The organism is Pseudonocardia yuanmonensis (assembly GCF_039542425.1).
Classification (GTDB): domain Bacteria; phylum Actinomycetota; class Actinomycetes; order Mycobacteriales; family Pseudonocardiaceae; genus Pseudonocardia; species Pseudonocardia yuanmonensis.
Genome location: NZ_BAABIC010000007.1, coordinates 115,344 through 229,597, shown reverse-complemented (window position 1 = coordinate 229,597; position 114,254 = coordinate 115,344). Strand labels below are relative to the sequence as shown.

The window sequence follows — 114,254 nt, the reverse complement described above, 5'->3', positions numbered from 1 at the left end:
CGTTGGGCATGTCCCCGAAGGCGACGACCTCGTCGGGCGTGATGCCGGCGAACTCCGGGGTCCGTTCCAGGAGGTCGACGAGCCCGGTGGCCTTGGAGACGCCCGCGGGCGCCACCTCGATGAGCCCGCCCGGGTGCGAGAAGGTGATGTCGACCGTGTCGCCGACCAGCGGTTCGAGCGCCGCGGCCATCGCGTCGCTCGACAGGCCCTTCGCCCGCACCAGGAGCTTCACCGCCGGGTGGGCCAGCAGGCGGTCGCGTGCCTCGGTCGGCGGGCCGCCGCCCGGCCACGCGTGCTCGTAGTCCGGTTCGGCGACGAACTGGGCCACCTGGTCGTCGAAGGCGTGCTCGCCCACGCGTTCGACCCCGAGCGTCGCGCCCGGCAGTGCCTCGGCGACGGCCTCCTCGAGCCGGACGAGGTCCTCGGGGTGCAGCGGCCGGGAGCCGACGATCCGGTCGGCCTCGACGTCGTAGAGCACGGCGCCGTTGGCACACACCGCGTACCGGACCACGCCGAGCTGGGTCGCCACCGGCGGGATCCAGCGCGGCGGGCGCCCGGTCACCAGGACGAACGGGACACCGCCCGCGACCAGCCTGCCGACGACCGCCGCCGTGCGCGGGCTGACCTCGTGGTCCTCGCCGAGCAGGGTGCCGTCCACGTCGCTCGCGACGAGCCGCGGGGCCTCCATCGGTCTACCTCATCCGCCCGGACACGCCCCCAGCGTACGGGCAGCGGCGGAAGCGATCTCCGGGATAGCGTGCGGGTATGCGCGTGCTGGTGGTGTCGGCGCCGCTCACCGGGCACCTGCTGCCGATGCTGCCCCTCGGTGAGGCGCTGTGGGAGGCGGGGCACGACGTGCTCGTCGCCACCGGCGGGGACGCGATGGGCGCCGACACGGGCGATCTCCCCGTCATCGACATCGCGCGCGACGTGTCCTTCGCCCGGATCGCCGCCCGGATCATGGCCTCCCATCCCTTCGACGCCCGCGCCGAGCTGGCCGGCACCGCGGGCACGCGGATGGTCGCCCGGCTGTTCGGGGCGGTGAACGAGGAGCTGACGGACGGGCTGGTCACCGTCGTCGAGCAGTGGCGGCCGGACGTCGTGGTCCACGAGCCGCTCGCGGTCGCCGCCGCGGTCGCCGCGGCCCGGCACGACCTGCCCACCGTGCTGCTGGAGAACTCGCTGTTCGACGGGCCCTCGCTGGTCCGCGTCACGGCGGCGTCGAAGATCATGCAACGGGCGCTGCGCCGGCACGGACTGGAGGAGCGCGGGCTCCCGGCTCCCGAGGTGGTGCTGACGACGGCCCCGCGCAGCGTCGTCGGCGAGCGGACCGGGCTGCCGATGCGGCCGGTGCAGCGCGGCGGCGGGGAGATCCCGGCGTGGCTGCGGGTCCCCTCCGATGCGGCGGACCGGCCGCGCATCCTCGTCTCGCGCAGCACGGTGCCCGGCCCGGGCGCCGATCCGATGCCGGCGGCGCTGGCCGCCGCGGCGGAGGTCGACGCCGAGATCGTCCTGGTCCGGCCGGAGCCGCGGATCGAGCGCCGGGCCCGCGGGGTGGACCGGGTGCGGACGGTCGGCTGGGTGCCGCTGGTCGACGTCATGCCGCTGTGCGCAGCGATCGTGCACCACGGCGGGTCCGGTACCGCGATGGGCGCGCTGGCCGCCGGGATCCCGCAGCTCGCGGTACCCGGGGCCGGCGACCGCCGGCACAACGCCGAGCTCATCGCCCGGCGCGGGGCGGGCCTGTCCGGGAAGGTGAGCGCCGAGGCGTTGCGCCGCCTGGTCGACGACGGCGAGCTGGCCGCCAACGCCCGCCAGGTCCGGACCGAGCTGGAGGCGATGCCGCCGCCCGAGGCCCGCGTGCCGGACGTGGCCGCCCTGGACTGAGGTCACCGTTTCCGCCGATCACTCCCGGTCGTGAGCGGCGAGTGCCGTTCCAGGGGCAGTTGCCGCTCACGGTTCCCAGGCGATCAGGGCGGTCCGCAGCAGGCCGGCCAACGACTCGCGCTGGGCGGGGGTGAGGACCTCGAGCAGCCGCGCCTCGGCAGCGATCTGGCGAGGGAGGAGGTCGTCGACGAGCTGCTCCCCCGCCGGGGTCAGCGCGACCCGGGCGGCCCGGGCGTCGTCCGGGTCCGGGGTGCGGGTGACCAGGCCCGCGGCGGTGAGCTTGTGCAGTCGTTTGGTCGTCGCGGCCGGTGAGCCCACGACGCCGGCGGTGAGGTCACCGGGGCGTAGCGGGGCGTCGGTGCGGCGCAGCTGGCTGAGGAGGTCGAACTCGGCGCGGGTCACGCCCGCGTCGGCCAGCCAGTCGTCCGCGGCCTGCTGCAGGAACCGCGCGGCCCGCAGGATCCGTCCGACGACGGCGATGGGCCCGGTGTCCAGGTCCGGCCGCCGGACCGCCCAGATCGCCCGGATCTCGTCGACCGCGTCACGGTCCGCCGCCATGGCTTCCCCTTTCGTACACCGGTGAAGTAAATTCGTACACCGGTGAAAGGAGTATGCGTGCGGGGGACGCTCGTCCGTGAACTGGTCCGCTTCGAGGCCCACGCCGGGGCGCACCGGCCCGCGCTGCGCTGCGGGATCTCGGTGGGCGTGCCGATGCTGGTGCTGCTCGCCGCCGGCCGGCTCGACCTGCTCGGCGCGGCCACCTTCGGCGCCTTGGCGGCCATCTACGGCCGGAACCTGACCGTCCCGGCGCGGACGGGCGTACAGGCGGTCACCGGCGTGGGGCTGGTCGCGAGCGTGGCGATCGGGCTGCTCGCCGCGCACCTGCCGGCCTCGCCCTGGCTCGCGCTGCTCGTGCTGGTGGGCGTGGGGGTCGCCGGAACGGTCGGCGGCGAGATCGTCGGGTGGAAGCCGGGCGGGCCGCTCTTCTTCGTGTTCGCGGCCGGCGCGTTCGCCGGGGCACCTCCGCTCGGCCTCAGCGCGGCGCTGCAGGTCGTGGCGGTCGCCGCGGGCTCGGCGGGGTTCGCGGTGCTCGTCGGGAGCGCCGGCGCCCTGTTGCCCGGACACGTGCGGCGGCGGGCACCGCAGGTCGCGGTCCCGCTCCGCGAGGCCGTGCGCCGCGAGATCGTGCTCGAGGTACTGCTGGCCTGCGCGATCACCGCGCCGCTCGCCGTGCTGCTCGGGGTGGAGCACCTGTACTGGGCGCTGGTCGCCGCCGTCGTCCCGCTGTCCGTGCCGGGTTCGCGGTTCCGCGTGACCCGGGGCGTGATGCGCATCGGCGGGACGCTGGGCGGGCTGGTGGTGGCCGCGGCGCTGCTGGCCCTGCACCTGCCGGGCTGGGCGATCGTCGTCGCCGCGGTGGTGCTGCAGACCGGGGCGGAGCTGCTGGTGATGCGCAACTACGCGGTCGCGCTGCTGTTCATCACGCCGCTCGCCCTCGTCGTCGGGACGACCATGCACCCGGTCCCGACGGCCACCCTGCTGACCGACCGACTCGTCGCGACCGTGGTCGGGGTGCTGGTGGCGCTGGCCGTCCTCGGCCTGCGCGGCCGCCGGCGTGAGCGCGCCACGGAGCCGTACCGCAGCTGACCGCGTCCTCCGGGCCCGGCTCAGATGATCGCGACCGCCACCACGAGGCCCAGCGCCACGTGCGCGGCCGCGACGACCCACGCCTCGGCGTTGAGCTCGTCGGCCGCCAGCACCTCGCCGATCCGGATCCCGGTGACCCACTCCAGCAGCCGCACCGCCGCGACCTGCGCGATGATCCCGGCCAGGCCGAAGATCAGCGCCGCGAGCAGGCCCTCGGCCAGCAGGCCCGAGGCGCTCCAGATCGCCACGACCACGATGAACGCCATCGAGATCATTCCGGCGGCGGTCACCAGCACCGCACCCGGGCGGCCGTCGCGGACCAGCCGGTTCAGCTTGCCCGGCGTGGTGATGTCGATGGCCCAGAAGCCGATGAGCATGAGCAGCGCGCCGAGCAGCGCGTAGAGCAGGATGGCGCCGACGCCGCGGCCGATGTTCGCGAAGTACGTCGCGTCGAGGGCGAGGGTCATGGGGTCCTCCGGGAGGAAGGGGACGGGGAGCGGGGGTGCGGGGGGACTCAGTCCTCGGGGATGCGGTGCGGCACGAACGCGGCGCCATCGTCCGTGACCAGGCCCGCGGTCTCGCGGATGCCGAGGCCGGCCGAGCCGTCGCCCACGATCCACGCACCCAGCGCGGGCCGGAAGCCGTCGAACTCGGGCAGCGGGTCGAACAGCTGGTAGACGTGGCCCTCCTCGCCGTACACGCCGCCGGTCGAGACCTGCGATCCCGGCGAGACGATGTCGACGTTGGCGCCCTCGCGGCCCAGCAGCGGCTTGCGCACGTACTCGGTGAGCAGCCCGGGATCGTTCAGGTAGGCGGGCAGCAGGTTCGGGTGACCGGGGTACATCTCCCACAGCACCGCGAGGATCGCCTTGTTCGACAGCAGCGTCTTCCACAGCGGCTCGAGCCAGAGCGTCTCGGGCAGGCTGCGCGCGACGTGCTTGCCGAACTCCTCGGTGAGCACCCACTCCCAGGGGTAGAGCTTGAACACCGTGGCCATCGGGGCCTCGGCGAGGTCGACGAAGCGGTCGAGGTCGACGTCCCAGCCGATGTCCTCGATGCGCAGGCCCACCGTGTCCAGGCCGGCCTCGGCCGCGGTCTCCTGGAGGTAGCCGACGGTCACGTGGTCCTCGCCGGTGGAGTCGCCGCCGGACCAGGTGAAGTGGACCTCGGAGCTCGGAAGGGCGCCCTTGATCTCGTTCCACCGCTCGACCAGGCGCTCGTGCAGCGAGTTCCACTGGTCGTCGTCCGGGTGGGTGTCCTTGAGCCAGTACCACTGCAGGATCGACGCCTCGAGCAGCGTGGTCGGGGTGTCGGCGTTGTACTCGAGCAGCTTGGCCGGGCCGGAGCCGTCGTAGCGCAGATCGAAGCGCCCGTAGACGTGCGGGTCGTGCCGCTTCCAGGAGGCCGCGACCTTCTCCCACACCCACTCGGGCAGCGCGAAGTCGCGGAACCGCTCGGTGGTCACGATGTGGTCGACGGCCTCCAGGCACATCGAGTGCAGCAGCTCGACGTCCGCCTCGAGGGAGAGGATCTCGTCCATCTCGAAGACGTAGTGCACGGACTCGTCCCAGTACGGGCGGGCGAGCCCGTTCGCGTCCCGGCCCGGTGCGTCGTACACCAGCCCCTGGTCCCGGACGATCTGCTGCCAGCCGGGGCGCGCGGCCCCGCGTTCACGGCGCACCGCTCAGCTCCCGCTGCTTCCGCCCGAGGACGAGCCGCCGGACGACGAGGACCCGCCGGAGGTCCCCTTCGAGCCCCCCGAGGACGAGCCCCCGCTGCTCACGCCCAGTCCGCCCCGGGAGATGGTCTTGCCCGACGGCGTGCGGACCGTCGCGTTGTTCGGCACGGTCGTTGTCCCGCCGGTGGCGACCTGGCCGATGTTCCCCGAGCCGCCGTAGTTGTAGTGGTACTGCCGGCCGCCGGTCCCGATGAAGATCGGGAAGAAGCCGCCGCCCCCGTAGTAGGTGTTGCCGGTCGCCGAGGCCGGGGTGACGCAGTTGGAGTCGTCGACGACGACGTTGTTCTCGTCGACGCAGCGGGCCTCGACCTCCTCGTCGTCCGAGGCGACCGCGTACCCGACGGCGATCAGCGCGACCACGCCGACCACGACGCCGGAGCCGACCAGGATCCGCTTGCGCTTCTTCCGCCGCCCGGCCTCCTCCTCGGCCTGCCGGGCCTCCTCCGCACGGCGGCGGACGCCCTGCTCGCGGGCGCGCTTCTCGGCGAGGGTGGGTTCGCGGGGGGTGGTGGACGCGTCCTGCTGCGACATGCGGCCGCGGACCTTCTCGACGGGCCGGGTCTCCCCGGTCTCGTCCGGCGGCCCGGGCTGGTCCCGGCCGTCGTTCTCCGTCATGCGTCCACCCCCGGTGCGCACCGTATCCGTTCCGGACGGACGGGCGGAACCGTCCTCGGTCTCGGCTCGGTATCGACCGGACCAAGATCGGGACACCGTTCACCCGGCCCGGGGCGCCTCCCGCCGCGAGGATTCACCGGATCGGGGTTCCTCGCCGCCGTCCGACGACACCTCGCAGCACGCGCGCGACCGATGACCGAGCCGCGGCGGCACCGGATCGGGGTCGCCCGGACGGGGACGGCAAGATGGTCGACGCCATGGACGAGCTCCCCACGACGTCCGGCGGCCGCTCCCCCCTCGCCGTCGCCGACCGCCCCCGCTCCCCGCGGACGAGCCCGCCGCCGGCGCCACCCCGCCGGGGTGCACGCCTGCCGGGCCGCCGCCAGGCGCGGCGGATCGTCGCCGCCGTGCTCGTGGGCGCCGGCGTGATGCTCGGCGTCGCCACCCTCGACACGGTCGCCGGCGCCACCGTCCCGGTGCTCGGCTCGCTGGCCGCGCTCCCCTCGCCCAGCGGCACCTCGGCGGACGTCGAGGACGTCCCGCCGCCGCCGACCACCCCGGGCACCTGCCTGAACTGGGCCCGGGCCGACGCGGCCGACACCGCCGTCGTCGACTGCGCGCGGCCGCACCTGTTCGAGCAGGCGGGCACCGTGCAGCTCGCCGACCAGCAGGCCCTGCCGGACGACTCGACCATGCGCCAGCTCGTCAACGAGCGGTGCACGCCGATCGTGCTGCAATACCTCGGCGGGAAGTTCGACCCGAACGGCAAGTTCCGGGTGGGCGCGCTCAAGCCGTCGCAGAAGAAGTGGGACGAGGGCAGCCGCGAGCTGCGCTGCGGCGTGCAGAGCGCCTCGCGCTCCGGCGCGCTCTACCCGCTGACCGGGAAGGCCGCCGACCAGGACCAGTCCGGGGTGTACGAGCCCGGGACCTGCCTGGCGATCGACGGGCCGCGGGTCGGCGACCCCACGGACTGCGCCGGGCCGCACGCGGTGGAGGCGGTCGGCATCGTCGACCTGGCGCAGAAGTTCCCGGAGGGGTTCCCCGCCGTGGGCGACCAGGACGGGTTCCTCCAGCCCGAGTGCAGCCGGATCGCGGGCGAGTACGCCGGCGGGTCGCAGGTCATCTCGGACAAGAAGCTCACCGTCTACTGGGACAACGTCACCGAGGAGTCCTGGAACGCGGGCACCCGCAAGGTGAACTGCAACCTGGCGGCGCTGCTGCCGGACCGCAGCGGGTTCGCCCCGGTCACGGGCCCGGTGAAGGGCACCGTCACGGTGGGCGACCAGCCCGCGCCGCCGGCCACCACCACGCCGAAGCCGGGCGTCCCCGCCCCGCCGACGCAGTCCGCCACCCCGACCGCGGACCCGGCCGCGCCGCCGTCGTCGGATCCCGCGGCGCCGTCGAGCTCCGAGGCGCCCGCTTCGTCGGAGCCGGTCGACCCGGCGGCCCCGGCCGTCCCCGCACCGGTGGAGCTTCCGGCACCCTGACGCCGTGGTGGAGATGAGCCGGACCCGGTTCGACGAGCTGGTGTCCGACGCCCTGGACACGATCCCCTCGCGGCTCACCGCGGCGATGGACAACGTGGTGGTGCTGGTCGAGGACCGGCACCCCGACGAGCCGGAGCTGCTGGGGCTGTACGAGGGCGTCGCGCTCACCGACCGGACCAGCGACTACGGCGGTGTCCTGCCCGACCGCATCACGATCTTCCGGGACGCGGTGCTCGAGGTCTGCGGGACCGAGGACGAGGTCGTGCACGAGGTCGCCGTGACCGTGGTGCACGAGATCGCCCACCACTTCGGCATCGACGAGGACACGCTGCACGAGCTCGGCTGGGGCTGAGCTCGGGGGTCACCGCCACGGGTCGGTGATCTCGCGCAGGTCGCTGAGGATGCCGCGCAGCTCTTCCATGCGCCGCGGACCGAGGTGCGCGGTCCACTCGGCCTCCACCTCCGCGACGATCCCGCGCGAGGCTTCCACGCTGCGGGCGCCGCGCTCCGCGATCCGGACGAGCCGGGCCCGCCCGTCCGCGGGGTCCGGCACCCGCTCGACGTACCCGCTGCGTTCGAGCTGGTCGACGAGGAAGCCCGCGCTCTGCTTGGTGATGCCGGCCTGCTCGGCCAGGTCGGTGAGCCGGCTGCCGCCGGGCGCGATGCGCTGGAACACGCGCGCCTGGGCCGGGGTGAAGTCGGCGAACCCCGCGGCGGCCAGACCGGCGAACACCCGGGCCTCCATGGCGCGGTAGGGGAGGAAGAGGAGCACCCCGGTGTTCAGCGGCTCGGTCACGCTTGACGATTCTACGAGGTGGTACGAAACTCTGACGGCTTGGTCAGACTCTCTGACGGATCGGGGTGCGCCGATGGACCGGGACGAGAAGTGGGCGGTGATCGCCGGACAGCGCCGGGTGCTGGCCGACCTCCTCGCGGGGCTCGACGACGACGAGTGGGAGCGCCCGTCGCTCTGCGCGGAATGGCGGGTCCGCGACGTGGCGGCGCACGTCGCGCTCACGCCGCAGTCGCCGGGGATGCTGCGCATCCTGGCCCTCGGCGTGCGCGCCGGTGGCGACCTGCAGGCCGTCAACCGCGACCTGGCCCTGGAACACGCGCGGCGCCCGCCCGCCCGGCTGGTGGCCGAGCTCCGCGAGCTCGCCGACAGCCGCGCGAAGCCGGCGATCACCACGCTCGACAACCTGGCGTTCGACGTCCTCGTGCACGTCCAGGACGTCGCCGTGCCGCTCGGGCGCACCGCGCCGATGCCGCTCGCCGCCGCCCGCGAGGGACTGGCACGGGTGTGGCGGATGGGCTGGCCGTTCTGGGCGCGGCGGCGGTTCCGCGGGATGCGGCTGGTCGCGACGGACGTCGACTGGACCGCGGGCGACGGGCCGGCGGAGCGGGAGGTGCGCGGACCCGCGGAGGCGCTGCTCCTGCTGCTCACGGGCCGCACCGACGCCGCGCGGGTGCGGCTCACCGGGCTCGCGCAGCCCGCCGGACCCGCCTGACGCAGGCGCGGCGCGGCCGTAGAGGGGTGCCGGCCGCGTCGCCCGTCACCCGGTGGGTGCGGCCTGTCGGGCGCCGGTCCGAGCGCGTGGGGGTGCGTCGGTCAGTGCGCCTGTGGGTGCGCCGGTCAGTGCGCCTCGGGGGCCGCGCCCGCGGTCACGTCGCCGACCAGCGCCGGACCGGAGTCCCACAGCTCCAGCGCCCACCCGGTCTCGACGGACTTGTCCCGACGCAGCACCACCCGACCGGCGTTGGGCACGTACCGGGTCTCGGCGGTGTCGCCGAGCAGCGCGGCGGCGGCCAGCCGGATCGCGGCGCCGTGGCTGACCAGCACCACCATCCCGCCGGGCCCGTGCGCGCGCTCGGTCTGCTCGACGATCCGGTCGACGGCGGGCAGGTACCGCTGGCGCAGGTCCAGCGCCGACTCCCCGCCGGGCAGGCTGCGGGCGAGGTCGCCGCCCCACCAGGCGTCGTACACCTCGTCGAACTCGCGACGGGCCGGCTTGTCCGAGCGGCCCTCCAGCTCGCCCACGAAGATCTCGTGCACGCCGTCGACGACCGTCACGCCCAGCCCGTGGGCCAGCGCGACGGGCTCGGCGGTCTGCCGGGCGCGGATCGCCCGGGAGGCGTGCACCGCGCGGACCGGCCAGTTCGCGAGCAGCTCGGCGACGTTCGCGGCCTGCGCGCGGCCGGTCTCGTTGAGCGGGGCCCCGGGCGGGACGGTGTCCAGCGCCTTCGCGACGTTCGCGTCCGTCTGGCCGTGCCGCAGCAGGACCAGGCGCAGCTCGTCCTGCTCGGGCTCCTCCGGGGTCATGTCCACTCTCCGTTCCGCACTCCTGCCAGCCACTCCGCCGCCGCCCGGTACGCCGCCGCATCCGCCCCGTGCAGCGGGACCGCGGGCGCCCCGACCCCCTCCACCGGCTCGGCCGCACCGGTCGCCCGCGGGTAGGAGCCGAGGAAGCGGACGCGGTCGCAGCGGCGGTGCAGGGCGGCCAGCGCCTCGCCCATCGCCGGGTCCGCGACGTGCCCGCTGCAGTCGAGGTGGAACCAGTAGTCCGCGTGCCGATCCTTGATCGGCCGGGACTCGATGCGGGTCAGGTCGATCCCGCGAACGGCGAGCTCGGTGAGCAGCCCGAGCAGCGAGCCGGGGCGGTTCTCCGTGGTCAGCGCGAGGGTGGTGCGGTCGTGCCCGGTGGCGGCCAGCGGCGCGGCGGGCCGGGTGACGAGCACGAAGCGGGTGACCGCGCCGGGGTTGTCGGCGATGTCGTCGGCCAGGACCTCGAGCCCGTGCTGCTCGGCGGCCAGCGGCGAGGACACCGCCGCGTCGACCTCGCCGCGCGCGACCTGTGCCGCCCCCTCGGAGGTCGAGGTGGCCACCCGGACCTCGGCCTCCGGCAGGTGCGCCGCGATCCAGCCGCGGGTCTGCGCGATGCCGTGGCCGTGCGAGGCGACGGAGCGGATCCCGGCCAGGCTCGTGCCCGCACGGCCGAGCAGCACGAACCGCACGGGGATCACCGCCTCGCGGACGATCACCAGCGGCGGCTCCTCCACCAGCCCGTCGAGCACCGGCGGGACGGCCCCCTCGACGCTGTTCTCGATCGGCACGCAGCCGGCGTCGACGGTGCCCTCGCGCACGGCGCGGAGCACGGCGGGATTGCCCGGCAGCGGCACCAGCTCCGCGTCCTCGGACTCCGGCAGCGTGCGCAGCGCCTGCTCGGTGAAGGTGGCGTGCGGGCCGAGGAAACCGATGCGGGACCGGGGACGGGGCACGATCGACGAGCGTAGTCGGGCCGCCGGACGCGCCTGCGCTGCCCCGTACCGATCAGCGGACAGGGCCGATGAGCCGAACTTGCCGAGGGGCGCGAACCGGTCCGGGCCGTGGTTCGTATGACAGGACGGGACGTCGGGAACCGAGGGAAGCGGGGGGTCTTCGGTTCACCGGCGTGCCTCGGGGGTCGCCGGACCCCGCGCCCGGGGTCCGGCGATCCGTCCGTGCGGGAGGGCCGCCCGCGGACGGGGCCGTGTCAGAGCAGGCCGAGGGTGGCGAACTCGCTGATCGACATGGGGTCGGGGTCGATCCCGCAGCAGGTGAACAGCCCGCGCACCGTGTCGACCGTGCGCCCGGAGAGCGCCTCGGCCTCGGCGACCAGCGCGTGCCCGTCCGTCTCGCGCAGCGCGTCGCCGACGCTGCCCTCGCCGCCGGTCCCCAGCTCGCGGGCGACGGCGAGCAGCAGGTTGAGCACCCCGTGCCGCCCCCGATCGGTCTCGGTCTCCGCCGACGGCCGGACCGCCTCGCGCAGCCCGATCGCCGTGAAGCCTCGTCCCTTCCCCACGGTGACCTGCAGGAACCGCTCGACCTCGGCGACCGACGGCACGTCGGACGGCCGGGGTCCGCCGCACCGGAGCTTCGGCGTGCAGCCGTGCTCGGCGACCCGCTGCACCGCGTCCAGCCAGGCGTCGATCTCCACGGCCGTACCGCCGAGCGGGCGGCGCGGCTCCACGACGGGGGTCACCTCGTCCGGCACGAACTCGGAGACGCGCTCCAGCCAGACCGCATCGACGTCCGGCGGCGCGGCCGTCTCGACCGTGCGCGGGGTGAGCAGGCTCGACCGCGAGAAGACCGTGGACAGCGCCTTCGGTACCGCGCCGAGCCCGGTGTCGACGACGAGCGACAGGTCGACGGGCCGGGACGGCGCCGAGCGGGCCAGCTCGGTCACGAGCGCGGGCAGGCGCGAGACGGGGCAGACCAGGTGCCCGATCATGCCCCCGTAGGCCCCGTCGCGGGCCGACAGGTACCGGGCCACCACCGCGTCGATGCCCGGGGCGACCATCCGCGGCTGCACGAGGCTCGCGTCGTCGACCAGTCCGGCGAGCAGGGGACGGATCGGCCACGGGTCGGCGGAGGATCCCGAGGGCACGGTCGTCACGGGTACGCACGCTAACCCGCCGTTCACACGGGCCCGACAAGGGGTCGCCGGTCGGGCCTGGACAGCCCCTCGTCCGGAAGCTAACTTAGCCTCACCTAACTCGGAGGTGAGCTACGTGGGACAGACCCGGCTCCGGCGTCCGCCGGCACCCGCGGACGCCGAACGCGCCCGGAGCGTCGCGGTGCGCGGCGGGGAGGCGGCCCTGGTCGGGACGGGCGGACCGGAGCCCGTCGTGCCGCTGGTGCACCACGTCCACGCCGACGGCTCGGCCGTCGTGCTGCTGCCCGACGAGTCGCCGGTCCTCGAGGCCATCCGCACCTCGGAGCGGGGCGAGATCCCGGTCATGCTCGAGCTGACCGACCGCGCCCCGGTCGACCTGCGCGAGCCGATCCGCGCGCTGCTGTGGATCAGCGGCTGGCTGCGGCTGCCCGACGCGACCACGGCCCGGCGCGCCGCCATGCAGGTCGCCGACGTGGCCCCGCACCCGCGACTGCTCGACCTCGGTCACGGCGCCACCTTGGTGAAGCTCACCCCGAGCTCGGCCGTGCTGGCCGACGCCGAGGGCACGGCCGCGCTCGCGCCCGTCGACCTCGCCGCCGCGCGCCCGGACCCCTTCTGCCGGATGGAGAACCACTGGCTCTCCCACCTGGAGGAGGCCCACCCGGAGGTCTTCGACGCGCTGGCGCGGCACCTGCCCGCGCCGCTGCGGTGCACGCTCGGTGCGCGGGTGCGCCCGCTCGGGGTGGACCGGTGCGGGCTGCGCCTGCGGGTGGAGACGCCGGAGGGCGACCACGACGTCCGGCTCGCGTGGCCGCAGGAGGCCACGACCGCCGAGGAGCTGCGGATCCAGCTCGGGATGCTGGTCGGGTGCCCGTTCCGCCAGGTCGGCGGGGACGCGCACGCGCAGGTCGACGAGGTCTGACCGCGCCGACGGCGACGGCCCGGACCTGCCGTGGCCCGGGCCGGACCTCCCCTAACCCTGCTGGAGGGCGCGGTCCCGCTCCTGGACGCGCCGGGTGACCTTGCGCTCGGCGATGAACGAGCAGATCGGGATCGTGCCCGCGAGCAGCACCAGCAGCGCGAACACCGGGGTGAACCGGGCGCGCTCGGCCAGCACCAGCGTGGCGACGATGTAGGCCATGTAGAGGAAGCCGTGCAGCATGCCGATGATCGCCGTCGGCCGCGGGTCGCCGGCGAAGTACTTCATCGGCATCGCGTAGAACACGAGCAGCAGCAGCCCGACGCCCGTGATGTAGGCGAACACGCGGTACAGCGGCAGCCGCCACCCGACGGGGCGCTGCGCGGTGGACGTCCTGGGGCTGCTCACACCCTCGACTCTAACCGCGCCGGCTCAGCGGCCGTCCGCGGTCTCCCGGCCGGGCTCCGCGGCCGCGTCACGGGCGGCGAGGCCGGCGAGCATGCGGTTGTACTCGGCCAGCCCGGGCGCCTCCTCGTCCGTCACGGGGGCCGGGGCGGCGACGGGGCTGCGGGTGAAGGGCGTGGCGGCCCACGGCAGCGGACGGTCGACGTCGGCGGGGTCGTCGGTCTTGACGGATCCGGTTTCGGTGGGCCGCGCGGCGCGGACCGGCTCGGCGAGCTCGGCTGCCCGGGGGTCCGCCGCGATCGGCACGGCGGACGGCGCGGGCGGGTCGGACTCCGCCGGCTCGGTGGCGGCGGGTTCCTCGGCCGCGCCGTCCTCCCGCCGCTCCAGCAGCTCCATCCGCAGGAAGCGCCACCACATGTAGGCGAAGAACACGGCGAAGATCGGCCACTGGATGCCGTAGCCGACGTTCAGCGCGGAGCCCAGCGCCGAACCCGCCCGGCCCCACTGCCAGATCGCCGCGACCACGCAGACCGCCACCGCGAGGATCGCCAGCAGGTGCCAGAGGATCCAGCGGGGGGACAGGACCACGCGCCACACGCCTCCCAGGATACGCGGCCGCGCACACGGTCCCGGCAGCTCGCCGTCGCGACGGAAGTCAGGGTTCCATCGCGATCACCGTGGGCCGCCGGCTGCTCACGTGGCCACCGCACGCGCTGTCCCGGCGGGTCCGGAGGTCCTTCGGCGCACATTTGCAATGCTCGCGGATCGGCGTGCGGGGCGGCGGACACCCGCTCATGATCGCTGCCTGGGACCGATACGAATCTGACGGACCGGCGGTCGCAGACGACGATCACGAGGCCGGGATTCATCACGCATGGCCGGCGAGTGACCTCGGGCGTCGTCCGAGCACCGTGTCACCACCGCGCCGGACCGGGCTCGGCCGCTGAGCGGAGCGAGTCCGGCGCCGCCGCCCTGGAGGGATGATCACCGTTACGGACCGACCCTTGCCACATACGGCCGTGAGTGCTCCCGGACGGCGATCATGACTGCAGGGCACGCGCAGCGTGGAGCTCGAGGCCGGCCTGCACGCGGTTCCGCGAGCATTGCGGTGCCCCCCGACGGACCCGTTCGCCGACGGTCCCGTTCGCCAGCACCACCTTCGACCCGGCACCACCTCCGACCGGGCACACCACCTCCGACCCGGCACCACCTCCGACCCTGCAGCGCCACCTCCACCCCCGACCACCCCGAGCGCGACCTCCCCGGCCGTCGATCACGGGGTGCGGCGGCGGTGCGGGAGCGGGCGGTAGCGTCGGGATGTGGCGGAAGGTCGGGTCGGACGCTGGCTCGCGGCCCCGCCGTCGGAGATCGCCGAGGTCACCGACCCGCGGGCCCGCCGGCTCATCGGCCTGGAGATCGCCGTGGTGCTCACGGTGACGCTCGGGCTCTCGGCGGCCCGCAGCGCGCTCTCGCTGGTCGACGCGCTGCTCGCCCCCATTCCCCTGGCCGAGCAGCAGGTCGCGCTCAACGCGCCGGCGGCCCAGGCGGACCTGGTGGACCTCGCGTTGCAGCTGGTCCGGGTCCTGCAGCTCGTCGGCTGGGGTGCGCTCGCCGCGTACCTGCTGCTCCGGGCCGGGATCCCGCTCGCCCGGGTGGGGCTCGACCGGACGCGCCCGGCGAGGGACGCGCTCGGCGCCCTCGGGCTGGCCGCGCTGATCGGCATCCCCGGGCTCGGCCTGTTCCTGCTGGCCCGGGCGCTGGGCGTCAGTCTCGACGTCGCCCCCAGCACGCTCGACGACGTCTGGTGGCGCACCCCCGTCCTGATCCTCGCGGCCGCGGCGAACGCCTGGGCCGAGGAGATCGTGATGATCGGGTACCTGCTGACCCGGCTGCGCCAGCTGGGCTGGTCGGCCGACCGCTCGGTGCTGGCGGCCGCGGTGCTGCGCGGGGCGTACCACCTGTACCAGGGGCTGGGCGGGTTCGTCGGGAACCTGGTGATGGGGCTGGTGTTCGGGCGGGTCTGGCAGCGGACCGGGCGGCTGTGGCCGCTGGTGGGCGCGCACGCGGTGATCGACGTCGTGGCGTTCGTGGGGTACGCGCTGCTGCCCGCGAACCTTCGCCCGTAACGGGTCCTTAGGCTACCCTTCCCGGGTGTCCGACTCGAAGTTCCTCGCCCTGCTCAAGGACCAGATCCGCAGCGAGTTCACGGCCTCGCAGCAGTACACGGCGGTCGCGGTGTGGCTGGACGGGGAGGACCTCCCGCAGCTGGCCGCGCACTTCTACGCGCAGGCGCTGGAGGAGCGCAACCACGCGATGAGCATGGTCCAGTACATCCTGGACACCCACGAGCGCGTGCAGATCCCGGGGATCGACGAGGTCCGCAACGACTTCGCGACCGTCGAGGACGTCGTCGCGCTGGCGCTCGAGCAGGAGAAGCGGGTCACCGAGCAGATCACCACGCTGGCCCGGACCGCCCGGGACGAGGGCGACTACCTCGGCGAGCAGTTCATGCAGTGGTTCCTCAAGGAGCAGGTCGAGGAGGTCGCCTCCATGTCGACGCTGCTCACCGTGGTGCGCCGGGCCGGCGACAACCTCTTCCACATCGAGGACTTCGTGGCCCGCGAGCTCCCCAGGGGCGAGGCGGCGGACCCCTCCGCCCCGCCCGTCGCCGGCGGCCGCGTCTGAAGAATCCGCATCAGGGAACCATGATGCGCGAAAATCCGAGCCGAGAATCGCATCATGGTTCCCCACTGCGCACAATCCGCGCTCAGAATCGCGTCACGGTTCCGTACTGCGGTCAGCGGAGGGTGATCTGCTTGCCCGCGAGGGCGTCCCGGGCGGAGCGCTCGGTGGTCGTCAGCTCGTCCGTGGAGGCCAGTGCCTGCGAGAGCCGCGTCGCGAAGGCGGCGGCCGGAGCCGCCCACTCCTTGGCGTGCATCTCGCGGTCGACGTCCCACACCGGCACGAGCAGGCCGTGCGCGCGGAAGGCGCCCGCGTAGCGGCTGCCCTCGCCGAGGTCCAGCTCGCCGGCCGCCTGCAGCCGGGCGAGGGCCGCCATCAGCGCGTCCTCGGCCTCCGGCCGCACCCAGCGCACGTGCGCCTTGGAGCCGGTGTCGACCCAGTAGGCGGCGCGGACACCCTCGCCGGTGAGCGCCTCGGTCGGCATGATCACGGCGTTGGCGCGCTCGATCGTCGCGGCGACCTCGGCGCTGGGCTCCTCGCCGTCCGACGCCACCCACCAGGCGAAGTCCTGGTGCAGCTCGAGGTCGAGCTCCGCGTCGGCGACCAGCAGGTCCTGCAGCCGGACGAGCTCGCCCCCGCCCACCCCGGGCCCGACGACGGGCAGCGCGGACCCCGGCTCGGCCGCCTCGGCCCAGCGCAGCGCCTTGGCCAGGTCGGCGGACAGGTCGCCCGAGCGGGTCTGGACCTGCATGCCGAGCAGGATCTCCCCGTCCGGCCGCACGAGCGCCGCGGAGGCACCCGGCAGCACCGTGGCCAGCCGGACCGTGCGTTCGCCGGCCTCGCGCAGCGGGAGCGGGGCGACGGCCGACGGCAGGAACTCGCGCATCGCGACGAGGTCCGGCTCGGCGGCGAGCCCCTCGAAGGGCCGGGTGACGATCACGTCGTCGCCGGCGCCGTGGCACGCCTTGTACCGCTTGCCCGAGCCGCAGGGGCAGGGGCGGCGCGGGTTCTCGCCGGTCGCGGCGCCGGACTTGTCGCGGTTCTTCTTGGCCATCAGGGCGCCACCGTAGCGTCGGACGCGCCGCGGTCCGCCGCCGGTCCCGGCGGCCGCACGGCGACGAGCAGCTCGCGCCGCACCGGGCGGGGCGGCTCCAGCAGCGCCGTCAGGTATCGCAGCACCCGCACCGTGACCAGCGCGGTCGCGGCGGCGAGCAGGTCGAGCAGCGCGTGCAGGAGGACCCCGTCGGCCATCGCCTGGACCCCGTCGCGGAAGGACCACAGGACCACGACGACGCCGAGCACCACCCCGGCCGCCCACACCGCCCACCACACCAGCAGCAGCCGCGACGGTCGCGGGCGCTCGGCGGGCGGGCGGTCCAGCCCGGCGTGCTCGATCTCGGCGAGCAGCGAGCCCGGCAACGACAGGTTGAGCCCGGGCACCACCCACCCGGCGACGACGGCGAGGACGGGCCGGACGGGCATCGTGCCGGTCCGCTCGGCCGCGACCTCGCGGGCGCGCAGTGTCCAGAGCACCATCAGGACCCCGCACCCGACCAGCCCGGCGAGCGAGGCCCAGCCGCCGAACGCGACGGCGGCGTCGGAGAAGGCGACCAGCCCGGCCGGCAACGCGTCCGAGCGGCTCAGCACGAGCAGGACGTAGCGCAGGATCTCCGCGAGCCCGGCCACCACGGCGACGGCGGCGGTGACCCGCAGCAGGACGTCCAGCGGGTGGGCGATGCGCCGGGCCCGTTCGAGCGGCGGCACTCCCTCCGCCTCGGGCTCGGCCCGCCACGGCAGCGGCGGGAAGCCCCAGCGCGGCACCTCGCGGTAGCGCGGCGGGCCGGTGTAGCGGAACCGCGGACGCACGGGCGGGCGCGGCCGCCCGTCCGGTGGCGGCTCGGCGACCCAGGCCAGCGGGGCGAGGTAGCGGCCGCAGTACGGGCAGAAGGGCCCGGCCCCGGGCGGCGCGACCCGCCCGCAGCGCGAGCAGGCGGGCGGGCGCACGGCGGCGCCGCCCGCCGGTCCGGCGGGCGCGGCGTCCGGGGTGGGGCTCAACCGGTCCCGCTCAGATGATCTCGGGGGTCCGGTCCGGGTCGGCGACGATCTCGCGGCCGGAGCCGGCCCACGCCTGCATGCCGCCGTCGACGTTCACGGCCGGGTAGCCCTGTTGGGCAAGGTAGGCCACGACGCGCGCGGACCGGCCGCCGGAGCGGCACACGACGTACAGGGGCTCGTCGCCCGGGACCTCGGCGATCCGCTGGGCGAGCTCGGACATGGGGAGGTGCCGGGAGCCGGGGGCCCGGCCGGCGGCCCACTCGTCGGCCTCGCGGACGTCGAGCATGGCGACGTCCTCCGGCAGGTCCGCGACGGGCACGGACGGAACGCTGCTCATGTGCCCATGATGGCACCCGGTCCCGTCAGCCGGCCGTGAACGCCCGGCCCCTGGACGCACGAACGGCACCCTCGCTCACTCCTACTGAGCGAGGGTGCCGTTCGTTCAGCGGTCAGACCTCGACGGTGGCCTTCTCCGACCCGGCACCGGTGAGCGAGCGGACCTCCATCTCGGCGTACTTCTCCGGGTCGAAGGGCTCGCGCCGGCCCACGACCGTGCCGATCGCGCCGAGCAGGAACGACACCGGGATGGACACGATGCCCGGGTTCGACAGCGGGAACCACGCGAAGTCCGCGCCCTTGATCATCGCGGTCGGGCTGCCGGAGACGGCCGGCGAGAACACGATGAGCACGATGCAGACGGCGAGGCCGCCGTAGATGCTCCAGAGCGCACCCATGGTGTTGAACCGCTTCCAGAACAGCGAGTACAGGATGGTCGGCAGGTTCGCCGACGCGGCCACCGCGAACGCCAGCGCCACGAGGAAGGCGACGTTCTGGCCGTTGGCCAGGATGCCGCCCGCGATCCCGACGACGCCGACGAGCAGCGCGGTGCGCCGGGCCACCTTCACCTCGCTGCCCGGCGATGTCCGTCCCTTCTTGAGGACGTTCGCGTAGACGTCGTGCGCGAAGGAGGCCGACGCCGTGATCGTCAGCCCGGCGACGACCGCGAGGATCGTCGCGAACGCGATGGCCGAGATCAGCCCGAGCAGGATCTCCCCGCCGAGCTGGAAGGCCAACAGCGGCGCGGCCGAGTTGACCCCGCCCGGCGCCGCCGCGATCACGTCCGGCCCCACCAGCGCGGCGGCGCCGTAGCCCAGGACCAGCGTGAACAGGTAGAACACGCCGATCAGCCAGATCGCCCACACCACGGACCTGCGGGCCTCCTTGGCCGTCGGGACCGTGTAGAAGCGCATCAGGATGTGCGGCAGACCGGCGGTGCCGAGCACCAGCGCGATGCCGAGCGAGATGAAGTCGATCTTGTTCGTGTACTGCAGGCCCGGCGCCAGCAGGGCCTCGCCCCTCGACGACCGCTCCACCGCGCCGCCGAGCAGGGCCGAGAGGTTCAGCCCGTACTTGCCGAGCACCCAGAAGGTCATCACGAACGCGCCCACCACCAACAGCGCGGCCTTGATGATCTGCACGTAGGTCGTGCCCTTCATGCCGCCGACCAGCACGTACGCGATCATGACGAGACCGACGACGGCGATGACGACCGCCTGCCCGAGCCTGTTCGAGTTCGGGATCTGCAGCAGCAGCGCGATCAGCCCGCCCGCGCCCGCCATCTGCGCGATCAGGTAGAAGAACGACACGACCAGCGTCGAGGTCGCCGCGGCGGCCCGGACCGGGCGCTGACGCATCCGGAAGCTCAGGACGTCGCCCATCGTGAACCTGCCGGTGTTGCGCAGCAGCTCCGCGACCAGCAGCAACGCCACCAGCCAGGCGACGAGGAAGCCGATCGAGTAGAGGAAGCCGTCGTAGCCGTAGACCGCGATGGCCCCGGCGATGCCGAGGAACGACGCCGCCGACAGGTAGTCGCCGGAGATGGCGATGCCGTTCTGCGAGCCGCTGAAGGAGCGGCCGGCGGCGTAGTAGTCCGAGGCGGTGCGGTTGCTGCGGCTGGCGCGGTAGACGACCACCAGCGTGAGCAGCACGAACACCGCGAAGATGCCGATGTTGAGGCCGACGCTGCCGACCGTGGTGCCCTGCGCGAGGTGCCTCGTCACGCCTCCCCCTCGATCTCGCGGCGGATGCTCTCCGCGGCCGGGTCGAGCGACCGGTCGGCGAACCGCACGTACAGCGTGGTGATGAGGAACGTCGAGACGAACTGGAGCAGGCCGATCAGCAGGCCGACGGTGACGTTGCCGGCCAGCTTGGTCGCCATGAAGGCGGGTGCGTACGAGGCCAGCAGGACGTAGACCAGGTACCAGATCAGGAAGAGCGCGCTCATCGGGAAGACGAACCGGCGCAGCCGGCGCCGCAGGTCCCCGAACTCCGGGCTCGCCTGGACCCGCTGGTAGACCGTTCCGTCGGCGCTCCGCTGCCCGGTGGTGCTCATGAGAAGTCCTTCCGTGCGTGTCCGGCGCCCTCCTCCGGCGCCGGATCCACTACACGGCGAACGAGCCGCGGCGCGGATCGAGACGGTTCCGTGGCGAAACCGTCCGTGTCGTTCCCCTGACGGCACGTGAACGGCCGGCCCGCCTCACCGTCAGACGGGCGGTCGGCCCGAGCCCTCGATGCGCTCGCGGAAGAGGCCGAGGCGTTCCGGCGCGTGCAGCCGCAGCAGGAGGGCGTCCGTGTTGGCCGGGCGGTGCTTCCGCGTGGCCAGGCTGACGACGATCATCACGAGGAACGCCATCGGCACGGTGACGATCGCGGGCCGGTAGAGCAGGACGCCCGCCCAGCCCGCGCCGCCGATCCCGGCCAGGCTCACCGACACGGCCCCGGCCGAGAGGATCCCGCCGGCGAGGATCCCGCAGATCGCGCCCCTCGCGGTCAGCCCGCGCCACCACACGCCCAGCACCAGCAGCGGGCAGAAGGTCGACGCGGCCACGGCGAAGGCCAGTGCCACCGTCTCGGCGAAGTCGAGCTGCTCGACGCCGAGGGCGAGCGCGACCGGGGCCGCGCCGGCGAGCACGGTGGTGATGCGGAAGTCGGCGATCCGCATGTCCGCCACCGACCGGCCGCGCAGCACGTCCGTGGACAGCACGCCGGCGAGGCTGACCAGCAGGCCCGACGACGTCGACAGGAACGCCGCCCACGCGCCCGCGGCGACGACGCCGCCCAGGATCGCCCCGGCCGCGCCGCTGCCGAGCACGGCGGTGGGCAGCAGGAGCACGGCCGCGTCCGTGGGGCCGGAGACCAGCAGCTGCGGGGTGTAGAAGCGCGACAGCGCCCCGATCAGCGTGACCAGCACGTAGAACACCCCGAGCATGGCCAGCACGATCACCGCGCTGCGGCGGGCGGCCCCGCCGTCCGGGTTGGTGTAGAAGCGCCCGAGGATGTGCGGCAGGCCCATCGTGCCGAGCAGGGTCGCCACGATCAGCGAGTAGATGGCGAGCAGCTGGTGCGGTCCGTCGCCGGCCAGCGGGGTGAGCCAATGGGCGTCCGTGGTCGGCCGACCGGCCGCCGTCGGCACGGGCGAGCCGGCCGGGAACACCAGCTCGGAGCCGGCAGCGACCTGGTGCCGGGTGCCGGGCCCCCAGCTGAGCACGGTGCCGGGCGGCACCGCGGCGCCGTCGACCTCGCCGCCCGCCGGGCCGACCTCCACCCGGGTCGGCCCGCCGGTGTCGAGCTGCACGTCCGTGTCGACGGTGACGGTGGTGCGCTCGCGGAAGTCCGGCGCCTGCGGCCGGTCGAAGGTGTGGCCGCTGCCGAGGAAGAAGAGCAGCGCGACGATCGCGGGCAGGGCCAGCGCGGTGAGCTTGAGCCAGTACTGGAAGGCCTGCACGAAGGTCACCGAGCGCATCCCGCCCAGCACCACCGTCGCGACCACGATCACCCCGGCCGCCGTGGAGCCGATCCAGGTGGGCAGCCCGGTCACCACGTTCACCGTGAGCCCCGCGCCCTGCAGCTGCGGCAGCAGGTAGAGCCAGCCGATGACCAGCACGAACACGCTGCAGATCCGGCGCAGCGCGGCCGAGCGCAGGCGGAGCTCGGCGAAGTCCGGCACGGTGTAGGCGCCCGAGCGGCGCAGCGGGGCGGCCACGAACAGCAGCAGCGACAGGTATCCCGCGGTGTAGCCGACCGGGTACCAGAGCGCGTCGACGCCGTCCCGGAGCACGAGCCCGGCCACGCCGAGGAACGAGGCGGCGGACAGGTACTCGCCGGAGATCGCGCCGGCGTTCGCGGCCGGCCGGACCGTGCGCGAGGCGACGAGGAAGTCCGACGTCCGGCGGGACCGGTGGCCGATCGTCCCGATAACCGTCGAGGCCACCGCGACCAGCAGGATCGCGGTGAGGGCGGCGACGGCCGTGGCGCTCACGAGGGTTCCCGGTGCAGCCGGTCGCGGGAGAGGCCGAGGCGTTCGGGCGCGTGCAGCTGCAGCAGGGTGCGCTCGGCGTCGATCGGTACCGTGCGGCGGGTCGCCCGGCTGACCACGACCATGGTGAGGAAGGCCAGCGGCACGGCGACGGCGGCGGGCCGCAGCAGCAGCACGCCCACGGCACCCTCCGGCACGGTCCCGGCCAGCGCGAACCCGACGCCGACGGCCGAGAGCACCCCGCCGACGACCAGCCCGGCCGTCGCGCCGGCGGGGGTGAGCCCACGCCACCACACGCCCAGCACCAGCAGCGGGCAGAAGGTGGCGGCGGAGACCGCGAAGACGAGCGGCACCGTGAGCGCCAGGTCCAGCCGCGTGACGGCCAGCGCGAGCGCGATCGGGATGATCGCGGACAGCAGGGCGGCGAGCCGGAAGTCCCGCAACCGTCCCTTCAGCACGTCCGTGAACAGTACGCCGGCGAGGCTCACGACCAGGCCCGACGACGTCGAGAGGAAGGCGGCCGCGGCGCCGGCGGACACGAGGCCGCCGAGCAGCCAGCCCGCCCAGCCGTCGCCCAGGGCGGCGGTCGGGACGAGCAGGACCGCGCCGTCCGTGCGGCCGTCGACCAGCAGCTGCGGGGTGAACGCGCGCGAGAGCAGGCCCAGCAACGTGACCAGCACGAACACCCCGCCGATCATGGCGAGCACGACGACGGTGGTGCGGCGCGCGGCCCGGCCGTCCGGGTTCGTGTAGAAGCGGACGAGCACGTGCGGCAGGCCCATCGTGCCGGCGATGCCCGCGACGAGGATCGAGTAGATCTCGAGCAGGTTCAGCGGGCCGGACCGCGGCTCCAGCCACTCCCGGTCCGTCGGCGGCGTGCCGGCCGGGACCGGCACGCCGGTGCCGGCGGCGAACCGCAGCTCGGTGCCGGCCTCCACGCTGTGCAGGCCCGGCTGCCAGACGAGCCGGCCGTCGACCGTCACCCCGTCGACCTCGCCCCGGGCCTCGACCGGGGTGGGGGCGACGACCTCGAGCTGCACCGCGGTGCGGACGTCGATCGTGGTGGCCTCGGGGAACTCCGGCGCGGCGGGCCGGTCGAGCTCGCGGTCGGCCCCGGCGAACAGCGCCAGCGCGACGAGCGCGGGCACGGTGAGCGCGGTGAGCTTGAGCCAGTACTGGAAGGCCTGCACGAAGGTGATCGAGCGCATGCCGCCGGCCACCACGCACAGCACCACCAGCACACCCGCGCCGAGCACGCCGACCCACGAGGGCAGCGAGGTCAGGGTGGTGAGCGAGAGCCCGGCGCCCTGCAGCTGCGGGAGCAGGTAGAGCCAGCCGATCAGCAGCACGAGCGCGGTGCACAGCCGGCGCAGCCGCGGCGAGTGCAACCGGGCCTCGGCGAAGTCCGGGATCGTGTAGGCGCCGGAGCGGCGCAGCGGGGCGGCCACGAACAGCAGCAGCGAGAGGTACCCGGCGCAGAAGGCGATCGGGTACCAGAGCGCCGTGGCGCCCTCGCGCAGCACCAGGCCGGCGACCCCGAGGAAGGTCGCGGCGGAGAGGTACTCGCCGGAGATCGCGGCGGCGTTCGGGACGGCGCCGACGGTGCGGGAGGCGACGAGGAAGTCCGAGGTGCTGCGGGCGACGCGCACGCCCAACGACCCGATGACGACGGACGCGACGCCGACGAGGGCGATGGCGACCAGCGCGATGACGGACGGGGTGGGCAACGGGGAGCTCTCAGGGGGATCGGGCGGGAGCGGGGAGGCGGGGCGGGGTCAGTCCTGGACGTGGTCGGCGAAGTTCTGCTCGACCCTCTCGGCGGCCTTGGTGTGCCACCAGCCCAGGACCAGCAGGAACGGGTAGACCAGCACGCCGAGCAGCAGCCAGGGCAGCCGCAGCCCCAGCACCTCGGTGCGGCCGAGCTCGGGGTAGAACGCGAACACCGCGGGCAGCAGCCCGAGCACCAGCAGGGCGAGGCCGCCGATGCGCAGCGCGACCGCGAGCTGACCGCCGATGAGGTTCGTCCGCAGCAGCTCGCCGACGGCGGTGCCCTCCTGGACGTCGACCACGGTGCGGACGGTGCGGGCGACGCCCTTGCGCTCGCTCAGCACCACGCGGACGCGGCGCGGGACGCCCTCGGGGGGTTCCTCCTCGACGGCCCGGAACCGGGCGCCGACGGGGCGCCCGGGCCCGGTGTCGCCGGAGGTGGTGGGCGCGGTGGCGGCGACGCCGGGCGAGGGAGCCCCGGCCGTGCGGGCGGAGAGCGGGAGCCGGGAGGCGGGGTCGACGGCCTGCCCGGTCCCTGCCTGCGCGATGCCCGCCTGCGTGTCGGCGTGGCCCGTGTGGGCGGTGTGGGGGGCGGCCTGCTCGAACGCCGGCTCGGGGTCCACGGCCGGGACGGGCGGGATGACGCCGACGTCCGTGCGCTCGGGATCGGGGTCCGGCACGGGGGGCCGGAGCCCGGGGTGACTGCCCGGGTGCGTGCCCGGGGCGGCCGGCGGGGGCGTGAGGGGCAGGGACGGCACCGAGCCCACGGGGGACACCGGCGGCACGGGTGGTCCGGGCTGGGCGGGAGTCCCGGCGGGCGGCACGGCCGGCGCGGGAGGCACTGGGGGCGCGGGAGGAACGGCGGGCGCGGGAGGAACGGCGGGCCGGGCGACCGGTGGCAGGGCGCCGAGGGAGTCCGGGGCCAGCGCGGGCCGGCCCGCCCGGGACAGCGGGCTGCCGGGGGCGCCGCTCTGCCGCATCCCCCCGGGGCCGGGAGGCGGGCCCTGCGGGTCCCGGTCGCCGGGACCGGGCACGGAGCCGAATCCCGGGCCGGGCCCCGGACGGGGTCCGCCCCGCCCGTCCTCGTAGGCCTCGGGCGCGGGCATCCGCAGCGGCACGCTGGCCGGGCCCAGGACCCGCTCGAACCGCTCGACCTCCGGTCCCCCGAAGGGCTCGTCGTGGTCGTCCGGGTGGTCGTCCTCGTAGTCCGGGTAGGAGGTGTAGTCCGGGCCCCCCGGCGGGGCCGCGCCTGCGCGGGCCACCCGGGCCCGCAGCTCGCTCACGCCGAACTGCTCGGTGTCCGCCTCGTCGCGCGCGTGCCGGCCCCGGCCGGAGCGCGCGTTGGCGTCCATCCGCCGGCGCATCTCCTCCTGCAGCCACATCGGCCCGGAGTCCTCGGCGCCGGCGGGGACCGCGCGGCGCCGCCGAGGGGACCCCTCGTCGTCCCCCGGATCGGGACTCATCGACGGCGGGGAGCCGTCGACGGAGGTGCTCATCTCTGGCTCCACGCCTGCTTCGTCGCGCGGACCAGGCGGTCCTTCAGCTCACGGGTGTGCCGGCGGGAGACGGGCAGCTCCGCGGTGTCGGGGCCCGACCCGACCCGCACCACGTAGCCCGACCCGGACAGCCGCAGCTCGGTGACCAGCGGCAGCGCCACCAGGAACGAGCGGTGGATGCGCACGAACCCCGCGTCCCGCCAGCGGTCCTCGAGCACCGACAGCGGGATCCGGACGAGGTGGCTGCCCTCGGTGGTGTGCAGCCGGGCGTAGTCGCCCTGGGCCTCGACGTACCGGACCGCGGAGCGCGGCACGAGCTTGGTGGTGCCGGCGAGCTCGACGGGGATGACCTCGTCCTCGTCCCGCTCCTGCGGGGCGGGCTCGACGGGCGCGGCGGTGGCCCGGTTGGCGATGATCCGGTCCAGGGCCGCGGCCAGCCGCTCCTCGCGCAGCGGCTTGAGCAGGTAGTCCTTCGCGCCGACCTCGTAGGCGTCGACCGCGCGGTCGTCGTGCGCCGTGACGAACACGACCTCCGGCGGCTGGGCCATGGAGGAGAAGACCCGGGCCAGCTCGAGCCCGTCGAGACCGGGCATGCGGATGTCGAGGAAGACGACGTCGACGTCCGTCTTCTCGGCCACCCGGGTGCCCGCGGCCGGGTGCGGGAGCCCTCCGGCGCGGGCGGCGTTCGCGGCGTGCACGCTCTCCCGGGAACTGCGGGCGTTGAGGATGCGGAGCGCCTCGGTCGCGTCCGAGGCCTTGAGCACCTCGCCGACCCGCGGGTCCTCGTTCAGCAGGAACGCCAGTTCTTCGAGAGCCGGTTGTTCGTCGTCCACTGCGAGGACGACCAGACCTCCGGAGCTGTCGGTGCTGTCCACGATCTCCTCATCCTGCGTTCCCGGTGCGCGGCCGGGCGCGCACCTCGTCGGTGGCGGCTCCCGGCCCTGCCGACCATGGTGACGGTGATCGGAGCGGGATGCCAGGGCATCTCATCAATCTGCGACCGATCGGCTACAGATCGAACGGGTGAGGGCCGGGGGCCCGTCGGGCTCGCCCACCGCCGGCGAGGCTACAGACCGTAGCGCGCCCATGTCGCCCTGATGTCGGCCGCCTGGACCAGGCCCAGCGCCGCGTCCGTCGCACCGCCGCCGGTGAGGGCTCCGGGCAGGGCCGCGGCGGGGGCGTTCAGGCCCAGCCGGGCGAGCAACGGCTTGCGTCCCTCGACCGGGGCGAGCTTCGCGTCCGGGAAGCGCTCGGTGAGCACGGACCGGGCCGTGCCCAGGCCGTCCACCAGGCCGAGCTCGAGGGCCCGTGCGCCGGTCCACACCTCGCCGGTGAACAGCTCCTCGCCGCCGGTCAGGCGGTCACCGCGGCGCTCGGTGACCCACTGCCGGAAGAGGTCGTGCAGCTCGTCCTGCAGCCCGCGCAGCCAGGCGACGTCCTCCTCCTTCTCCGGGAGGAACGGGTCGAGCCGGGACTTGGACTTCCCGGCGGTGTGCAGCCGGCGCTCGATCCCGAACCGCTGGATGAAGCCCTCCAGCCCGAAGCCCGAGCTGATCACGCCGATCGAGCCGACGATCGAGGTCGGGTGCGCGTAGATCTCGTCGGCGGCGCAGGCCAGCCAGTACCCGCCGGAGGCCGCGACGTCCTCGCAGAACGCCAGCACCGGCACCTCGTGCTCCGCCGCCAGCCCGCGGATCCGGTCCGCGACCAGCGCGGACTGCGTCGGCGAGCCACCGGGCGAGTTGACCAGCAGCCCCACCGCGACGACCCGCTCGGCGCCGAACGCCCGCTCCAGGACCTTCTCCGCGGACGCCGCGTTGATCACCGCGCGGGGCACCGGGGTGGGCTGCGGCGAGATCACACCGTGCAGCCGCACGAGCGGGACGACCGGGGCGTCGCCCTTCTCCCCCAGCCGTCCGGGAAGGCGCGAGGTCAGACGGTCGGGCAGGCGGAGGGCGTCCATGAGCACACGCTACCGATCCGCGCCAGGCGGCGACGGGAGCCGCACGGCCCGGGTCAGACCCGGATGCCCGCGCGGAACTTCGGCACCCGCAGGGTGATCTTCATGCCGGCGCCGACGGCGGTGTCCACCACCAGGCCGAAGTCGTCGCCGAAGGCCGAGCGCATCCGGTCGTCGACGTTGCCGAGGCCGACGTGCGCGCCGGACAGGTGGGCGTCGTCGAGGTCCTCGGTGAGGCGGGCCGGGTCCATGCCCACGCCGTCGTCCTCCACGATGATCACGCACTCGGCGCCGGCGTTCTCGGCGGTGATGGTGATCGTGCCGCCGTTGGGCTTGCCGGACAGGCCGTGCCGCACCGCGTTCTCCACCAGCGGCTGCAGCGCGAGGAACGGCAGCACGACGTTGAGCACCTCGGGCGCGATCTGCAGCTTGATGTTGAGCCGGTTGCCGAAGCGGGCCTTCTCCAGCGCGATGTAGCGCTCGATGTTCGTGAGCTCGTCCGACAGCGTCGTGTACTCGCCGGCGGTGCGGAAGGAGTACCGGGTGAAGTCGGCGAACTCGATCAGCAGGTCGCGGGCGCGCACCGGGTCCGTGCGGATGAAGCTCGCGATGGTGGTCAGCGCGTTGTAGACGAAGTGCGGCGAGATCTGCGCGCGCAGCGCCCGGACCTCGGCACGGTTCAGCCGGGCGCGGGACTCGTCGAGCTCGGCCAGCTCGAGCTGGCTGGACACGTACCGCGCGACCTCGGCGGTGGCCCGCAGCAGCACCGGCCCCGCGGTGGCGGTGGTGAGCGCGGCGAGGGTGCCGATGATCGCGCCGTCGCTCTCCAGCGGCACGACGACGATGCCGCGGACGTCGCAGCTCGGGTACTGGCAGGCGATGGCCGAGTGGGAGAGCACCTGCTGGCGGCCGGTGGAGATCACCTGGTCGGCGAGGGCCACCACGTCCGGCTTGTGCTGGTCCGCGTCGCCGTCCCAGGCCAGGACCTCGCCGCGCGCGTCGGTCATGGTGAGCGCGCAGGTGTCCAGCAGCGTGCGCAGGTAGGGCAGCGCGTACGCGGCGGAGTTCGGGTTGAGCCCGTCCCGCAGCGCGGGCGCCGCGAGCGCCACGGTGTGCAGCGTGGAGAAGGTCGCGCGCTCGAGCGGGCTCGCGAAGGTGTGCCGGCGGGCGCGACGCACGAGCAGCACCACGATCACCGCGACCAGCGCCACGATGACCGCCGCGAGAACGAGCACCAGCGGCGACGAGAGCACGTCCGCCACGGGTGTCACCTCACCAGTCTGGAGAGCCGCCGGTCGGCCAGGGGTTTACCGCCGGTCTGGCAGGTCGGACAGTACTGGAACGACCGATCGGCGAACGACACCTCCCGCACGGTGTCGCCGCACACCGGGCAGGGCAGCCCCGTCCGCGCGTGCACCCGCAGGCCGGAGCGCTTCTCGCCCTTCAGCGAGGCGGCCCGCTGCCCGACGGAGCGGTCCACCGCGTCCGTGAGCACGGTCCGCATCGCCTCGTACAGGTCGTCGACCTTGCCCTCGTCGAGCCGTCCCGAGACGGCGTAGGGGGACAGCCGCGCGGTGTGCAGGATCTCGTCGCTGTAGGCGTTGCCGATGCCGGCGAGCACCTTCTGGTCGGTGATCAGGTTCTTGATCCGCTCGGAGCGCCCCGCGAGCAGCGCGCCGAACCCGGCGCGGTCGAGGTCGAGGGCGTCCGGTCCCAGCTTCGCGATGCCCGGGACCTCCTGCGGGTCGTGCACCAGGTATACCGCCAGCCGCTTCTGGGTCCCCGCCTCGGTGAGGTCGAAGCCCGGTCCGCCGACGACGTCGAGGTGCACCCGCAGCGCGAGCGGGCCGCGCCCGCTGGGCTTCGGCGGCGTGGCGGCGGCCTGGTCGTGCCAGCGCAGCCACCCGGCCCGGGACAGGTGCGTGACCAGGTGCAGGCCGGGCTCGTCCCGCCGGTCCTCGACGTCCACCGACAGGAACTTGCCGAACCGGCTCGCGCCGGTGACCACCCGCCCGGCCAGCGCGGACACCGGCGGGTCGAAGGTCTTGAGCACGCTCGTGCTGGCCACGTCGACGCGCGCGACCGGCCGGTACAGGGCGTGGTCGCGCAGGTGCTGGGCGAGTGCCTCGACCTCGGGGAGCTCCGGCATCAGTTGACCGGCTGCAGGGGGCTGTCGGCGTGGCCGGGGGTGCCACGCTGGCGCAGCGACAGCACGACCACGCGCATCTCCTCCTGGGCGCGGCTGATCCCGCGGACCTTGCCCACCCAGTGCTCGCGCCCGGCGTCGGTGCCGTAGTGCCCGTCCGTCTCCGCGACGATCTTCCACGGCCGGCGCAGCCACCAGCGGACCGGGAAGAACCCGAGGATCACGACCGCGGCGACCCAGTAGGCCGCCGGCACGTACACCTGGGACTGCGCCAGCAACGGCCAGGCCACGATGGCGACGCTGAACACGATCAGCGCGCAGACGACCATCACGACGGCCCCACGACCGCCGTCGACGTCGTGCTCGAACTCGTCGCCGACCGCGGGCGGCGACCAGTCGATGCGCCTGCTGACCTCCCACGTCCGCCCGTCGTTGGCGGTCACGGTCTTCCTCGCCATGCACTCCGCCCGGTCGAAAAGGGTCCCCGACGCGATCCATCGTCCCACATCGGGGGGTCGCGGCGCCCCCTCTTCCATCCGGCCGCGCGCCCGCTCACCCCTTCACCGCGCCCTGGGTGAACCCGGCGACGAAGCGGTCGAGGAAGAGGGTGAACACCAGCGCGATCGGCACCGCGACCAGGACGGCGGCCGCCTGCAGCGACTGCCAGAAGAACACGTCCCCGCGGATGAGCTCGGTGGGCACGCCCGTGCTGATCACCTTCTCGGCGCTGGGCGAGATGAACGCGAGGGCATAGATGAACTCGCTGGCCGTGAGCGTGAACGCGAACACGACCACGGCGACGAGCCCGGGCAGCAGCAGCGGCACGACGACGCGCACCATCGCGCCCACCCGGCTGTAGCCGTCGACCATGGCCTGCTCCTCGATGTCCTTCGGGATCGTCTTGAGGAACCCGAGGAGCAGCCACACGGAGACCGGCACCGTGATCGTCGGGTAGATGACGACGAGCGACCACGTGGAGTCCTGCAGCCCGAGGGCCACGACGAGCCGGGACAGCGAGAGGAACAGCAGCGTCGGCGGCACGAGGTAGACGAAGAAGATCGCGATGCCCGCCCGGCCCGCCCACGGGCGGTCGAGGCGGGCCAGGCTGTACGCGGCCGGCAGCGCGAGCACGAGCGTGATCAGGACGACGAGCAGGCCCACCCACAGCGTGTTCCAGGCGAACGTGGCGAAGGCGGTGCGGCCGAACAGCAGCCGGAGGTGGTCGAGCGTCGGCGTCTCGTTGTAGACGAACGGGTTGTTGCGCCGCCGGTAGAGGTCGCTGTCCTGCTTGAACGCGGTGATCGCCGCCCAGACGAACGGGCCGGCGGCGAGCAGCGCGGACAGCACCGCGAGCACGTAGAGCGTCGCGCGGGCGGCCCGGTGCCGCCAGGCGTAGCGGCGCCGGTCGGCCTCGGTCACGACGAACGTCCCCGGTCCGGCCACGGCTCAGCTCACCTCCATCCGGCGGACCGCGCGCAGGATCGCGATCGCCGCCGCGAGCAGCAGCGGGAACAGGAACAGCGCGATCGCCGCGCCCTGCCCGATGTCGCTGCCCTCGATGCCGCGGAAGAACGCCCAGCTGGCGAGCACCTGCGTCTCGTTGGTCGGGCCGCCCCGGGTGAGGACGTAGACGACCGTCATGTCGGTGAAGGTGAAGATCGCCCCGAACAGCGCCGAGATGGCGATGACGGGCGCGGTGAGCGGGATCGTGATCTCGACCATCCGCCGCCACCAGCCCGCGCCGTCGACCAGGGCCTGCTCCTGGACGTCCTTCGGGATCGACAGCAGGCCCGCCATCATGATCACCGCGGCCAGCGGCACGAGCCGCCAGACGTGCACCGCGATCACGGACGCCATGGCCAGCGTCGGCCGGCCCAGGTAGAAGAGGTTCGCCTGGATCAGGCCGACCTGCCGCAGCACCCAGTCGATCGGCGAGAACACCGAGTCCAGCATCCAGAGCCAGGTGATCGTGGACAGCGCCACCGGCGTGGTCCAGGGCAGCAGCACGAGGAAGCGCACCAGCCACCGGCCGCGGAAGTCCGCGATCAGCACGTTCGCGAGCACCTTCCCGCACAGCACGATGAAGAACATCGACACCGCGGTGAAGACGAGCGTGTTGCGCAGCGAACGCCAGAACACGGGGTCGGCGAAGATCCGTTCGAAGTTCTGCAGCCCCACCCAGTCGAAGCTCGGGTCCCCGCCGGTGACGTCGGAGAAGCTGAACGCCACCGCGAGCAGGAACGGCAGCCCGACCAGCGCGAGGATGTAGACCACCGCGGGGGCCAGGAACAGCCAGGCGAGCGCCCCGTCCCGGTCGGCGATCCGGCGGCGGTACCGCGCGGGTGCGCGCCGCGGCCGTTCCGGGACGACCCCGGTGGCACCGGCGGGCCGCGTGTCCGCCGGCGGTGCTCCGCGTGGCCCGGTCATCGCTCAGGTCCGGACCGGGACGGGTTCGGTGCGCAGGCCGGAGTCCTCGTCGAAGAACCGCAGCCGGCGCGCGGGCACCGCGAAGTCGTGGCGCTCCCCCGCCTCGAGGGGCGTGTCGACGGTCGCCGGCAGCCGGGCGATCACGCGGGTCGGCCCCGCGCCCAGGTCGACCGTGCCGTAGACGTGGCGGTCGCCGGACAGGTACTCCATCCGCTGCACCTCCAGCGTCACCGTGACGCGCTCGCCGGGCACGTTCTCGACGGGCAGCAGGTGCTCGGGACGGAAGCCCACCAGCACGTCCCCGCGCGGCACGAGGTTCATCGGGGGCGAGCCGATGAAGGTGGCGACGAAGGTGTCCGCCGGGTCGTCGTAGACGTCCACCGGCCTGCCGATCTGGCGCACCCGGCCCTGGGACATCACCGCGATCCGGTCCCCGAGCCCCATCGCCTCGCTCTGGTCGTGCGTGACGTAGACCGTCGTCGCCCCGATGTCCTGCTGGAACCGCTTGAGCTCGTCGCGGGCGCTGGTGCGCAGCTTGGCGTCGAGGTTGGAGAGCGGCTCGTCGAGCAGGAACACCGAGGGGTCCCTGACCAGTGCCCTGGCCAGCGCCACCCGCTGCCGCTCACCCCCGGAGAGCTGGCGCGGCTTGCGGTCGAGCAGGTGGTCGATCCCCAGCACCCCCGCGGCGCGCCGGGCCTTCTCCTCGCGCTCGGCGTGCGGGACCCCGGCGGCGCGGAGCGGGAACACGATGTTGGCCAGCACGCTCTTGTGCGGGTAGAGCGCGTAGCTCTGGAACACCATCGCGATCCGCCGCGCCCGCGGCGGCAGCCCGGTGACCACCTGGCCGTCGATCACGACGTCGCCGCTCGAGGGCTCCTCCAGCCCGGCGATGGTGCGCAGCAGGGTGGTCTTGCCGCAGCCCGACGGGCCCAGCAGCACCAGGTACTCGCCGTCACCCGTCGCGACGTCCACCCCGTCGATGGCGCGCACCCGCCCGCCGTCGAAGTGCTTGTGCAGGTCGCGGACCTCGACCGTGGCCACGTCAGCGCCCGCCGGTGCCGATGAGGCCGCGGGCCCGCCAGTTGTCGAAGATCGGCCGGACCTGCGCCTCGGCGTCGGCCACCGCCTGCTGGGCGCTGACCTCCCCGCGGGCCGCCCGGGCGAACATGTTCGGGATGACGAACGTCGCGAAGACCTCGCCCTCGGCCGTGTTCGCGGTGCCCGGGTAGCCGACGTTGGTGCTCCAGTTCACCGCGTCGCCGAGCAGCGCGAGCTTGCCCGGGGGCTGGGCGCCGAAGGGATCGGTCTCGAGCCACTTCTTCAGGTCGGGCACCACGTCCGGGAACGCGGGGAAGTCGTAGAGCTTCGACTGCCAGGCGACGACGTCGAGGTTGGCCGTGTAGTGGAGCAGGAACTCCTTGGCCGCCGCCGGGTTGACCGCGTGGTTCGGGACGATCCAGTTGTACATGACGTGGCTGGCGGCGCGGGCGTCCGCGGGACCGCGCAGCGGGGCGGTGAAGAAGATGTCGTTCGCGGTCTCGGGGTCGGTCTCCTGGGAGGTCCGCCACGCCGAGATCGAGTTGAGGATGTACGACAGCTGCCCGGCGGCGAGGCCCTGGTTGTTCGACGCCGCGTTCCAGGAGAACACCTCCGGCGTCATCGCCTCGCGGTAGAGCCGGCTCATGAACTCGACGGCCTCGACGGCCTCCGGGGAGTTCAGGACGACCTCCTCGGCCTCGTTCTGGATCGAGGCCCCGTACGACCACAGCAGCGCCCGGCCGGCCATGTTGGAGTCGATCTCCTGCGACATCCCCACGCCGAGCTGCACGCCCTGGTTGCGCTTGATCTCCGCGCCGCCGCGCAGCAGGTCGTCCCAGGTGACGGGGCCGTTCGCCAGACCGACGGGCGCCCAGAGGCTCTGCCGGTAGTCGCCCGGGTCCGGCACCCAGGCGGGGGCGTAGGCGAAGAACTTCCTGGTCGTCGGGTTGAGGCTGGACCGGCGGCACAGGTCCAGCTGGCCGCCGTGCCGCTTCTCCGCCTCGGTCACGACGTCCGTGAGGTCGAGCACGCTCGGCTCGTACTGCGGCACCGGGGCGATGTGCATGATCAGGTCGTGGCCCTGCTTCGCCTGGATCTCGGCCTGCGTCCGGGCGGGCAGCTCGGCGTAGTTGATGTGGTCGACGGTCACGGCCACCCCGACCCGCGACCCCCAGTCCTTCACCCACGGGTCGAACCAGGCGTCGTGCGCCGGCACGAAGTGGCTCCACATCAGGATGGAGAGGCCACCGCTCAGCCGGGAGGCCGGCTCCGTGAAGGTGCCCGGCGGCGCGGCCTGGGTGGGTGGTGCCGGAGCACCCCCGCCCCCGCCGCCCCCGCAGGCGACCAGCGCTCCCCCGAGCGCCGCCAGCCCGCTGACCTGGAGGAACCGTCGCCGGTCGAACTCGAACCCGTTCGCCATCGGACCACGCTCCTGAGACGTCGTCGGCTCAGATCGCGCGATGGTAAGGGCGCGCCGCGGGACACGGGCCGGAGGTGAATCGGATCGTTATGTCCGACGTCCGGGCCAGCGGACCCTCAGCCGGTCGGCGCCGGCTCCTCCGGGCAGGCCGGGGGCACCGGGGTCGCCTCCGGGACACCCTGGGCCAGGAACGTGGTGACGACCAGCCGGGCGGGCTCCGTGCCGGTGTTCCGCACGACGTGCGCCACCCCCTCGCCGACGACGGCGACCTGGCCCGGCGCGAGGACCCGCGGCGCGCACGCCCCGCCCTCCTGCACGGCGACCTGCCCGGCGTCGAGCAGGGTCAGCTCGGTGCCCGGGTGGGTCTCCCAGCCCAGCGCCTCGCCCGGGTCGAGGTCGAGGGTCCGCACCGCGTAGTCGGCGTTCGCGGGGGTCCGGAAGCGCAGCGGGACGTCGACGACGCCGCGCCCGACGACCTGCGGCCCGGCGGGGGCCGCGACGGCCGTGTCCGGGGCGGCGGCGGGCGCCGGGGTGGGCGCGGGCTGCCCGAGCTGCCCCGGCTGCGCGCACCCGGCCAGCGCCAGCACCGCCGCGAACCCCGTGACCGCACTCCCGATCCGGCCCGTCCGACCCACTGGCACGCCTCCCGTGATCGCGTGCGGCGGAGACTAGACGGGGGTCACCAGCGCAGCGGCAGCCGGGTGAGGCCGTTGATGAAGTTCGAGGTCAGCCGGCGCGGCTCGCCCGCGAGCTCCACCTGGGGCAGCCGGGTGAGGAACTCGCCCAGGAACTCGCGCATCTGCAGCCGGGCGAACGCCGCGCCGAGGCACAGGTGCGGGCCCTGCCCGAAGGCGAGGTGGTCGTTGGGAGTGCGCCCGGGGTCGAAGCGGTGCGGGTCCGGGAAGTGCCGCTCGTCGTAGTGCGCGGACACGTGGTAGACGACGACCTTGTCCCCCGCCGCGATCGCCTGCCCGCCGAGCTCGAGGTCCCGGGTCGCGGTGCGGCGGAAGGTCAGCACCGGCGGGTGCCAGCGCAGCATCTCCTCGATCGCCGAGGGCAGCAGCTCCGGTTCGGCGCGCAGCCGCGCGTACTCCTCCGGGTGCTCGACCAGCGCCAGCACACCGCCGGGCAGGGCGCTGCGGACGGTGTCGTTGCCCGCGATCACCAGCAGGAAGAAGAACATCTTGAGCTCGGCGTCGGTGAGCCGCTCGCCGTCGACCTCCGCCTGGACCAGGGCGGTCATGACGTCGTCGGCCGGGTGCCGGCGCTTGGCCTCGGCGAGCTCCTCGGCGTAGCCGAACATGTCCGCGAGCTGGGCGGGCGAGCGCGGGTTGACCGGGCGGCCGTCGGCGTCGAGCACGACGTGGGCGTGCTCGGGGTCCTGGTAGCCGATCACCCGGTTCGTCCAGTGCAGCAGCTGCGCCCGGTCCGCGGCGGGCACACCGAGCAGGTCGGCGAGGTTCTGCAGCGGGAAGTCGTCCGTGACGTCGACGGGCAGGTCGCAGCTCCCCCGCTCCGCCACGGCGTCGAGCAGGGCGGCGGCGCGCTCGCGGACGGTCGCGGCGAACCGCTCCAGCCGGCGTCGGGTGAACGCGCCCGTCACGAGGGTGCGCAGGCGGACCTGCTCGGGCGGGTCCATGTTGAGGATCATCCGGCGGATGAAGGGCAGGTCGGCCGGGTCGGGGTCGCGGATCTGCGTGGCCCCGAGCGCGGACGAGAAGTCGGCCGGGGTGCGCAGCACGTGCCGGACGTCGTCGTAGCGGGTCACCGCCCAGTAGCCCGGTCCGGCGGGCCAGATGCCGACCTCGTGCTCCTCCTGCCAGGACACCGGGCTCCCGTCCCGCAGCCGCCGCAGTGCCTCGTGCGGCACGCCGCGGGCGAACACCCGGGGATCGAAGACGTTCTCCACCACCGTCGGTCGTGCCACGCGGGCACGGTAACCCGGCGAGGTGGTGGGGATCACCGTCCTCCGGAGGTAATCGCTTTGCGCGCGGCGCCCGGACGGGTCCATGCTTGCGTACAGCAACTCGTTGCGTGATACACGCAAAGCGCAGGTAAAAGAGACCACCAGGAGCACGCATGACCGCCGAGATCGACGGCGCGCCCGCGCCCTCCACGGGCGCGGTCGACACCCGGCAGACCGTTGCCGGGGAGGCCGGGGCACGGGGCCTCGACGACCGGGACCTCGACGACCGGGACCTCGACGACCGGGACCTCGACGTCGCCGACCGGTTGGTGCACCAGATCGTCATGCTGATGCGTCTGGTCAAGCGGGTGGGCCCGGCCTACCGCGCGGAGCTCGAGACGGCGGCGTTCCCGCTGCTCGCGAAGCTCGCGACGGAGGGCCCGCAGCGCTCGGGGGAGATCGCCGCCGCGATGTGCGCGGACCCGTCGACCATCAGCCGGCAGGTCGCCGGCCTGGTCCGGGCCGGGCTCGTCGAGCGCCGCGCCGACCCCGAGGACGGACGCGCGAGCCTGCTCGCCGCCACCGCCGAGGGCCACCGGGTCCTCGACTCCGAACGGCGGCGCCGGGCCGCCCAGCTCGTCGACGCCCTGGCCGGCTGGACCCCCGAGTCCCGCGGCCAGCTCGCCGACCTGCTCGGCCGCTTCGTCGCCGATCTCCACCGCACGACCGAGGGGGACCCCCGATGACCAGCCCACCCGCCGCCGCCGCGCCCGCGCGGCCGGCCCCGCCGACCGACCGGGGCGGTGAGCTGTCGCACAAGCAGATCGTCACCATCCTCATCGGGCTCATGCTCGGGATGTTCCTGGCGGCGCTCGACCAGACCGTCGTCTCGACCGCGATCCGCACCATCGCCGACGACCTGGGCGGGCTGTCCCAGCAGGCCTGGGCCACCACCGCGTTCCTGATCACCGGCACGATCTCCACGCCGCTCTACGGCAAGCTGTCGGACATCTTCGGCCGCAAGCCGCTGTTCCTCACCGCGATCTCGATCTTCATCGTCGGCTCGGTGCTGTGCACCTTCGCCACGTCGATGTACATGCTCGCCGGCTTCCGCGCGGTGCAGGGCCTCGGCGCCGGCGGACTGTTCGCGCTGGCCCTGACGATCCTCGGCGACATCGTGCCGCCGCGGGAGCGGGCGCGCTACCAGGGCTACATGCTCGCCGTGTTCGGCACGTCGAGCGTGCTCGGCCCGGTCATCGGCGGCGTCTTCTCCGGCCAGGCCACCCTCGCCGGGATCGACGGCTGGCGCTGGATCTTCCTGGTCAACGTGCCCATCGGCGCCGTCGCCCTGGTGGTCGTGGCCAAGGTCCTCAACGTCCCGCACACCCCGCGCCCGCACCGCATCGACTGGCCGGGGGCGCTCACCCTGGCCGTCGGCCTGGTGCCGCTGCTGATCGTCGCGGAGCAGGGGCGCGAGTGGGGCTGGGGCTCCAACCAGGCGATCGTCTGTTACGTCGTCGGCGCGATCGGCCTGGTCGCCTTCCTGTTCTGCGAGCGCGGCTACGGCGACGACGCGCTGCTCCCGCTGCGGCTGTTCCGCACCGGCGTGTTCAGCCTGACCAGCCTGGCCGGCGTCGTGATCGGCATGGGGATGTTCGGCGGCATCGCGCTGTTCCCCCAGTTCCTGCAGATCGTGCACGGGGTCACCCCTACCGAGTCCGGCTTCCTGATGCTGCCGCTCGTCGGTGGGATCATGACGGCGTCGGTCGTTTCCGGCCAGGTCACCTCCCGGACCGGGCACTACAAGATCTTCCCGGTCATCGGCACCGCGCTGATGGCCGCCGCCCTGCTGATCCTGCACTTCCGGCTCAGCGTCGACATCCCGCTGTGGGAGTTCGACCTCTACATGGCGATGTTCGGCCTGGGCCTCGGGTGCTGCATGCAGACCCTGGTCCTGGCGGTGCAGAACGCCGTGCCCGCGCGGGACATGGGCGTCGCGACCGCGTCGTCGACCTTCTTCCGGCAGATGGGTGGCACGCTCGGCACGGCCATCTTCCTGTCGATCATGTTCTCGACGGTCGGCGACAAGATCACGGCCGCCTTCCGGGGCGACGCCGGGCAGGTCTTCCGCTCCGCCCTGGCCGACCCCGCGGTCGTGGCGGACCCGGCCAACCAGCAGATCGTGCAGGGTGCGCAGTCCGGTGACCTGTCGGCGGCCTCCGGCGTGCTGAACGACTCCGCCTTCCTGCAGCAGATCGACGCCCGGCTCGCCCGGCCGTTCCTGGTCGGGTTCACCGACGCGATGACGCTGACCTACCTGGTCGCCGCCTGCGTGATCGCGCTGGCCTTCGTCATCGTGCTCTTCATCAAGGAGCTGCCGTTGCGCACCATGTCCGGCGCCCAGGCCCGGCTGGCCGAGGAGGCCGGCACCCCGCCCGCCCCCGCGGCCGTGACCGCCGCCGTCGAGCCGATCGAGGAGTTCCAGGCCCTGCACGACGGACACGCGGCGGACGGGCACCTCGGCAACGGGCACCCTGCGCCGCGTCCCGGCACGGTCGGCGCGGCGGTGGCCGCGCGGGGCGCCGGGCCGGCCGCGGGTGACGGGCCGGTCGACGGCGGCCGGCACCACCTCGTCGGCCGGCCGGAGCCGCTGCCGACGGAGCCGATCACGCCGGCCGGACCGTCGCCCCAGGACGCCGCCGGACCGGCCGGGTACGGCCCGGGCCCCGAGGTCAACGGCATCGTGCACCGCGCCGACGGCGCCGGGCTGGCCGACGCGGTCGTGACCGTGACCGACCCGGCCGGCCGGCAGGAGGGCCGCGCCCTCACCGGGCCGGACGGCGGGTACCGCATCCCGCTGACGCACGGCGGCACCTACCTCGTCGTCGCCACGTCCGGCGCCTTCCAGCCGCACGCGGCGATGGTCGCGGTGGCGGACCGGCCCGTGCGGCACGACGTCCCGCTCGCCGGCACCTGCGCGGTGCGCGGCGCGGTGCGGGACGCCGAGGGCACGCCGGTCGACGATGCCACGATCACACTGATCGACGCGCGGGGCGACGTCGCGGCGACCGGCCGGCCGGACGCCGGCGGCCGCTACCGGCTCGAGGGTGTGCCGGAGGGGCGGTACACCCTGACCGTCACCGGCGCCTCCTTCGCGCCGGTCGCCGCGGCGGTCGAGCTGCGGACCGGGACGGTGACCGACCACGACGTCGAGCTGCCCCGGCGGGCCCGGCTCGTCGGGACCGTCGTGGCCGCCGGCGACGGCCGCGGGGTCGCCGAGGCGCTCGCCACCCTGATCGACGGACGGGGCGCCGTGGTCGCGTCGACCGTGACCGGCCCGGACGGCTCGTTCGTCTTCGAGAACCTGCCCGGCGGGACCTACACGCTGACGGCCAGCGGCTACGCGCCGGTGGCGACGGTGGTGCAGGTGGGCTCCGACGGGGTGACCACGGCCGACGTCGAGTTCCCCGCTCCCGTGCAGAACGGCGCCGCCGCCCACGGTGGGCAGAACGGCGGTGTCCGGAACGGTGCCGACCACGGCGCCGCGCTGTTCGGCACGGACCGGAACGGTGCCGACCGCCACGGCGCCGGGCAGAACGGGACGGTGGGGACCGGCGCGGCGCAGAACGGGACGACGGAGGGGAACCGATGAGCGACGTGACCGGACGGCTGACGACCCCGGACGGCTGGCCCGTCACCGGGGGCACGCTGACGGCCGTCGACGCGACGGGCGTGCAGCGCGGCCGCGCGGCCAGTCGGGAGGACGGCGGGTTCGTGATCGAGGGCCTCGACCGGGGCCCCTACACGGTGATCGCGGCGGCGGCGGGGCACGAGCCCGCCGCGCGCACGGTCCAGGTGGTCGGGGAGCGCTCCGCGATGGGGGTGCTCGAGCTGGCCAAGGTGGGCGGGGACGTCCTGCCCACCCCCGGGACCTGGACGATCGACCCGCACCACTCGAGCATCCGCGCCACCGCCCTGCACCTGGGGATGAGTCGGATCCACGGGCGGCTGCGCGGCTTCGGCGGCCGCATCCAGGTCGCCGACCCGTTGGAGAACAGCTCGGTGGAGGTCTCGATCGACCCGGGCAGCGTCGACTCCGACGACGCCGACCGGGACGCGCACCTGCGCAGCGCGGACTTCCTCGACATCGACGTCTACCCGGAGATCGGCTACAAGTCCGACGGGCTGGTGCGCATCGACACCCGGCACTGGCGGGTCGACGGGGTGCTCACGCTCAAGGGCGTGAGCGCACCGGTGGCGCTGGACGTCCAGTACCGCGGGACCGGCCCCGACCTGTGGGGCGGTACCCGGGCGGCCTTCTCGGCCACCACCGAGATCTCCCGGGACGACTTCGCGATCTCCTGGAACCAGAGCGTCCTCGCGGGCGTGCTGGCGATCGGCCGCACCCTGCGAATCGACATCGACATCCAGGCCGTCCTGGGCTGACCACCCGCTCCCCGCCACGGCGAACGGCACTTTCGCTCACACCTAGTGAGCGGAAGTGCCGTTCGTGCATCCGGGGTCAGAGAGCGGCGGCGGAGCCCACACCGCTGCGGCGGTCGGCGGCGGCGGCGAGCAGGCCGTCCTCCCCCCGCCCGACGGCGGAGAGCCGGCCCAGCGCCCACGGTCCCGCGTCCGTGACCCGGTGGCCGCGGCGGGCGAGCTCGTCGACCGTGGCGGCGCCGAGCCGGGACTCCACGACCAGCCCGGCCGGCTCCCAGCCGCGCGGCGCGAACGAGGCGGGGAACGACGTCGAGTGCCAGGCCGGGGCGTCGATCGCCGCCTGCAGGTCCAGCCCCGCCCGGGTGTGGGCGAGCACGAAGCACAGCTGCCACTGGTCCTGCTGGTCGCCGCCGGGCGTGCCGAAGGCGATGCGGGGCTCGCCGTCGCGCAGCGCGAGGCTGGGCGAGAGGGTCGTGCGGGGACGCCGGCCCGGCATGAGCGAGCTGGTCAGGCCCTCCTCCAGCCAGAACATCTGGGCCCGCGTGCCCAGGCAGAACCCCAGCCCGGGGATCACGGGCGAGGACTGCAGCCAGCCGCCCGACGGCGTCGCGGACACCATGTTGCCGGCCGCGTCGACGACGTCGATGTGCACCGTGTCCCCGCGCGCCACGCCCTGCCGGGTGAGCGTGGGCTCGCTCGGCGCCGGCTCGCCCGTCGCCACGCCCTCCCCGAGTCGTGCCACCGTCGGCTCGCCGGTGCCGGGACCCTCGATGCCCTTGCCGATCGGCCGGTCGGGGTCCGTGGCGAGCGCGCCCAGCCGCGGCTCCCGACCCCCGGGCGATCCGGGACGCAGGTCGCGGGCGGCCAGCTCGCCGATCAGCCGGCGGCGAGCGGTGGTGTAGTCGTCGGCGAGCAGCTCGTCCATGGGCACCGGGGCGCTGTCGCCGTACCAGGCCTCGCGGTCGGCGAAGGCGAGCTTCGCGGCCTCGGCGACGGTGTGCACGGTGTCGGCGGTGGCGACCCCGTCCTCGTACGCCAGGTCGACGCCGTCGAGCAGGCGCAGCATCTGCGCCAGGACCGGGCCCTGCGACCACGGCCCGCACTTCGCGACCTGCCAGCCCGCGCCGGCGTCGACGACCAGGGCGTCCTCGTACGTCGCGGTCCAGCCGGCGAGGTCGTCGGCGGTGAGCAGGCCCGCGTGGTCCTCGCCGGTCTCGTCGCGGACCGGGGTGCGGCAGAACCGGTCGACGGCCTCGGTGACGAACCCGCGGTACCAGGCCGCCCGGGCCGCGTCGATGCGCGCCTCCCGGCTCGGGCCCTGCGCCTCGCCGAGCAGCCGCTCCCAGGTCGCCGCGAGCGCCGGCAGGCGGTGCGAGCGGCGCGGGACGTCGCCCGCGGACAGCCACTGCTCGGCCGAGGTCGGCCAGTGCCGGCGGAAGTGCTCCGCGACGGTCGCGATCGTGTCCGGGATCCTCGGGACCAGCGGGAACCCGTGCGCGGCGTAGCCGATGGCGGGAGCGAGGACGTCGGCCAGCTCCCAGGTGCCGTGGTCGCGCAGCAGGGTCAGCCACGCGTCCCACGCACCGGGGACGGTCGCGGCGAGCAGCCCGGTGCCCGGCACGATCGTGCAGCCCTCGGCGCGGTAGCGGTCGATCGTCGCCGCGGCGGGTGCGACGCCCTGGCCGCACAGCACGGTGGGGCGGGGGTCCGCGGCGGTGGTGAACACCACCGGGACCTCGCCGCCGGGACCGCACAGGTGCGGCTCCACGACCTGGAGGACGAACCCGGCCGCCACGGCCGCGTCGAAGGCGTTGCCGCCCCGGGCCAGCACGGTCAGGGCGGTGGAGGTGCCGAGGTGGTGGGTGCTCGCGGCCGCTCCGGTGGGGCCGAGCTTCTCGTACGTGCGGGGTGCCACGGCCCCACCCTCGCACCGGGCGGCCACGGGCGCCGACCGGAGGCGCGTTCCGGTCACGGGCAGGGGGTGTAGCAGGCGGCGACCACGATCGTCTGATGGGACCGGTGAGGGCCGGATATGGCGCATCCCGGTCTCCGCTCGCGATCATGGCCGGCGTGCGGGGGCATTCGCGAGTGTTTGCGAGCCGGACTGCGTGAGCGGATCTGCGAGCATTGCGAGTTCGAGAGTGGATGACGAGCAGTTGCGGGAAGCGGCGCCGGGGTGCGGCGCCGCAGGCGGATCCGCGAGCACTGCAGAGAGCGCCGCAGGCGGATCTGCGAGCAGTGCGGAAAGCGCCGCCGGCGGATCCGCGAGCAGTGCGGAAAGCGGCGCCGGCGGATCCGCGAGCAGTACGGAAAGCGTCGCAGGCGGATCCGCGAGCATTGCAGGAAGCGGCAGAGGTGGACCCGCGAGCAGCGGGGTGAGGCCCGCACCGGGTCATGATCGTCAGTTGTGACCATTCAGCGCCGGATATGGCGCCTCTTCGGTCCGAAACGGTGATCATGACGCCCCCGACACCGGATGAGCGAGCACTGCCGGCAGGGGCGCGCGTATCCGCCAGAGTTGCCGGCAGGGGCGCACGCGTATCCGCGGGCCTTGCAGGGAAGAGCCCCCTACGGACACCGCGAGCAGCGCACAGAGGCCTACCGCGGTCATGATCGTCACTCGTGACCATTGAGCGCCAGATCTGGCGCATTCCGGTCTCGGACGGCGATCATGACCAGCTCGAAAGCCCGTTCGCGTGCGGAGCGAGCTGGACCGCACGCAGATCCGCGAGCATTGCGAGCCGAACCGCACGCAGATCCGCGAGCATTGCGAGCCGAACCGCACGCAGACCCGCGAGCATTGCGAGCAGGGCGTGCCCGTCGAGGTCAGAAGAGGGTCGGGGCCAGCACGCCCTCGTGCGCGAGCAGCCACTCCTTGGTGGCGCGGCCGCCGCCGAAGCCACCGAGGCCGCCCGCGGCCATGACCCGGTGGCACGGCACGACGACCGGGAGCGGGTTCGAGCCCATGATCGCCCCGACCCCGCGGGCGGCCGTGTACCCGTGACCCTCGTAGGCCCCGCTGACCGCGGCGAGCTCGGCGTAGGTGGTGGTCGCCCCGAACGGGACGTGCGCGAACAGCGCCTGCAGCACGGTGCGCTGAGTGCCGTGGGTGAGCCGCCAGTCCAGTGGGAGGTCGAACACCCGGCGCGAGCCCGCCAGGTACTCCTCGAGCTGCGTGGCCGCGGTCCGGGTGCCGACCGGGTCCTCGACGGGCTCGGCGCCCAGCCGCCCGGCGGCCGCCACCGCCCGCTCCGGCACCGCCCCGAACCCGACCAGGCACAGGCCGGCCTCGCTCACCGCCACGGTGAGCGCGCCGATCGGCTCCGGCGCCGGGACGACCCGCCAGCTCAGCTGCACCCGCACAGCATGCTCCGCCGCCGCCCGCCCGCGCTGGCGGTTTTCCGACACGGCCCCGGGCACGGTGCGCTCACAGCTCCGAGGCGAGCGGCACCTCGTCGATCGCACGCGAGGTCATCCACTCCCGCAGCGCCTGGGTGGCCAGCACGTCGTCCGTGTTGTAGCCGAGCAGCCGCTCGCGCTGCGCCGGGTCGGGCGGGGCCCCGTCCATGCCCACCGCGTCCCGGTACCAGCGCATCGAGTTCTCCCCGCCGGCCTCCGGGTCCCGCCAGCGGAACCCGGCGACCGGCGCGATCTTCTTCAGCCCCTTGCCCTGCGCGCACAGGAACCACTCGTTGACCACGGCGAACAGGTCCACCCACCAGTCCGCGGCGATGAACTCGCGGACCTCCTCGACCGGCGGCACGCCCGGCATCCCCGCGAAGCGAGTGGCCGAGGACAGCAGCCAGCGGTTCTCGGCCTGCTCGTTGTAGCAGTACGCGGCGAAGGTGCGGCCGGTCCGCTCGGCGGCCGCCCGGACACCGGAGAGCCAGGTCCAGAACTCGGCGAACGAGCGGCCCTCGTCCGGCGTCGGCACCGGCTCCCAGGTGGCGAAGGCGCGGTAGCCCTCCGGCTCGTCCCCCTCGCGCGCCCCACCCGGGTAGGACAGCGCCGCCCCCCACAGGTAGGCGCCCGACTCGCCGAAGCTCTCCATGTCGACGTCCACCTCGACGTCCGCGCGGTACACGGGCACCCGCTCCACCCGGCGGGCCACGGCCAGGCCGCGCCGCCAGCCGCGGGCCAGCGCCACCACGTCCGGGAACGGGGTGCCGGGCAGGGGCACCGGCGGCTCGGCCAGCGGGTCGAGGTCCGCCAACGCGTCGACCGTGCGGACGCCGACCTCGCGCAGCGCCACGGCGGTGTCGCCGCGGACCACGAGGCTGACGTCCCGCTCCGCGGTCAGCCGCGCCTCGCACGTCGGCCACCACGGGCACCGCCGGCACTCCAGCACCCGCGAGGGCTCGGCCAGCGGCTCCGCCCCGGTGGCCGCGGCCAGGGCGACCGCCGCGCGGTCGGCGAACCGCTCGTCGTACTCCTCGAGGGTGCTGCGGTCCCCCGGCCAATGGCCGGCGCGCAGGTCGTGCCAGACCACCACGTCCGCGTCGAGCCCGACGACCCCGCCGCGGTCCGCGCCCTCGACCTCGGCCGCGGGGGCCCAGCCCACGGTCTGCAGCATCCGGGTGAGGTGCGCCAGGCGCAGCAGGTCCCGCGGCTGCGAGCGCACCTTCCGCTCCTCGTCCACGACCGCGAGCTGCGGGAACGGGCTGGTGAGCAGCGTGGTGGCCGCGCCGGCACCGGGATCGGTGATCCGGTGACGCACGACGATCACGGGCACGTACCCGCCGCCGGGCACCCGGACCAGCAGCTCGGCCGACCCGCGGCGGCCCGCCGGATCGACCGGCAGCACGGCCCCGCCGATCACGCCCGCGCCCCCGGCGACCAGCTCTCCGGTCAGCCGGGCACGCTCCGCCGCGGGCAGGCCCTCGGGCACCGCGCGCCACGCCGCGGCCTGGCCGCCGGCCACGGTCTCGGCGACCCGGGCGCGGTGCTCCCGCACGTCCGCCCGGCGCTGCTCCAACGCCGGATCGGGCAGGGCCCGCGGCGCCGAGGCCGCCGACGGGTCGTGGTCCAGGTGCACCCTGCGTCGGCACCGGGTGGTGGCCGCCGCGTCGAGCAGCGGGACGGTGTGGCCGTTCGCGGAGGGCGTGCCGTGCACCGTGGGCGTCGACCCCTCGCCGCGCCCGGGCACGGGGCCGCCGGGGCCCGCCTGCCCGCCCGCACCGCTGATCGTCGCCGTCACACACCCGAGGGTAGAGACCGGCACCGACAACTCCGCGCCTGCCACCGCGCGCCACGCCCTCTAGGCTGCCGCTGATCACCGGGATCGGGTACGCGACGCGGGAGGCACGGGACACATGGCACTGCGACGAGGTGGGTCGCCTGCCGCCGCGAGCGCCGGGAGGAAGGCCGCTCGGGTCGAGCGGAAGGCCGCCAAGGCGGCCGAGAGGGCCGAGCGGAAGGCGCGCAGGATCGCCGAGCAGGCCGGCGACTCCGTGAGCCGGGCCGCCGGCACCGCGCTCGCCGCCGTCGAGGCCGTCGCCGCGGACAAGCCGGGGCGCCGGGCGGCCAAGAGGGCCCGCAAGGAGGCCGGGAAGGCCCAGAAGGCGCTGGCCAAGGAGGCCGGCACCGCCGCGCCCAAGGACCTGACGCCCGCGAACACCAAGCGGCTGATCGCCGTCGGGAAGGCCGTGGCGCCGCTGCTGGCGCCCTACGCGATCGCGGCCGGCGCGGTGGCCCGGGACCGCTGGGACGCGCACCGCGCCCGGCAGCTCGGCGTCCCCGCGGACCAGCTCGGCCGCTACACCGGCCGCGGCGGCGCCCTGCACGCCCGCATCTCCCGCGCCGGCGAGGCGCTCACCGAGCTGGAGAGCTCGCCGGACGCGACCCCGGCCGCCACCTCCTTCGTCCGGGAGATGCGGCCCCGGCTCGCCGACCTGGCCGTGGCCGTCCGGGCGGCCGAGCAGATGCCCTCGGCCCGCCGCCGCACCGCGTTCCGCGCCGTCTCCGGCGAGCTCGACCGCGTCGAGGACCAGCTGCTCGACCTCCTCGGCATCCGCCCCTGACCCGATCCTCGGCGCCCGGGCCGCGCTCGGCTACGGTCTGTGCCCATGCAGTCCCGGACCGGCCCGTTCGGGGCCGGCCCGCCGACCGGACCGGCTCACGCGCGGGCACTGCGCGGCGCCGTGCTGGCCTCGCTCAGCACCCTGCTGACCGCCCTCGGCCACCTGGCGGGTGGCGGCACGCTGCCGGACCTGGGCCTGCTCGTCGTCCTCCTGCCGCTGCTCGCGCTGGTGGTGACCTCGACCGCGGACCGGACCCGCGGGCCCGTCGGCACCCTCCTGGTGCTCGGCGGCGGCCAGTTCGTGCTGCACGAGCTGCTCGAGTTCCTCGGGCACGACCACGGCGGCCCCACCTCCGGCACCCAGATGCTGGTGATGCACGCCGTCGCCACGGTGCTGTCCGGGCTCCTGCTGCGGGACGCCGACCGGCTCCTGTCGGCCCTGGCCCGCGCGCTGCGCCGGGTCCTGCCGCGCCGGTCCGCACCCCTTCCCGCCGACGCCCCGCTGCGCACGCTGGCCGTGCCCGCGGCCGGGACCGTCGGGCACGTCCGCCGCGCCGCCGTCGGCGCCGTCCTGCGCCGGGGTCCACCGGCAGCGGGTCCGATCACCGTCCCCTGATCGAACCCGCCGGTCCGCACCCGCGACCGGTCCGCATCCCGCGCGCCGACGCCGGCGCGCCGAGAGGACAACCCGTGCTCACCCGCACACGCCGTACCGCGCTGCGCGCGACGGCCGTCACCGCCGCCGCCGGCGGTCTCCTCCTCGCCGGGACCGTCCCGGCGTCCGCGCACGTCACCGCCCAGCCGAGCACCGCCGAGCAGGGCGGCTACGCCGTGATCTCGATGCGCGTGCCCAACGAGTCCGACACCGCGGGCACCACCGAGCTCGAGGTCACCTTCCCGACCGACCACCCGGTGACCTCCGCCCGCACCACCCCGCAGCCGGGGTGGACCGCCGAGGTCACCAAGGGGAACCTGCCCGCGCCCGTCGAGGTCAACGGGCGGCAGGTCACCCAGGCCGTCACCAAGGTCACCTGGACCGCGCAGCCCGGCACCCGGATCGGCCCCGGTCAGTTCGTGGACTTCCCGTTGTCGCTCGGCCCGCTGCCGACCGGCACCGACCAGCTGGTCCTGCCCGCCACCCAGACCTACGACGACGGCCGCGTCGTCGCCTGGGACGAGCCCACCACCCCGGGCGGGCCGGAGCCGGAGCACCCGGCCCCGACCGTCACGCTGACCGCCGCCACCGGCGACGCGCACGGCGGCCACGACGGTGCCGCGGCCGCCGGCACCGACGAGACGGCTGCGTCGACCACCGACACCACCGCCCGCTGGCTCGGCGGCGTCGGGCTGCTGCTCGGCGCACTCGGCCTCGGTCTGGGCGGCGGGGCGCTGCTGCGCAGCCGCCGGCCGGCCCCGACGCCCTCCCCGCGGAGCGAGGAGAAGGTGGGGAGCGACACATGACACGCCTGGTCCGCCTCGCCGTCGCCGGCCTGCTCGCCGGGCTCGCGCTGCTGCTCGGCGCCACCCCGGCGCTCGCGCACGCCGAGTTCGAGGGCAGCGACCCGGCCGACGGCGCCACCCTCGACACCGGACCGCAGAAGGTCACGCTGACCTTCAGCGACACCATGCAGCAGGGCTTCAACACGGTCACCGTGATCGGCCCGGACGGCAAGGACTACGTCTCCGGCGAGGTCCTCGCCCAGGGCGACTCGGTCAGCGCGACGGTCGGGCCGCTCGGCCCGGCCGGCCGCTACGAGATCGGCTACCGCGTGCTCTCCGACGACGGCCATCCCGTCTCGGGCAAGGTCGGGTTCACCCTGACCACTGCCGGGACGGGCACCGGCAGCTCGGCCGCGCCGGCCCCGTCGGCCGACGTTGCGCCCAGCGCCGCCCCGGCCGCGCAGGCCGCGCCCGCCGAGGAGTCCGGCGGGATGCCGGTCTGGCCGTGGATCGTGGGTGCCGTGGTGCTGGTGGGTGCCGGTGTGGCCGTGGCGATGCGGCTGGGCCGGTCGTGAGCGGTCCGGTCACGGCCGCGCCCGGCACCGGGCAGGAGCAGGTCTGATGGGGGCGCCGACCGCGAGCCGGGGCTCGTCCGCCGAGCGGGTGGCCCCGCTCGTGTGGGCCGCGCTCGCGGTCGGCGCCGCCCTCCTGGCCGGGGTCCTGGCGCAGGCCGCCGGGATCACCCTCGCCGCCACCGCCCTCCGGGGGCTGACGGACGCGGCCGCGGTCGCCTGCGTCGGGCTCGGCCTGGTCACCGTGCTGGTCCCGACCTCGGCGCGGGACGCCCGCGGCGCCACGGTGATCCGACGCGGCGACCGCGCGACCGTCGTCGTGGCGGGCGCGTGGCTCGTCGCGGTGCTGGTCTCGATCGCGGTGCGCACCGCGGAGGCGGTCGGCCGCCCGCTCGGGGCGATCACCGGCGTGGACGTCGGTGCCTTCGTCACCCGGGTCGCCGCCGGCCGCGGGATCGTCCTGACGGCGCTGTGCGCGGCCGCCGTCCTCGGCTGCGCGATCGCCCGGCTCCGCAACCCGGACTCGGTGCCCGGGCGGGTCGTGCTGGTCGCGGCCCTGCTCGGCGCGCTGACGCCGGCCGTCACCGGGCACACCGGCTCGTCACCCGAGCACTCGCTCGCGGTGGTCACGGTGGCGTTCCACGTCGGCGCCGCCGCACTGTGGGTCGGCGGGCTCGGCGTGCTCCTCCTGCTCGTGGCCCCGCACCGGGCGCTGCTCGACCGCGGCCTGCCCCGCTTCTCCCGGATCGCCACCGTCTGCCTGGCGGCGACCGCGCTCACGGGGGTGGCCAACGCGGTGCTCCGGCTGCCGGCCCTGGGCGACCTGGTCACCGGCGGCTACGGAGCGCTGATCCTCACCAAGACCGGGCTGATCGTGGTCCTCGCCCTGCTCGGGGGCGTGGCCCGTCGACGGCTGCAACGCGGCACGCTTCCCGTGCTGCGATGGGCGGGCGTGGAGGTCACGGTCATGGCGGTGACCATCGGGGTCGCCGCGGCGCTCAGCCAGACCGCTCCCTGATCTGATCCTGGCTCTCCGGCGCGCGACCTCCCTGCCGGTGGTCGCCGGCAGCGGAGCGAGATCTGCGCTCACCGCGGAACCGCTCCGCGACAGGTGACCAGTGATCCTGCCCCACTTCGGCGGCACCGAGTCATCGCCGGCGACTGCTCGGGTGCCGACGTCGACGGGCGCCGAGCGTCACAGGAGAGCCGCCGTCACTGCGATCACGTACCGCCCGGAACGATCACCGTCTCGTGCCGGTTCCCCGGAGCCGGCGACGCGGCGAGCCCGCCCCGAGCCCCCTCGCCGGCCCGCTCCACGCCCTTCGCAGGGCGGGTTGCGGTGCCTCGACCGCGTTGAGGCGGCTCCTGCACCACATCTCATCTGCGTGCCGCGATCGCCGGGAGTGGAAGAAGTCCGCGCTCACCGCGATTCCGCTCCTCGAGTCTGAGCACGAGAGAGGTGCTCAGCGCCGCCGGGGTCGGCTGCGCCCCGTGCGCGGGTGGGACGAGGTGCGGGCGGGGGTGGAACTGCGGGGTGCGGTGGTCCAGTGGGCCGGACGCTCGAACCCTGAGGGGAGGCGGGTGGTGCCGTCGCCGCGGGCCGCGGTGAGCTGCGGCGGCACGAGGAAGAGCACGCCCCGCAGGTCCGCGCCCTCCAATCGGGCGCCGCGGAGATCGGCCCCGGTGACGTCGGCGCCGCGCAGATCGGCGCCGCGGAGGTCGGCACCGAGCAGCAGGGCGCCGCGCAGGCTCGCCCGCCGCAGGTCCGCACCGCGCAGCCGCGCCCCGATGAGGTCGGCGCCGCGGCGGTCCGGCCCGTCCCCGCGCACCGCCCCGCTGGCCGCGACGAGCAGCGGGTTGACCACGCGGCGATGGGCCTCGACGTCGAGCGTCGCCAGCTGAGCGGGGTCCAGCGCCGCCAGGTCCTCGGTCCGCGCGATCGCCGCGTCCAGGTCGTCGGCCAGGCCGGCCCCGGCACCGTCACCGCCAGACACAACACCATCGGCCACACCCCCGCGGACCGCAGCTCCGCCGACCACACCCCCGCCGAGGCCAGCTCCCTCGGCCGCAGCTCCGTCGACCACACCCCCGCCGAGCGCAGCTCCGTCGGCCGCAGCTCCGTCGGCCGCAGCTCCGCCGACCACACCCCCGCCAACCGCAGCTCCGTCGGCCACCCCGCCACCAACCAACCCCCGCGCCTCCACCAGGTACCGCAGCAGCTCGTGCAGCGTCCTGAGCTGCGGGAAGGCGGCGAACACCGCGTCCTCGCCGCCGTCCCGCCAGTCCGCCCGCGCCGACAACGCCTGTCCCGCCCCGAAGCAGTCGAACACCGTGCACCCGACCATGCCCCGCGGCCGCAGCTCGGCGTGCACGCCGCAGCGCGCGTCCGGCCGGAGATGACGGCAGGGCGTGCCGGCGGGCTTGGCGAAGGCGAAGTCGGCGGAGCGCGCGAAGGCCGGCGCCACACAGCACAGGCCGGTGCAGCGGCTGCAGTCGGCGCGCAGGTCGATCAGGTCGAGCACGTCCTCGAAGGCTACGCCTGCAGTTCCGAGCGGTAGGTCTCGAGCAGCCGGAGCCACACCTCGCTGATCGTCGGGAAGGACGGAACGGCGTGCCACAGCCGCCCGAGCGGCACCTCGCCGGCGATCGCGACGGTGGCCGAGTGCAGCAGCTCGGAGACGTCCTGGCCCACGAACGTCGCCCCCACCAGCACCTCCCGCGCGGTGTCGACCACGAGCACCGCGGCGCCGTCGTAGCCGTCGGCGTGCAGCGACGACCCGGCCACGGCGATGTCGAGGTCCACCGTGCGCACGTCGACGCCGGCCTCGCGCGCCTCCTCGGCCGTCCACCCGACGTGCACGACCTCGGGATCGGTGAACACGACCTGGGGCACGGCGTGGTGGTCGGCCGTCATCGCGTGCTCGCCCCAGGCCCCGGTGTCGACCGGGGCGCCGGCGGCCCGCGCGGCGATCGTGGCACCGGCGATCCGGGCCTGGTACTTGCCCATGTGCGTGAGCGGGCTGCGCCCGGTCACGTCGCCGGTCGCGTACAGCCACCCGCCGTCGACGCCCTGGACCAGCCCTGAGTCGTCGATCGCGAACGGCTTTCCGGGCTCCAGCCCGACGCTCTCGGCCCCGACGTCCGCGGTGCGGGGCCGCCGGCCCGTGGCCAGCAGCAGCTCGTCGACCTCGATCGTCTCGCCGCCGACGGTGAGCGCGATCGCGTCACCCGCCTTGGACACGGCGTCGAGCCCCTGGCCGAGCCGCAGGTCGATCCCGTCGGCGCGCAGCGCCTCCGCCACCTTCTCCCCCGCGACGGCCTCGGCGGAGGTGAGCAGCCGCTTCCCCCGAACGAGCATCGTGACCTGCGAGCCCAGCCGCGCGTAGGCCTGCGCCATCTCGCAGGCGACCACGCCGCCGCCCAGCACCCCGAGCCGGCGGGGGGCCTCGTCGGCGGCGGTCGCCTCACGGGAGCCCCAGGTCCGGACGGTGTCGACGCCGTCGATCGGCGGGGTGACGGGCGCACTCCCGGTCGCGACGACGACGGCGTGCCGGGCGCGGTACACGTCGTCGCCCACGACGACCGTCTTCTCCCCGGCGAGCCGGCCGTGCCCGCGGACCAGCGTGATCCCGGCCGAGCCGACCCACTCGGCCTGGCCCGAGTCGTCGCCGCGCGAGGTGAAGGAGTCGCGGCGGGCGAACACGGCCTTGGGGTCGAAGTCCGCGGTCACGCCCGGCAGCCGGCGGGCGGCGGCGACCGCGCTCGGCGTGCGCAGCAGCGCCTTGGAGGGGATGCACGCCCAGTACGAGCACTCCCCGCCGACCTTCTCGGCCTCGACCAGCGCCACCGACAGGCCACCGCGGTGGGCGTAGTCGGCGGCGTTCTCCCCGACCGGGCCCGCCCCGATCACGACGACGTCGAACTCGTGCTCGCTCACCCGCACTCCTCCCCTGGCGTCACCCCGGGCGACCCCGCGGCGCAGCCGATCATTCCCCCTGCCTCCGGCTGTGGTCCGCCCCGGTCAGGGCCGGACCGCGGCCACCGCCTCGAGGATGTCGTCGTCGCCACCCATGAGCTCGAGCGTCAACCCTGCCGTGTCGGGCGCCTCGAGGAGCGCGGCCAGCACCGCGGCGGTGTCGTCGCGGGTGATCGCGGTGCGCTCGAGCGGACCCGCCGACAACCGGACGCGGCCGATGCCGGGGTCGTCCGTGAGCGGGCCCGGGCGGACGATCGTGAGGTCCAGGTCGGGCCGGTCGCGCAGGGCGTCCTCGGCCGCCTTCTTGGCCCGGATGTACGCCACCCAGACCTCGCCGCGCTCCGGGTCCGGCTCCTGGTCCACCCCGGTCGAGGAGATCAGCAGGTAGCGGCGGACGCCCGCCTCCACGGCGGCGTCGGCGAGCAGCTCGGCGGCGGCCCGGTCGACGGTGTCCTTGCGCTCGGCGGTGCTGCCCGGGCCCGCACCGGCGGCGAAGACCACCGCGTCGGCCCCCTTGAGGTGCGGCGCCAGGTCATCCGGCGCGGCCTGCTCGAGGTCGACCACGGCCACGGCGGCCCCGGTCGCCTCCACGTCCGCGCGGTGGTCGGGGTTGCGCACCACGCCCACCACCTCGTCGCCCCGGTTCGCCAGCAGCGTGGCGAGCCGGAGCGCGATCTTGCCGTGTCCTCCCGCGATGACGGTCCGCATGGGGCCGACGCTAGCGGCGCCCACGGCAAGCCGCCGCTCGGCGACCGCACGTGTTCCACGTGGAACACGGGGGGTGAGGACGGGCTCCGCTCCCCGCCCGAAGGGCAGGCCGTCGCAGGATGAGACACCGGGCCGGACGGCATCGGCGGCAGCTGCGCCGACGTCGTCGTCCCAGGTCAGCGGACCGAAGCACGCTCGTTCACGATCGTCTCACCGGACCGCGCACTCGGCGATCGTGCCCGATTCGCCCTTTTTCTCGCATGTCGGAATAACGCGCCTTGTGACACCGCACACCGTGATCGACGGTGATCGGGACCACAGCGGCAGCGACTCCGAGGAGGTACGGGCGTGAAAGCCGTCCGGGTGCACGAGTACCACTCCGATCCGAAGATCGACGACATCCCGGAGCCCGAGCTCCAGGGCCCGCTCGACGTGATCGTCAAGATCGGCGGGGCCGGCGTCTGCCGTACGGACCTGCACATCGTCAACGGTGACTGGGCCGAGGCGATGAACCCCGATCTGCCGTACGTGATCGGGCACGAGAACGCGGGATGGGTGCACGCGGTCGGCGACGGCGTCACGAACGTGCAGGTCGGGGACACGGTGATCCTGCACCCGCAGCCCAGTTGCGGCCTCTGCCTCGCCTGTCGGGCGGGCAAGGACATGCAGTGCGAGAACGCGTTCTTCCCCGGCCTGTCGAACAACGACGGCGGTATGGCGGAGTACCTGCGCACCACGGCCCGGGCCTGCGTGAAGCTGGACCCGAACACCAACCCGGCCGACGTCGCCGCCCTGGCCGACGCCGGCATCACGGCCTACCACGCCGTCCGCAAGGCCGTTCCGGCCCTCCACCCTGGCACCACCGCCGTCGTGCAGGGCGCGGGCGGGCTGGGGCACATCGGCATCCAGACCCTCGCCGCCATCACCGGCACCCGGATCGTGGTCGTCGACCGCAACCCGGACGCGCTGGCCCTGGCCAAGCAGATCGGCGCCGACGAGACCGTCGAGGCCAACGGCACGCACGTCGACGCCGTCCTCGACCTGACGAACGGCAAGGGCGGAGACGTCGTCTTCGACTTCGTGGCCGAGCAGGGCGCCGAGAACGACGCCTGGAAGATGACCGCCCCGGCCGGCTACATGTACGTGATCGGCTACGGCGGCCAGTTCACCGCCCCGACGCTCGACTTCGTCGCGGGCGAGAAGAACGTCATCGGCAACATCGTGGGCACCTACAACGACCTCGCCGAGCTCATGGTCCTCGCGCAGGCCGGCAAGGTCACCCTGCACACCAAGCAGTACCCGCTGGACGCGGCGCTCGACGCCCTGCACGACCTCGACGCCGGCCGGGTCCGTGGGCGGGCGATCCTCGTCCCCTGATCGACACCCCCTCTGAACAGCACCGACGCTGACGGAAGGAACCACCACATGTACGAGAAAGACGGAGAGAAGTATTTCGTCGTCGACTCCCACAGCCACTTCTGGGACGCGTCCAAGGAGAACTGGGTCGAGGGCAAGGAGCAGTTCGCCAAGGGCTGGATCGACTGCTTCTACGGCTACCACCAGCTCGGCCCGCCCGAGACCCACTGGGACTGGGAGAAGTACCTCAAGGTCACGCCCGAGGACTACGAGCGGGACGTGTTCATCGAGGGCCACGTCGACGTCGCGATCTTCCAGTCGACGTACCTCAAGGAGTGGTACCGCGAGGGCTTCAACACCGTCGAGCAGAACGCGCAGCTGCTCGAGCGGTGGGGCGACAAGCTCATCGTCAACGGCCGGTTCGACCCGCGCGAGGGCGACGCGGGCCTGCACCAGCTGGAGGAGGACGCCAAGAAGTACAACCTCAAGGGCGTCAAGCTCTACACCGCGGAGTGGAACGGCGACTCCCGCGGCTACAAGCTGACCGACCCCGAGGCGTACCACTTCCTGCAGGCCGCGCAGGAGCTCGGCATCAAGAACATCCACGTCCACAAGGGCCCGACCATCTGGCCGCTGGACAAGGACGCCTTCGACGTCTCGGACGTCGACCACGCCGCGACGGACTTCCAGGGGCTCAACTTCATCGTCGAGCACGTGGGCCTGCCGCGCATCGAGGACTTCTGCTTCATGGCGGTGCAGGAGCCCAACGTCTACGCCGGCCTCTCGGTCGTCATCGGCGGCCTCATGCACGCCCGCCCGAAGTTCTTCGCCAAGGTCATGGGCGAGCTGCTGTTCTGGGTCGGCGAGGACAAGATGACCTTCGGCTCGGACTACATGATCTGGACCCCGAAGTGGCAGGTCGAGGGCTTCGTCGACTGGCAGATGCCGGACGACGACCAGTTCGCCGACTACCCGCGGCTCACCACGGCGTCGAAGAAGAAGATCCTCGGGCTCAACGCCGCGAAGCTCTACGACATCCCGGTGCCGCAGGAGCTGCAGCTGCCGACCACGGCCGACGAGACCATGCAGCCGGGCGAGGAGCTCGTCGAGGACAAGGCGGGTGCCCAGGCATGACCGATCTGCCCGCCGAGGTCTGGCGGGCGCTGGGGACGGTGCTCGACCCGGAGCTGGACGAGCCCATCACGGACCTCGACTTCGTCGAGTCGTGCACCGTCTCGCCTGAGGGAGCGGTCTCCGTCGGGCTGCGCCTGCCGACCTTCTTCTGCGCGCCCAACTTCTCCTTCCTGATGGTCGCCGACGCCTACGACGCGGTCTCCGCGGTCCCGGGCGTCACGCACGCGGTGGTCAGGCTGGCCGACCACCACGCGTCGGAGGAGATCAACGGCGGGGTGGCCGCGCACGCCGGGTTCGTCGCCTCGTTCGAGGGTGAGGCGACGGCGGAGCTCGACGAGCTGCGGCACATCTTCCTGTCGAAGGCGGCGCTCGCCGGCCAGGACCGCCTCGCGCGGCCGCTGGTCGACGAGGGGGTGGGGCCGGACGAGCTGGCCGAGCTCACCCTGGCCGACGTCCCCGACTCCATGGAGCTGCGCCGGCTCCGGGACCGGCGGATGGCGATCGGCCTGCCCTACGAGGACGACGCACCGCTGCTCATCCACCCCGACGGCAGCCGGGTCACGGCCGCTCAGGTGCCGCTGCACCTGCGGCGGGCGCGGCTGCAGCGGGTGGGGATCGAGACCAACGGCGAGTACTGCAAGTCCCTGCTCAAGGTCCGCTACTCGGAGGAGGCGAAGGCCAGGGCATGACGTGGTGACGACGGCCGGGGTCCCGCGGGGGTGGTGGGCCCCGGTCCCGTCGTTCTCGGGGGTGGTCGCGGGCGGATCATCGGGCTAACTTTGATGCAGCTGGATCAAAGGAGATCTGATGCCCCTCGCGCCCGACCTGCTCGGCACCCGCGGCGAGCCCGCGGAGTTCGCCTGGACCCGCGACGACGTGCTGCTCTACGCGCTCGCCGTCGGCGCGGGACAGGAGGACCCGCTCGCCGAGCTCGCCCTCACCACGGACAACACCGAGGGCCTCACCACCCTCGCGCTGCCGACCTACGCCGCGATCGTCACCCGGGTCGGCGCGGTGCCGCTCGGCGACATCGACCACACGAAGCTCGTGCACGCCGAGCAGGCCGTGCGGCTGCACGCCCCGCTGCCGGTGGAGGGCCGCGCGCAGGTGACGGCGCAGGTCACCGGCGTGTACGACAAGGGCAGCGGGGCGCTGGTGGAGACCACCTGCGAGGCCGTCGACGCCGCGACCGGCGCGCCGCTGGCCACGACGGTCGGCTCGGCGTTCATCCGCGGGGAGGGCGGGTTCGGCGGGCCGCGCGGCGGTGCCCCGGCCCCGCCGCCCCCGGACGGGCCGCCGGACCACGTGGTCCCGCTCGTCACCGCGCCGAACCAGGCCCTGCTGTACCGGCTGACCGGCGACCGCAACCCGCTGCACACGGATCCGGCCTTCGCGGCCCGCGGCGGGTTCGACCGGCCGATCCTCCACGGCATGTGCACGTACGGGTTCACCGCCCGCGCGCTGCTGCACACCGTCTGCGGCGGCGACCCCGCCCGGTTCGGCTCCGTCGAGGGCCGCTTCACCGCGCCCGTCTACCCCGGGGACCGGCTGACGGTGTCGATCTGGCGGGACGAGACGGGCGGGGCGGTCTTCCGGACGACCCGGGACGGCGACGGGGCCGTGGTCCTGGACCGCGGCCGGCTGCGGGTGGCGTGATGGGCGTGCTCGAGGGACGGGTCGCGATCGTCACGGGCGGCGCGAACGGGATCGGGGCCGCGATCTGCCGGCGCTTCGCCGCGGAGGGTGCGGCGCTCGTCGTCAACGACCTGGGTGGCGGCACGGACGGCAGTGGCGCCGACGCGGGCCGGGCCGAGGCGATCGCGGCGGAGATCCGGGCCGCCGGCGGGCGGGCCGTGGCCGACGGCGGGGACGTGTCCGACACCGCCACGGGCGAGCGCCTGGTGGAGACTGCCGTGCGCGAGTTCGGCGGGCTGGACGTGCTGGTCAACGCGGCCGGCATCCTCCGCGACCGGATGATCTTCAACATGTCCGACGAGGAGTGGGACGACGTGATCCGCGTGCACCTGCGCGGACACTTCTCCACCTCCCGGGCGGCGGCCGCGCACTTCCGGGCCCAGCGCCGGCCCGACGGTCACTTCCGGATCGTGAACTTCACCTCGCACTCCGGGCTCGAGGGCTCCCCGGGGCAGGCCAACTACGCCGCCGCGAAGATGGGGATCGTCGGGCTCACGTACTCGCTGGCCCAGGGGCTGTCCCGGTACGGCGTGACGGCCAACGCGATCGCGCCGGCCGCCGCGACCCGGCTCGTCGCCACCGTGGCGGAGAAGGACCGTGCGGTCGCGGAGCGCCCGGGCGACGACGACCCGGTCCGGTCCCCGGACAACATCGCCGAGCTCGCGCTCTACCTGGCGAGCGAGCGGTCGGACTGGCTGACCGGGCGGGTGCTGGGCTCGGTGGGCTTCGACGTGAGCCTCTACGAGAACCCGACGGTCGTGGCGGAGGCGCACTCGGACGGGCCCTGGAACTTCGACGACCTGGCCGCCGCGCTCGAGAAGGACGTCCGCGCGGTCGCGGACGGCCTGCCGCGCAGCTTGTTCGCGGACCAGATCGCCCGGCGGTCCTGACCTAGTGGACCATGATGCGCTCTCGATCGCGAGAACTGCGCCTCATGGCCCGGGCCCGATTCTCCGCAGTGTGGTGCCATAACGCGTCCGGGGAGCCCAATTCTGCGCAGTGTGGTTCCGTCGTGCGTTCAGGGTGTGGTCGACGCCGGAGCGGGTTGCGGGGCCGGGACGGTGATCGGCGTTGCGGTGCGGGGGCGGAGCAGGAACGCCGCGACCACGGCGCCGAGGAAGGCGAGCACCGCCGAGACCTCCAGGGCCAGCCGGACCCCGCTCGTCTGGGCGACCGCATAGGCGGCCTGCACGGCGTCGGCCGAGGTCAGAGCGGCGGCGCCGCGCAGGTCGCCGGCGGCGAGCAGGTCGGCGGCGACCGGCAGTTCGCTGCGGGCCGAGGTCAGCGCGCCGGCGTGGATGATCGCGCCGAGCACGGCGATGCCCAGCGCGTTGCCGAGCTGGCGGGCGGTGTTGGCCGCGCCCGCGGCGACCCCGCTGCGCTCCGGCGCCACCCCGACCACCGCGGCGGCGCCGAGCGCGGGGTTGGCCAGACCCATGCCGAGCCCGGCGAGCACGAACCCGGGCAGCAGGAGCGGGAAGGTCCACGACGTCTGCACGAAGGCGAGCGCGGCGAGACCGGCCCCGGAGAGGGCGAGACCGGCGGTGAGCCGCGTGCGCAACGAGAACCGTGCCCCGATCCGCGCGCCGAAGAGGGCGACGACGGTGGACAGCAGCGTCGCCGGGAGGTACCACAGCCCCGCCTCCAGCGCCGAGAGCCCGAAGACCACCTGCAGGTACGGGCCGAGCAGCACCAGCATCGACAGGATCGACAGCGCCATCGCCATGCCCGCGACCAGCCCGCCGGCGTAGGTCGGCAGGCGCAGCAGGCCGACGTCGATCATCGGGACCGGGCGCCGGCGCTGCTGCAGCACGAAGACCGGCAGCAGGACCACCGCGAGCCCGAAGGCGACCCACACGCGCGGGGCCGAGGCGTCGGCGCCGACCCAGCTCACGCCGAGGATCAGGCCACCGAGCCCGACGGTGAGCAGCACGGTCCCGAGCAGGTCGAACCGGCCGCGGGCCGCCCCGCGGGACGTGGGCAGGGCGAACACACCGAGCAGCGCGGCCGCCGCCGACACCGCGGCGAGCACGGCGAGGGCGGGACGCCACCGGCCGAACTCCAGCGCCAGACCCGCACCGAGCGGGCCCGTCGACAGTCCGGCACCGATCGCCGCCCCCCACAGCGCGACCGCGCCCGCGCGTCGCCGCGGCTCGACGGCCGCGGCGATCAGGCTGAGCGACGACGCCATCAGCGCCGCCCCGGCTCCGCCCTGCGCGATCCGGGCGGCGACGAGCAGGGGCACGGTCGTCGCGAGGGCGCAGCCGGCGGAGAAGACCGCGAACCCGACCATCGCGCCGATCCACACCCTGGCTGCGCCGAACCGGTCGGCGAGCGAGCCGCCGGTGAGCAGGAACGCGCCGAGACCCAGCGCGTAGCCGCTGACCAGCAGGTTCAGCTCCGCGATCCCGACACCCAGGTCCGCCCCGATCGCGGGCAGCGCCACGATCGGCAGCGGGAAGCTCGCGAACACCACGAACGGGGCGAGCGCCGCGGCGCCGATCGTGACGGCCTGGGTTTTGGACACGAACTCAGGCTACGGAGGTGGTGATGGAGACGTCAACCGCCTTCCCCGGGCCGATCCGGCGGTCCGAGATCAGCTGGGGCGGCGCCCGTCGCCCACGCCTTCGTGAGCGGCGGTGGCGTGCAGCGACGGTCGGAAGCGGACCGCTGGTGCACGGATACTGCGCTCAGCTCGTGCGCTCGGCCGTCGTGATCGGCGGTGGTGTGTGAAGGTGGTCGAGAGCGGAGGCGCTGAGGCCAGGGGCGCAGCAATTGCGCTGGGGTTCGGCTCTCGTGGTCGGCAGCGGCGTGCGAGCACGGCTGCCGCAGAGGCCTCACCGCGCGGAGTCGCTGTCGCCGCGGGCGCACTGCGCCTCGCCGGCCCGCCCGGCTGCAGCGCACCGGCGTGCAGCCCGCTCTGCGCCCGGGTCCGGCAGGATCGCCCCGGACAGCCGCGCGTTGCCGGACTCCGGCGCCCGGAGCCGGAACGCCGACGGCGCGGGTCAGGCGGGGCGGGCGTCGAGGACCCGGAAGAGGTTCCAGAGCCGGTAGCCCTCGCCGTGGCGGTGCGGGGCGAAGGTGCCGAGGACGGCCCGGCGGACCGCGGCGGGACCGGCGGCGTTGACCGCGTAGCGGCCGATGTCGGAGCTGAGCAGCGGCCCGACCAGGGCGTCCTCGTCGGCGTAGTCGAAGGGGCAGCGCACCTCGTCGAGGGCGACGACCTCGAGACCGGCGGTCGTGGCGATCTTGCGGAAGCGGTCCGGGTCGGTCAGCGGGGGCGGGCCGGCCGGGGTGCGACGCGTTCCGCGGGGTGGCAGGAACGGGGCGAGGGCCTCGCCGAAGAGCCGGACGTCCGACTCCTCCTCGCGGCCCCAGACCGTCGCGCGGACCAGCGTGCCCACCCGCGCCGCCTCCTTGAGGACCTTGAGCGGGTTGGTGACGTGCGCGAGCACCTGCACGAGCGCGACGAGGTCGAAGGAGCCGTCGAGCTGGTGTGCGTCGCCGACCTCGAACTCCGCCTCCGGCACCTCGCGCCGAGCCGCCGCGACGGCGGAGCGGTCCGCGTCGATGCCGGTGACCTTCAGCCCCCGCGCGCTCGCGAAGGCGGCGAACACGCCCGGCCCGCACCCGACGTCGAGCACCGAGGCCCCCTCCGGGACACCGGCCAGCACCCGCTCGTACAGCGGCTCGCCCCAGCCGGTGGCCCCCTCGCTCACCCGCCCGAGCCTAGTCGGACGTGGCCCCGCTCACGGCTTCGCGGGCACACCTGGCGTGGCCGCCCGCCACACCCGGATCGACCGCGACACGCCCCGTCGACGGCGTGTGGGCGGCCGGGCCGGGTGTGCGACGCGGGAGCGGAGCCGGGTTGCCGGCGCCCCGGTCCTGATCACGGGTCGGGAGGGCGCTCTAGGCATGGCCTGTCCAGCCGGCACAGTTGACCGCCCGGCACCGACGGCTCTCGTCCCGATCACGGTCGACCGGATCGAGCTGACGCCGGTTCGCACACCCGCGGGAGCGCGACACACCCGGTCAACAGGGTGTGCGACGGAGCATTCGGATGCGTCGGGGGCCACTGGTGGTGTGCCGCGCCCGAGCGGATGTGCCGCGCGGCACGAGCCGATGCGCCGGCCCGCCCGAGCGGATGTGCCGCGCGGCACGAGCCGATGCGCCGGCCCGCCCGAGCGGATGTGCGCACTGCACGAGGGGTGTGTCGGGCGGCCACCGGGGGTGTGCCCGCCCCCCGGCCGGTCCGGGCGCCTGTGCCGCGCTGGCCCCGAGCGGATGTGCTGCGCCGGAGCAGGTGTGCCGGGCAGTGCCGCAGCGCGATCAGCACCAGCGTCGTCGGGGCGTGACCGGATAGCGGTGGTGCTCGTCCGTGCGTGGCTACTTCGGCGGGAGGGTCTTCACGAACCCCACGCCCTCGGCGACCCAGCCGGCGAGGTCCGCGTCGGGCAGGTCGTCGACCTCCGGGTGGCCGAAGACCCGCAGCCAGCCGTCCATCTCCCGGCCCTGCATCACCATCCGCTCGACACCGGGGCGGGCGAGGAGCGCGGGCGTGCGGGCAGGGTCGACCCGGACCATCAGCCCGCCCCGCCCGCTCGCGGCCACCGCCATGTGCCCGCCGAGCAGGAAGGCGAGCCCGCCGAACATCCGCTTCTCGGTCAGCCCCGGCTCGTCCGCCAGCAGGTCGCGGACACGCGCGGCGAGGGCTTCGTCGTAGGCCACGCGCGCACGGTAGCGGCGCCCCCCGACAAGACCCGCCGACGAGCGCGTCGAGACCCGGAGAACCTGCCGACCGACGCGCCGAAAACCGACGAGAACCCGCAGGAACCGACGGAACCGACGGAACCGCCGAGCGACGCGCCGGACCCCGACGAGAACCCGCAGGAACCCGAGAACCCGCAGGTAACGACGGGACCGCCGACTGACGCGCCCGAAAACCGACGCCAACCCGCAGGGACCCGAGAATCCGCAGGAACCCGACGAGAACCCGCCGACCGACCCGCCGGATCCCGGCGGGGACCCGCAGGAACCCGACGAGGTCCGGAGAACCCGACGAGAGCCCGACGGAGCTCAGCCCCAGACGTCCTCCGCGACCTGCACGATCAGCCGGAGCTTGGCGATCTCCTCGTCCACGGTCAGCGTGTTGCCCTCGACGGTCGACGAGAAGCCGCACTGCGGGGACAGGCAGAGCTGGTCCAGCGGGACGTACTTCGCGGCCTCGTCGATCCGGCGCTTCAGGACGTCCGCGTCCTCGAGCCGGCCGTTCTTGGTGGTCACGAGCCCGAGCACCACCTGCTTGCCCGGCGGCACGAACCGCAGCGGGGCGAAGCCGCCGGAGCGCTCGTCGTCGAACTCGCAGAAGAAGCCGTCGACGGCGAGCTCGCCGAACAGCGCCTCGGCCACGAAGTCGTAGCCGCCCTCCGCGGCCCACGAGGACCGGTAGTTGCCGCGGCACATGTGCGTGGTGATCCGCATGCCCTCGGGCTTGTCGGCGATGGCGGCGTTGATCTGGCGGATGTAGCGCTCGTGCAGGTGGTCGCCGTCGTCCGCGGCGTGCTCGGCCCGCTGGGCGGGGTCGTTGAGGTAGGCGAGCGAGGTGTCGTCGAGCTGCAGGTAGCGGCAGCCGAGCTCGGCGAGCGCGCGGACCTCGTCGGCGTAGGCGGCCGAGAGGTCCGCCCAGAACTCCTCGATGTCCGGGTACACGGAGCGGTCGATCGCCGCCGTGCCGCCGCGGTAGTGGACCATGCTCGGCGACGGGATGGTCAGCTTCGGGACCGCGGTCGTGGTGCACGAGGCGAGGAAGCGGAAGGCGTCGGCGAAGATCGGCTCCCGCAGCCGGACCTTCTCGGTGATCGCCAGCCCGGCCGAGGTGAAGGCGCCCTCCCCCTCGGCGTTGACCATCCGCACCCGGATCTGCTCGTCCGTCTTCGTGACGCCGCCGAGCTGGTAGATGAAGTCCATGTGCCAGGAGGTGCGGCGGAACTCGCCGTCCGTGGCGGACCGCAGCCCGATCTCCTCCTGCAGCCGGACGACGTCGCGGATCGCCTCGTCCTCCGCCGCCTTCAGCTCGGGTGAGCCGGGCGCGTGCTGCGCGCGGGCGTCGAGCAGGGCCTTCGGTCGCAGGAGGCTGCCGACGTGGTCGGCGCGGAACGGGGGTTCGGTGCGGAGCGCCATGGCCAGAACGTAGTCCGCGGCACGACCCGGCGCCCCCGCGAACGGCGCTCGATCCGCCCACCGCACCCCGCGCAGCCGCGAAGCCGCGAAGCCCACGGATCTCGAACCGGTCGAGGGCGACGAACCCGGCCCCGTCCTGCGCCGACCGCAGGCATGATCGGTACTCCTGGACGCAGAGGGTCGAATCCCGACCGTCCCCGTCCACGGACGGTGATCATGTCGGGTCGGGTGGGCACGAACCGGCCGGGCGCCTCCCCGGAACGGCACCGGGGATGGCAGGGTCGGTGGTCATGGACATCGGCGTCTGCACCTTCCTGACCGACTACGGCATCGACCCGCTCGTCCTCGCGCGGGGCGTCGAGGAGCGCGGCTTCTCGGCGCTGTTCCTCACCGAGCACACGCACATCCCGACCAGCCGGCGCTCCCCCTGGCCGGGCGGCGCCGAGCTGCCGCGGCAGTACAGCCACACCTTCGACCCGTTCGTCGCGCTCGGCGCGATGGCGGCGGTGACCGACCGGATCGCCCTGGGCACGGCCGTGACGCTGGTGAACCAGCATCACCCGATCAACCTCGCCAAGCAGGTCGCCAGCGTCGAGCGGCTCGCGCCCGGGCGGGTCGAGCTGGGCGTCGGGCCGGGCTGGAACAAGGAGGAGATGGCCCACCACGGGATCGACCCGCGGCAGCGGACCGCGCAGATGCTCGAGCGGATCGAGGCGCTGCGCGCGATCTGGACGCAGGAGGAGGCCGAGTACCACGGCGAGTTCGTCGACTTCGACCCGATGTGGTCCTGGCCCAAGCCGACGGCCGTGCCGCCGGTGCTGGTCGGCGGCGGCGGCCCGACCGTGCTCGACCGGGTCCTCTCGCACGGCGACGGCTGGATCCCGCTGCGGGTGCGGCTGCGGGAGCTCGACGCCTTCGCGGAGCGGATCGGCGAGCTGCGCCGGCGCGCGGACGAGGCCGGCCGCGGCCACCTGCCGGTGACGATCTTCGGCGGGGTCCCGAAGCCGGACGCGCTGGACTCCTACGCGAAGGCCGGCGTCGACCGGGTGCTGTTCACCCTGACCGACCGGGACGGCCCCGACGCCGAGGCGCAGACGCTGGCCGAGCTCGACTCGCTGGCGGAGCTGCTCTGATCCGCGTCACGCGGTGAGCACCCGGGACACGCGGTCCGCCGCCTCGCGGACCGCGTGTTCCAGCTCCCAGCGCCGCGCCGTGAACTCGGCCCGGCTGACCGCGACCCCGACCGCCGCCGTCGCCCCGCGCAGGGCGACCGCCACCCCGGCGACCCCGCGGTGGAACTCCTCGACCTCCACCGCCGCGCCGGCGGCCCGGATCCGCTGCAGTTCCCGGTCCAGGCCGCGCCGGTCGGAGAGGGTCCGCGGGGTGTAGGCGGTGAGCGGCGTGCGTTCCAGCACCTCGCCCAGCTCGGCGGCACCCAGACCGGCGAGCAGCACCTTGCCCAGAGCCGTGGCATGCACCGGGGCGGGCTCGCCGACGCGCAGGCCGAGCGGCCCGGGATGCTCCGCGCAGCGGTCGACGTGCGCGACCACGACGTCGACGTCCCGCCGGACGGCCAGGTACGCGGCCGCACCCACGCCGTCGTGCACCTCGTGCAGCAGCCCGCGCACCGCCGCCGAGGGCCGGACCTGCGTGGTCAGCCCCCGGTGCAGCTCGGCGACCTTGTAGCCGAGCCCGTAGCCCCGCACCGCGTTGAGCCGGACCAGGTAACCCTCCTCGACCAGCGTGCCGAGGGCGCGGTACACCGTGGGCAGCGGGCAGCCGAGCCGGCGGGCGATGGCCTTCGCGGTCACCCCGTCGCCCAGCGCGGAGACGGCCTCGAGCACCCGCAGCGCCCGGACCAGCGAGCCACCCTGCCCCGAGGTCACGCGACTAGTGTCTCAAGGTGCAGTGATCGCGCAGCAAGCACGCCACCGGAGGATCCCCATGACCGACGACGCCGAACTGCGGCAACGGATCACCGAGCTCGTCGAGGAGGAGCACCGGCTCGAGCGCTCCCACATCGGGAAGCCCCTGAGCGACGACGAGAGGGCGCGGCTGGACCGCATCGGCGTCGACCTGGACCGGTGCTGGGACCTGCTCCGCCAGCGGGACGCCCGCCGGGCCGCCGGCCAGGACCCCGACGAGGCGCAGCCTCGGGACGCCTCGACGGTGGAGAACTACCGCCAGTGACCGCGACGCGCCCGATCCGCCCGGTGACCCGCGAGGCGCTCGCGGAGCACCTGGTCGAGCGGGCCGCCGCACTGCCCGGGCGGGTCCGCGTCGCGGTCGACGGGCCCCCGCCGACCGGGACCGCGGAGCTGGCCGGGGCCGTGGCCGAGGGACTGCGGCTGCGCGGGCGGGACGCCGTCGTCGTGCGGGCCGGGGACTTCCTGCGGCCCGCCTCGCTGCGGCTCGAGTACGGCCACCACGACGAGGACATGTACCTCGACGGCTGGCTGGACGTGGGGGCGCTGCGCCGCGAGGTGCTCGACCCGGCCGGACCGGGCGGCACCGGACGGGTGCTGCCCCGGCTCTGGGACGCCGAGCGGGACCGGGCCTACCGCGAGGACTACCGGGAGCTCGGCCCCACCGGGGTGGTGGTGGTCGCGGGCGCCCTGCTGCTGGGCCGGGGGCTGCCGTTCGAGGTCGTGGCGCACCTGCACATGGGCCGCGCGGCGCTCGCCCGCCGGACCCCGGAGGCGGAGCGCTGGACCCTGCCGGTCTACGAGCGCTACGAGCGGGAGCGGGACCCGGCGGCGGGCGCGGACGTGCTGGTGATGGCCGACCACCCGGAGCGCCCGGCGATGCGCGGGTGACGGTCGTGAGCGACGACGCAGTGGCCGATCATGCCGTGCCCGACGGCGCCGTGATCGACCGGTCGCCGCAGCTGGTCGGCCCTTCGGCGACCCGAGAACGAACGAAGGCCCGCCGACATCCGACGGACCTTCGGGAGGTGGTGGGCGAGGAGGGAGTTGAACCCTCACGTCCTTTCGGACACACGGACCTGAACCGTGCGCGTCTGCCATTCCGCCACTCGCCCGAGCGACTGGGAAAAGCTAGCACGACCCCTCGGGGGCCCGTGCGAGGGGGGTCCCCTACGCGATCGTCACCCGTCGTTCCGGCGCGCGGGGGCGGACGGTCACCGCACCACCGGTCCGGGTGTCACCGGACGCGGGCCTACCACGGATACGATCGGACATGCCGGTAACACGCCGAGCGGACGAAAGGAAGATCGAGTGGGCCGTGTCGATCGCTTCGAACGCCGTCTCCAGGGGATGGTGGACGACGCCTTCGCGCGGGTCTTCGGAGGCAGCGTCGTTCCCCAGGAGGTCGCCCAGGCGCTGCTCAGGGAAGCCGAGGACCATCTCCGGCAGCTCGCGGGGGGCCGGGTGCTCGCACCCAACGCCTACACCGTGCAGCTCAGCCCCGCCGATCTGGACCGCATGGCCGGCGACACCGCGGGGGTCGTGGACTCGCTCTCCGCGCACGTCGCCGCACAACTCGCCGACCAGGGATGGGACACCTACGGCGAGGTCGTAGTCTTCCTGGAGCGCTCCGAGGCGCTGCACACGGGACAGTTCCGCACCCGCTCGGCCGTGGACCCCGACGCTTCCCGTCGGTCCGCCGGACGAGCACGCAACGCAGGAGAAGCACCCATGAGCCAGCAACCGGGCCACCCCGAGGAGAACGGGCAGTACGGCTACGACCGTGGTGCCCCGTACGGCCAGCAGACCTACGCCCCGCCGCAGGACCAGCACGGTCAGCAGGCTCAGCAGGGCTACGGCCAGCAGGGCCAGCAGGGTTACGGCCAGCAGGGCGGGTACGACCAGCAGGGCTACGGCCAGCAGGGCGGCTACCCGCAGCAGGGCTACGACCAGGGCTACGGCCAGCAGGGCTACGGCGGCCAGCAGGGCTACGGCCAGCCCCAGTACGGCGGCCAGCAGGGCTACGACCAGGGCTACGAGGGCGGCCAGCAGTACGGGGGCCAGCAGTACGGCGGCCAGCAGGCCTACGCCCAGCCCGGGTACGGCCAGCCCCAGTACGGCGGCCAGCAGGGCTACGCGCAGCCCGGGTACGACGGCTACGGCCAGCAGTACGACCAGGGCTACGACGGCGGCTACGACCAGCAGGGCTACGGCCAGCAGCAGGGCTGGGGCGGCCAGCCGGGCTACGGCCAGCAGCTGCAGGCCAGCCTGACCCTGGACGACGGCTCCGGCCGCAGCTACCCGCTGACCGAGGGCAGCCACGTCATCGGCCGCGGCCAGGACTCGAACTTCCGCCTCCCGGACACCGGTGTGTCGCGCCGGCACCTGGAGATCAGCTGGGACGGGCACACCGCCACGCTGTCGGACCTCGGCTCCACGAACGGCACCACGGTGAACGGCAACCCGGTGCAGCAGTGGCAGCTGACGGACGGCGACGTGATCCGGGTCGGGCACTCCAGCCTGGTCTTCCGCACCCAGGGCTGAGCCGACCCCGAGTCCGGGCGGGAGACCGTGCGGGCGGGGTCGGTACGCTGCACCGTCCCTGCCGAGTCCCCTGCCCACCTCACGAGATCGGAGTGCCCGGCGAGTGCCCGAATTGGTGCTGCAGCTGACCAGAGCGGGTTTCCTCGCCCTGCTCTGGCTGTTCGTGCTGGTCGCGCTGCGGGTGGTGCGGTCGGACCTGTACGCGGCCTCCGGGCTGCGGGCGATCATGCCCGGCGGCGGCCGGGTGGCCGCCAAGGCGGGTCGCAGCCGGACCGCCCGGCAGCTGCTGGTCACCCAGGGCCCGTTGGCGGGCACCCGGATCACGCTGGACTCGCGGCCGATCCTCGTCGGCCGCGCGGACGACTCGACCCTCAAGCTCGACGACGACTACGCCTCGACCCGGCACGCGCGGATCAGCCAGCAGGGCGAGGAGTGGTACGTCGAGGACCTCGGGTCGACGAACGGGACCTACCTGGACCGGGCTAAGGTCACCGGACCCACCCGGGTTCCCCTCGGGGTCCCTGTCCGTATCGGCAAGACGGTGATCGAGCTGCGCTCATGACGCTGGTCCTGCGCTACTCCGCCCGCAGCGATCGCGGGCTCGTCCGGCAGAACAACCAGGACGCGGTCTACGCCGGGCCGCGGCTGCTCGCGCTGGCGGACGGGATGGGTGGACACGCCGCCGGCGAGGTGGCGTCCTCCCTGGTCATCTCCGCGCTGGCCCCGCTCGACGAGGACCAGCCGGGCGACGACCTGCTGGCCGAGCTGCGCGAGGCCACCTTCGAGGGCAACGCGGCGATCACCCGGCACGTCGCGGAGTCCCCCGACCTCGAGGGCATGGGCACCACGCTCACCGCGATCCTGTTCGCGGGCAATCGGCTGGGGCTGGTGCACGTCGGCGACTCGCGCTGCTACCAGCTGCGCGACGGGGCGTTCACGCAGATCACGAAGGACGACACGTTCGTCCAGTCGCTGATCGACGAGGGCCGGATCAGCGAGGACGAGGCGCACACCCACCCGCAGCGCTCGCTGCTCCTGCGGGCGATCACCGGGGCCGAGGTCGAGCCCTCGCTGACCATCCGCGAGGCACGTGCCGGCGACCGCTACCTCCTCTGCTCGGACGGGCTGTCCGGGCCGGTGAGCGACGAGACGCTGGCCGAGACGCTGCGCCAGTACACGGACCCGCGCGAGTGCGCCGACCGGCTCATCGAGCTGGCGCTGCGCGGCGGCGGGCCGGACAACATCACCTGCATCGTCGCCGACGTCCTCGACGTCGACTACGGCGACGACGCCCCGATCATCGGGGGCGCCGCGGGCGACGGCAGCGAGGACGGGATCGTCGGCGCCGACACCGCCGCCTCCCGGGCTTCGGCGACCACGCTCCCCCGGGCCCTGCCCCGCCGCGTCGAGCCCGCGGCGCCGTCGCGGCCGGACCGCCCGCACCGCCGCACCGCGGTGCGCGTCGGGGTGGCCGTGGCCGGGCTGCTCGTGCTGCTCGCCCTGGGCGGCTGGCTGGCGCGCGGCTGGGTGATGCAGCAGTACTACGTCGGGACCGAGGCCGAGCAGGTCGTGATCTACCAGGGGGTGCGCGGAAGCGTGCTGGGCGTGCCGTTGCAGACCGTGGCCGAGCGGACGGACATCACGCTGTCCGACCTGCCCGAGGACGCGCGCAACACGGTCGCCGCCGGCATCCCCGCCTCGGACGGCATCGACGGCGCCCGCGGCACCGTCGCCCGGCTCCACTCCCGGATGCTGCCGGTCTGCCCCACCGAGCAACCCGCCCCGACCACGCCGAACCCCGCGCCCGCGGGCGCCGCACAGCCCGATCCCAACGCCCCGCCGGACCCGAACGCGCCGCCGACGGACACCACGCCGCTGCCGACCGTCACCCCCGAGCCGGGCTTGACCTGCCGGCCGGCGAGCTGATGGCCGCCCCGGAGCCGATGACGGCCCGGCCGGGGGCGAACGGTCGGGAGGGTGCCCCCGCCCTGCCCACCGGGCGCACCATCGAGCTGCTGCTGCTGGTGTTCGCCGCGATCATCGTGACCGGCGCGCTGGTGCTGGTGGAGGCGAACCAGGAGCAGGAGCTCACCCCGACGCTGCTGTACGTGGGCCTCGCGTACCTGGTGGTGCTCACGCTGGCCCACCTCGCGGTGCGGCGGTTCGCGCCGTACGCGGACCCGCTGATCCTGCCCTCGGTCGCCCTGCTCAACGGCCTGGGCCTGGTGATGATCCACCGGCTCGACCTGGCCGACCAGGACCGCGCCGCGCTGCTCGGCCAGCCCGTGCCGGACTCGCTGGTGTTCAAGCAGATCCTGTGGACGGCCGTCGGGCTGGCGCTGTTCATCGCGGTGCTGTGGTGGGTCAAGGACCATCGCACGCTGGCGCGCTACGGCTTCACCTGCGGCCTGGTCGGCCTGGTCCTGCTGGCCCTGCCCGGCCTGCTGCCGTCGTCGATCTCCGAGGTGAACGGCGCGAAGCTGTGGATCCGCATCGGCGGCGCCGGGATCCAGCCCGGCGAGTTCGCCAAGATCCTGCTGATCATCTTCTTCGCCGCGTTCCTGGTGCAGAAGCGGGACCTGTTCTCCACCGCCGGCCGCCGGTTCCTCGGCATGGAGCTGCCGCGCGCCCGTGACCTCGCGCCGCTGCTGGTGGCGTGGGGGCTGTCGGTGGGCGTCCTCGTGGTGGAGCGGGACCTCGGCTCCTCCCTGCTGATCTTCGGGATCCTGCTGGTCCTGCTCTACGCGGCCACCGAGCGCGTGTCGTGGATGCTGATCGGCATCGGCTTCTTCGTGGTCGGCGCGCTGATCGCCTACCAGCTGTTCGGGCACGTGCAGGTCCGCGTGCAGGTGTGGCTGGACCCCTTCTCGGACTACGACAACCGGGGCTACCAGATCGCGCAGGCGCTGTTCGGGCTCGGCACCGGCGGCGTCGGTGGCACGGGCCTCGGCGCGGGTCGGCCCGACCTGGTGCCCTTCGCCGAGAGCGACTTCATCTGGTCCTCGCTCGGCGAGGAGCTGGGGCTGATCGGCCTGGCCTCGATCCTCGTCGTCTACCTGGTGCTGATCACCCGCGGCCTGCGCAGCGCGCTCGCGGTGCGGGACAGCTTCGGCAAGCTGCTGGCCACCGGCCTGTCCTTCGCGGTCGCGCTGCAGATCTTCGTGGTCATCGGCGGCGTCACCAAGCTGATCCCGCTCACCGGCCTGACCCTGCCGTTCCTGTCCTACGGCGGGTCGTCCCTCGTGGCGAACTACGCTCTCGTCGCGATGCTCCTGCGGATCTCGAACGCCGCGCGGGCCCCGCTCACGCGCCGGCCCGCCGCCCCCGCCGTCCCGATCGCCGACGCCGGCACCGAACTCGTCCAGCGGCCCACCACCGGGCCGATCCCCGGCCCGACCGGGGGCCGCCCGTGAACACCCCGATCCGCCGGATCGCCATCGCCGTGATGGCGCTCATCCTGCTGCTGCTCGGCAACCTGACCTACGTGCAGGTCGTGAAGGCCGGCGACTACCGCGAGGACCCGCGCAACCAGCGCGTGCTGCTCGCCGAGTACGCCCGCAAGCGCGGCCAGATCTCCGCGGACGGGCAGGTGCTGGCGCAGAGCGTCGAGACGGGCGACCGGCTCAAGTACCTGCGTCAGTACACGGACGGCCCGGCCTACTCGCCGCTGACCGGCTACTACTCGATGATCTACAGCTCGAGCGGCGTCGAGCGCTACGCCGACCCCGTGCTCAACGGCACGGACGACCGGCTGTTCGCCCGTCGGCTCTCCGACCTCATCACCGGGCGGGACCCGAGCGGCGGCAACGTCGTGCTCACGGTCAAGCCGTCCGTGCAGGAGCGGGCGTACGAGGAGATGACCCGGAAGGGCTACGAGGGCGCGGTCGTGGCCCTGCAGCCCAAGACCGGCGAGATCCTGGCGATGGTGTCCACGCCGTCGTTCGACCCGAACCCGCTGGCCAGCCACAACTCGGCGACCCAACAGCAGGCGTGGAAGGCCGAGAACGCCGCGGAGCCGGCCACCCTGCCGAACCGCGCGATCGACCAGACCTTCCCGCCCGGGTCCACGTTCAAGCTGGTCGACGTGGCCGCCGCGCTGCAGAACGGCTACACCCCGGACAGCCAGCTCACCGCGGCCCCGAACATCACGCTGACCGGCACGAACACCACGCTGGAGAACTACGCCGGCACGCAGTGCGGCACGGGCCAGACGGCGTCGCTGCGGGAGGCGCTCGCCCGCTCGTGCAACACCGCGTTCGCGCAGCTCGGCGGGGAGCTCGGGGCGGACAAGCTGCGCGCCCAGGCGGACGCGTTCGGCATCGGCCGCTCCGACCTGTCCATCCCGATGCCGGTCACCGCCTCGGGTGTCGGCGACCTGCCGGACACCGCGGCCGTGCAGCAGTCCTCGATCGGCCAGCGGGACGTGCGGCTGACCCCGCTGCAGAACGCCATGATGGTCGCCTCGATCGCCAACGGCGGGCAGACCATGGCCCCGCACCTGATCAAGGAGGTGCAGGGGCCGAACCTCGACGTCATCGACACCACCGAGCCGGACCGGCTCGGCCGCTCGATGCCGGCGAACGTCGCCGCCACGCTCACGGACATGATGCTCGGCTCGGAGGCCCGCACCTCCGGCGGCGGCAAGATCACCGGCGTGCAGATCGCGTCGAAGACGGGGACCGCGGAGCACGGCACCGACCCCAAGAACACCCCGCCGCACGCCTGGTACGTCGCCTTCGCCCCGGCGAACGACCCGCAGGTCGCGGTGGCCGTCCTGGTGGAGAACGGCGGCGACCGGGCCCTCGAGGCGACCGGCGGTTCCGTCGCCGCACCGATCGGCCGGGCCGTGATCGCGGAGGCGTTGCGGGGCGGCCAGTGACGGCGGGCAGCGGCCCCCTCCCGGTCCCCGGCACCCTCGCCGCCGGCCGGCTCATCGCCGACCGCTACAAGCTCGAGCGGCGGATCGCCGTCGGCGGCATGGGCGAGGTGTGGGAGGCGCTCGACGAGCGGCTGGGCCGCCACGTGGCCGTCAAGGTGCTGCGCGGCGAGCTGTCGGACGACGACGAGTTCCTCCACCGCTTCCGCATCGAGGCCCGTACGGTGGCCTCGCTCAACCACTCCGGCGTGGCGGCGATCCACGACTACGGCGAGGACGAGGTCACCGAGGACGGCCGGCGCACGGCCTACCTGGTGATGGAGCTGGTCCGCGGCGAGCCGCTGTCCGCGGTGATCGCGCGCGGCCCGATGGCGCCCGCCGAGACGCTGCGGATCATGGAGCAGGCCGCGCTCTCGCTCTACGCGGCGCACGAGCGCGGGTTCGTGCACCGGGACGTGAAGCCGGGCAACATCCTCATCCGCGTCGACGGCACCGTGAAGCTCACGGACTTCGGCATCGCCAAGGCCGCCAACGCCGTCCCGGTCACCCGCACCGGCATGGTGATGGGGACGGCCCACTACATCGCGCCCGAGCAGGCCAGCGGCGGCGAGGCCGGACCGGAGGGCGACGTCTACTCGCTCGGCATCGTCGGGTACGAGTGCCTGGCCGGCCACCGGCCCTTCCGCGCCGACAACGCCGTCGCGGTCGCGATGATGCAGGTCCGGGACGAGCCGCCGCCGCTGCCCGAGTCGGTGCCGTGGCGGGTCCGGCAGCTGATCGAGACGATCCTGGTCAAGGACCCGAACCGGCGCTACTCCGACGGCGCCGAGCTGGCGGCCGCGGTCGCCGCCGTCCGCCGGGACGAGGCGCTGCCCACCCCGGCCCGGATGCTCGCGCAGGGGCTGCGTCTGCCCCCGGCCGGCCCGGACGGGGAGGCCAGCACCGACACGCCGACCAGCCACCGGCGACGCAGCAAGCGGGAGCGCCGGGCGGGCCGGGGGCGGGACCGGAGCCGGGGTGCCACCGCGACGCCGTCCTCGCCCTCGTCGCCCTCGTCGCCCTCGTCCTCCTCGCCGGGGTCGACCTCGTCGCCCTCGTCGGAGCCGTCCTCGGCGCCCTCGCTGCCGCCGGTGTCCCCCACCTCCTCCCCGTCCTCCGCGTCGGGCGGCATCGGGGCGAGCGGCTCCGATCCGCAGCGCACCGCGGACCGGGCCGGCTCGGGCCGGGTCGCGCCGGGCACGGGCCCGGGTCGGCAGGCGTCGCGCCCGGGCCCGGGCGACACGGGGACGGGCTCGGGGCCGGGCCGGGCGGCTCCGGAGCGCACGGCCCAGGACCGGGCGACCCAGGACCGGACGACCCTGGCTCCTGCGGGCCCGGACCGGGGCACGTCCCAGCGCGGCGCGCCGGACCGCAGCACCCCGAACCGGGGCGTGTCGGACCGCGGCGCGTCGGACAAGGGCGCCTCGGCCCGCGCGGCCGACCGGAGCGCGTCGGACCGGAGCGCCTCTGAGCGGAGCGCCTCGAACCGGAGCGCAGCGGACCGGGCGGCCACGGACGGACGGCCCGGGGCGGGTGCCGCCCTCCCGCCGCGCTCGCCGGCCGGGGGCGTCGAGCCCGCCCGGGCCACCCCGACACCCACCCGCTCCGGGGGCGCGGCGCGCACCGCCACCTCCCCGGGCACGCCGACCCCCACCCCGACGCCGGGTGGCACGCCACGCCCGGCCGCGAACCGCCCGTCGCCCGGCCCGTCCCCGAGCACGTCGACCGGGCCGTCCACCGGTCCGTCGCCGCAGGGCGCCTCCCGCACGCCCCCGCCCCGCCCGCCGGTCGCGCCCGCGCCGCCCACCGAGCCGCTCAAGCTCGTCGCGCGGCAGCAGCCGAACCGCACCGGCACCGTGCTGCTCGTGGCCTTCGTGCTGCTGATCGTCGCGGCCGTCGTCGTGGCGGTGCTCACGGTGCCGAAGCTGTTCGCCGACGCCCCGGCACCGTCCACCGGGACCACACCGACCCGGGCGCACGCGGGGACCGGGGCAGGTAGCGTGTCGGGCCAGGTGGCCGTCCTCGCCCGTCAGGCGGCACCGGCCGGGCCCGCGGGGTCCACGGCCGCCCCGACCCGCACGGAGGAGGTCCGGTGAGCCCTCGCAGTCGCCGGGTCGGCGCACGCCCGGGGTGGCCGGGGACCGCGACGGCACCCGGCCCGGGCATGATGAGACCCGCCCCCGACCCCCTCAGGAACCGGACCCGATGACGACCCCCAAGCTGCTCTCCGAGCGCTACCAGCTGGGCGACACGCTCGGCTACGGCGGCATGTCCGAGGTCCATCGCGGGATGGACACGCGGCTGGGCCGGGACGTCGCGATCAAGGTGCTGCGCGCCGACCTCGCGCGCGACCCCCAGTTCCAGCTGCGGTTCCGCCGTGAGGCGCAGAACGCCGCCGCGCTCAACCACCCCGCGATCGTCGCGGTCTACGACACCGGCGAGACGCAGAGCGAGTTCGGCCCGCTCCCGTACATCGTCATGGAGTACGTCGACGGCCAGACGCTGCGGGAGATCGTCAAGACCACCGGTCCGCTGTCCCAGCAGCGGGTCATCGAGGTCATGGCGGACGTGTGCGCCGCGCTGGACTTCAGCCACCGGCACAGCATCATCCACCGGGACGTCAAGCCCGCGAACATCATGATCACCCGCAACGGCGCGGTGAAGGTGATGGACTTCGGCATCGCCCGCGCGCTGGGCGAGGGGCAGAACGTCACGCAGACCGCGGCCGTCATCGGCACCGCGCAGTACCTCTCCCCGGAGCAGGCTCGCGGTGAGCAGGTCGACGCGCGGTCGGACGTCTACGCCGCGGGCTGCGTGCTGTTCGAGCTGCTCACCGGCGAGCCGCCGTTCACCGGGGACACCCCGGTCGCGGTGGCCTACCAGCACGTGCGGGAGGACCCGCGGCGCCCGTCGGAGGTCAACCCGCAGATCCCGCCGGCGCTCGACGCCGTCGTGCTCAAGGCGCTGTCGAAGAACCCGGCCAACCGGTACCAGTCGGCCGCCGAGATGCGGCAGGACCTCATCCGGGTGCGCAACGGCCAGCAGCCGCTCGCGCCGATGGTGATGAGCGAGGACGAGCGCACCGCGCTGCTCGCCGAGCAGACCGCCGCCACCCGGCGGATCTCCGGCGGCGGCCGGCACGGCCCGCCGCCGCCCCCGCAGGTCTGGGAGGACGAGGAGCCGCGCCGGCGCACCGGGCGCACGGTCGGGGTCGTCGTCGCGGTACTCGCCGCGCTCGGCCTGATCGGCTTCTTCGCCTACCAGGTGCTCGGCGGGCCGGCGCAGCCGGACCAGGTCGCCGTCCCGAACGTCGTCGGGCAGGACCCGGACGCCGCGCGCACCGCGGTGGTCAACGCCGGGCTGCTCGTCGACCTCAAGCAGGAGCCCTCGGAGGTCGCGCTCGCCAACAAGGTCACGCGCACCGACCCCGGGTCGAACGTCCAGGTCGCCGAGCGCAGCCGCGTCACGATCTTCGTGGGCACCGGGCCCGCCTCGGCCACGGTGCCGGCGCTGACCGGCAAGACCCCGGAGGAGGCCGCCGCGCTGCTCGAGCAGCGGGGTCTCAAGCTGGGCGAGCAGTCCACCCAGGAGACCTCGGACTCCAGCCGGGTCGGCACGATCCTCTCGTCGTCGCCGGCGGCCGGGGTCGACGCACCGGGCGGCAGCGCCGTGTCCGTCGTGGTCGGCACGAAGCAGACCACGGTCGCGGTGCCGGACGTGAGCGGCCAGAGCGAGAACCAGGCCAAGCAGGCGCTGGCCAACGCCGGGTTCAGCTCCGTGCAGACGCAGAACGTGGACGGCGGCGGCGAGGAGGGCAGCGTCGTGGGCACCAACCCGGCGGCCGGCACGCGGGTCGCCCCGGGCACCACGATCACGCTGCAGGTCTCGCGCGGCAACCAGGTGCAGATGCCCGACGTCGTCGGCCAGTCGGTGAACGACGCGGTCGACCAGCTGCGCTCGGCCGGCATCCGGAACTACCAGCTGCAGGCCACCCAGGTGTCGGACCAGTCCCAGAACAACAAGGTCGTGTCGTCCGACCCGTCGGCCGGCCGGTCCGTCGACCCGGACGACACGGTCACGCTGACCGTGGGCCAGGCGTCCGGCGGCGGATTCTTCGGAGGCGGGAACTGATGCGCGTCCTGGTCGTCGACAACTACGACAGCTTCGTCTACAACCTCGTCCAGTACCTGGCCCAGCTCGGCGTCGAGCCGGTCGTCGTGCGCAACGACGAGCTGTCGGCCGGGCTGGACGAGCTCGGCGAGGTCGGCGCGGTCCTGGTCAGCCCCGGGCCCGGCACCCCCGAGGAGGCCGGCCGCAGCATCGACGTCATCAAGGCCGCCGGGGACCGCAATCTCCCGCTGCTGGGCGTCTGCCTCGGCCACCAGGCGATCGGCGTGGCCTGGGGCGGTGTGGTCGAGCGGGCGCCGGAGCTGCTCCACGGCAAGACCTCGCAGGTGTTCCACGACGGCGTCGGCGTGCTGCGCGGGCTGCCCGAGCCCTTCACCGCCACCCGGTACCACTCGCTGTCGATCCGGCCGGACACGCTGCCCGTCGAGCTCGAGGTGACCGGGCGGACCGAGACCGGGCTGGTCATGGCGGTACGGCACAAGGACCTGCCCGTCGAGGGCGTCCAGTTCCACCCCGAGTCCGTGCTCACCGAGGGCGGGCACCGGATGCTGGCGAACTGGCTCGCCAGCGCCGGGCACGAGGTGCCGGAGGAGCTCGTCCGCCGCCTCGGCGACGAGGTCGCCGCCCTCACCGCCCAGGTCTGACCCTTCCCCGCGCTCCACGTCCGACGGGCGCGGCAGCTCCGAGCCGGGCCATAGGGGGTCCGGACCTCGACGCACGAACGGCGCTTTCGCTCAGTCCTAGTGAGCGAGTGCGCCGTTCGCTCGTTCGTAGCCGGGCGCAGCGGGTCCGAGCCCAGGGTTCACCCCGCCCGGCACACCTCGTCGAGGCGCGGCGCACCCTGCGTGGTCCCCTCGCACACCCTGAGCGGGCGTTGCGCAGGCCGTCGACGCGGTGGGGAACGAACCGGCGGGTGTGTCGTACCCGCTGACCCCGGCCGGACCACGGCGACCGTGCCAGACAGGCCGCACATCCGGACGGCCGTCCCACACCCTGTCGGCAGGGTGTGCCGCCGATCTCCCGGGTGTGAGGCCGGGTCACAGCGGGTGTGGGACGCCCGCGCGGATGTGCCGGCGCCGAGAGGGAGTCGCCGCCCCGCCCTCACCGCCCAGGTCCGACCGCGCCCGCACGGCGGCCGCCCGCGCCCCCGGGTCGCCGGCTGCCCGGTCCGGGGTGTTCGGGCTGATCGCGCCGGTCACGTGCGGCCCGCGGCGTCGGCATGTTCGCTACGGTGGTCACGAGCGGTGCGCGCGATCGGCGCGCACCACGCCGTGCCACTCGCTCGAGAAGTCCACGAGGTCCCCGATGCCGAAGTCCAAGGTCCGCAAGAAGGCCGCCTACACCCCGCCGGCGACCGACCGGAAGCCGGTGAAGATCAAGGGCCCGACCCATCCCGCGTACGTCGCCATCATGCTGGGTGTCGGCCTCCTCGGGCTGGCCTGGCTGATCACCGACTACCTGGCCCGCGACGCGATCCCCTTCATGCAGGCGCTCGGCGGCGCGAACTTCCTCGTCGGCTTCGGTCTGATCGTCATCGCGCTGCTGATGTCGATGCGCTGGCGCTAGTCCACCACGCCGTCACGCTGCGTGATCCAGGCCATATGCGATGACCCGGGGCTCTGACCAGCAGGAACAACACGTGTGTGATTCATCCCCACTGTGGACAAGCCCTGTGGACAACTTTCACAGCTACGATGCGTGAACACCGCTGGGCCCCGGCCCCGGGGCTCGTCGCCCTCGCCTGGGTCCTCACCGCGGGCGCACTGGGCTGGCTCGTGGCGCTGCTGCTGACGGACACCGACCCGGCCGGGCGGCTCATCGCCGGGGTCGCCGCCCTCGGGCTGGGGTACGCCGCGCTGGTCGGCACGATCGCCCGGCCGCGGCTCGCCCTGCACCCCCACGGGCTCGAGGTGCGCAGTCTCACCCGCACGCGCGCCGTCGACTGGCCGGCCGTGCAGCGGGTCCGCGTGCTGCGGACGCGGCGCTTCGGCCGCGAGACCAGCCTGCTCGAGCTGGACCTGCTGGTCGCCGGCGAGGAGCGGCTCGTCGTCCTGGGCCGGCTCGATCTCGGCGCGGACCCCGAGGACGTCGCCGAGGTCGTGCGGCCGTATCTCCCCAGCCGCTCCTGACCGCCTCCCGGTCGACCCGGCGTTGATCACCCGGACGGTCCAGCGGCCCTCACCCTCCGCCGAGCCTCCGCGGGCACACGTGCCACCTCCGGAGGCTCGCCCCGGCGGCCGCGGCCTTCCTACGCTCGTCCTGCCGACGAGGAGAGGGAGATCGCCCATGATCGCCAGGACGCCGATGCGCGGGACCGACGGCTGCTCCACCGGCTGCGGGTGCAGCAAGCCGGAGTGAGACCGGCGGCCGGGGACCGACGTCGTTCCCCGGCCCGACCCGCGCCTCCCGCGAGGTCAGACGAACGCGACGGCGGCGGCCCGCCCGGCGATGACCGTCAGCACCACGACCGTGAGCACCACGAGGGCCCCGGCCTGCAGCACCGTGCGGTTGCGCACGGGCGGCACGTGGACCAGTGCGGCCGTGGCGGCGGCACCGAGCACCAGCCCGCCCAGGTGCCCGACCAGCGAGATCCCCGGTACCACCACGCTCAGCACGAGGTTCACCACGACCAGGCCCACGACCTGGCCCGTCGGGACCCGCAGCCGGCGGGCGACCACGAACAGCGCGCCCATCAGCCCGAACACGGCGCCCGAGGCGCCGGCCACCAGCGAGCCGGGCGAGGAGAACAGCATCACGGCGGCCGAGCCACCGAGCAGCGCCACCAGGTAGACCGCGAGGAAGCGGACCCGGCCCAGCACGGGTTCGAGCTCCCGCCCGATCACCCACAGGGCCATCATGTTGAAGACCAGGTGCAGCGGCCCGTAGTGCAGGAAGCCCGCCGTCACCGGGCGCCACCAGTCGCCGGTGGCCACCAGCCCCGGCACGAGCACCCACTCGCGGAAGAGCGGCGCGGCGTCGTTCGACCCGATGCTGCGCGCCTGGGCGGCGGTGAGCGCGAACAGCGCGACGTTGAGCGCCACGAGCACCGGCACCACGAGCGGACGGCCGCCGGGTTCGGCGCCCGCCACCGTCCTCCCCCGCCGGACACCCCGGCTGCCCTGGTACACGCAGTCGACGCACTGCTGCCCGACCGCCGCGTCCCGCAGACACTCCGGGCAGGCAGGCCGGCCACAGCGCGTGCACCGCAGTCCCGTCGGACGGTCCGGGTGCCGCGCACAGCCGGGCAGCGCGGCCGCAGGGTCCGGTGCCGGGTCCAGCGGGGGGTCGGGCGGTCCGGCGGGGTACGTCACTCGGCTCCTACTCGACGTCGATGTGCTGGATCACGACGTCCGTGAGCGGCCGGTCCGCCCGGTCGGTGGCGGTGTTCGCGATCGTGTCGACGACGGCGCGCGACTCCGCGTCGGCCACCTCGCCGAAGATGGTGTGCCGGCGGTTGAGGTGGGGGGTCGGGCCCACGGTGATGAAGAACTGCGAGCCGTTGGTGCCGGGGCCCGCGTTCGCCATCGCCAGCAGGTACGGCCGGTCGAACTTCAGCTCGGGGTGGAACTCGTCCCCGAACTGGTAGCCCGGGCCGCCGCGACCGGTACCGGTCGGGTCGCCGCCCTGGATCATGAAGCCGCTGATCACGCGGTGGAAGACGGAGCCGTCGTAGAACGGCCCGCTGTCGCCACCGGAGGCGTTCGGCTGCGAGTAGTCCTTCTTGCCGGTCGCGAGACCGACGAAGTTCTCCACGGTCTTGGGGGCGTGGTCCGGGAAGAGGATGATCCGGATGTCGCCCTCGGACGTCCGCAGCGTCGCGGTCTGCTTCGAGTTGGCTGGTGCAGTCACGTCGTCCATCGTGCCAGGGTCGGTGGGGCACGCCACCCCGGCACACCACGAGCGGAGGCCCCATGAACGCCCCGAGCATTCCCCCAGGCACGCGCGACGCGCTCGGCCGCGCCCGCGACCAGGCGGAGGCCGCCCTGTCGTCGCTGGGCGGCACGGTCGAGGAACTCGCGCACGAGGTCGTCGGCAAGGTGGAGGAGGGCCTGCCGGTCCTGGCCGAGCGGGCGGGCCGGCTGGCCGGCCGGGCCGAGGCCCTCGCCGGGGCGGCCGCCGCGACCGCCCGTGAGCGGCTCGACGAGGGCGTGCTCCAGGCCCGGCGCGAGCTGGCCGCCCGGATCGACCCCGGCACCCCGTCGCCGCGCCGCTGGTGGTGGATCGGCGCGGGCCTGCTGATCACGGCCCTGTCGATCGCCGGCTGGTTCGTGCTGTCCCGCCGCCCCCAGCCCGTCGAGCCGGCCACCGAGCCGCCGGCCACGACCCCACCGGGAGACGTCGCCCTCGAGGCGGGGTCCCCGGCCGCGGCGGCCCGCAACGGCCACTCCTAGGTCGTCCCGGGCAGGACCTCCGTGAGGAACGCCGCGACCGCGCGCTCGTAGCGCTCGGGATCGGCGTTCCACGCGGCGGTGTGCTCCACCCCGCCGACCTCGACGTACCGGATGGGCCAGCCCAGGTCCCGGCCGGCCGCGGCCAGCGCGCGGCTCGGCTCGACCGGCACCGCCGTGTCCGGGGTGCTGTGCACGATCAGCGTCGGTGGCCGGCGCGCCGGCGGGTGCCGCAGCAGGTCGAAGTCGTCGAAGTCGATGCCGATCCGACGGCGGGTGATCGCGGTCGCGACCGGGATCAGCTGCGGCGGGAGCAGCCGGTTGCGGGCCTGCCGGCGCAGCGTCGCCCGCCAGTCGACCAGCGGCGCGTCCCACACCACGGCGTCGACGAGCTCGGCAGCGGGCGAGCGGTCGAGGAAGGCCCCGCCGATCGCGGCGCCCATCGACCAGCCGACGAGCACGATCCGCCGCGCCCCGTGCCCGCGCGCGTGGCCGACCGCGGCCTCGAGGTCCTCCCACTCGGTGTCGCCGAGGTGGAAGCGGCCGTCCGGGCTGGGCGGGGCCTCGTCGTCGTTGCGGTAGCTGATCACCAGGACCGGCAGGCCGAGCCGGTGCAGCACCGGGAGGATCCGCAGCGCCTCGCGCCGCCGACCGCCGCGGCCGTGCACCGCGACCGCCCACACGTCCCGTGCCCCGGGGACCTCCCACGCGGGAGCCGAACCCAGCGGGGTCGCCACGTGGACCTCGCGGAAGTCGAGACCCCGGGCTCCCGGGTCCGGGTCGAACGGCCCGGCGTCGACGACGGCCGGTCCCTCCGGCGGCACCGGTCCGGACAGCAGGACCCGGCGCACCCCGTGCCGGTCGTCGGAGAGCACCCGCCCGAGCACCGCGAGCCCGTCCGTCCAGCGCAGGCCCCACACCCCGGGCTGGCGGACGAGCCGGCTGCCGGCCAGGGTCACGGCGTCGGCGTCGGCGCGCAGCACCCGCTCGGGATAGGCGACGATCCGCACCGGGTCGAGCAGCACGTCGGCGTAGTACCGGCCGACCCCGACCGCGCCGGCCCCAACCAGTCCCAGGCCCGTGCCGACGCCGGCCGCGAGCAGTCCCCGAACACCCACACGCCCGATCATCCCGAGTGGATCGTCCCCGCGTCGAGGCGCCGTCCGCCGTGACGGCACCGAGATGTCCCGGCGTCAAGCACCGCCGCTCCCCCGACGCGGTGAAACGCGTGTGACCTGCGTCTTTGTGGCCACCGCATCGGGTGAAGAGCGGTTCGAGGGCACAACCCGGTAACGGCATCTTCGTTGGCCCCGCAGATCCACACGCGAGTCGAGCGACGTTCGACATCCGGTTTCCCCCCGATCGGAAGGACCCCCAGACATGAGCAGTCTCGCCAGGCGCACGCTCGCCACGACGGCCACCGTCGCCGGTGTCGCCGCCCTCGGCGCCGCCTTCGCGGGCCAGGCGTTCGCCGCCGACCTGCCGTCGCTGCCGGCGACGCCCGAGCTGCCCACCGGGTCCGCGGCCCTGCCCGAGGCCCCGGCGCTGGCGGCCCCCTCGCTCGACTCCGCCCCGAGCGTGCCGACGGACTTCAGCTCCTTCTCGGTGCCCGGGGTCGCGAACCTCGAGGCCCCGAACGTGTCGCTCGACAGCAGCGGCAACAGCTCCACGGCGGGCGAGATCCCGGCCGCCTCGCACGAGGCGGCCCACGAGGCCGGTCCGGGCAGCGCGGCGCTGCCCGAGCTGCCCGCGGCCGTGCAGGACCACCTGCCGACCACCGGCGGCGAGCTCGCCACCCCGCAGGCCTCGCTGCCGCTGGCCGGCCCGGAGCTGCCGGCCCCGCCCGCCCTGCCGTCGACCTCGGACCAGGACCTCGACACCCAGGACACGGCGCTCCCCACCAGTGACCTCGGGGCGCCGTCCACGGGCGACATCGCCTCGCAGATCGCCTCCCTCGCGGGCTGAGCGTCCGCTCCCCACGGTGCCCGGAACCCCCGAACCGGGCGCACCCATTCCGACGCGCCGGCCGGCCCCTCCCCAGGGCCGTCGGCGCGTCGGCTCGTCGGGGCCATCGGGCGTGGGGACTAGCGGACGACCCGGCCGTGGATCAGCCCGGTGAGCAGCGGCGCCAGCGCGACCCGCTCACCCGACACCCGCACCCACCGCGGCCCGCCGTACGGGTCCTGCTCCTCGACCTCGACGACCACGCCCGGCCGCAGCCCGCGTTCGCCGAGGTAGCGCAGCGCGTCGCTGCGCCGGTCCGAGACCCGCTCGATCTCGAAGCGGCAGCCTTCCGGCGCGACGGCGAGGGGCTGGCCCCAGCTCTCGTCGTGCCGGCCCGCCGCCCCCGGGATGGGATCGCCGTGCGGGTCGTGCGTGGGATGGCCCAGCGCGGCGTCGATCCGCGCCTCCAGCCGGTCGCTCAGCGCGTGCTCGAGCTGCTCGGCCTCCTCGTGCACCTCGTCCCAGGGCATCTCCAGGGCCCGGACCAGGAAGGTCTCCAGCAGCCGGTGCCGCCGGACGACCCGCAGCGCGGCCTGCTCGCCCGCCGCGGTGAGGGTGAGGGTGCGGCCGCGCCGGACCAGCTCGCCGTCGGCCAGCCGTTTGACCATGGCCGACACGGACGGCGAGGACACCTGCAGCTCCTTCGCGAGCGCACCGGTCGTGACGGTCTCCCCGCGCGTGGACAGCAGGAAGATCGTCTTGAGGTAGTCCTCGACCGCGGGTGTCATGGTCCCCACGGGACGATGTTAGCCGCGCCTGACCTCGGCAGGACCGCACGATCGGGCCCCCGCGGGCCGGGCCGCCGGTCGGACCGGTCGGACCGCCGTGCCTCAGGCGGCGGTGCCGCCGGCCTCGATCCGCTGGCGGGCGGCGTCGATGCGGCCGGTGACCGGGACCCGCTCGGTCGCCGCGGCCAGCCCCATCTCCGGCGTGCCCACGTAGACGGACTCGGCCTGGGCGACCCGGTACGTCTCGTGCCACACCCCGACCACGCCCGGAGCCTTGCGGGCCCGCCGGTTGAACGCGGCCCAGGCCGGTCGGTGGGTGGCCGTGCGGTCGCTCGCGTAGGCGTAGAGCTTGTCGACCGAGCTCCAGTACTGGACCACGGTCGGGCCGCCCGCGCCGAGCAGCCCGCGGAACCCCAGCAGCCCCGAGTCCGGGTCCTTCGAGAGCTCGCGCAGCATCGGGCCCATGGCCAGCAGGGTCGGGAACCACTGGTCGACCCGCCACCACCGGTTGATCGTCATGCCGATGAGGAAGACCACGAGCTCGCCCTCGTGCTGGTGGGTCGTCCGCCGGCCGTCCGTCCTCGCCATCGCCGCCTCCTCGGATAGCAGATAGTGTCGCTCTCCAATAATGGAGAGTGGCGGTATCCGTGTCAACCCCCAGGTCTCGACGTTCCGGGCTCGCCCTGCCGGGTCGTGCCGTGATTGGTTGTCGCCGTGACGTCCACGCACCCGAAGGCCGGTCCGCGGCGATGATCGAGGTACGGCTCCTCGGCCCGGTCGCCGTCGTGGTGGACGGGGACGAGCGGACGGTCGGCCGCAGCGGCGAGCGGGCCCTCCTGACCCTGCTGGCCCTGCGGGCCGGGCGGGCGGTCCCGGTCGCCGGGCTGATCGACGACCTCTGGGGCGACCGGCTGCCCGACGACCCGGGCAACGCGCTGCAGACGCGGGTGTCGAAGCTGCGCCGGGCGCTGGCCGCGGCGGGTGCCCCCGGCGTCGTCGTGACCCGGGCGCCCGGGTACGTGCTCGAGGTCGAGCCGGGCCGGGTGGACGCCCTGCGGGTTCCCGAGCTGGTGGAGCGGGCCCTCCGGGCCGATCCGGCCCGGGCGGAGGAGCTCCTCACCGAGGCACTGGCGCTGTGGCGCGGCGAGCCGCTCGCCGAGTTCGCCGACGAGGCGTGGGCGGGACCCGAGCGGGCCCGGCTGGCGGAGCTGCGGCTGGCCGCGATCGAGGAGCGTGCGCGGCTGCGGCTGGCGGCCGGCCGGGACGCCGAGGTCCTGGCCGAGGTGGAGCCCCTGGTGGCCGCGCACCCGCTGCGCGAGCGGCTGCATGCGCACCGGATGACCGCGCTCTACCGCGCGGGACGGCAGGCCGAGGCGCTGCAGGTGTACGCCGACCTCCGCCGGGCGCTGGCCGACCAGCTCGGCCTGGACCCGTCGCCGGAGCTGGAGGCGCTGCACGACGCGGTGCTGCGCCGGCACCCGGACCTCGACCCGCCGGCCGTCGCGCAGTCCCGGACCTACGCGCCGTTGCCCGCCCGGTTGACGGCCGTGCTGGGGCGCGACCGGGAGCGGGAACGGGTGGCGCAGCTGTGCCGGGACCGGCGGCTGGTCACGCTGACCGGGCCGGGCGGAGCGGGCAAGACGACGTTGGCCACCGAAGCGGCCCGCACCGTCCCCGACCGGTTCCCGGACGGGGTCGTCCTGGTGGAGCTGGCCGGGGTCGAGGATCCCGCCCGGGTGCCGACCGCGGTGGTCGACGCGCTCGGGCTCGCCGGGGACGCCGCCGTCGATCCGGCGGAGCGGCTGGTCCGCGCGCTCCGCGACAGCCGCATGCTGCTCGTGGTCGACAACTGCGAGCACGTCGTGGACGCCTGCGCGGTCCTGGTGCAGCGCCTGCTGGCGGGATGTCCGTCGCTGCACGTGCTGGCCAGCAGCCGGGAGGCCCTGGCGGTACCCGGCGAGGTGCAGCTCCCGGTACGGCCGCTGCCGGTGCCGCCGGTCGACGCCGGCCCGGACGAACTGGCGGGGAACGACGCGGTCCGGCTGTTCGCCGAGCGGGCCTGGGCGGCCGCTCCGTGTTTCGTCCTCGACGACTCCACCCTCGGGCCCGTCGCCGAGATCTGCCGGCGGCTCGACGGGCTGCCGCTGGCACTCGAGCTCGCCGCGGCCCGGGTCGCGGTGCTGCCGGTGGACCGGATCGCCGAGCGCCTGTCGGACCGCTTCGCCCTGCTCACCGCCGGTTCGCGCACGGCGGCCGCCCGACACCGCACCCTGCAGGCCACGCTCGACTGGAGCCACGCCCTGCTCGACGACGAGGAGCGGGTCCTGCTCCGGCGGCTGGCCGTGTTCCGCGGCGGCTGGACCCTGGAGGAGGCGGAGGCCGCCTGCGCCGGCGACCCGCTGTCCGTCGGCGCGGTGCTCGACGTGCTCACCCGGCTCGTCGCCCGGTCGCTGGTCGTCGACGCGCACGGCGGCGACGGCCGGTTCCGGATGTTGGAGACCGTGCGGGCCTATGCGGCCCGCAGGCTCGACGACGCCGGGGAACGGGCCGAGTTCGCCCGCCGGCACGCCGAGGCGGTGCTGGCCCTGGCCGAGGCCACGGCACCGCTGTTGCGGGGCCGTGACCAGCACGCCGCCCTGGCGCGGCTGCGGAGCGAGCGCGACAACGTCGACGCGGCGCTGGCGTGGGCGCTCGATCACGTCGCCGACGCCCCGGAGGTCGGCCTGCGGCTGGTGGGCGCGCTGGGCTGGTGGTGGTACTTCGGCCGCCACGACGAGGGCAGGCGTGTCGTCGACGGGGTGCTCGACGCGGCGGTCGGCGGCTCGCCCGCGGCTCGCGCGGTGGCCCACCAGGCGGCGTCGCTGGTGTGGCGACCGGGCGCGTGCGTGGTGCACCCGAGCCCCCGATGTGCCACCGAGGCGGCGGTGAGTCTGGCCGCCGCCGAGGAGGCGGGGGCGGACGCGACCGCGACCTACGCGCGGATCCTGCTGGCCGTCGAGGGCGTGACCGGAGCCGACCCGGCGGGCGCCGAGGAGCTCCTGACCACGGCGGAGCAGGCCCTGACCTGCGCCGGCGACGAGTGGGGGCTGGCGCTGACCACCTTCGTCCGGGCCGAGATCGGGTTCCGCACCGGGTCCGTCCCGCTCGCCGAGGCCGAACGGCTCGCCCTCCGGGCGGCCGAGGGCTTCGCGGCTCTGGGCGACCGGTGGGGCCACTCCGCGGTGCTGGGCCACCACGGCACGGCGGTGCGCCTGTCCGGGCGGCCCGCGGAGGCCGTGCCGCTGATCGAACGGTCGGCCCGGCTCGCCACGGAGCTCGGCCTGCTGCTGACCCTGCAGTGGATGCAGGCCGAGCTGGCGTACTGCGCCCTGCTCCTCGGTGACCGCGACCGCGCCCTGCAGCGCTGCGCGGAGGCCGAGGAGACCGCCCGCCGGCTCGGTGCGGGTCCCGGTGCGGCCTTCGCCGCGCTCGTCCGCGGCATCGACGCGCGCCGCCGCGGCGACCTGCCCACCGCCCGGTCCGTGCTCGCCGCGGCCGTCGAGCACCTCGTGGCCGCCGGCATCGGCGGGCTGGCCGCCACGCTCGCCGTCCAGCTGGGGCACGTGCTCGAGCTGTCCGGCGAGCTCGCCGCCGCGGAGTGCACCCACCGCCGGGCGCTCGAGCTCGGGGGCGCGGCCGTCCGGCCCGCCGTGCTCGAGGGCCTGGCCTGCGTCGCGGTCGCCCGCGGCGGCAGCGACGAGGCCGTCCGGGCCGCCCGCCTGCTCGGCGCCGCCGCATCCGACCGCGAGGGGACCGGACACCCCGCCGACGCCGTCGAGCAGGCGGACGTCGACCGCGCCCGGTCCGGTGCACGGGCGGCCCTCGGTGAGCGGGCCCTCGCCGACGCCCTCGCCGAGGGGCACTGCACGGGCCCCGGCCCGCTCGTCGCCCGGGACTGACGGGCCCCGCACTCCTCCGGTCCGGGGTCCGTCGCTCCCGGCCGCCGGCCGACCGGGACGGACGCCGTCCCGTCCCGTCCGCCCCGGACAGCGCGGGAACAGCGGCCGGACAGCGGCCCCGCCGACCCTTCTCCCAGGCGTCCGGACCGCGGACGCACCGGAGGAGGGAACGCCGTGGGAGTACTCGAACTGCGGGTGCCGGACATGACGTGCGAGCACTGCGTCCGCGCCGTCTCCGCCGGGGTCGGCGACGTCGCCGGGGTCACCGCCGTCGAGGTCGACCTGCCCGGCAGGACCGTGCGCGTGTCCGGGGCGGCGGCACCGGACCGGGTGCGTGCCGCCATCGCCCGCACCGGCCACCGCGTCGCACCCTGACCCGCCCTCCGGCCCGTCCCCGACAGAACCGGGAGTCCCCTGTGAAGACCCTGCTCCGCCCCACCACCCCGACCGGCCACTTCGTCCGCCACTACCTGGAGATGGTCGTGGCGATGATCGTCGGCATGGTCGCCCTCGGCCCGCTCTGGTCGCTGGCCGGCGACGCCCTCGGCTGGACGCCGGTGCTCCACGCCACCGAGCCGGCGGCCCTGGTCATGGCCACGAACATGTCCGTCGCGATGTGCGCCTGGATGCGCGTCCGCGGTCACGGTTGGCCGGCGACCCTCGAGATGGCCGCCGCGATGTACCTGCCGTTCCTCGTGCTGTTCCCGCCGCTGTGGGCCGGCCTGGTCTCCGCGGGCACCGTGATGGTCGGCGGCCACGTGCTGATGCTGCCCGCGATGGCCGCGGCGATGCTGCTCCGCCGCGCCGAGTACACGGGCCACTGCGCGGCCCGGTCCTGACCCCTCCCCTGCCCCGCCGGGCGGGTCACGCCCGGCGCCACGTCCGAGAGGAACCGATCGTCATGGTCGAACTGCTCGTCGAGGGTGCCGTCGGAGGCGCCTTCTGCTCGCTCGTCGGCATCGCCCTGTCCCGCTACGTCCGCGACGTCGTCGGACGCGTCCTGCTCGCCGGCGTCCTGGTCGCCGCCGCCGTGTTCTACGTCGTGTTCGCCGCCCAGGGAGAAGCCGGCGGCGCCTGGCTGGTCACCGAGCTCGTCGGCATCCTGGTCTACGGCGGGATGGCCGTGCTCGGCATCCGGCGCTCGCCGTACTGGCTGGCGGCGGGCTGGGCCCTGCACCCGGTGTGGGACATCGTGCTGCACAACGTCGGCCCCGGCCGGGTCTTCGCCCCCGAGCCGTACACGATCGTCTGCCTGAGCTGGGACCTCGTGGTGGCCGCGGCCGTCGTCGTGGCCTACGGCACGGGTTTCGTCGGGCGCCCGCGCACCCGCTCCGCCGGCAAGGTCGCACTTCCGGCCGACGCGAGCTGACCCCGCGGGACGACGGCCCGGCCCGGAGGGGCCGGGCCACTCCCGCGTCCGGCTACCGCTGCGCCGGGGCGGGCTGCGGGGTGCGCGCCGCCATCTCCTCCGACGCCTTCACGACCTGCACCATGTCGCCGATCTGGAGGTAGGTGAACCAGGCCTCGGCGTCCGCGGGCTCCAGGTGGATGCACCCGGCCGACGACCGGTCGGGGCTGCCGGCGTGGAAGGCGATGCCGCCGTCCTCGAAGAACACGGACCACGGCATCGGGGCCGGGTCCCCGTTGGGCAGCCGGGACTCCTGGCTCAGGTGGTCCTTCTCCTTGCGGTACACGCGCAGCGAGTGCCCGATCGGCGTCTCCTGGCCGTTGCCCCCGGACGAGATCCGCACCGGCCCCCGGATCACCTTCCCGTCCTGGATCAGCCAGGCCTGCTGGGACTCGAGGTCGACGCACGCCCGGGCCGAGACCGAGCAGGGTGTGCCCTCCACCAGCGGCTCCGCGTGCGCCCGCTGGGCGGCGGGCGACTCGGCGGAGGCCGGGCCGGCGACCAGGACCCCGGCGAGCCCGATCGCGGCGACGACGGTCGCGAGGACCGCCCTGCGTGTGCCGGTGCGTGTGCCGGTGGCTGATGCGAAGCGCCGCGTACCCAAGCCCTGCCGCTCCTCGTGTCGATGTGGTGGCCTTCCGAGAGGAAGACGCCCACACACCCTCCGGGGTTGCCCGGTCACGCTGAGTAGATCTGCGTCACCGACCGGGCACTCCGTCCAACGCCCCGCACCCACACGGGAAACGCCGGGGCCGCGGCCGGTCACCCGGAGGCGCCGAACGGCGAGGGCGGTGTGGTCCCACCATGCGCTCGCGCACGGGTCCGTCCGGTGGTTGGCTGCCGGACGTGGACCCGATCGACGAGTGGACGCAGGCGCAGCGGCGGGTCGTCGAGCTGGTCTCCGGCGCGCCCGACCCGGAGGTGCGGGTGCCGGCCTGCCCGGACTGGACGGTGCGCGACCTGTTCTCGCACATGGTCGGGCTCGGCGCGGACGTCGTCGCCGGCGACGAGCCGGACGACCACAACGAGACGTGGACGGCCGCGCAGGTCGAGAAGCGCCGCGGGCGCAGCGTCGCCGAGCTCGTGGCGGAGTGGCAGGAGATCGCCGAGCCGCTGCGGGAGTGGATGCGCGGCCACGGCGCCCGCCCGCTCGGCGACGTCGTCATCCACGAGCAGGACCTGCGCGGGGCGCTGCACGCCCCCGGCGCCCGGGACACGCCGGGGCTGTGGGCGATCCGGGACCGCTTCGCCGGGCGGCTGGCGGACCGGCTGCCGGACGGCCCGTCGGTCGCCCTGGTCGGCGAGAACTGGCGGTGGACGCCCACCGGCACCGTCGAGGACGCTCTGGTGCTGGTCCGCGCCTCCGACTTCGACCTGGCGCGGCTGCTGATGACCCGCCGCTCGGCGGCGCAGCTCGCGAGGTGGACCGAGCGGGGCGACGTCGGCCCCTTCCGGTCGGCCTTCGAGTCGCTCGGCTCCCTCCCGGAGCGGGACCTGACGGACGCCTGACCGGTCGCGTCTCAGTCCCCGGCGCCGTCCCGCAGGGTGAGCACGACCCGCAGGACGTGCTCCACCGCCGACTCGAACAGCGGCCCGCGCAGCTCGCCGCGGGTCGCCAGGTTCTGCGAGGCGAACTGGAGCATGCGTTCGGGTCCGACCCGGCGGACCAGCAGCGCCGCGATCTCCTCGAGGTCCAGGTCGGGGTTGTCCAGCCGGGTGAGCGCGAACTCGACGATCATCTCCTCCTCGGTCACGCTCGCCTCCTCTCCCCCGCACCCATCGTTCCCGCCGTCGGCGGCCTGTCCGCGCGTGGTCGAACGACATCGTCGTCGCGCGCGTGCACCGGTGTCGATTCCTTCGAAAGAACGCCTTTTCTGGACTTGATCCAGTCCGGTCTTCGTGGTGGGATCGGCGTCGTGCAGAGCCGCGGGCAGGTCGAGCAATCCCTCCGGGAGGCCGCGCTGCGCGTCACCGCGCCGCGCAAGGCGGTGCTGTCCGCGGTGCACGACCACCCCCATGCCGACACCGAGACCCTGATCGCGGCGACCCGGGCGCGGCTCGGATCGGTGTCGCACCAGGCGGTGTACGACGTCCTGCGCGTCCTCACCGACGCCGGCCTGGTCCGCCGCTTCCAGCCGGCGGGCTCGGTCGCCCGCTACGAGGCACGGGTGGGCGACAACCACCACCACGTCGTGTGCCGCTCCTGCGGCGCGGTGAGCGACGTCGACTGCGCCGTCGGCGAGACGCCCTGCCTGACCGCGTCGAACGACGCCGGCTTCGAGATCCACGAGGCCGAGGTCGTGTACTGGGGCCTCTGCCCCGCCTGCAAGTCCCCGTCCACGGGCCGCTGAGCGCGCCCACCACCGACCCCACCGCCCCCACCACAGGCCGGTCCCCAGGACCGGCGTCCCCGTGAGGAAGGACCTGACGTGACCGACCCGAAGCCGCGCGACGACTCGGCGAGCCCGCAGGGCACCGACAGCACCGCGAGCCGGAGCGAGAGCGAGAACCCGGCCCTCGCCGGCCCCAGCTTCCACCCCGATCAGCGGCCGCGGAGCAACCGCGACTGGTGGCCGAACCAGGTCGACCTGTCCGTACTGACCAAGACCTCGCGGGAGTCCGACCCGCTCGGCGACGACGACTTCGACTACAAGAAGGCCGTCTCCCAGCTGGACTTCGACGCGGTGAAGGCCGACATCGTGCAGGTCATGCGCACGTCGCAGGACTGGTGGCCGGCGGACTGGGGTCACTACGGCCCGCTGTTCATCCGCATGTCGTGGCACGCCGCGGGCACCTACCGCCAGGTCGACGGCCGCGGCGGCGGCGGCGAGGGCGCGCAGCGCTTCGCCCCGCTCAACAGCTGGCCGGACAACGGCAACCTCGACAAGGCCCGCCGCCTGCTGCTGCCGGTCAAGCAGAAGTACGGCCGCAGCCTGTCCTGGGCCGACCTGCTGGTGCTCGCCGGCAACGTCGCCCACGAGGACATGGGCTTCGAGACCTTCGGCTTCGCCTTCGGCCGCCCGGACGTGTGGCAGCCCGACGAGGTCTTCTGGGGTCCGGAGGACACCTGGCTCGGCGACGAGCGCTACAGCGGCGACGCCCCGCTCGAGCTCGAGGGCGCCCTCGGCGCCGTCACCATGGGCCTGATCTACGTCAACCCGGAGGGCCCGAAGGGCCAGCCGGACCCGCTGGCGTCGGCCCACGACATCCGCGTGACCTTCGGCCGGATGGCGATGAACGACGAGGAGACCGTCGCCCTCATCGCCGGCGGCCACACGTTCGGCAAGGCGCACGGCGCCGGCAACCCGGACCTCGTCGGCCCGGAGCCGGAGGGCTGCCCGGTGTTCTCCGGCGGCCTCGGCTGGAAGAACCAGAACGGCACCGGCAAGGGCCCGGACACCGTCACCAGTGGTCTCGAGGGCGCCTGGACCCCGAACCCCACGAAGTGGGACAACGGCTACTGGGACACCCTGTTCGGCTTCGAGTGGGAGCTCACCGAGAGCCCCGCGGGCGCCAAGCAGTGGAAGCCCAAGGAGGCCGAGGGCCAGGAGCTCGTGGCCGACGCGCACATCGAGGGCAAGAAGAACCCGCCCATGATGCTGACGAGCGACCTCGCGCTGATCACGGACCCGGAGTACCGCAAGATCTCCGAGCGGTTCCGTGACAACCCCGAGGAGTTCGCCGAGGCCTACCGGCGGGCCTGGTTCAAGCTGCTGCACCGCGACATGGGGCCGGTCTCGCGCTACGTCGGCCCGTGGGTCCCGCAGGAGGTCCAGCTCTGGCAGGACCCGGTCCCGGCGGCCGAGCACGAGCCGCTGTCGGAGTCCGACGCCGCCGAGCTCAAGAAGCAGATCCTCGCCTCGGGTCTGACGGTCCCCCAGCTCGTGCACACCGCCTGGTCGGCCGCGTCGTCCTTCCGCACCACGGACAAGCGCGGTGGCGCGAACGGCGGGCGGCTGCGCCTCGAGCCGCAGGCGAGCTGGGCGGTCAACGCCGGCACGCAGGAGGTCATCGAGAAGCTCGAGGAGGTCCGCGCGGCCTTCGGCAAGCCCGTCTCGATCGCCGACACGATCGTCCTGGCCGGCTGCGCCGCCGTCGAGAAGGCCGCGGCGGACGCGGGTGTGGCGGTCACCGTGCCGTTCAGCCCGGGCCGCACGGACGCCTCGCAGGAGCAGACGGACGTCGAGACCTTCGCCTACCTCGAGCCGCGCGCCGACGGGTTCCGCAACTGGATCGCCCCGGACCTGAAGCTGCAGCCGGAGACGCTCCTCGTCGACCGCGCCTACATGCTCGAGCTCAGCGCCAAGGAGCTGACCGTCCTGATCGGCGGCCTGCGCGTGCTGGGCGCGAACACCGGCGGCACGCAGCACGGCGTGTTCACCGACCGACCGGGCGTCCTGTCGCAGGACTTCTTCCGCAACCTGCTCGACCTCGGGGTCGAGTGGAGCACGTCGAAGGACGAGGAGGGCGTCTACGAGGCCCGCGACGCCCAGGGCACCGTGGTCCGCACCGCCACCGCGGCCGACCTGGTCTTCGGCTCGAACTCGATCCTGCGCGGCATCGTCGAGGTCTACGGCGCCGACGACGCCAAGGAGAAGTTCGTCCGTGACTTCGTCAAGACGTGGGACAAGGTCATGAACCTGGACCGGTTCGACCTGCGCTGAACCACCCGTCCGACGACGCCCCGGTCCGCCGCACCCGCGGTGGGCCGGGGCGTTCGGCGTGACCCGGGGCGCACGACGGGCCCGTGATCGGGTGGACCGGTCCATCACCTCCGGTTCCGACGACGTCGCCGCTCGTAGACTCCTCGTGTGCCTCGTGATGTCCGCCCGGACCGTCCACCGACGATCCGGACCGTCGCGGCGCGGGCGGGCGTGTCGAAGTCGTTGGTCTCGTTGGTGCTCAAGAACTCGCCGCACGTCAGCGACGAGCGGCGAAGCGCCGTGCTGGCCGCGATGGCGGAGCTCGGGTACCGGCCCGATCCGATCGCGCGCAGCCTCACGGAGCGGCGTACCCGGACGATCGGGGTGGTCGTCGACGACCTGGCCAACCCCTGGTACGTCGGGCTGCTGCAGGGTCTGCGGCCGGTCCTGCACGAGCACGGGCTGCGCCCGTTGCTGGCCGACGGTCGTACCGAGCCCGACGCGGTGGAGGCGCTGTCCGATCTGCGCGTCGACGGCATGGTCGTGGTGGGCACCGCGACCCCCACCGCCATCGTGCAGGCCAGGTCCGTCTCCGCGGCGCTCCCGATCGTGGTCGCGGGAACCAGGGAGCCGCTGCTGTCCACGGTCGACCTCGTCGCCAACGACGACGACGCAGGCGCCCGGGCAGCGACCCGGCACCTGATCGGGCTGGGTCACCGCCGTATCGCGCACGTGGCGGGCGAGGGCGAGGTCGGGCGGATCAGGCTCGCCGGGTACGAGGGCGAGATGGCTCGCGCGGGCCTGACCGCACGGTCGGTGCCCGGCGACTGGACCGAGGCGACGGGCCACGCGCGGGCACGGGAGATCCTGGTGGGCCCGGACCGTCCCACCGCGGTTCTCGCCGCCAACGACCTCTCCGCGATCGGGGTGCTGACCGCTGCCGACGAGCTCGGCCTGGACGTGCCCGGAGACCTGTCGATCGTCGGCTACGACGACACGTTCTTCGCCCGCATGCAGCGGCTGTCCCTGTCCACGATCGACCCCCGCACCGTGGAGATCGGGCGAGCGGCCGGCGAGGTGCTCACCGGCCGGCTCGACGGCGACGCGGCCACCCCCACCATGCGCCTGCTCGCGCCCCGTCTCGTCGTCCGCAGGTCGACGGGGCCGGTGCCGGTCTAGTACCTAGGCGCGCCGGAGCAGGTCGGCGGCGGTGTCGAAGGCCTTGCGCAGGCCCGTGCGCAGGTCCGTCACGCGGTGCTCCGCGGAGAGGATCTCCACACCCCACGGCCCCGTCCAGCCGACCCGGCGCAGCGCGCGGACCAGGCCCTCGAGGTCGAAGGAACCCTCACCGCAGTACCGCCGGCGGTCGCGGGTGTCCTCGAACAGCGTGCCGACCGGCGAATCGTCGAAGTCGTTCAGCTCCACCCCGAACAGCCGCTCCGGCGGGATCGCGGCGACCTCCTCGACGCCGGTGCCGGCCCGGCCCACGTGCCAGGCGTCGACCAGCAGCCCGACGGCAGGGTGCCCGGCCGCCTCGACCAGCGCCAGGCCCTGGTGCAGGTCGGCCACGTTCGACCACGGCAGGAACTCCAGCGCCACCCGGGTGCCGTGCTCGGCGGCCTGGGCGCCCAACGCCGCGAGCGCCTCGACCCGAGCCGCCCACTCCCCCGGGGCCTCCGGGAAGTCCGGCCCGATCTTGATCGTACGGGCGCCGACAGCCTCCGCGGCCGCGAGCAGACGCCCGCGCACGGCATCGGAGGCCTGGCGCGCCGGGCCGGTGGTCCACCAGTCCCCGAGCAGCTCGACCTCGCGGTGCTCCATGCCGTTGTCGTCGAGGATCGCCCGCAGATCCGGCCAGGTCAGCTCCTGCAGGGCCCCGGCGAGGTCGCCGTGGGTGACACCGAAGCCACGGAAGCCCGCCTCGGCCGCCGCCTCGATGCGGGTGCGCAGCGGCACCGGGCTGCGCTCGTCGCCGCGCAGTGGTGCCGCGTCCCCGGCCGTGGTCCAGCAGGTGGCGAGGAGTGCGTCCTGCGGGTCGGGCATCGGTCGCATCCCTTCGGGCAGTGCTCACCGCGCCGACCCGCGGCCGGGGTTCGAGGCCGGCGGTGCTGTGGACCGGTCCGACGTTGGACCGGTCCAGAGGATGCGCGCCTCTCCGGAGGGATGTCAAGGGCAGCGTGTCCGCGCAGGACGTCACGCCGTCCAGCACGCCGTCATCGAGCCGGCGACCAACGCCTCAGAGCGCCTACGTCGACTCGACCGACCCGCACACGGTCACCGTCACCCCCACCCCGACCGGTCGCCCGCACGCCGAGGTCCCACCGGGCACGACCGCCGACTGGATCACGGCCCTCGTCGATCTGCCCCACGGGACGACGGATCCGCCGCCGCTGCCACCTGACCCGCCCGGCGGCCAAGGCCCAGGCTGTTCCGTGGCGATGCGAGTGCTCACCTTCGTATTCGGTACAGCCCGGGCACGCAGAGGTTCGTTCGTGGTGCAGACTGTGCCGTTTCCGGTGAGGAGACTTCAGGGGTTCGGGCGTGGACGCGACCGAGAAACCGCAGGGAGACCCGGTGTGCATCGGACTCCGCTCATGGTCAGCGAGCGGCCCGCGATGACGGCCGGCACCGGCCGGGGCCCGGCCCCTGCCGCCGGGTGGCTGGAAGGACCGCACACCGCGCTGGTCCACGGGTCCCGGCGCACCGACGACGAACGGGTCGGGGCCTGGATGACCGGCGCGCTGAGCCGGGGCCGACAGCTCTTCTACAAGCATGCCGATCTCTACGCGACCGTCCGGCACCGGCTCACCGCGCTGCTCGGGGGCGACGTGCTCGCCTCCGGTCAGGTGACACTGATCGACGCGGCGCGTTGCCACGCGGAGACCGGCGGAGAGCCGGCAGCGCTGCGCAGCTGGCACGTCGAGCTGATCGAGCAGGCCCGCGACGCCGGCCACCACGGGGTGGCGATCGTGTGCGACGGGACCGCGCTGCGCACCATCACGCCCGACCCCGCGGCGATGCTGATCCACGAACGCGATCTCACGCGGCTCGCTGCCTCGAACCCGCTCAGCGTGCTGTGCCGCTACGACACCTCGACGGATACGCCCGCGACCCTGCAGCTGGTGGTGGGCGCGCACACCGCGGTGGACGACATCCTGTTCGCGGCCCGCCACGACCCCGACGCGCTCAGGATCTCGGGGGAGATCGACATGAGCAACGCCGCCCGGTTCGGCGCCGTCCTGCGCGCCGCCATCGAACACGGCACCCGGACCGTCGAGGTCAGCGGGTTGCGGCAACTCGCCGCCGCCGGATGCCACGTCGTGCTCGACGCCCTGCCACCGTTGCGCGCGGCCGGCCAGACCCTTGTCCTGCTCCACCCCCGAGGCGCCGTGCGGCACATCTTGGACATCACCGGCCTCAGCGAGACCGAGAACCTGGTCGTTTCTGGATGAGACGCCGTCGACGGGTAACCCTCATCCTCGCCATCGGCCAGGAGGGGAGGCGAACGTTGTGCAGCGCCGGACGCGTCGTGTCCGTGGAGCTCGCCGACGCAGACATCGGCATCCTCGCTGATCTGCGGGAGTGGGTACACGACCTGCTCACCGACGCCGCTGCTCCCGAGCCCGCGATCACGGCGTCGCTGTGCATCCTGACCGAGTTGGTGACCAACGCCCTGACCCACGGCGCACCTGCTGGGCAATGCCGCCTGCACCTCGTCCCCGGCAGGGTCCTCCGCATGGAGATCGACGACCGGAGCCCGCACGCCGCCACCGTCGCCGACCACCCGAGGAGAACACGGGGAGCAGGCGGTTTCGGACTCGTCATCGTGCAACACCTGGCCAGCACCTGGGGCCAGACACCTCATCCGTCCGGAGGCAAGACGGTCTGGGCCGAGATCAACCTCGGCTAGGAGCCGCCCAGGCTACCGGGACATCGTCGTGGTGCTTTCTTCGCACAGGGTGCGGCTGGGCAGCTCCCCGTAGGCGGCCCGGTACTGCTGGGTGAAACGTGAGTGGGTGAAACCCCAGCGTGCGGCGACGCCGGCGACGGTCCGGCCGTCGTCGGCGGTGGCCGTGCGGAGCTCCTCGCGGGCGTGGTCGAGGCGGACGCGGCGCAGGTAGCGCATGGGGGTGGTGTCCAGGTGGCGGCGGAAGGCGAGTTGCAGAGCGCGGGGGGTGACGCACGCGGCGCGGGCGATGTCGGTCAGCGTGAGGGCGAGATCGGGATCGGCGTCGATGAAGGCGACCGCACGGCGCACGGCGGACGGGCTCGCGTCGTGCCGGTCCACGCTGCTCGGCGTGGCCACGGCGGTGGTCGGGAAGGTGTGGAGCACGCACGCGGCCAGGTACTGGCTCGCGGTGGAGACCACCAGTGGTTCCTGGGCCACGTCGGGAACGGCCATCACGCTGTCGCGCACGTAGGCGGTGGAGCGTCGCAGCTGCTGGGCCGCCTGCCGGGAGACCGGCCGGTGGTCGAGCACGCGCACCGGGTCCGCCGCATCCGCCTTCCCGGTCGCCGCCACGCGGGTCAGGAGGGCGGGATCGAGCAGGGTGAACTGCAGGCGCGTGGCGTGGGCGACCCCGGCGTAGGGAAGATCGGGCCGGCTGATCAGGAACTGGTCCCCGGGGCCGAACACCTCCTCGCCGTCCTCGCCCTCCGTGCAGATGGTGTTGGAGAGTACGTCACAGACGATCATCAGGCCCTGTGGCTCGGCGGAGTAGCCGATGTCGAAGCTGTAGTCGAGGTCGTCGAAGCCGATCTCGGGCGCCATCACGCGCCGCGTGATCTGCGCGCGCGTGCAGGCGCCGACCGCGCCGATGCGCATCCGGGAGTACAGCTTGCTCACGGTCGCCTCGACCAGGCCGACGTCGCTGCTGTCGAAGGTCAACGGTTCCATGGAGCTCGCTCCTCCCGTCCCTCAGGTGGGAAGCGTACGACCGGGCCGCAAGTCGTACCGCCGCATCGGGGCGGTGACCTACGGCCTGGCCGCCGAAGTGGTCGGTGACGGTCCGATCGGGGCGCCGGAGTCCGGCATCCCTGCGTAGTCGGGCAGCTCGACGCCGTTGATCGCGCGCTGGACCAGATCGGTGAGGGCGTCCATGTCCGGCTCCGGGCTCGGTCCCGTGTCCGGCCCGGGGACGTCGAGGCTGCGCACGTGCAGCCGTCCGATCTCCTGGTTGGCCTCGACGAACGGGCGCATCCGCTCCTCGTAGCCGGCGAACCCGGCCTCCGGGTCCCACCCGGCGGCGGCCAGTTCCCCGGCCAGCAGGTACGCGCCGACCAGGGCCAGCCCGGTGCCCTGCCCCGACATCGGCGACGAGCAGAACGCCGCGTCCCCCAGCAGCCCCACCCGTCCGCTCGACCAACGGTCCATCACCACCTGGGCGACCTGGTCGAGGTAGAAGTCCGGGGTGTCGTCGAGATGCGCCAGGATGCGCGGCGCCAACCACCCGAAGCCGGCCATCCGCTCCCGCAGCAGGCGCTTCTGGGCCGCGACGTCCCGATGGTCGAGGTCGAAGTCCGCTGACGGGAAGGAGAACAAGGCCATCGCCCGGGTGGCGTCCTGGATCGGGCGCAGGCCGGCGGAACGCCCGGCCTCCTGGCACTCCAGGAACCAGCGGTCCAGCCCGAACTCGTTGGGCACGCTGTAGAAGGCCAGCACGAGCCCGAGATGGCGCACGAACCGCTCCCGCGGCCCGAACACCATCGCCCTCAACGCCGAGTGCAACCCGTCCGCCCCGACCACCAGGTCGAAGCGCCGCCGGTCACCGCCCGCGAAGACCACGTCGACCCCGCCCGCGTCCTGGGTGAGCTCAGCGATCCGGTCACCGAAGACGTACTCGACATCGTCCCGGGTGGCCTCGTACAGCACCTGGGACAGGTCCCCGCGCAGGATCTCGATCTCCGCGATGTACCCGTCACCGCCGTCGTCGTCCGCGCGGTAGGTCTCCAGCACGTTCCCGTCCACGTCCACCGTGTGCGCCCCGACGGTCTCGGTGCACGCCGCGCGCACCGCCGCGTCCAGCCCCATGCGCCGGATGACCTCCTTGGCCACCCCCCGCGCGTCCACCGCCTGCCCACCGGGACGCAGCCCGGGAGCCCGCTCCACCACGGTCACCTCGGCACCCCGCCGGCTCAACCAGTGGGCCAGCGCGGGTCCCGCGATGCTCGCCCCCGCCACCAACACCCTGATACCGCTCACCCGGCGCCTCCTTCGTCGACTCGTCCGGAGGGAAGACGCCGACGAGGCCCGAAAGTCATCGCCTGCTGACTGCTGGCGATGGTGAGCGGCTGGCCCAGCAGATCGGCGAGCAGGACGTCGGCCTGCTCGGCGCCCTCTTCGCCGGCATGCGCAACGACCCCGCACTCCCCGCGGATGCGCCAGATCCTCGACCGCGACCAGACCGCGATGACCGCCGCCGGGTTCCGGCGGGTGACGTTCGACGCCCCGACGGCGACACTGCTGACCGGGGTCGCGAGCGCGGTGATCGTCCATCGGGTAGTCGTCGTCGGGTGGTCGTCGTCGGCGAGCCGTGCGACCGGAACTTCGTCGAACGACCGAGGCTCGCCCATGGTGAAGGACCACGTCAGAAGACGGAGGACAACGACGGCGACCAGACCAGCGAGGCACAGCGACGGGACGACGCCCCGTCAGGGCCGCCAACTCCCGGACTGCATCGCCATGAACCTGATCACGCAGCTCGACGTGCCTGCCGACCGGACGTGGTGGAGACGAGGGGAATCGAACCCCTAACCCCCGCCTTGCAAAGGCGGTGCTCTGCCAATTGAGCTACGTCCCCGTGGGCCTCACGCTACCGCGGTGGCCCGAGGTGCACGCGGTCAGCGCGTCGCCTCGTGCCAGGGGTCCTCGCCGGGGCGGCTCTTGACCTTGAGGAGGACCAGGATCGCGGCGCCGGCTGCGGCGACGAGAGCGAGGATCTTCTTCACGTCGATCACCTTCGGAGCCGGTGCCGGGAGGAGTGGGCCTAGCTGGATTTGAACCAGCGACCTCATCGTTATCAGCGATGCGCTCTAACCAACTGAGCTATAGGCCCCTGCGGCAGGAACGACTCTACATGAGCCCCTGCGAGCCCCCCGCACCGGCCCCTCGAACCGGGGCGGGAGGCGACACCGCAGGTCGGCGGCCCCTGCCGGGACCGCCGAGGCGGCGGACCTCAGTCGCGCTCGGAGAGCGTGACCTCGATCCCACCGACGAGGTCGGCGGACACGTTGTAGACGAACGCGCCCACCGTGAGTGCCACCGCGAACAGCAGGCTGTTGATCGCGCCGATGATCGCGGCGAAGCCGAACACGCTGCCGGCGCTGATGAGCGAGCCGCCGCCGCCCTCACCGCCGCCGGAGACCAGGTCGGCGTAGGTGCCGTTGAGCCGGTCCCACACGCCCATGCCGTCGAGCACGCCGTACAGCACACCGACCGCCACGAGCCAGATGAAGAACAGCACCACGGCGAGCACCAGGGCGAGCTTCAGCACCGACCACGGGTCGAACCGCTTGACCTGCAGCAGCGCCTGTCGCGGGGCCCGGCCGGCCACGTTCGGCACCTCGGCGTGCACCTCGGCGTCGGCGCCGCCCGGCAGGGTGGCGGTGTCGGCCGTCGCAGCCGCACCCGCCGCCGCGCCGCCCGCCCCGGGAGCCGCGTTCCGGTCGATGTAGGCCGTGGGCGCCTCGCTGAGCAGGGAGTCCACCGCCGGCGACCGCTGCGGGGCCGGGCGCGGGATCGGCGCCGCCGCGGTGGCGCCGGCGCCGTCGGCTGCGTCGCCGTCCTCCTCACCCTGCGCGCGCCGCCACGGCGGGGGCGTCGGAACGGTGCCGGGCCGGGCATCCTGGGTCTCCCCCACCCCGCCCGCACCGGCGCCCGACACGGCCTCCGGCCGCGGGCTCGGCACCGGACGGGACGAGGGACCGTCGGCACTCCCGGCGGAGGCACCGGCAGCCGGGGCACCGGCAGCGGGGGCACCGGCGGCCGGGGACGCCGCCGCCCCGTTGCCCGACGCCGACCCGTTGGCGGACGAGCCCGCAGCGACCGACCCGTTCCCGGCCGGGCCCGTGTCCGCGGCCGCGGGTGTGGTCCGGTCCTCGGCCGTGTCGGCCTCGGCCGGCGCCGCCGCGGCCCCGTCGCCGGGGAGCTGGGGCGAGTCGGGGCTGTCCGTGGCGACGCGCCCCTCGTCCTTGGCGCCCGGCGACGTCGCCGGCTTCTCGTTCTCGCTCACGAGGTGGAGCTCTCCTCGTCGGTCGGCGTGCAGGACAACCTGCGGGACAACGGGGTCACCGGGTGGCCCGGCCTCAGCCGGTCACCTCGGGGGCGTCCGCATCGTCCTCCGCGTTGCGCGCGACCGCCAGCAGCGTGGCGGTGTCGCCGAGGTTCATGAGACGGACCCCCTTCGTCTGCCGGCCGGCCTTCCGGACCTCGCGGGCCGAGGTCCGGATGACGCCGCCGGTCGACGTGATCGCGTAGAGCTCGTCGTCGATCCCGACGATGAGCGCGCCGACCAGCGTCCCACGACGGCGGTCGTACTGGAGGGTCAACACCCCCTTGCCGCCGCGACCCTGGACCGGGTAGTCCTCGATCGGGGTGCGCTTCGCGTACCCGCCGGCCGTGGCGACCAGGACGAACCGGTCCGACTGGACCACGCCGATCGACAGCAGCCGGTCCCCGTCGTTGAACCGCATCCCCAGCACGCCGGAGGTGGCGCGGCCCATCGGGCGCAGCACCTCGTCGCTGGCGGTGAAGCGGATCGACTGGCCCTCGGCCGAGACGAGCAGCAGGTCGTCGTCCGCAGCGCAGAGCACCGCGCCGACCAGCTCGTCCTCGTCCCGCAGGTTGATGCCGATCAGGCCGCCGGAGCGGTTGGAGTCGAAGTCCTCGAGGCGGGACTTCTTCACCAGACCACTTCTCGTCGCGAGGACGAGATAGGGCGCGGCCTGGTAGTCCTTGATCTGCATGACCTGGGCGATGTGCTCGTCCGGCTGGAACGCGAGCAGGTTCGCGACGTGCTGACCCCGGGCGTTGCGGTTCGCCTCGGGCAGCTCGTAGGCCTTGAGCCGGTACACGCGGCCCTTGTTCGTGAAGAACAGGATCCAGTCGTGCGTGGAGCACACGAAGAAGTGGGCGACGATGTCGTCCTGCTTCAGCGTGGCGCCCTGCACGCCCTTGCCCCCACGCTTCTGCGCCCGGTACAGGTCGGTCTTGGTGCGCTTCGCGTAGCCGGTCTGCGTGATCGTGACGACCACGTCCTCGACGGCGATGAGGTCCTCGTTGGTGACGTCGCCGTCGTCCGGGACCAGCCGGGTCCGCCGCTCGTCGCCGTGCTTCTCGACGATCTCCATGAGCTCGTCGCGGACGATCTGGCGCTGCCGCTCGGGCCGGTCGAGGATGTCCTGCAGATCGCGGATGGTCTCCTCGATCTCGGCCAGCTCGTCGATGATCTTCTGGCGCTCGAGGGCGGCCAGCCGGCGCAGCTGCATGTCCAGGATGGCCTGCGCCTGGATCTCGTCGATGTCGAGCAGGTCGATCAGGCCGGCGCGCGCGACGTCGACCGTCTCCGACGCCCGGATCAGCGCGATGACCTCGTCCAGCGCGTCGAGCGCCTTGACCAGACCGCGCAGGATGTGGGCCCGTTCCTCGGCCTTGCGCAGCCGGTAGCGGGTCCGCCGGACGATGACCTCGATCTGGTGCCGGACGTAGTTCCGGACGACCTGGTCCAGCCGCAGCGTGCGGGGCACGCCGTCGACGATCGCGAGCATGTTGACGCCGAAGCTCTGCTGCAGCTGGCTGTGCTTGTACAGGTTGTTCAGCACGACCTTGGCCACGGCGTCGCGCTTGAGCGTGAACACGATGCGCATGCCGACGCGGTCGGACGACTCGTCGTTGATCTCCGAGATTCCGGTGATCTTGCCGTCCCGGACCATGCCGGCGATCGACTCGATGAGGTTGTCCGGGTTGACCTGGTACGGCAGCTCCGTGACGACGAGGGTGGTCCGCCCCTTGGCGTCCTCCTCCACCTCGACCACCGAGCGCATCCGCACCGAGCCGCGGCCCGTGCGGTAGGCGGACTCGATCCCGTCCCGCCCGACGATGAGCCCGGCGGTCGGGAAGTCCGGGCCCTTGATCCGGGCCATCAGCGCCTCGAGGAGCTCCTCGTCCGACGCCTCGGGGTTGTCCAGCGCCCACGCGACGCCCTCGCCGACCTCGCGCAGGTTGTGCGGCGGGATGTTGGTGGCCATGCCGACCGCGATGCCGACCGACCCGTTGATCAGCAGGTTCGGCACGCGCGACGGCAGGACGACGGGCTCCTGCGTCTTGCCGTCGTAGTTGTCCAGGAAGTCGACGGTGTCCTCGTCGATGTCCTGGAGCATCGCCATGGCCAGCGGGGAGAGCCGGCACTCGGTGTACCGCATGGCCGCGGCGGGGTCGTTGCCGCGGGAGCCGAAGTTGCCCTGCCCGTCGATCAGCGGGTAGCGCATCGACCACGGCTGGGCGAGGCGGACGAGCGCGTCGTAGATCGCCGAGTCGCCGTGCGGGTGGTAGTTACCCATCACCTCGCCGACGACGCGGGCGCACTTGACGTAGGAGCGCTCCGGCCGGAAGCCGTTCTCCCCCATCGAGTAGAGGACGCGCCGGTGCACCGGCTTGAGGCCGTCCTCGACGAGGGGCAGCGCACGCCCGACGATCACGCTCATCGCGTAGTCGATGTACGAGCGCTGCATCTCGTGCTGGATGTCGACCGGCTCGATCCGGTCGCCGCCGCCGTCGCCCCCGGCCGACCCGGTCGGCGGGAGCGTGGGGTCCAGGGTGTCGGTCATGGTCCTTCTCTCACGTGCGATCCGTACGTACGTCTACGACACTCGTGTGATCTAGACGTCCAGGAAGCGCACGTCCTTCGCGTTGCGGGTGATGAAGGAGCGACGCGACTCCACGTCCTCACCCATGAGGACCGAGAACAGCTCGTCCGCCGTGGCGGCGTCGTCGAGCGTGACACGCAGCAGGACCCGGTGCGCCGGGTCCATCGTCGTCTCCCAGAGCTCCTTGGCGTTCATCTCGCCGAGACCCTTGTAGCGCTGCACGCCCTCGTCCTTGGGCAGCTTCTTGCCGGCCTCGCGGCCGGCCGCGATCAGCCCGTCCCGCTCCGCGTCCGAGTAGGCGAACTCCGGTTCCACGCCGCGCCCGCTCCACTTGATCTTGTACAACGGCGGCTGCGCGAGGAACACGTGACCGGCCTCGACCAGCGGCCTCATGAAGCGGAACAGCAGGGTGAGCAGCAGTGTGCGGATGTGCTGGCCGTCGACGTCCGCGTCGGCCATCAGCACGATCTTGTGGTACCGCAGCTTCGAGAGGTCGAACTCCTCGTGGATGCCGGTGCCCAGCGCCGTGATGATCGACTGGACCTCGGTGTTCTTGAGGACGCGGTCGATGCGGGCCTTCTCCACGTTGATGATCTTGCCGCGGATCGGGAGGATGGCCTGGTACATCGAGTCCCGGCCGGACTTCGCCGAGCCGCCGGCGGAGTCGCCCTCCACGATGTAGACCTCGGACCTGGTGGGGTCGGTGGAGCGGCAGTCCGCCAGCTTGCCCGGCAGCCCGCCGATGTCGCCCGCGCTCTTGCGTCGGACCAGCTCGCGCGCCCGGCGGGCGGCCAGCCGCGCCTGCGCCGAGGAGACGGCCTTGTTGACGATGATCTTCGCCTCGGCCGGGTTGCGCTCGAACCAGTCCGCCAGCCACTCGTTGCTGATCTTCTGGACGAACGACTTCACCTCGGTGTTGCCGAGCTTGGTCTTGGTCTGGCCCTCGAACTGCGGCTCCGCGACCTTGACCGACACGATCGCGGCCAGGCCCTCGCGGATGTCGTCCCCGGACAGCGCCGGGTCCTTCTCCTTGAGCAGCTTCTTGTCCCGCGCGTAGCGGTTGACCGTGGTGGTCAGGGCGGAGCGGAAGCCCTCCTCGTGCGTGCCACCCTCGTGGGTGTTGATCGTGTTGGCGAAGGTGTAGACGGACTCGGAGTAGCCCGAGTTCCACTGCATCGCGACCTCGACCTGGTGCCCGGGGCCCTCGCCGGTGTACCCGATGACCTTGCGGTGGATCGGGTCCTTGCTCTTGTTGAGGTGGGCGACGAAGTCCTCGAGCCCGCCCGGGTAGTGGAAGGTCTGCTCCTTGACCTTCGCCACGAAGCCCTCGGCGTCCGGCTCCTCGGCCTCCTCCGAGTCCCCGTTGCGCTCGTCGCGCAGGACGATGGTGAGCCCCTTGTTGAGGAACGCCATCTCCTGCAGCCGGCGCTGGATGGTCTCCAGGTTGTAGGTCGTGGTCTCGAAGATCGTCGGGTCGGCCCAGAAGGTGATGGACGTGCCGGTGCGCTTCGTGGCCTCGCCCTTGTGCAGGACACCGGGGACCGAGTGGTCGTACCGCTGGGTCCAGACGTGGCCGCTGACGTGGATCTCGACCTCCAGTCGGCTCGACAGCGCGTTCACCACGGAGACGCCGACGCCGTGCAGACCGCCGGACACCGCGTAGGACTTGCCGTCGAACTTCCCGCCCGCGTGCAGCACGGTGAGCACGACCTCGACGGCGGGCTTCTTCTCCACCGGGTGCATGTCGACCGGGATGCCGCGGCCGTCGTCCACCACGCGGACGCCGCCGTCCGCGGTCAGGGTCACCTCGACACGCGTCGCGTACCCGGCCATCGCCTCGTCGACCGCGTTGTCCACGACCTCCCAGATGAGGTGGTGCAGACCGCGCTCGCCGGTGGAGCCGATGTACATGCCGGGACGCTTGCGGACGGCCTCCAGGCCCTCGAGGACCGTGATCGACGACGCGCTGTAGCCGCTCTTCTTCTCCGCCACGGGCTGTTGGTCTCCTCGCCACGAGAGCCGGCCCGGGGACGCGCGGGACGCGCGCCGGTACCGGCGAGGACCGGGCGGGGTACGGGGTCCGCTCGGCACTACTGATGATTCTACCGGTCCGGCCCGACAGGAATGCGGCTAGGACACGTCCAGAAGCGTCACAGCGGCGCGATCCGGCCGCGAATCGGGTCCGGACGGCGGGAACGGGGGTCGAACGGCGCTCCCGCGGCGTCATGTCGCGCTGAGCGGCCCCCTGGCGGACGCGAACGGTCGCCCCCGTCTCCTCCTGCCGGGCCGGACGAACGGCACCTTCGTTCCATCCTAGTGAGCGACAGTGCCGTTCGTGCTGGTCGCGGCGGTGCGTCGGAAGGCGTCAGCCGTACGTGTCCCGACAGTCGGGGGGCTCCGCCCCCGACGACCCCCGGACGGCCGCCCGGGTACAGCACTCCCTGGCAGGATCAGCCGTACGTGTCGCGGGGGCCGCGGCCGCGGACGTGGCGCGGGCCGTGCCGCCAGCTCGGCCCGCTCGGCCCGACGACCCGGATCCGGCGCACGACGTCCGGCCCCACCGCCCCCGCGAGCCGCTGCAGCAGCTGGCGCTGCAGGGTGCGCAGCTGCGTGGCCCACGCCGTCGACTCCGCCTGCAGGGTGAGCTCGCCGTCCCGCAGCGAGACGGGTGTGCAGTGGTCCGCGATGTCCGGGCCGACGAGCGTGGGCCAGCGCCCGAGCACCGTCGCGTCCGTCAGCCGCGAGGACCAGCCGCGGTCCATCGCCACCCGGGACACCAGCCGGCCGAACGGCTGCGGGTCCCGGTTGTCCGGTCCCGGGCCCGACCAGCGACGGCGCCGTCCCCGGCCGAAGTTCTTCGGCCGCACCCCGCGTTGCTCGGCCTCCCGCTCCTGCCGCTTCTGGGCGTTGGCCTCACGGGCCGCGGCGAGGGCGTCCCGGGCCAGGTCCGCGCCACGCCGCCCGTCGTCGCCGGGCGGCTCCTCCCCCTCACGACGAGCGGTCGGGGAGATCCCGTCCCCAGGGCTGTGGACAGGGTTGTGGGTCACCGGACGGCTCGACGGTCGATCGACCGCGGCGGGCGGTGCGTTGTGACTGGAGTCACGAGAGGAGCGGAAGTTATCCACAGTATCCACAACCTTGTCCCCAGGAGCGCCCGGTGGCGGGGCGCTCGACGTCTTCCGTTCCGTCGCACGTCAGGTGGTGTTCGGCGGTGGTGTGCCCGGTTCGACCCGTACCGCCGATCCACCGCCCACCGCGTAGCGCGTCCCCACCAGCTCCGCCGGGACGTCCTCGGCGACCGCGGCGGTCACGACGACCTGCTCCGCCTCTGCGGCGACCGCGGACAACGCGCGGCGCCGCTGCGCGTCCAGCTCGGCGAACACGTCGTCGAGGACGAGGACCGGCTCGACGTCGTCCGCCTTGAGCAGACGGTAGGAGGCCAGGCGCAGGGCGAGCGCGATCGCCCACGACTCGCCGTGGCTCGCGTAGCCCCTGGCCGGCCCCTCGCCGAGGTTGAGCAGCAGGTCGTCGCGGTGCGGACCGACCAGACACACCCCGCGCTCGATCTCCTGCCGGCGCACCTGGGCCAGCTCGTCGAGCAGGAGCGCCTCGAGTTCGGGCGCGGTGCCCGGCAGCTCGCCCGGGATCGAGCAGCGGTAGGCCAGGGTCAGCGGGTCCGACGACGGCGCCACCTCGGCGAACGCCTTCTCGGCGTGCGGTGCGATGCCCTCGACCAGCTCGAGCCGCCCGGCCAGCAGTGCGGCCCCGTGCCGGGCGAGGTGCCCGTCCCACACCTCCAGCGTGGAGAGGTCCGCGTGCCGGGTGCGCGCGGTCTTGAGCAGCGCGGACCGCTGGCGCAGCACCCGCTCGTAGTCGCTGCGGACGCCGGCGTAGCGCGGGTACCGGGCCACCAGCAGCTCGTCGAGGAACCGCCGGCGCTCACCGGGGTCGCCGCGGACGAGGGCGAGGTCCTCCGGCGCGAACAGGACGCTGCGCAGGATGCCGAGGATCTCGCGCGGGCGGGCCACCGGTGCGCGGTTGACCCGGGCCCGGTTGGCCTTCCCGGCGGTGATCTCCAGCTCGACGTTCAGCTCCCGGCCCTGGTGCACGACCTGGCCGCGGACGATGGCGCGCTGGGCGCCGCGCCGGATCAGCGGGGCGTCCGTGGCGACCCGGTGCGAGCCGAGCGTGGCGAGGTACCCGATCGCCTCGACCAGGTTGGTCTTGCCGACGCCGTTCGACCCGACCAGGACGGTGACGCCCGGTTCCAGGAGGAGCTCCGCGCGTTCCCAGGAACGGAAGTCCTCGACGGCGAGCCGACGCAGATGCACCTCGTAGGTCTACCTCAACCGTGCGTGGAGCCGGTGCCCGAGCTGGGGCCCGCGACGTCCCCGGGTGCGCCGGCCGGACCGGCGGCCTTCTTCACCGCGTGCCCGCCGAACTGGTTGCGCAGCGCCGCGACGGCCTTCATCGCCGGCGACTCGTCCTGGCGCGAGGCGAAGCGCGCGAACAGGGCCGCGGAGATCACCGGCAGCGGGACGGCGTGCTGGATGGCCTCCTCGATCGTCCAACGGCCCTCGCCCGAGTCGTCGACGTAGCCCTCGAGCCCCGCCAGGTGCGGGTCCTCGCGCAGCGCGTTGACCAGCAGGTCCAGCAGCCAGGAGCGGACGACGGTGCCGCGCGACCACGCCTGGACCACCGCGGGCACGTCGTGGATCAGCTCCGCGGCCTCCATCAGCTCGAAGCCCTCGGCGTAGGCCTGCATGAGGCCGTACTCGATGCCGTTGTGCACCATCTTCGCGAAGTGGCCGGCGCCGACCGGGCCGGCGTGCGCGAAGCCCTCCTCGCGCGGGCCCTCCGGGCGGAGCGCGTCGAAGATCGGCATGGCGAGCTCGATGTGCTCCTGCGCGCCGCCCGCCATCAGGCCGTAGCCGTTGTCCCTGCCCCAGATGCCGCCGGACACGCCGCAGTCCACGTAGCCGATCCCCTTGGCGTGCAGCAGCTCGGCGTTGGGGCCGTCGTCGGTGTAGCGGGAGTTGCCGCCGTCGATCACCAGGTCGCCGGGCTCGAGGATGTCCGCCAGGGCGCGGACGGTGGAGCGGGTCGGCTCGCCGGAGGGCACCATCACCCAGACCACGCGCGGTGTGGACAGCGCCTTCGCCAGGTCCTCGAGGGAGGGCACGTCGGTCACCTCGGGGCGCGGGTCGAACCCGACGACCTCGTGGCCCGCCGCGCGCACCCGGTCCCGCATGTTCCCGCCCATGCGGCCCAGGCCGATCAGTCCGAGTTGCACGTCCCGCTCCTCACAGCTCGCTCGTGGTCCCCGCGCCGGCCGGCGCCGGGCCCATCGTGCCGCATCCGGGGCCGGGACGATCAGTCGGAGCGGAGCGTCGGTGCAGGTGCCCGCGTCGAGGATCCTGCTCAGCGCGGATGATCTGCGCTCAGCCCGGCAGACGGACCGGCATCAGGAGGTGGAGATACCCGGGAACGGCCGGGGCCTCGGACTCGCCCTCGGCACCGTCGGCCGGCGGGACGACCGGGCGCACCAGGGCGGGCCGGTTCGGCGTGGTGAACGTGAGCTGCGCCTTCTCGGTGTGCAGCGCGCCCAGGGCGTCGAGCAGGTAGCCGGGATTGAACGCGATGGTCAGCGCGGTGCCGTCGAGCGCGCAGGGCAGCTCCTCCTCGGCGCTCCCGACGTCCTCGCCGCCGGCCGCGAGCCGCAGGCCCTCCTCGCCGAACTCCAGCCGGATCTGCGCGACCCGGTCCGCGACCAGCGAGACACGCTTGATCGCCTCGACGAGCGCGGCGACGTCGAGCTCCGCCGCGGTGGTGTGCTCCGCGGGGATCAGCTGGCGGAAGCGCGGGAACTCCGCGTCCAGCAGGCGGGTAGTGGCGCGGCGACCGCCGCCGGTCAGGCCGAGCATCCCGTCCCCGGCGGAGAGCGCGATCTCGACGGTGCCGGCGCCGGCCAGCGTCTTCGCCACGTCCGAGAGGGTCTTCGCCGGGATGAGCACCGCGGTGGACACCCCGGCGTCCTCGGGCTGCCAGTCCAGCTCGCGGACCGCGAGCCGGAACCGGTCCGTCGCCGCGAGGGTCAGCCGGGAGCCCTCGATCTCCAGCCGGACGCCGGTGAGCATCGGCAGCGTGTCGTCCCGGCCCGCGGCGACGGCGACCTGCGCGACCGCACCGGCCAGCTCGGCGGCGTCGACCGTGCCGGCGCGCTGGGGCATCGCCGGTAGCTGCGGGTAGTCCTCCACCGGCATGATCGGCAGCGAGAAGCGGCTGTTGCCGCAGTTGATCGTGGCGCGGGCGCCGTCGACCACGAGGTCGACCGGCTTGTTCGGCAGGGCGCGGGTGATGTCCGCGAGCAGCCGGCCGGAGACGAGTACCTGGCCCGGGTCGCCGATCGTCGCGTCGAGCTCCACGCGGGCCGAGGTCTCGTAGTCGAACCCGGACACCGTCAGCCGCTCGCCGCCCTCCGCCGAGGCGGCGTCGATCAGGACGCCGCCGAGGACCGGAACCGGCGGCCGCGCGGGCAGGCTGCGCGCGACCCAGGCGGCAGCGTCGGCGAGGACGTCGCGTTCGACCCGGAACTTCATGGCGAGGGAGACCTTTCACCGGTGGTCACGGGGTGTGACCGGAGGTGGCACACGGGACGGGCTGTGAGGAGCCCGGACGGAGCGGGGCCACCGGCGGGTCCCCGGCGGTCCGGCCGTGGAACGGCTCCCCCGGGACTCCGCCGACGGCCCGGCGGTCCGGGATCGGCCGACTCACCGTAGAGCCTCGCGCGGCCGGGTGTCACGTCGCCCGGGTCCCGTCCGGCGAGCGGTCGGCGGAGGCCGGTTCCGGCCCCGTCCGAGTGCCCCGTCCACCCCGTTCTTTCTCTTCGAGATTGTGAAAGAGAGAACTCCAGGGACAGGGACAGGTCCTGTGCACAGTGTGGATACACGCCGTCGCTGCAGGTCACACGGTGCGGCGTCCTGGGGACGGAGCCTCGGGACCGAGTCGGGACGGACGGCGCGGATCGTGGATGGCCGGCGTTCTCGCCAGGTTGTCCGTCGCCCATCCCCGTCGCCGGAGGGAGTTGTCCACTGTTCTCGGGGCGTCCGTCCACGGGCTCCGGCGCGACAATCCACAGAGTTGTCCCCAGATGTGGGTGAAGCGTGGCCGTGCGTCCACGCTGTGCGACCGGTCGGCGTCGTCGCGGCAACCCGGTGGCGAGGGGCGGCACCCACAGAAGTCCCGCCCTGCACACGCTCTGCAACGGACCGTGACGATTTCCGTGACGAAGCGGGGCCGGCGCTGGGCCGACGGTGCGCCGAACGCCCATTACCGGACGACGAGCGGTGAGCGTCGGAGCGACACGCGGGGGATTTCGATCTCCACCGGATGGAGATCGGCTGTCGGAGGTGTAGGGAGCGTCACCGACGAAGTGGATCTCCATGCGACGGTTCGGGGAGGCGCTGAGAGCGCCGCTGCGGCCCGTTCCCGGTGAGCCGTGTGGGTGGAGGAGGTGCGGCGCGGACGGTGACGGTGCGAGATCGGGCGGTCCTGGCGCGGCGTGGCGTCCCGGGCCGGGCGGCCCGGGGGATGCCTGGGGACAACTCGCCCTCCCGCCCGCTCCGAGCGCCGCGACCGGGAGCTCACGGGACGCGAGTCGGGAGCCGAGGCGGGCGGGCCGGCGAGCGCCGTGCGCGGCGGCAGTGTGAGACCTGCCGGCGCACCCGCTCCGGATACCGCACAACGGCCCGGGCGGCGTCGCACACCCGGTCGCTCGCCGGCACAGCCCATCGACCGGTTGTGCCGGGCGCGGTCGGTTGTGCGGGACCGTCTTCCCGTGGCTCCTGCCCACCGCTCCTCCTCGGCGGCACAACCGAGATGCGGTCACACGGGGCGTCGACAGGGTGTGCCAGAGGGCGTACGGGTGTACGAGGCCGCCCTGGCAGATGTGCCGGGACCGGCCCGGCGCGCCGAGTTCCACCGGGTGTGCACGGGCTCGGGCGGGTGGGCCGCCCGGGTCAGCCGCGTGCGCGGGCGACGTCCCCGGTGCTCTGTCCTCGTGAGCCGAGCCACCCGGCCGCGGTCGCCGGCGCACCCGCTTCCACGCTCAGTGCCGGGCGCGCTGCTTGATGCGGGCCGTGAGCTCCTGCACCTGCTCGAAGGTCTTCCGACGCAGCGAGATCTCGTTGCGGATCTTCTTGTCGGCGTGCATGACCGTGGTGTGGTCGCGGCCGCCGAAGGTCTGCCCGATCCGCGGCAGCGAGAGGTCGGTGAGCTCGCGGCACAGGTACATGGCGATCTGCCGGGCCTGCGCGAGCGCCTTCGTCTTCCCCGGCCCGCACAGCTCGTCCATCGTCACGTCGAAGAACTCGGCGGTGACCGCCATGATCGTCGGCGCGGTGATCTCCGAGGCGGCCGAGTCCGGGATGAGGTCGCGCAGCACGATCTCGGCGAGCTGAGTGTCGACCGGCTGCCGGTTGAGCGACGCGAACGCCGTGACCCGGATCAGCGCGCCCTCGAGCTCGCGGATGTTCCGCTCGATGCGCTCCGCGATGAACTCCAGGACGTCCCCGGGCACGGCGAGCCGGTCCTGCGCGGCCTTCTTCCGCAGGATCGCGATCCGCGTCTCCAGCTCGGGCGGCTGGATGTCGGTGATGAGGCCCCACTCGAACCGCGTGCGCATGCGGTCCTCGAGGGTCTCCAGGCGCTTCGGCGGCCGGTCGGAGGAGACGACGATCTGCTTGTTCGCGTTGTGCAGGGTGTTGAAGGTGTGGAAGAACTCCTCCTGGGTGCCTTCCTTGCCCTCCAGGAACTGGATGTCGTCGACCAGCAGGACGTCGACGTCCCGGTAGCGGCGCTGGAAGGCGACCTTGCGGTCGTCCCGCAGCGAGTTGATGAAGTCGT

Annotated in this window: 107 protein-coding genes and 3 tRNA genes (2 of these 110 cut by a window edge); 46 read left to right on the top strand and 64 right to left on the bottom strand. The window is 74.1% G+C overall.

All coding sequences use genetic code 11. From position 1 onward, the window contains the following. Positions 1–688, bottom strand: the 5' portion of a protein-coding gene (locus ABD990_RS12980) for an HAD family hydrolase (RefSeq protein WP_345380696.1). Its footprint begins 137 nt before the window's first position; the window shows 688 of its 825 coding nt (coding positions 1–688); its start codon is at positions 686–688; its stop codon lies beyond the left edge, outside the window. A gap of 77 nt (positions 689–765) precedes the next feature. Between ABD990_RS12980 and ABD990_RS12975 the strand changes: the two genes are divergently transcribed. Continuing rightward, positions 766–1,887 carry a nucleotide disphospho-sugar-binding domain-containing protein gene (locus tag ABD990_RS12975; RefSeq protein ID WP_345380695.1) on the top strand — a complete coding sequence of 374 codons (1,122 nt, stop codon included), beginning with the start codon at positions 766–768 and terminating at the stop codon, positions 1,885–1,887. A gap of 66 nt (positions 1,888–1,953) precedes the next feature. On the opposite strand, the gene ABD990_RS12970 is transcribed toward ABD990_RS12975, so the two are convergent. Continuing rightward, entirely contained in the window at positions 1,954–2,445 is a 492-nt protein-coding gene (locus ABD990_RS12970; RefSeq protein WP_345380694.1) for a MarR family winged helix-turn-helix transcriptional regulator, read from the bottom strand. Positions 2,446–2,502: 57 nt separating this feature from the next. Here ABD990_RS12970 and ABD990_RS12965 point away from each other — a divergent pair, with 57 nt between their 5' ends. Continuing rightward, complete coding sequence (locus tag ABD990_RS12965) at positions 2,503–3,534, top strand: FUSC family protein (protein WP_345380693.1); 1,032 nt, start codon at positions 2,503–2,505, stop codon at positions 3,532–3,534. Positions 3,535–3,554: 20 nt separating this feature from the next. Here ABD990_RS12965 and ABD990_RS12960 read toward each other — a convergent pair whose 3' ends face one another. From ABD990_RS12960 to ABD990_RS12950, 3 genes are read right to left on the bottom strand one after another with little or no spacing between them, the layout of a single operon-like run. After that, entirely contained in the window at positions 3,555–4,001 is a 447-nt protein-coding gene (locus tag ABD990_RS12960; protein ID WP_345380692.1) for a DUF350 domain-containing protein, read from the bottom strand. A gap of 47 nt (positions 4,002–4,048) precedes the next feature. Then, positions 4,049–5,215 (bottom strand): glutathionylspermidine synthase family protein, encoded by a 1,167-nt coding sequence (locus ABD990_RS12955; RefSeq protein ID WP_345380691.1) that lies wholly within the window; start codon positions 5,213–5,215, stop codon positions 4,049–4,051. Positions 5,216–5,218: 3 nt separating this feature from the next. Next, complete coding sequence (locus tag ABD990_RS12950; RefSeq protein ID WP_345380690.1) at positions 5,219–5,887, bottom strand: hypothetical protein; 669 nt, start codon at positions 5,885–5,887, stop codon at positions 5,219–5,221. Positions 5,888–6,144: 257 nt separating this feature from the next. Here ABD990_RS12950 and ABD990_RS12945 point away from each other — a divergent pair, with 257 nt between their 5' ends. Then, entirely contained in the window at positions 6,145–7,374 is a 1,230-nt protein-coding gene (locus tag ABD990_RS12945; RefSeq protein ID WP_345380689.1) for a septum formation family protein, read from the top strand. 13 nt (positions 7,375–7,387) lie between these two features. Beyond that, on the top strand, positions 7,388–7,726 hold the full coding sequence (locus ABD990_RS12940) for a metallopeptidase family protein (RefSeq protein WP_345380774.1): 339 nt from the start codon (positions 7,388–7,390) through the stop codon (positions 7,724–7,726). A gap of 9 nt (positions 7,727–7,735) precedes the next feature. On the opposite strand, the gene ABD990_RS12935 is transcribed toward ABD990_RS12940, so the two are convergent. Beyond that, a complete protein-coding gene (locus ABD990_RS12935; protein WP_345380688.1) occupies positions 7,736–8,170 on the bottom strand; it encodes a MarR family winged helix-turn-helix transcriptional regulator in 435 nt (144 codons plus the stop codon). A 73-nt stretch (positions 8,171–8,243) separates the two neighbouring features. Between ABD990_RS12935 and ABD990_RS12930 the strand changes: the two genes are divergently transcribed. Then, complete coding sequence (locus ABD990_RS12930; protein WP_345380687.1) at positions 8,244–8,882, top strand: maleylpyruvate isomerase family mycothiol-dependent enzyme; 639 nt, start codon at positions 8,244–8,246, stop codon at positions 8,880–8,882. Between the two features lie 125 nt (positions 8,883–9,007). Here the strand turns inward: ABD990_RS12930 and ABD990_RS12925 are convergent, their stop codons facing one another. From ABD990_RS12925 to ABD990_RS12915, 3 genes are all read right to left on the bottom strand, one after another. Continuing rightward, positions 9,008–9,694: a histidine phosphatase family protein gene (locus tag ABD990_RS12925; protein WP_345380686.1), complete on the bottom strand. Its 687-nt coding sequence runs from the start codon at positions 9,692–9,694 to the stop codon at positions 9,008–9,010. After that, on the bottom strand, positions 9,691–10,650 hold the full coding sequence (gene pheA, locus ABD990_RS12920; protein ID WP_345380684.1) for a prephenate dehydratase: 960 nt from the start codon (positions 10,648–10,650) through the stop codon (positions 9,691–9,693). The genes ABD990_RS12925 and pheA overlap by 4 nt, the downstream gene beginning before the upstream one ends. A 254-nt stretch (positions 10,651–10,904) precedes the next feature. Next, positions 10,905–11,807, bottom strand: coding sequence for a hypothetical protein (locus ABD990_RS12915; protein WP_345380683.1), 903 nt, complete (start codon positions 11,805–11,807; stop codon positions 10,905–10,907). A gap of 115 nt (positions 11,808–11,922) precedes the next feature. On the opposite strand from ABD990_RS12915, the gene ABD990_RS12910 reads away from it, so the two are divergent. Then, on the top strand, positions 11,923–12,729 hold the full coding sequence (locus tag ABD990_RS12910) for a DUF2470 domain-containing protein (protein ID WP_345380682.1): 807 nt from the start codon (positions 11,923–11,925) through the stop codon (positions 12,727–12,729). 51 nt (positions 12,730–12,780) lie between these two features. Here ABD990_RS12910 and ABD990_RS12905 read toward each other — a convergent pair whose 3' ends face one another. Together ABD990_RS12905 and ABD990_RS12900 are read right to left on the bottom strand one after the other, a co-directional pair. Continuing rightward, positions 12,781–13,134 carry a DUF3817 domain-containing protein gene (locus ABD990_RS12905; RefSeq protein WP_345380681.1) on the bottom strand — a complete coding sequence of 118 codons (354 nt, stop codon included), beginning with the start codon at positions 13,132–13,134 and terminating at the stop codon, positions 12,781–12,783. 24 nt (positions 13,135–13,158) lie between these two features. Further along, positions 13,159–13,728 carry a hypothetical protein gene (locus ABD990_RS12900; protein ID WP_345380680.1) on the bottom strand — a complete coding sequence of 190 codons (570 nt, stop codon included), beginning with the start codon at positions 13,726–13,728 and terminating at the stop codon, positions 13,159–13,161. A 722-nt stretch (positions 13,729–14,450) separates the two neighbouring features. Between ABD990_RS12900 and ABD990_RS12895 the strand changes: the two genes are divergently transcribed. After that, positions 14,451–15,257, top strand: a complete 807-nt coding sequence (locus ABD990_RS12895) for a CPBP family intramembrane glutamic endopeptidase (protein ID WP_345380678.1) — start codon at positions 14,451–14,453, stop codon at positions 15,255–15,257. Between the two features lie 25 nt (positions 15,258–15,282). Next, entirely contained in the window at positions 15,283–15,816 is a 534-nt protein-coding gene (locus tag ABD990_RS12890; protein WP_345380676.1) for a ferritin, read from the top strand. A 112-nt stretch (positions 15,817–15,928) separates the two neighbouring features. On the opposite strand, the gene ABD990_RS12885 is transcribed toward ABD990_RS12890, so the two are convergent. From ABD990_RS12885 to ABD990_RS12795, 19 genes are all read right to left on the bottom strand, one after another. After that, positions 15,929–16,867, bottom strand: a complete 939-nt coding sequence (locus ABD990_RS12885) for a DUF5926 family protein (protein ID WP_345380675.1) — start codon at positions 16,865–16,867, stop codon at positions 15,929–15,931. Further along, positions 16,867–17,868, bottom strand: a complete 1,002-nt coding sequence (locus tag ABD990_RS12880) for a DUF4328 domain-containing protein (RefSeq protein WP_345380674.1) — start codon at positions 17,866–17,868, stop codon at positions 16,867–16,869. The genes ABD990_RS12885 and ABD990_RS12880 overlap by 1 nt, the downstream gene beginning before the upstream one ends. Before the next feature lie 10 nt (positions 17,869–17,878). Continuing rightward, positions 17,879–18,205, bottom strand: a complete 327-nt coding sequence (locus tag ABD990_RS12875; protein WP_345380673.1) for a rhodanese-like domain-containing protein — start codon at positions 18,203–18,205, stop codon at positions 17,879–17,881. Between the two features lie 112 nt (positions 18,206–18,317). After that, positions 18,318–19,928, bottom strand: a complete 1,611-nt coding sequence (locus ABD990_RS12870; protein ID WP_345380672.1) for a solute symporter family protein — start codon at positions 19,926–19,928, stop codon at positions 18,318–18,320. Then, on the bottom strand, positions 19,925–20,260 hold the full coding sequence (locus ABD990_RS12865; protein ID WP_345380671.1) for a DUF485 domain-containing protein: 336 nt from the start codon (positions 20,258–20,260) through the stop codon (positions 19,925–19,927). The genes ABD990_RS12870 and ABD990_RS12865 overlap by 4 nt, the downstream gene beginning before the upstream one ends. A gap of 150 nt (positions 20,261–20,410) precedes the next feature. Continuing rightward, complete coding sequence (locus ABD990_RS12860; protein WP_345380670.1) at positions 20,411–22,186, bottom strand: sodium/solute symporter; 1,776 nt, start codon at positions 22,184–22,186, stop codon at positions 20,411–20,413. Beyond that, on the bottom strand, positions 22,183–23,910 hold the full coding sequence (locus ABD990_RS12855; protein ID WP_345380669.1) for a sodium/solute symporter: 1,728 nt from the start codon (positions 23,908–23,910) through the stop codon (positions 22,183–22,185). Before ABD990_RS12855 ends, ABD990_RS12860 begins: the two co-directional genes overlap by 4 nt. A 48-nt stretch (positions 23,911–23,958) precedes the next feature. Next, positions 23,959–25,446 carry a hypothetical protein gene (locus tag ABD990_RS12850; RefSeq protein WP_345380668.1) on the bottom strand — a complete coding sequence of 496 codons (1,488 nt, stop codon included), beginning with the start codon at positions 25,444–25,446 and terminating at the stop codon, positions 23,959–23,961. After that, the gene (locus ABD990_RS12845) at positions 25,443–26,321 is read right to left on the bottom strand and encodes a LytR/AlgR family response regulator transcription factor (protein WP_345380666.1); all 879 of its coding nucleotides are present in this window, start codon (positions 26,319–26,321) and stop codon (positions 25,443–25,445) included. The genes ABD990_RS12850 and ABD990_RS12845 overlap by 4 nt, the downstream gene beginning before the upstream one ends. A gap of 191 nt (positions 26,322–26,512) precedes the next feature. Further along, positions 26,513–27,409: a S49 family peptidase gene (locus ABD990_RS12840; RefSeq protein WP_345380665.1), complete on the bottom strand. Its 897-nt coding sequence runs from the start codon at positions 27,407–27,409 to the stop codon at positions 26,513–26,515. Between the two features lie 53 nt (positions 27,410–27,462). Further along, on the bottom strand, positions 27,463–28,668 hold the full coding sequence (locus tag ABD990_RS12835) for a sensor histidine kinase (protein WP_345380663.1): 1,206 nt from the start codon (positions 28,666–28,668) through the stop codon (positions 27,463–27,465). Between the two features lie 5 nt (positions 28,669–28,673). Beyond that, entirely contained in the window at positions 28,674–29,555 is an 882-nt protein-coding gene (locus ABD990_RS12830) for an Fpg/Nei family DNA glycosylase (protein ID WP_345380662.1), read from the bottom strand. After that, entirely contained in the window at positions 29,555–30,010 is a 456-nt protein-coding gene (locus tag ABD990_RS12825) for a hypothetical protein (protein WP_345380660.1), read from the bottom strand. The genes ABD990_RS12830 and ABD990_RS12825 overlap by 1 nt, the downstream gene beginning before the upstream one ends. Positions 30,011–30,104: 94 nt before the next feature. Beyond that, positions 30,105–30,995, bottom strand: coding sequence for a carbohydrate ABC transporter permease (locus tag ABD990_RS12820; RefSeq protein WP_345380659.1), 891 nt, complete (start codon positions 30,993–30,995; stop codon positions 30,105–30,107). 3 nt (positions 30,996–30,998) lie between these two features. Next, positions 30,999–31,979: a carbohydrate ABC transporter permease gene (locus ABD990_RS12815; protein WP_345380658.1), complete on the bottom strand. Its 981-nt coding sequence runs from the start codon at positions 31,977–31,979 to the stop codon at positions 30,999–31,001. Between the two features lie 3 nt (positions 31,980–31,982). After that, a complete protein-coding gene (locus ABD990_RS12810; RefSeq protein WP_345380657.1) occupies positions 31,983–33,020 on the bottom strand; it encodes an ABC transporter ATP-binding protein in 1,038 nt (345 codons plus the stop codon). A 1-nt stretch (position 33,021) separates the two neighbouring features. Then, entirely contained in the window at positions 33,022–34,437 is a 1,416-nt protein-coding gene (locus ABD990_RS12805; RefSeq protein WP_345380656.1) for an ABC transporter substrate-binding protein, read from the bottom strand. 116 nt (positions 34,438–34,553) lie between these two features. Further along, a complete protein-coding gene (locus ABD990_RS12800; RefSeq protein ID WP_345380655.1) occupies positions 34,554–35,078 on the bottom strand; it encodes a cupin domain-containing protein in 525 nt (174 codons plus the stop codon). Between the two features lie 38 nt (positions 35,079–35,116). Then, a complete protein-coding gene (locus ABD990_RS12795) occupies positions 35,117–36,364 on the bottom strand; it encodes a cytochrome P450 (protein ID WP_345380654.1) in 1,248 nt (415 codons plus the stop codon). A 152-nt stretch (positions 36,365–36,516) separates the two neighbouring features. Between ABD990_RS12795 and ABD990_RS12790 the strand changes: the two genes are divergently transcribed. From ABD990_RS12790 to ABD990_RS12780, 3 genes are read left to right on the top strand one after another with little or no spacing between them, the layout of a single operon-like run. Beyond that, positions 36,517–37,089: a MarR family winged helix-turn-helix transcriptional regulator gene (locus ABD990_RS12790; protein WP_345380653.1), complete on the top strand. Its 573-nt coding sequence runs from the start codon at positions 36,517–36,519 to the stop codon at positions 37,087–37,089. Beyond that, a complete protein-coding gene (locus tag ABD990_RS12785) occupies positions 37,086–39,995 on the top strand; it encodes an MFS transporter (protein WP_345380652.1) in 2,910 nt (969 codons plus the stop codon). The genes ABD990_RS12790 and ABD990_RS12785 overlap by 4 nt, the downstream gene beginning before the upstream one ends. After that, a complete protein-coding gene (locus ABD990_RS12780) occupies positions 39,992–40,789 on the top strand; it encodes a YceI family protein (RefSeq protein ID WP_345380651.1) in 798 nt (265 codons plus the stop codon). Before ABD990_RS12785 ends, ABD990_RS12780 begins: the two co-directional genes overlap by 4 nt. A 76-nt stretch (positions 40,790–40,865) precedes the next feature. Here ABD990_RS12780 and ABD990_RS12775 read toward each other — a convergent pair whose 3' ends face one another. The 3 genes from ABD990_RS12775 to ABD990_RS12765 form a co-directional block, all read right to left on the bottom strand. Further along, positions 40,866–42,701, bottom strand: a complete 1,836-nt coding sequence (locus tag ABD990_RS12775; protein ID WP_345380650.1) for a gamma-glutamyltransferase family protein — start codon at positions 42,699–42,701, stop codon at positions 40,866–40,868. Positions 42,702–43,612: 911 nt separating this feature from the next. Then, on the bottom strand, positions 43,613–44,194 hold the full coding sequence (locus ABD990_RS12770) for a methylated-DNA--[protein]-cysteine S-methyltransferase (RefSeq protein ID WP_345380649.1): 582 nt from the start codon (positions 44,192–44,194) through the stop codon (positions 43,613–43,615). Between the two features lie 19 nt (positions 44,195–44,213). Then, positions 44,214–45,899 (bottom strand): TM0106 family RecB-like putative nuclease, encoded by a 1,686-nt coding sequence (locus ABD990_RS12765; protein ID WP_345380773.1) that lies wholly within the window; start codon positions 45,897–45,899, stop codon positions 44,214–44,216. A 199-nt stretch (positions 45,900–46,098) separates the two neighbouring features. Here ABD990_RS12765 and ABD990_RS12760 point away from each other — a divergent pair, with 199 nt between their 5' ends. From ABD990_RS12760 to ABD990_RS12740, 5 genes are all read left to right on the top strand, one after another. Beyond that, positions 46,099–46,806: a DUF6474 family protein gene (locus tag ABD990_RS12760; protein ID WP_345380648.1), complete on the top strand. Its 708-nt coding sequence runs from the start codon at positions 46,099–46,101 to the stop codon at positions 46,804–46,806. A 45-nt stretch (positions 46,807–46,851) separates the two neighbouring features. Then, the gene (locus ABD990_RS12755; RefSeq protein WP_345380647.1) at positions 46,852–47,421 is read left to right on the top strand and encodes a hypothetical protein; all 570 of its coding nucleotides are present in this window, start codon (positions 46,852–46,854) and stop codon (positions 47,419–47,421) included. A gap of 74 nt (positions 47,422–47,495) precedes the next feature. After that, positions 47,496–48,266 (top strand): YcnI family copper-binding membrane protein, encoded by a 771-nt coding sequence (locus ABD990_RS12750; protein WP_345380646.1) that lies wholly within the window; start codon positions 47,496–47,498, stop codon positions 48,264–48,266. Beyond that, positions 48,263–48,820 (top strand): copper resistance CopC family protein, encoded by a 558-nt coding sequence (locus ABD990_RS12745; protein WP_345380645.1) that lies wholly within the window; start codon positions 48,263–48,265, stop codon positions 48,818–48,820. The genes ABD990_RS12750 and ABD990_RS12745 overlap by 4 nt, the downstream gene beginning before the upstream one ends. 46 nt (positions 48,821–48,866) lie before the next feature. After that, positions 48,867–49,835 (top strand): copper resistance D family protein, encoded by a 969-nt coding sequence (locus tag ABD990_RS12740; protein WP_345380644.1) that lies wholly within the window; start codon positions 48,867–48,869, stop codon positions 49,833–49,835. Between the two features lie 445 nt (positions 49,836–50,280). Here the strand turns inward: ABD990_RS12740 and ABD990_RS12735 are convergent, their stop codons facing one another. The 3 genes from ABD990_RS12735 to ABD990_RS12725 all read right to left on the bottom strand — a co-directional run bounded on the left by ABD990_RS12735 (position 50,281) and on the right by ABD990_RS12725 (position 53,501). Continuing rightward, positions 50,281–51,339 carry a pentapeptide repeat-containing protein gene (locus tag ABD990_RS12735; protein ID WP_345380643.1) on the bottom strand — a complete coding sequence of 353 codons (1,059 nt, stop codon included), beginning with the start codon at positions 51,337–51,339 and terminating at the stop codon, positions 50,281–50,283. Between the two features lie 11 nt (positions 51,340–51,350). After that, on the bottom strand, positions 51,351–52,754 hold the full coding sequence (locus ABD990_RS12730) for a dihydrolipoyl dehydrogenase family protein (RefSeq protein WP_345380642.1): 1,404 nt from the start codon (positions 52,752–52,754) through the stop codon (positions 51,351–51,353). 84 nt (positions 52,755–52,838) lie between these two features. Further along, positions 52,839–53,501 (bottom strand): SDR family oxidoreductase, encoded by a 663-nt coding sequence (locus ABD990_RS12725; protein ID WP_345380641.1) that lies wholly within the window; start codon positions 53,499–53,501, stop codon positions 52,839–52,841. 348 nt (positions 53,502–53,849) lie between these two features. Here ABD990_RS12725 and ABD990_RS12720 point away from each other — a divergent pair, with 348 nt between their 5' ends. The 5 genes from ABD990_RS12720 to ABD990_RS12700 all read left to right on the top strand — a co-directional run bounded on the left by ABD990_RS12720 (position 53,850) and on the right by ABD990_RS12700 (position 58,576). Further along, positions 53,850–54,878: an NAD(P)-dependent alcohol dehydrogenase gene (locus ABD990_RS12720; RefSeq protein ID WP_345380640.1), complete on the top strand. Its 1,029-nt coding sequence runs from the start codon at positions 53,850–53,852 to the stop codon at positions 54,876–54,878. Positions 54,879–54,926: 48 nt separating this feature from the next. After that, positions 54,927–55,991, top strand: coding sequence for an amidohydrolase family protein (locus ABD990_RS12715; RefSeq protein ID WP_345380639.1), 1,065 nt, complete (start codon positions 54,927–54,929; stop codon positions 55,989–55,991). Continuing rightward, the gene (locus ABD990_RS12710) at positions 55,988–56,680 is read left to right on the top strand and encodes an iron-sulfur cluster assembly protein (RefSeq protein WP_345380638.1); all 693 of its coding nucleotides are present in this window, start codon (positions 55,988–55,990) and stop codon (positions 56,678–56,680) included. The genes ABD990_RS12715 and ABD990_RS12710 overlap by 4 nt, the downstream gene beginning before the upstream one ends. Positions 56,681–56,798: 118 nt before the next feature. Then, positions 56,799–57,647, top strand: a complete 849-nt coding sequence (locus ABD990_RS12705; protein WP_345380636.1) for a MaoC family dehydratase — start codon at positions 56,799–56,801, stop codon at positions 57,645–57,647. After that, positions 57,647–58,576 carry an SDR family NAD(P)-dependent oxidoreductase gene (locus ABD990_RS12700; protein ID WP_345380635.1) on the top strand — a complete coding sequence of 310 codons (930 nt, stop codon included), beginning with the start codon at positions 57,647–57,649 and terminating at the stop codon, positions 58,574–58,576. The genes ABD990_RS12705 and ABD990_RS12700 overlap by 1 nt, the downstream gene beginning before the upstream one ends. 128 nt (positions 58,577–58,704) lie before the next feature. Here the strand turns inward: ABD990_RS12700 and ABD990_RS12695 are convergent, their stop codons facing one another. The 4 genes from ABD990_RS12695 to ABD990_RS12680 form a co-directional block, all read right to left on the bottom strand. Then, on the bottom strand, positions 58,705–60,213 hold the full coding sequence (locus ABD990_RS12695; RefSeq protein WP_345380634.1) for an MFS transporter: 1,509 nt from the start codon (positions 60,211–60,213) through the stop codon (positions 58,705–58,707). A gap of 478 nt (positions 60,214–60,691) precedes the next feature. After that, the gene (locus ABD990_RS12690) at positions 60,692–61,405 is read right to left on the bottom strand and encodes a class I SAM-dependent methyltransferase (RefSeq protein WP_345380633.1); all 714 of its coding nucleotides are present in this window, start codon (positions 61,403–61,405) and stop codon (positions 60,692–60,694) included. Between the two features lie 667 nt (positions 61,406–62,072). Next, positions 62,073–62,414, bottom strand: coding sequence for a TfoX/Sxy family protein (locus ABD990_RS12685; protein ID WP_345380632.1), 342 nt, complete (start codon positions 62,412–62,414; stop codon positions 62,073–62,075). 348 nt (positions 62,415–62,762) lie between these two features. Then, the gene (locus ABD990_RS12680; RefSeq protein WP_345380631.1) at positions 62,763–63,866 is read right to left on the bottom strand and encodes a 5-methyltetrahydropteroyltriglutamate--homocysteine S-methyltransferase; all 1,104 of its coding nucleotides are present in this window, start codon (positions 63,864–63,866) and stop codon (positions 62,763–62,765) included. 272 nt (positions 63,867–64,138) lie between these two features. Here ABD990_RS12680 and ABD990_RS12675 point away from each other — a divergent pair, with 272 nt between their 5' ends. Beyond that, on the top strand, positions 64,139–64,999 hold the full coding sequence (locus ABD990_RS12675) for an LLM class F420-dependent oxidoreductase (protein ID WP_345380630.1): 861 nt from the start codon (positions 64,139–64,141) through the stop codon (positions 64,997–64,999). Positions 65,000–65,005: 6 nt separating this feature from the next. Here ABD990_RS12675 and ABD990_RS12670 read toward each other — a convergent pair whose 3' ends face one another. Then, on the bottom strand, positions 65,006–65,752 hold the full coding sequence (locus ABD990_RS12670) for an IclR family transcriptional regulator (protein WP_345380629.1): 747 nt from the start codon (positions 65,750–65,752) through the stop codon (positions 65,006–65,008). 58 nt (positions 65,753–65,810) lie between these two features. Here ABD990_RS12670 and ABD990_RS12665 point away from each other — a divergent pair, with 58 nt between their 5' ends. Continuing rightward, on the top strand, positions 65,811–66,056 hold the full coding sequence (locus ABD990_RS12665; RefSeq protein WP_345380628.1) for a DUF2630 family protein: 246 nt from the start codon (positions 65,811–65,813) through the stop codon (positions 66,054–66,056). Then, on the top strand, positions 66,053–66,682 hold the full coding sequence (locus ABD990_RS12660; RefSeq protein WP_345380627.1) for a nucleoside/nucleotide kinase family protein: 630 nt from the start codon (positions 66,053–66,055) through the stop codon (positions 66,680–66,682). The genes ABD990_RS12665 and ABD990_RS12660 overlap by 4 nt, the downstream gene beginning before the upstream one ends. 138 nt (positions 66,683–66,820) lie before the next feature. Here ABD990_RS12660 and ABD990_RS12655 read toward each other — a convergent pair. After that, positions 66,821–66,906: transfer RNA gene (locus ABD990_RS12655), tRNA-Leu, on the bottom strand. A 196-nt stretch (positions 66,907–67,102) separates the two neighbouring features. Between ABD990_RS12655 and ABD990_RS12650 the strand changes: the two genes are divergently transcribed. From ABD990_RS12650 to ABD990_RS12605, 10 genes are all read left to right on the top strand, one after another. After that, entirely contained in the window at positions 67,103–68,335 is a 1,233-nt protein-coding gene (locus ABD990_RS12650) for an FHA domain-containing protein (RefSeq protein WP_345380626.1), read from the top strand. A gap of 103 nt (positions 68,336–68,438) precedes the next feature. Next, positions 68,439–68,897 carry an FHA domain-containing protein FhaB/FipA gene (locus tag ABD990_RS12645; protein ID WP_345380624.1) on the top strand — a complete coding sequence of 153 codons (459 nt, stop codon included), beginning with the start codon at positions 68,439–68,441 and terminating at the stop codon, positions 68,895–68,897. Beyond that, positions 68,894–70,261: a PP2C family protein-serine/threonine phosphatase gene (locus ABD990_RS12640; RefSeq protein WP_345380622.1), complete on the top strand. Its 1,368-nt coding sequence runs from the start codon at positions 68,894–68,896 to the stop codon at positions 70,259–70,261. The genes ABD990_RS12645 and ABD990_RS12640 overlap by 4 nt, the downstream gene beginning before the upstream one ends. 17 nt (positions 70,262–70,278) lie before the next feature. After that, a complete protein-coding gene (locus tag ABD990_RS12635) occupies positions 70,279–71,748 on the top strand; it encodes an FtsW/RodA/SpoVE family cell cycle protein (protein WP_425569592.1) in 1,470 nt (489 codons plus the stop codon). Beyond that, the gene (locus tag ABD990_RS12630; protein WP_345380620.1) at positions 71,745–73,214 is read left to right on the top strand and encodes a peptidoglycan D,D-transpeptidase FtsI family protein; all 1,470 of its coding nucleotides are present in this window, start codon (positions 71,745–71,747) and stop codon (positions 73,212–73,214) included. Before ABD990_RS12635 ends, ABD990_RS12630 begins: the two co-directional genes overlap by 4 nt. Continuing rightward, positions 73,211–75,346 carry a serine/threonine-protein kinase gene (locus ABD990_RS34370; protein ID WP_425569585.1) on the top strand — a complete coding sequence of 712 codons (2,136 nt, stop codon included), beginning with the start codon at positions 73,211–73,213 and terminating at the stop codon, positions 75,344–75,346. Before ABD990_RS12630 ends, ABD990_RS34370 begins: the two co-directional genes overlap by 4 nt. 109 nt (positions 75,347–75,455) lie before the next feature. Then, complete coding sequence (pknB, locus tag ABD990_RS12620; RefSeq protein ID WP_345380619.1) at positions 75,456–77,381, top strand: Stk1 family PASTA domain-containing Ser/Thr kinase; 1,926 nt, start codon at positions 75,456–75,458, stop codon at positions 77,379–77,381. Then, positions 77,381–78,022, top strand: a complete 642-nt coding sequence (locus tag ABD990_RS12615) for an aminodeoxychorismate/anthranilate synthase component II (RefSeq protein ID WP_345380618.1) — start codon at positions 77,381–77,383, stop codon at positions 78,020–78,022. The genes pknB and ABD990_RS12615 overlap by 1 nt, the downstream gene beginning before the upstream one ends. 661 nt (positions 78,023–78,683) lie before the next feature. Beyond that, positions 78,684–78,944 carry a cell division protein CrgA gene (gene crgA, locus ABD990_RS12610; RefSeq protein ID WP_345380617.1) on the top strand — a complete coding sequence of 87 codons (261 nt, stop codon included), beginning with the start codon at positions 78,684–78,686 and terminating at the stop codon, positions 78,942–78,944. 128 nt (positions 78,945–79,072) lie between these two features. Beyond that, on the top strand, positions 79,073–79,507 hold the full coding sequence (locus tag ABD990_RS12605) for a PH domain-containing protein (protein WP_345380616.1): 435 nt from the start codon (positions 79,073–79,075) through the stop codon (positions 79,505–79,507). A gap of 285 nt (positions 79,508–79,792) precedes the next feature. On the opposite strand, the gene ABD990_RS12600 is transcribed toward ABD990_RS12605, so the two are convergent. After that, positions 79,793–80,467: a rhomboid family intramembrane serine protease gene (locus tag ABD990_RS12600; protein ID WP_345380615.1), complete on the bottom strand. Its 675-nt coding sequence runs from the start codon at positions 80,465–80,467 to the stop codon at positions 79,793–79,795. A gap of 229 nt (positions 80,468–80,696) precedes the next feature. After that, positions 80,697–81,236, bottom strand: coding sequence for a peptidylprolyl isomerase (locus ABD990_RS12595; protein ID WP_345380614.1), 540 nt, complete (start codon positions 81,234–81,236; stop codon positions 80,697–80,699). Positions 81,237–81,289: 53 nt separating this feature from the next. On the opposite strand from ABD990_RS12595, the gene ABD990_RS12590 reads away from it, so the two are divergent. Continuing rightward, positions 81,290–81,769: a hypothetical protein gene (locus tag ABD990_RS12590; protein ID WP_345380613.1), complete on the top strand. Its 480-nt coding sequence runs from the start codon at positions 81,290–81,292 to the stop codon at positions 81,767–81,769. Here the strand turns inward: ABD990_RS12590 and ABD990_RS12585 are convergent. Next, entirely contained in the window at positions 81,766–82,884 is a 1,119-nt protein-coding gene (locus tag ABD990_RS12585; RefSeq protein ID WP_345380612.1) for an alpha/beta hydrolase family protein, read from the bottom strand. The two genes, ABD990_RS12590 and ABD990_RS12585, sit on opposite strands and share 4 nt — an antisense overlap. A gap of 262 nt (positions 82,885–83,146) precedes the next feature. Between ABD990_RS12585 and ABD990_RS12580 the strand changes: the two genes are divergently transcribed. Next, on the top strand, positions 83,147–83,731 hold the full coding sequence (locus tag ABD990_RS12580) for a hypothetical protein (protein WP_345380611.1): 585 nt from the start codon (positions 83,147–83,149) through the stop codon (positions 83,729–83,731). A gap of 119 nt (positions 83,732–83,850) precedes the next feature. Here the strand turns inward: ABD990_RS12580 and ABD990_RS12575 are convergent, their stop codons facing one another. Together ABD990_RS12575 and ABD990_RS12570 are read right to left on the bottom strand one after the other, a co-directional pair. Continuing rightward, positions 83,851–84,498, bottom strand: coding sequence for a metal-dependent transcriptional regulator (locus ABD990_RS12575; RefSeq protein ID WP_345380772.1), 648 nt, complete (start codon positions 84,496–84,498; stop codon positions 83,851–83,853). A 102-nt stretch (positions 84,499–84,600) separates the two neighbouring features. Beyond that, positions 84,601–85,086 (bottom strand): DUF4188 domain-containing protein, encoded by a 486-nt coding sequence (locus ABD990_RS12570; RefSeq protein WP_345380610.1) that lies wholly within the window; start codon positions 85,084–85,086, stop codon positions 84,601–84,603. A gap of 161 nt (positions 85,087–85,247) precedes the next feature. Here ABD990_RS12570 and ABD990_RS12565 point away from each other — a divergent pair, with 161 nt between their 5' ends. From ABD990_RS12565 to ABD990_RS12550, 4 genes are all read left to right on the top strand, one after another. Further along, complete coding sequence (locus ABD990_RS12565; protein ID WP_345380609.1) at positions 85,248–88,436, top strand: ATP-binding protein; 3,189 nt, start codon at positions 85,248–85,250, stop codon at positions 88,434–88,436. 174 nt (positions 88,437–88,610) lie between these two features. Beyond that, complete coding sequence (locus ABD990_RS12560; RefSeq protein WP_345380608.1) at positions 88,611–88,811, top strand: heavy-metal-associated domain-containing protein; 201 nt, start codon at positions 88,611–88,613, stop codon at positions 88,809–88,811. A 41-nt stretch (positions 88,812–88,852) separates the two neighbouring features. Beyond that, positions 88,853–89,275, top strand: coding sequence for a hypothetical protein (locus ABD990_RS12555; RefSeq protein WP_345380607.1), 423 nt, complete (start codon positions 88,853–88,855; stop codon positions 89,273–89,275). A 62-nt stretch (positions 89,276–89,337) separates the two neighbouring features. Then, positions 89,338–89,805, top strand: a complete 468-nt coding sequence (locus ABD990_RS12550) for a DUF6010 family protein (RefSeq protein WP_345380606.1) — start codon at positions 89,338–89,340, stop codon at positions 89,803–89,805. 52 nt (positions 89,806–89,857) lie between these two features. Here ABD990_RS12550 and ABD990_RS12545 read toward each other — a convergent pair whose 3' ends face one another. Then, on the bottom strand, positions 89,858–90,448 hold the full coding sequence (locus ABD990_RS12545) for a L,D-transpeptidase (RefSeq protein WP_345380605.1): 591 nt from the start codon (positions 90,446–90,448) through the stop codon (positions 89,858–89,860). A 200-nt stretch (positions 90,449–90,648) separates the two neighbouring features. On the opposite strand from ABD990_RS12545, the gene ABD990_RS12540 reads away from it, so the two are divergent. Beyond that, a complete protein-coding gene (locus ABD990_RS12540) occupies positions 90,649–91,353 on the top strand; it encodes a maleylpyruvate isomerase family mycothiol-dependent enzyme (RefSeq protein WP_345380604.1) in 705 nt (234 codons plus the stop codon). An 11-nt stretch (positions 91,354–91,364) separates the two neighbouring features. Here ABD990_RS12540 and ABD990_RS12535 read toward each other — a convergent pair whose 3' ends face one another. Continuing rightward, the gene (locus ABD990_RS12535) at positions 91,365–91,598 is read right to left on the bottom strand and encodes a hypothetical protein (protein ID WP_345380603.1); all 234 of its coding nucleotides are present in this window, start codon (positions 91,596–91,598) and stop codon (positions 91,365–91,367) included. A gap of 162 nt (positions 91,599–91,760) precedes the next feature. Between ABD990_RS12535 and ABD990_RS12530 the strand changes: the two genes are divergently transcribed. From ABD990_RS12530 to ABD990_RS12520, 3 genes are all read left to right on the top strand, one after another. Then, positions 91,761–92,195, top strand: coding sequence for a Fur family transcriptional regulator (locus ABD990_RS12530; RefSeq protein ID WP_345380602.1), 435 nt, complete (start codon positions 91,761–91,763; stop codon positions 92,193–92,195). Between the two features lie 78 nt (positions 92,196–92,273). Then, the gene (katG, locus tag ABD990_RS12525; protein WP_345380601.1) at positions 92,274–94,508 is read left to right on the top strand and encodes a catalase/peroxidase HPI; all 2,235 of its coding nucleotides are present in this window, start codon (positions 92,274–92,276) and stop codon (positions 94,506–94,508) included. Positions 94,509–94,655: 147 nt separating this feature from the next. Next, a complete protein-coding gene (locus ABD990_RS12520) occupies positions 94,656–95,666 on the top strand; it encodes a LacI family DNA-binding transcriptional regulator (RefSeq protein WP_345380600.1) in 1,011 nt (336 codons plus the stop codon). Positions 95,667–95,669: 3 nt separating this feature from the next. On the opposite strand, the gene ABD990_RS12515 is transcribed toward ABD990_RS12520, so the two are convergent. After that, positions 95,670–96,530, bottom strand: a complete 861-nt coding sequence (locus ABD990_RS12515) for a sugar phosphate isomerase/epimerase family protein (protein ID WP_345380599.1) — start codon at positions 96,528–96,530, stop codon at positions 95,670–95,672. A gap of 134 nt (positions 96,531–96,664) precedes the next feature. Between ABD990_RS12515 and ABD990_RS12510 the strand changes: the two genes are divergently transcribed. Beyond that, on the top strand, positions 96,665–97,939 hold the full coding sequence (locus ABD990_RS12510; RefSeq protein WP_345380598.1) for an MEDS domain-containing protein: 1,275 nt from the start codon (positions 96,665–96,667) through the stop codon (positions 97,937–97,939). A 77-nt stretch (positions 97,940–98,016) separates the two neighbouring features. After that, positions 98,017–98,397, top strand: coding sequence for an ATP-binding protein (locus ABD990_RS12505; protein ID WP_345380597.1), 381 nt, complete (start codon positions 98,017–98,019; stop codon positions 98,395–98,397). A gap of 12 nt (positions 98,398–98,409) precedes the next feature. Here ABD990_RS12505 and ABD990_RS12500 read toward each other — a convergent pair whose 3' ends face one another. The 14 genes from ABD990_RS12500 to dnaA all read right to left on the bottom strand — a co-directional run. Next, complete coding sequence (locus ABD990_RS12500) at positions 98,410–99,384, bottom strand: helix-turn-helix transcriptional regulator (RefSeq protein ID WP_345380596.1); 975 nt, start codon at positions 99,382–99,384, stop codon at positions 98,410–98,412. Positions 99,385–99,462: 78 nt separating this feature from the next. Beyond that, positions 99,463–100,689, bottom strand: a complete 1,227-nt coding sequence (locus tag ABD990_RS12495; protein WP_345380595.1) for an FAD-dependent monooxygenase — start codon at positions 100,687–100,689, stop codon at positions 99,463–99,465. Further along, the gene (locus ABD990_RS12490; protein ID WP_345380594.1) at positions 100,686–101,060 is read right to left on the bottom strand and encodes a hypothetical protein; all 375 of its coding nucleotides are present in this window, start codon (positions 101,058–101,060) and stop codon (positions 100,686–100,688) included. The genes ABD990_RS12495 and ABD990_RS12490 overlap by 4 nt, the downstream gene beginning before the upstream one ends. A gap of 151 nt (positions 101,061–101,211) precedes the next feature. Further along, positions 101,212–101,287, bottom strand: a tRNA-Ala gene (locus tag ABD990_RS12485). Positions 101,288–101,327: 40 nt separating this feature from the next. Continuing rightward, a complete protein-coding gene (locus ABD990_RS12480; RefSeq protein WP_345380593.1) occupies positions 101,328–101,435 on the bottom strand; it encodes a DLW-39 family protein in 108 nt (35 codons plus the stop codon). Positions 101,436–101,468: 33 nt separating this feature from the next. Continuing rightward, positions 101,469–101,542: transfer RNA gene (locus ABD990_RS12475), tRNA-Ile, on the bottom strand. A 120-nt stretch (positions 101,543–101,662) separates the two neighbouring features. Beyond that, positions 101,663–102,718, bottom strand: a complete 1,056-nt coding sequence (locus ABD990_RS12470) for a DUF3566 domain-containing protein (RefSeq protein ID WP_425569584.1) — start codon at positions 102,716–102,718, stop codon at positions 101,663–101,665. A gap of 73 nt (positions 102,719–102,791) precedes the next feature. Next, on the bottom strand, positions 102,792–105,311 hold the full coding sequence (gene gyrA, locus ABD990_RS12465; protein WP_345380592.1) for a DNA gyrase subunit A: 2,520 nt from the start codon (positions 105,309–105,311) through the stop codon (positions 102,792–102,794). A gap of 51 nt (positions 105,312–105,362) precedes the next feature. Continuing rightward, positions 105,363–107,342: a DNA topoisomerase (ATP-hydrolyzing) subunit B gene (gene gyrB, locus ABD990_RS12460; protein WP_345380591.1), complete on the bottom strand. Its 1,980-nt coding sequence runs from the start codon at positions 107,340–107,342 to the stop codon at positions 105,363–105,365. A 458-nt stretch (positions 107,343–107,800) separates the two neighbouring features. Beyond that, the gene (locus ABD990_RS12455) at positions 107,801–108,397 is read right to left on the bottom strand and encodes a DciA family protein (protein WP_345380590.1); all 597 of its coding nucleotides are present in this window, start codon (positions 108,395–108,397) and stop codon (positions 107,801–107,803) included. Positions 108,398–108,544: 147 nt separating this feature from the next. Next, positions 108,545–109,681: a DNA replication/repair protein RecF gene (recF, locus tag ABD990_RS12450; protein ID WP_345380589.1), complete on the bottom strand. Its 1,137-nt coding sequence runs from the start codon at positions 109,679–109,681 to the stop codon at positions 108,545–108,547. 14 nt (positions 109,682–109,695) lie between these two features. Then, positions 109,696–110,724 carry a phosphogluconate dehydrogenase (NAD(+)-dependent, decarboxylating) gene (gene gnd, locus ABD990_RS12445; RefSeq protein WP_345380770.1) on the bottom strand — a complete coding sequence of 343 codons (1,029 nt, stop codon included), beginning with the start codon at positions 110,722–110,724 and terminating at the stop codon, positions 109,696–109,698. A 67-nt stretch (positions 110,725–110,791) separates the two neighbouring features. After that, positions 110,792–111,949, bottom strand: coding sequence for a DNA polymerase III subunit beta (gene dnaN, locus ABD990_RS12440; RefSeq protein WP_345380588.1), 1,158 nt, complete (start codon positions 111,947–111,949; stop codon positions 110,792–110,794). Positions 111,950–113,457: 1,508 nt separating this feature from the next. Beyond that, on the bottom strand, positions 113,458–114,254 hold the 3' end of the coding sequence (gene dnaA / locus ABD990_RS12435; protein WP_345380769.1) for a chromosomal replication initiator protein DnaA. It continues 832 nt past the right edge of the window; 797 of the gene's 1,629 nt are visible here — the last part of the coding sequence; its start codon lies beyond the right edge, outside the window; it ends in the stop codon at positions 113,458–113,460.

Excerpts from the sequence above, each read along its gene's own strand:
- ABD990_RS12975 (WP_345380695.1), top strand. The coding sequence starts at position 766 with ATGCGCGTGCTGGTGGTGTCGGCGCCGCTCACCGGGCACCTGCTGCCG.
- ABD990_RS12970 (WP_345380694.1), bottom strand. The coding sequence starts at position 2,445 with ATGGCGGCGGACCGTGACGCGGTCGACGAGATCCGGGCGATCTGGGCG.
- ABD990_RS12960 (WP_345380692.1), bottom strand. The coding sequence starts at position 4,001 with ATGACCCTCGCCCTCGACGCGACGTACTTCGCGAACATCGGCCGCGGC.
- ABD990_RS12950 (WP_345380690.1), bottom strand. The coding sequence starts at position 5,887 with ATGACGGAGAACGACGGCCGGGACCAGCCCGGGCCGCCGGACGAGACC.
- ABD990_RS12945 (WP_345380689.1), top strand. The coding sequence starts at position 6,145 with ATGGACGAGCTCCCCACGACGTCCGGCGGCCGCTCCCCCCTCGCCGTC.
- ABD990_RS12940 (WP_345380774.1), top strand. The coding sequence starts at position 7,388 with ATGAGCCGGACCCGGTTCGACGAGCTGGTGTCCGACGCCCTGGACACG.
- ABD990_RS12930 (WP_345380687.1), top strand. The coding sequence starts at position 8,244 with ATGGACCGGGACGAGAAGTGGGCGGTGATCGCCGGACAGCGCCGGGTG.
- ABD990_RS12925 (WP_345380686.1), bottom strand. The coding sequence starts at position 9,694 with ATGACCCCGGAGGAGCCCGAGCAGGACGAGCTGCGCCTGGTCCTGCTG.
- ABD990_RS12885 (WP_345380675.1), bottom strand. The coding sequence starts at position 16,867 with ATGGCCAAGAAGAACCGCGACAAGTCCGGCGCCGCGACCGGCGAGAAC.
- ABD990_RS12875 (WP_345380673.1), bottom strand. The coding sequence starts at position 18,205 with ATGAGCAGCGTTCCGTCCGTGCCCGTCGCGGACCTGCCGGAGGACGTC.
- ABD990_RS12865 (WP_345380671.1), bottom strand. The coding sequence starts at position 20,260 with ATGAGCACCACCGGGCAGCGGAGCGCCGACGGAACGGTCTACCAGCGG.
- ABD990_RS12850 (WP_345380668.1), bottom strand. The coding sequence starts at position 25,446 with ATGAGCACCTCCGTCGACGGCTCCCCGCCGTCGATGAGTCCCGATCCG.
- ABD990_RS12840 (WP_345380665.1), bottom strand. The coding sequence starts at position 27,409 with ATGGACGCCCTCCGCCTGCCCGACCGTCTGACCTCGCGCCTTCCCGGA.
- ABD990_RS12830 (WP_345380662.1), bottom strand. The coding sequence starts at position 29,555 with ATGCCGGAGCTCCCCGAGGTCGAGGCACTCGCCCAGCACCTGCGCGAC.
- ABD990_RS12825 (WP_345380660.1), bottom strand. The coding sequence starts at position 30,010 with ATGGCGAGGAAGACCGTGACCGCCAACGACGGGCGGACGTGGGAGGTC.
- ABD990_RS12815 (WP_345380658.1), bottom strand. The coding sequence starts at position 31,979 with ATGACCGGGCCACGCGGAGCACCGCCGGCGGACACGCGGCCCGCCGGT.
- ABD990_RS12805 (WP_345380656.1), bottom strand. The coding sequence starts at position 34,437 with ATGGCGAACGGGTTCGAGTTCGACCGGCGACGGTTCCTCCAGGTCAGC.
- ABD990_RS12790 (WP_345380653.1), top strand. The coding sequence starts at position 36,517 with ATGACCGCCGAGATCGACGGCGCGCCCGCGCCCTCCACGGGCGCGGTC.
- ABD990_RS12785 (WP_345380652.1), top strand. The coding sequence starts at position 37,086 with ATGACCAGCCCACCCGCCGCCGCCGCGCCCGCGCGGCCGGCCCCGCCG.
- ABD990_RS12780 (WP_345380651.1), top strand. The coding sequence starts at position 39,992 with ATGAGCGACGTGACCGGACGGCTGACGACCCCGGACGGCTGGCCCGTC.
- ABD990_RS12760 (WP_345380648.1), top strand. The coding sequence starts at position 46,099 with ATGGCACTGCGACGAGGTGGGTCGCCTGCCGCCGCGAGCGCCGGGAGG.
- ABD990_RS12755 (WP_345380647.1), top strand. The coding sequence starts at position 46,852 with ATGCAGTCCCGGACCGGCCCGTTCGGGGCCGGCCCGCCGACCGGACCG.
- ABD990_RS12745 (WP_345380645.1), top strand. The coding sequence starts at position 48,263 with ATGACACGCCTGGTCCGCCTCGCCGTCGCCGGCCTGCTCGCCGGGCTC.
- ABD990_RS12740 (WP_345380644.1), top strand. The coding sequence starts at position 48,867 with ATGGGGGCGCCGACCGCGAGCCGGGGCTCGTCCGCCGAGCGGGTGGCC.
- ABD990_RS12725 (WP_345380641.1), bottom strand. The coding sequence starts at position 53,501 with ATGCGGACCGTCATCGCGGGAGGACACGGCAAGATCGCGCTCCGGCTC.
- ABD990_RS12715 (WP_345380639.1), top strand. The coding sequence starts at position 54,927 with ATGTACGAGAAAGACGGAGAGAAGTATTTCGTCGTCGACTCCCACAGC.
- ABD990_RS12710 (WP_345380638.1), top strand. The coding sequence starts at position 55,988 with ATGACCGATCTGCCCGCCGAGGTCTGGCGGGCGCTGGGGACGGTGCTC.
- ABD990_RS12705 (WP_345380636.1), top strand. The coding sequence starts at position 56,799 with ATGCCCCTCGCGCCCGACCTGCTCGGCACCCGCGGCGAGCCCGCGGAG.
- ABD990_RS12700 (WP_345380635.1), top strand. The coding sequence starts at position 57,647 with ATGGGCGTGCTCGAGGGACGGGTCGCGATCGTCACGGGCGGCGCGAAC.
- ABD990_RS12680 (WP_345380631.1), bottom strand. The coding sequence starts at position 63,866 with ATGGCGCTCCGCACCGAACCCCCGTTCCGCGCCGACCACGTCGGCAGC.
- ABD990_RS12675 (WP_345380630.1), top strand. The coding sequence starts at position 64,139 with ATGGCAGGGTCGGTGGTCATGGACATCGGCGTCTGCACCTTCCTGACC.
- ABD990_RS12665 (WP_345380628.1), top strand. The coding sequence starts at position 65,811 with ATGACCGACGACGCCGAACTGCGGCAACGGATCACCGAGCTCGTCGAG.
- ABD990_RS12640 (WP_345380622.1), top strand. The coding sequence starts at position 68,894 with ATGACGCTGGTCCTGCGCTACTCCGCCCGCAGCGATCGCGGGCTCGTC.
- ABD990_RS12635 (WP_425569592.1), top strand. The coding sequence starts at position 70,279 with ATGACGGCCCGGCCGGGGGCGAACGGTCGGGAGGGTGCCCCCGCCCTG.
- pknB (WP_345380619.1), top strand. The coding sequence starts at position 75,456 with ATGACGACCCCCAAGCTGCTCTCCGAGCGCTACCAGCTGGGCGACACG.
- ABD990_RS12615 (WP_345380618.1), top strand. The coding sequence starts at position 77,381 with ATGCGCGTCCTGGTCGTCGACAACTACGACAGCTTCGTCTACAACCTC.
- crgA (WP_345380617.1), top strand. The coding sequence starts at position 78,684 with ATGCCGAAGTCCAAGGTCCGCAAGAAGGCCGCCTACACCCCGCCGGCG.
- ABD990_RS12605 (WP_345380616.1), top strand. The coding sequence starts at position 79,073 with ATGCGTGAACACCGCTGGGCCCCGGCCCCGGGGCTCGTCGCCCTCGCC.
- ABD990_RS12595 (WP_345380614.1), bottom strand. The coding sequence starts at position 81,236 with ATGGACGACGTGACTGCACCAGCCAACTCGAAGCAGACCGCGACGCTG.
- ABD990_RS12590 (WP_345380613.1), top strand. The coding sequence starts at position 81,290 with ATGAACGCCCCGAGCATTCCCCCAGGCACGCGCGACGCGCTCGGCCGC.
- ABD990_RS12580 (WP_345380611.1), top strand. The coding sequence starts at position 83,147 with ATGAGCAGTCTCGCCAGGCGCACGCTCGCCACGACGGCCACCGTCGCC.
- ABD990_RS12575 (WP_345380772.1), bottom strand. The coding sequence starts at position 84,498 with ATGACACCCGCGGTCGAGGACTACCTCAAGACGATCTTCCTGCTGTCC.
- ABD990_RS12570 (WP_345380610.1), bottom strand. The coding sequence starts at position 85,086 with ATGGCGAGGACGGACGGCCGGCGGACGACCCACCAGCACGAGGGCGAG.
- ABD990_RS12565 (WP_345380609.1), top strand. The coding sequence starts at position 85,248 with ATGATCGAGGTACGGCTCCTCGGCCCGGTCGCCGTCGTGGTGGACGGG.
- ABD990_RS12550 (WP_345380606.1), top strand. The coding sequence starts at position 89,338 with ATGGTCGAACTGCTCGTCGAGGGTGCCGTCGGAGGCGCCTTCTGCTCG.
- ABD990_RS12540 (WP_345380604.1), top strand. The coding sequence starts at position 90,649 with ATGCGCTCGCGCACGGGTCCGTCCGGTGGTTGGCTGCCGGACGTGGAC.
- ABD990_RS12515 (WP_345380599.1), bottom strand. The coding sequence starts at position 96,530 with ATGCCCGACCCGCAGGACGCACTCCTCGCCACCTGCTGGACCACGGCC.
- ABD990_RS12500 (WP_345380596.1), bottom strand. The coding sequence starts at position 99,384 with ATGGAACCGTTGACCTTCGACAGCAGCGACGTCGGCCTGGTCGAGGCG.
- ABD990_RS12490 (WP_345380594.1), bottom strand. The coding sequence starts at position 101,060 with ATGGGCGAGCCTCGGTCGTTCGACGAAGTTCCGGTCGCACGGCTCGCC.
- gyrA (WP_345380592.1), bottom strand. The coding sequence starts at position 105,311 with ATGACCGACACCCTGGACCCCACGCTCCCGCCGACCGGGTCGGCCGGG.
- dnaN (WP_345380588.1), bottom strand. The coding sequence starts at position 111,949 with ATGAAGTTCCGGGTCGAACGCGACGTCCTCGCCGACGCTGCCGCCTGG.